Annotated in this window: 96 protein-coding genes and 2 riboswitches; of the genes, 36 read left to right on the top strand and 60 right to left on the bottom strand. The window is 72.7% G+C overall.

The genetic code is table 11. The features are described from left to right. Positions 1-415: helix-turn-helix domain-containing protein (locus tag AB0D45_RS07445; RefSeq protein ID WP_362455817.1), on the top strand; the 415-nt coding region annotated here is incomplete at its 5' end. Between the two features lie 106 nt (positions 416-521). Here the strand turns inward: AB0D45_RS07445 and AB0D45_RS07450 are convergent. Beyond that, positions 522-1,127, bottom strand: a complete 606-nt coding sequence (locus AB0D45_RS07450) for a TetR/AcrR family transcriptional regulator (protein ID WP_362455819.1) — start codon at positions 1,125-1,127, stop codon at positions 522-524. A gap of 103 nt (positions 1,128-1,230) precedes the next feature. Between AB0D45_RS07450 and AB0D45_RS07455 the strand changes: the two genes are divergently transcribed. After that, positions 1,231-2,772, top strand: coding sequence for an MFS transporter (locus tag AB0D45_RS07455; protein ID WP_362455821.1), 1,542 nt, complete (start codon positions 1,231-1,233; stop codon positions 2,770-2,772). Positions 2,773-2,834: 62 nt separating this feature from the next. Here AB0D45_RS07455 and serA read toward each other — a convergent pair whose 3' ends face one another. The 6 genes from serA to AB0D45_RS07485 form a co-directional block, all read right to left on the bottom strand. Then, the gene (gene serA, locus AB0D45_RS07460) at positions 2,835-4,424 is read right to left on the bottom strand and encodes a phosphoglycerate dehydrogenase (RefSeq protein WP_361599010.1); all 1,590 of its coding nucleotides are present in this window, start codon (positions 4,422-4,424) and stop codon (positions 2,835-2,837) included. Between the two features lie 293 nt (positions 4,425-4,717). After that, positions 4,718-5,719: a ketol-acid reductoisomerase gene (gene ilvC / locus AB0D45_RS07465; RefSeq protein WP_361599013.1), complete on the bottom strand. Its 1,002-nt coding sequence runs from the start codon at positions 5,717-5,719 to the stop codon at positions 4,718-4,720. A 123-nt stretch (positions 5,720-5,842) separates the two neighbouring features. Further along, the gene (gene ilvN / locus AB0D45_RS07470) at positions 5,843-6,367 is read right to left on the bottom strand and encodes an acetolactate synthase small subunit (RefSeq protein WP_361599016.1); all 525 of its coding nucleotides are present in this window, start codon (positions 6,365-6,367) and stop codon (positions 5,843-5,845) included. 32 nt (positions 6,368-6,399) lie between these two features. Beyond that, positions 6,400-8,286 carry an acetolactate synthase large subunit gene (locus AB0D45_RS07475; RefSeq protein ID WP_361599019.1) on the bottom strand — a complete coding sequence of 629 codons (1,887 nt, stop codon included), beginning with the start codon at positions 8,284-8,286 and terminating at the stop codon, positions 6,400-6,402. A 227-nt stretch (positions 8,287-8,513) separates the two neighbouring features. Then, positions 8,514-11,420, bottom strand: a complete 2,907-nt coding sequence (locus AB0D45_RS07480) for an EAL domain-containing protein (RefSeq protein ID WP_362455943.1) — start codon at positions 11,418-11,420, stop codon at positions 8,514-8,516. Positions 11,421-11,660: 240 nt separating this feature from the next. Beyond that, entirely contained in the window at positions 11,661-12,608 is a 948-nt protein-coding gene (locus AB0D45_RS07485) for a 2-hydroxyacid dehydrogenase (RefSeq protein WP_362455824.1), read from the bottom strand. An 84-nt stretch (positions 12,609-12,692) separates the two neighbouring features. On the opposite strand from AB0D45_RS07485, the gene AB0D45_RS07490 reads away from it, so the two are divergent. The 4 genes from AB0D45_RS07490 to AB0D45_RS07505 all read left to right on the top strand — a co-directional run bounded on the left by AB0D45_RS07490 (position 12,693) and on the right by AB0D45_RS07505 (position 16,068). Then, positions 12,693-13,700, top strand: a complete 1,008-nt coding sequence (locus AB0D45_RS07490) for an aldo/keto reductase (RefSeq protein WP_362455826.1) — start codon at positions 12,693-12,695, stop codon at positions 13,698-13,700. Between the two features lie 142 nt (positions 13,701-13,842). Continuing rightward, positions 13,843-15,123, top strand: coding sequence for a PQQ-dependent sugar dehydrogenase (locus tag AB0D45_RS07495; RefSeq protein ID WP_362455828.1), 1,281 nt, complete (start codon positions 13,843-13,845; stop codon positions 15,121-15,123). A gap of 40 nt (positions 15,124-15,163) precedes the next feature. Continuing rightward, positions 15,164-15,331, top strand: a complete 168-nt coding sequence (locus AB0D45_RS07500; protein ID WP_361599031.1) for a DUF6191 domain-containing protein — start codon at positions 15,164-15,166, stop codon at positions 15,329-15,331. 101 nt (positions 15,332-15,432) lie between these two features. After that, positions 15,433-16,068, top strand: coding sequence for a VOC family protein (locus tag AB0D45_RS07505; protein WP_362455830.1), 636 nt, complete (start codon positions 15,433-15,435; stop codon positions 16,066-16,068). 46 nt (positions 16,069-16,114) lie between these two features. On the opposite strand, the gene AB0D45_RS07510 is transcribed toward AB0D45_RS07505, so the two are convergent. The 6 genes from AB0D45_RS07510 to AB0D45_RS07535 form a co-directional block, all read right to left on the bottom strand. Continuing rightward, complete coding sequence (locus AB0D45_RS07510) at positions 16,115-19,189, bottom strand: AAA family ATPase (RefSeq protein WP_362455945.1); 3,075 nt, start codon at positions 19,187-19,189, stop codon at positions 16,115-16,117. An 80-nt stretch (positions 19,190-19,269) separates the two neighbouring features. Next, positions 19,270-19,437: a hypothetical protein gene (locus AB0D45_RS07515; protein WP_362455832.1), complete on the bottom strand. Its 168-nt coding sequence runs from the start codon at positions 19,435-19,437 to the stop codon at positions 19,270-19,272. 189 nt (positions 19,438-19,626) lie between these two features. Next, positions 19,627-20,226 carry a hypothetical protein gene (locus tag AB0D45_RS07520; protein ID WP_362455834.1) on the bottom strand — a complete coding sequence of 200 codons (600 nt, stop codon included), beginning with the start codon at positions 20,224-20,226 and terminating at the stop codon, positions 19,627-19,629. Between the two features lie 103 nt (positions 20,227-20,329). Then, the gene (locus AB0D45_RS07525; RefSeq protein ID WP_362455836.1) at positions 20,330-20,884 is read right to left on the bottom strand and encodes a GNAT family protein; all 555 of its coding nucleotides are present in this window, start codon (positions 20,882-20,884) and stop codon (positions 20,330-20,332) included. A gap of 27 nt (positions 20,885-20,911) precedes the next feature. After that, positions 20,912-23,146, bottom strand: a complete 2,235-nt coding sequence (locus AB0D45_RS07530) for an MMPL family transporter (RefSeq protein ID WP_362455838.1) — start codon at positions 23,144-23,146, stop codon at positions 20,912-20,914. A gap of 205 nt (positions 23,147-23,351) precedes the next feature. Continuing rightward, positions 23,352-23,744, bottom strand: a complete 393-nt coding sequence (locus tag AB0D45_RS07535; protein ID WP_361599049.1) for a signal peptidase I — start codon at positions 23,742-23,744, stop codon at positions 23,352-23,354. Positions 23,745-23,798: 54 nt separating this feature from the next. Between AB0D45_RS07535 and AB0D45_RS07540 the strand changes: the two genes are divergently transcribed. The 4 genes from AB0D45_RS07540 (at position 23,799) to AB0D45_RS07555 (ending at position 27,982) form a co-directional block, all read left to right on the top strand. Continuing rightward, positions 23,799-24,620 carry a GNAT family N-acetyltransferase gene (locus AB0D45_RS07540; protein ID WP_362455840.1) on the top strand — a complete coding sequence of 274 codons (822 nt, stop codon included), beginning with the start codon at positions 23,799-23,801 and terminating at the stop codon, positions 24,618-24,620. Between the two features lie 67 nt (positions 24,621-24,687). Beyond that, positions 24,688-25,197, top strand: a complete 510-nt coding sequence (locus AB0D45_RS07545) for a DinB family protein (RefSeq protein WP_362455842.1) — start codon at positions 24,688-24,690, stop codon at positions 25,195-25,197. Between the two features lie 80 nt (positions 25,198-25,277). Next, positions 25,278-27,368 carry a penicillin acylase family protein gene (locus AB0D45_RS07550; protein WP_362455844.1) on the top strand — a complete coding sequence of 697 codons (2,091 nt, stop codon included), beginning with the start codon at positions 25,278-25,280 and terminating at the stop codon, positions 27,366-27,368. Continuing rightward, positions 27,365-27,982, top strand: coding sequence for a GNAT family N-acetyltransferase (locus tag AB0D45_RS07555; RefSeq protein WP_362455846.1), 618 nt, complete (start codon positions 27,365-27,367; stop codon positions 27,980-27,982). The genes AB0D45_RS07550 and AB0D45_RS07555 overlap by 4 nt, the downstream gene beginning before the upstream one ends. Positions 27,983-27,997: 15 nt before the next feature. On the opposite strand, the gene AB0D45_RS07560 is transcribed toward AB0D45_RS07555, so the two are convergent. The 12 genes from AB0D45_RS07560 to AB0D45_RS07615 form a co-directional block, all read right to left on the bottom strand. After that, a complete protein-coding gene (locus AB0D45_RS07560) occupies positions 27,998-28,618 on the bottom strand; it encodes an isochorismatase family protein (protein ID WP_362455848.1) in 621 nt (206 codons plus the stop codon). Positions 28,619-28,708: 90 nt separating this feature from the next. Next, positions 28,709-29,701: a DJ-1/PfpI family protein gene (locus tag AB0D45_RS07565; RefSeq protein WP_361599067.1), complete on the bottom strand. Its 993-nt coding sequence runs from the start codon at positions 29,699-29,701 to the stop codon at positions 28,709-28,711. Positions 29,702-29,855: 154 nt separating this feature from the next. Further along, on the bottom strand, positions 29,856-31,367 hold the full coding sequence (gene gatB, locus AB0D45_RS07570; RefSeq protein ID WP_361599070.1) for an Asp-tRNA(Asn)/Glu-tRNA(Gln) amidotransferase subunit GatB: 1,512 nt from the start codon (positions 31,365-31,367) through the stop codon (positions 29,856-29,858). Between the two features lie 15 nt (positions 31,368-31,382). After that, positions 31,383-31,628, bottom strand: a complete 246-nt coding sequence (locus tag AB0D45_RS07575; RefSeq protein ID WP_030295076.1) for a hypothetical protein — start codon at positions 31,626-31,628, stop codon at positions 31,383-31,385. Next, the gene (gatA, locus tag AB0D45_RS07580; RefSeq protein ID WP_362455947.1) at positions 31,625-33,130 is read right to left on the bottom strand and encodes an Asp-tRNA(Asn)/Glu-tRNA(Gln) amidotransferase subunit GatA; all 1,506 of its coding nucleotides are present in this window, start codon (positions 33,128-33,130) and stop codon (positions 31,625-31,627) included. Before gatA ends, AB0D45_RS07575 begins: the two co-directional genes overlap by 4 nt. After that, positions 33,130-33,426 carry an Asp-tRNA(Asn)/Glu-tRNA(Gln) amidotransferase subunit GatC gene (gatC, locus tag AB0D45_RS07585; RefSeq protein WP_007266718.1) on the bottom strand — a complete coding sequence of 99 codons (297 nt, stop codon included), beginning with the start codon at positions 33,424-33,426 and terminating at the stop codon, positions 33,130-33,132. The genes gatA and gatC overlap by 1 nt, the downstream gene beginning before the upstream one ends. 149 nt (positions 33,427-33,575) lie before the next feature. Next, positions 33,576-35,792 (bottom strand): bifunctional diguanylate cyclase/phosphodiesterase, encoded by a 2,217-nt coding sequence (locus AB0D45_RS07590; RefSeq protein WP_361599078.1) that lies wholly within the window; start codon positions 35,790-35,792, stop codon positions 33,576-33,578. 389 nt (positions 35,793-36,181) lie between these two features. Next, positions 36,182-38,386 carry an NAD-dependent DNA ligase LigA gene (ligA, locus tag AB0D45_RS07595; RefSeq protein ID WP_362455851.1) on the bottom strand — a complete coding sequence of 735 codons (2,205 nt, stop codon included), beginning with the start codon at positions 38,384-38,386 and terminating at the stop codon, positions 36,182-36,184. Positions 38,387-38,417: 31 nt separating this feature from the next. Then, positions 38,418-39,401 (bottom strand): methionine synthase, encoded by a 984-nt coding sequence (locus AB0D45_RS07600; RefSeq protein ID WP_362455853.1) that lies wholly within the window; start codon positions 39,399-39,401, stop codon positions 38,418-38,420. Further along, entirely contained in the window at positions 39,398-40,087 is a 690-nt protein-coding gene (locus tag AB0D45_RS07605) for an SDR family oxidoreductase (RefSeq protein WP_361599087.1), read from the bottom strand. Before AB0D45_RS07605 ends, AB0D45_RS07600 begins: the two co-directional genes overlap by 4 nt. 65 nt (positions 40,088-40,152) lie before the next feature. Continuing rightward, a complete protein-coding gene (locus AB0D45_RS07610; RefSeq protein ID WP_361599090.1) occupies positions 40,153-40,497 on the bottom strand; it encodes a DUF1330 domain-containing protein in 345 nt (114 codons plus the stop codon). 52 nt (positions 40,498-40,549) lie between these two features. After that, on the bottom strand, positions 40,550-41,596 hold the full coding sequence (locus tag AB0D45_RS07615; protein ID WP_362455856.1) for a helix-turn-helix domain-containing protein: 1,047 nt from the start codon (positions 41,594-41,596) through the stop codon (positions 40,550-40,552). Positions 41,597-41,722: 126 nt separating this feature from the next. Between AB0D45_RS07615 and AB0D45_RS07620 the strand changes: the two genes are divergently transcribed. Further along, the gene (locus AB0D45_RS07620; RefSeq protein WP_362455858.1) at positions 41,723-42,646 is read left to right on the top strand and encodes an NADP-dependent oxidoreductase; all 924 of its coding nucleotides are present in this window, start codon (positions 41,723-41,725) and stop codon (positions 42,644-42,646) included. On the opposite strand, the gene mnmA is transcribed toward AB0D45_RS07620, so the two are convergent. Beyond that, positions 42,643-43,782 (bottom strand): tRNA 2-thiouridine(34) synthase MnmA, encoded by a 1,140-nt coding sequence (gene mnmA, locus AB0D45_RS07625; protein WP_361599099.1) that lies wholly within the window; start codon positions 43,780-43,782, stop codon positions 42,643-42,645. The genes AB0D45_RS07620 and mnmA overlap by 4 nt on opposite strands. A 68-nt stretch (positions 43,783-43,850) precedes the next feature. Between mnmA and AB0D45_RS07630 the strand changes: the two genes are divergently transcribed. The 4 genes from AB0D45_RS07630 to AB0D45_RS07645 all read left to right on the top strand — a co-directional run bounded on the left by AB0D45_RS07630 (position 43,851) and on the right by AB0D45_RS07645 (position 46,503). Beyond that, a complete protein-coding gene (locus tag AB0D45_RS07630) occupies positions 43,851-44,501 on the top strand; it encodes an N-acetylmuramoyl-L-alanine amidase (RefSeq protein WP_362455860.1) in 651 nt (216 codons plus the stop codon). Continuing rightward, positions 44,498-44,980, top strand: coding sequence for a hypothetical protein (locus AB0D45_RS07635; protein ID WP_362455862.1), 483 nt, complete (start codon positions 44,498-44,500; stop codon positions 44,978-44,980). Before AB0D45_RS07630 ends, AB0D45_RS07635 begins: the two co-directional genes overlap by 4 nt. A 280-nt stretch (positions 44,981-45,260) precedes the next feature. Continuing rightward, positions 45,261-45,899, top strand: a complete 639-nt coding sequence (locus AB0D45_RS07640) for an ATP-dependent Clp protease proteolytic subunit (RefSeq protein ID WP_361599110.1) — start codon at positions 45,261-45,263, stop codon at positions 45,897-45,899. Position 45,900: 1 nt separating this feature from the next. Next, positions 45,901-46,503 carry an ATP-dependent Clp protease proteolytic subunit gene (locus tag AB0D45_RS07645; RefSeq protein ID WP_361599113.1) on the top strand — a complete coding sequence of 201 codons (603 nt, stop codon included), beginning with the start codon at positions 45,901-45,903 and terminating at the stop codon, positions 46,501-46,503. Between the two features lie 86 nt (positions 46,504-46,589). Here the strand turns inward: AB0D45_RS07645 and AB0D45_RS07650 are convergent, their stop codons facing one another. From AB0D45_RS07650 to AB0D45_RS07705, 12 genes are all read right to left on the bottom strand, one after another. Beyond that, entirely contained in the window at positions 46,590-47,033 is a 444-nt protein-coding gene (locus AB0D45_RS07650; protein WP_362455865.1) for a helix-turn-helix transcriptional regulator, read from the bottom strand. Positions 47,034-47,112: 79 nt separating this feature from the next. After that, on the bottom strand, positions 47,113-48,276 hold the full coding sequence (locus tag AB0D45_RS07655) for a cysteine desulfurase family protein (protein WP_361599119.1): 1,164 nt from the start codon (positions 48,274-48,276) through the stop codon (positions 47,113-47,115). A gap of 283 nt (positions 48,277-48,559) precedes the next feature. Continuing rightward, positions 48,560-49,411: a thioesterase family protein gene (locus AB0D45_RS07660; protein ID WP_361611618.1), complete on the bottom strand. Its 852-nt coding sequence runs from the start codon at positions 49,409-49,411 to the stop codon at positions 48,560-48,562. 57 nt (positions 49,412-49,468) lie between these two features. Continuing rightward, the gene (locus AB0D45_RS07665; RefSeq protein ID WP_361611616.1) at positions 49,469-50,125 is read right to left on the bottom strand and encodes a trimeric intracellular cation channel family protein; all 657 of its coding nucleotides are present in this window, start codon (positions 50,123-50,125) and stop codon (positions 49,469-49,471) included. 898 nt (positions 50,126-51,023) lie between these two features. After that, a complete protein-coding gene (locus AB0D45_RS07670) occupies positions 51,024-52,064 on the bottom strand; it encodes a dipeptide ABC transporter ATP-binding protein (RefSeq protein WP_362455949.1) in 1,041 nt (346 codons plus the stop codon). 5 nt (positions 52,065-52,069) lie between these two features. Continuing rightward, on the bottom strand, positions 52,070-53,131 hold the full coding sequence (locus AB0D45_RS07675; RefSeq protein ID WP_361605561.1) for an ABC transporter ATP-binding protein: 1,062 nt from the start codon (positions 53,129-53,131) through the stop codon (positions 52,070-52,072). A gap of 29 nt (positions 53,132-53,160) precedes the next feature. Beyond that, positions 53,161-54,162 (bottom strand): ABC transporter permease, encoded by a 1,002-nt coding sequence (locus AB0D45_RS07680; protein ID WP_361605508.1) that lies wholly within the window; start codon positions 54,160-54,162, stop codon positions 53,161-53,163. A 192-nt stretch (positions 54,163-54,354) separates the two neighbouring features. Further along, positions 54,355-56,064: an ABC transporter substrate-binding protein gene (locus tag AB0D45_RS07685; protein WP_361605564.1), complete on the bottom strand. Its 1,710-nt coding sequence runs from the start codon at positions 56,062-56,064 to the stop codon at positions 54,355-54,357. Positions 56,065-56,158: 94 nt separating this feature from the next. Continuing rightward, positions 56,159-57,151 (bottom strand): ABC transporter permease, encoded by a 993-nt coding sequence (locus tag AB0D45_RS07690; RefSeq protein ID WP_362455868.1) that lies wholly within the window; start codon positions 57,149-57,151, stop codon positions 56,159-56,161. Positions 57,152-57,784: 633 nt separating this feature from the next. Continuing rightward, a complete protein-coding gene (locus AB0D45_RS07695; protein ID WP_361605514.1) occupies positions 57,785-58,525 on the bottom strand; it encodes an enhanced serine sensitivity protein SseB C-terminal domain-containing protein in 741 nt (246 codons plus the stop codon). A gap of 62 nt (positions 58,526-58,587) precedes the next feature. After that, complete coding sequence (locus AB0D45_RS07700; protein WP_361605517.1) at positions 58,588-59,322, bottom strand: enhanced serine sensitivity protein SseB; 735 nt, start codon at positions 59,320-59,322, stop codon at positions 58,588-58,590. A gap of 158 nt (positions 59,323-59,480) precedes the next feature. Continuing rightward, the gene (locus AB0D45_RS07705; protein WP_362455871.1) at positions 59,481-60,116 is read right to left on the bottom strand and encodes an AAA family ATPase; all 636 of its coding nucleotides are present in this window, start codon (positions 60,114-60,116) and stop codon (positions 59,481-59,483) included. A gap of 239 nt (positions 60,117-60,355) precedes the next feature. Beyond that, positions 60,356-60,459: riboswitch (glycine riboswitch) on the top strand. A gap of 176 nt (positions 60,460-60,635) precedes the next feature. Between AB0D45_RS07705 and gcvT the strand changes: the two genes are divergently transcribed. The 5 genes from gcvT (at position 60,636) to AB0D45_RS07730 (ending at position 65,798) form a co-directional block, all read left to right on the top strand. Beyond that, the gene (gene gcvT, locus AB0D45_RS07710) at positions 60,636-61,751 is read left to right on the top strand and encodes a glycine cleavage system aminomethyltransferase GcvT (RefSeq protein WP_362455873.1); all 1,116 of its coding nucleotides are present in this window, start codon (positions 60,636-60,638) and stop codon (positions 61,749-61,751) included. A gap of 89 nt (positions 61,752-61,840) precedes the next feature. Continuing rightward, complete coding sequence (gene gcvH / locus AB0D45_RS07715; protein ID WP_362455875.1) at positions 61,841-62,221, top strand: glycine cleavage system protein GcvH; 381 nt, start codon at positions 61,841-61,843, stop codon at positions 62,219-62,221. Between the two features lie 15 nt (positions 62,222-62,236). After that, positions 62,237-63,493, top strand: a complete 1,257-nt coding sequence (gene glyA, locus AB0D45_RS07720) for a serine hydroxymethyltransferase (RefSeq protein ID WP_362455877.1) — start codon at positions 62,237-62,239, stop codon at positions 63,491-63,493. Between the two features lie 233 nt (positions 63,494-63,726). Beyond that, on the top strand, positions 63,727-65,109 hold the full coding sequence (locus tag AB0D45_RS07725; RefSeq protein ID WP_361605531.1) for an L-serine ammonia-lyase: 1,383 nt from the start codon (positions 63,727-63,729) through the stop codon (positions 65,107-65,109). Between the two features lie 176 nt (positions 65,110-65,285). Further along, entirely contained in the window at positions 65,286-65,798 is a 513-nt protein-coding gene (locus tag AB0D45_RS07730) for a hypothetical protein (protein ID WP_362455879.1), read from the top strand. A gap of 66 nt (positions 65,799-65,864) precedes the next feature. Here the strand turns inward: AB0D45_RS07730 and AB0D45_RS07735 are convergent, their stop codons facing one another. Further along, on the bottom strand, positions 65,865-66,584 hold the full coding sequence (locus AB0D45_RS07735) for a flavodoxin family protein (RefSeq protein WP_362455881.1): 720 nt from the start codon (positions 66,582-66,584) through the stop codon (positions 65,865-65,867). A gap of 100 nt (positions 66,585-66,684) precedes the next feature. Continuing rightward, a riboswitch (cobalamin riboswitch) is annotated at positions 66,685-66,889 on the top strand. Between the two features lie 28 nt (positions 66,890-66,917). On the opposite strand from AB0D45_RS07735, the gene AB0D45_RS07740 reads away from it, so the two are divergent. From AB0D45_RS07740 to AB0D45_RS07760, 5 genes are read left to right on the top strand one after another with little or no spacing between them, the layout of a single operon-like run. Next, positions 66,918-67,616, top strand: coding sequence for an energy-coupling factor ABC transporter permease (locus AB0D45_RS07740; RefSeq protein ID WP_362455883.1), 699 nt, complete (start codon positions 66,918-66,920; stop codon positions 67,614-67,616). Then, positions 67,616-67,960 (top strand): energy-coupling factor ABC transporter substrate-binding protein, encoded by a 345-nt coding sequence (locus AB0D45_RS07745; protein WP_362455885.1) that lies wholly within the window; start codon positions 67,616-67,618, stop codon positions 67,958-67,960. The genes AB0D45_RS07740 and AB0D45_RS07745 overlap by 1 nt, the downstream gene beginning before the upstream one ends. A gap of 3 nt (positions 67,961-67,963) precedes the next feature. Further along, the gene (cbiQ, locus tag AB0D45_RS07750) at positions 67,964-68,713 is read left to right on the top strand and encodes a cobalt ECF transporter T component CbiQ (protein WP_361605546.1); all 750 of its coding nucleotides are present in this window, start codon (positions 67,964-67,966) and stop codon (positions 68,711-68,713) included. Next, a complete protein-coding gene (locus AB0D45_RS07755; RefSeq protein ID WP_361605549.1) occupies positions 68,704-69,561 on the top strand; it encodes an ATP-binding cassette domain-containing protein in 858 nt (285 codons plus the stop codon). Before cbiQ ends, AB0D45_RS07755 begins: the two co-directional genes overlap by 10 nt. 9 nt (positions 69,562-69,570) lie before the next feature. Then, positions 69,571-70,149 carry a PadR family transcriptional regulator gene (locus tag AB0D45_RS07760; RefSeq protein WP_362455887.1) on the top strand — a complete coding sequence of 193 codons (579 nt, stop codon included), beginning with the start codon at positions 69,571-69,573 and terminating at the stop codon, positions 70,147-70,149. Between the two features lie 45 nt (positions 70,150-70,194). On the opposite strand, the gene AB0D45_RS07765 is transcribed toward AB0D45_RS07760, so the two are convergent. The 8 genes from AB0D45_RS07765 to AB0D45_RS07800 all read right to left on the bottom strand — a co-directional run bounded on the left by AB0D45_RS07765 (position 70,195) and on the right by AB0D45_RS07800 (position 80,292). Then, positions 70,195-70,407 carry an EF-hand domain-containing protein gene (locus AB0D45_RS07765; RefSeq protein ID WP_361605555.1) on the bottom strand — a complete coding sequence of 71 codons (213 nt, stop codon included), beginning with the start codon at positions 70,405-70,407 and terminating at the stop codon, positions 70,195-70,197. 798 nt (positions 70,408-71,205) lie between these two features. Then, a complete protein-coding gene (locus tag AB0D45_RS07770) occupies positions 71,206-72,393 on the bottom strand; it encodes a YncE family protein (RefSeq protein ID WP_362455889.1) in 1,188 nt (395 codons plus the stop codon). Further along, complete coding sequence (locus AB0D45_RS07775) at positions 72,390-73,181, bottom strand: polysaccharide deacetylase family protein (protein WP_362455891.1); 792 nt, start codon at positions 73,179-73,181, stop codon at positions 72,390-72,392. The genes AB0D45_RS07770 and AB0D45_RS07775 overlap by 4 nt, the downstream gene beginning before the upstream one ends. A 380-nt stretch (positions 73,182-73,561) precedes the next feature. After that, positions 73,562-74,170, bottom strand: coding sequence for an ATP-binding protein (locus AB0D45_RS07780; RefSeq protein WP_362455893.1), 609 nt, complete (start codon positions 74,168-74,170; stop codon positions 73,562-73,564). A 174-nt stretch (positions 74,171-74,344) separates the two neighbouring features. After that, positions 74,345-75,112 carry an enoyl-CoA hydratase-related protein gene (locus tag AB0D45_RS07785; RefSeq protein ID WP_361602725.1) on the bottom strand — a complete coding sequence of 256 codons (768 nt, stop codon included), beginning with the start codon at positions 75,110-75,112 and terminating at the stop codon, positions 74,345-74,347. An 86-nt stretch (positions 75,113-75,198) separates the two neighbouring features. After that, positions 75,199-76,422, bottom strand: coding sequence for an Ig-like domain-containing protein (locus tag AB0D45_RS07790; protein ID WP_361602740.1), 1,224 nt, complete (start codon positions 76,420-76,422; stop codon positions 75,199-75,201). Between the two features lie 96 nt (positions 76,423-76,518). Continuing rightward, positions 76,519-78,888, bottom strand: coding sequence for a choice-of-anchor A family protein (locus tag AB0D45_RS07795; protein ID WP_362455895.1), 2,370 nt, complete (start codon positions 78,886-78,888; stop codon positions 76,519-76,521). A 192-nt stretch (positions 78,889-79,080) separates the two neighbouring features. Next, complete coding sequence (locus AB0D45_RS07800; RefSeq protein WP_362455897.1) at positions 79,081-80,292, bottom strand: Ig-like domain-containing protein; 1,212 nt, start codon at positions 80,290-80,292, stop codon at positions 79,081-79,083. A gap of 200 nt (positions 80,293-80,492) precedes the next feature. Between AB0D45_RS07800 and glgX the strand changes: the two genes are divergently transcribed. Together glgX and AB0D45_RS07810 are read left to right on the top strand one after the other, a co-directional pair. Next, positions 80,493-82,766, top strand: coding sequence for a glycogen debranching protein GlgX (gene glgX / locus AB0D45_RS07805; RefSeq protein WP_362455899.1), 2,274 nt, complete (start codon positions 80,493-80,495; stop codon positions 82,764-82,766). A gap of 104 nt (positions 82,767-82,870) precedes the next feature. Further along, positions 82,871-83,593 (top strand): CDP-alcohol phosphatidyltransferase family protein, encoded by a 723-nt coding sequence (locus AB0D45_RS07810; RefSeq protein WP_362455901.1) that lies wholly within the window; start codon positions 82,871-82,873, stop codon positions 83,591-83,593. Here AB0D45_RS07810 and AB0D45_RS07815 read toward each other — a convergent pair. Then, positions 83,574-84,083: an adenylyltransferase/cytidyltransferase family protein gene (locus tag AB0D45_RS07815; RefSeq protein ID WP_362455903.1), complete on the bottom strand. Its 510-nt coding sequence runs from the start codon at positions 84,081-84,083 to the stop codon at positions 83,574-83,576. The genes AB0D45_RS07810 and AB0D45_RS07815 overlap by 20 nt on opposite strands. A gap of 157 nt (positions 84,084-84,240) precedes the next feature. Here AB0D45_RS07815 and AB0D45_RS07820 point away from each other — a divergent pair, with 157 nt between their 5' ends. From AB0D45_RS07820 to AB0D45_RS07830, 3 genes are read left to right on the top strand one after another with little or no spacing between them, the layout of a single operon-like run. Beyond that, positions 84,241-85,446 (top strand): glycosyltransferase family 4 protein, encoded by a 1,206-nt coding sequence (locus tag AB0D45_RS07820; protein WP_362455951.1) that lies wholly within the window; start codon positions 84,241-84,243, stop codon positions 85,444-85,446. Then, positions 85,443-87,158 (top strand): lipopolysaccharide biosynthesis protein, encoded by a 1,716-nt coding sequence (locus AB0D45_RS07825; protein ID WP_361602707.1) that lies wholly within the window; start codon positions 85,443-85,445, stop codon positions 87,156-87,158. The genes AB0D45_RS07820 and AB0D45_RS07825 overlap by 4 nt, the downstream gene beginning before the upstream one ends. After that, positions 87,155-88,366 (top strand): hypothetical protein, encoded by a 1,212-nt coding sequence (locus AB0D45_RS07830; protein WP_362455905.1) that lies wholly within the window; start codon positions 87,155-87,157, stop codon positions 88,364-88,366. The genes AB0D45_RS07825 and AB0D45_RS07830 overlap by 4 nt, the downstream gene beginning before the upstream one ends. Positions 88,367-88,421: 55 nt before the next feature. On the opposite strand, the gene AB0D45_RS07835 is transcribed toward AB0D45_RS07830, so the two are convergent. The 4 genes from AB0D45_RS07835 to AB0D45_RS07850 form a co-directional block, all read right to left on the bottom strand. Continuing rightward, a complete protein-coding gene (locus tag AB0D45_RS07835; protein WP_362455906.1) occupies positions 88,422-89,888 on the bottom strand; it encodes a CHAP domain-containing protein in 1,467 nt (488 codons plus the stop codon). Between the two features lie 62 nt (positions 89,889-89,950). Beyond that, on the bottom strand, positions 89,951-91,399 hold the full coding sequence (locus AB0D45_RS07840; RefSeq protein ID WP_362455907.1) for a M23 family metallopeptidase: 1,449 nt from the start codon (positions 91,397-91,399) through the stop codon (positions 89,951-89,953). 38 nt (positions 91,400-91,437) lie between these two features. After that, on the bottom strand, positions 91,438-92,733 hold the full coding sequence (locus tag AB0D45_RS07845; protein ID WP_362455908.1) for a transglycosylase family protein: 1,296 nt from the start codon (positions 92,731-92,733) through the stop codon (positions 91,438-91,440). 217 nt (positions 92,734-92,950) lie between these two features. Next, entirely contained in the window at positions 92,951-94,450 is a 1,500-nt protein-coding gene (locus AB0D45_RS07850; RefSeq protein ID WP_362455909.1) for a hypothetical protein, read from the bottom strand. 107 nt (positions 94,451-94,557) lie between these two features. On the opposite strand from AB0D45_RS07850, the gene AB0D45_RS07855 reads away from it, so the two are divergent. Both AB0D45_RS07855 and AB0D45_RS07860 read left to right on the top strand, forming a co-directional pair. After that, on the top strand, positions 94,558-95,097 hold the full coding sequence (locus AB0D45_RS07855) for a WcaF family extracellular polysaccharide biosynthesis acetyltransferase (protein ID WP_361602689.1): 540 nt from the start codon (positions 94,558-94,560) through the stop codon (positions 95,095-95,097). Then, complete coding sequence (locus AB0D45_RS07860) at positions 95,094-96,209, top strand: glycosyltransferase (protein WP_362455910.1); 1,116 nt, start codon at positions 95,094-95,096, stop codon at positions 96,207-96,209. Before AB0D45_RS07855 ends, AB0D45_RS07860 begins: the two co-directional genes overlap by 4 nt. A gap of 14 nt (positions 96,210-96,223) precedes the next feature. Here AB0D45_RS07860 and AB0D45_RS07865 read toward each other — a convergent pair whose 3' ends face one another. The 4 genes from AB0D45_RS07865 to gmd form a co-directional block, all read right to left on the bottom strand. Further along, positions 96,224-96,448, bottom strand: coding sequence for a DUF6458 family protein (locus tag AB0D45_RS07865; protein WP_361602683.1), 225 nt, complete (start codon positions 96,446-96,448; stop codon positions 96,224-96,226). A gap of 78 nt (positions 96,449-96,526) precedes the next feature. Beyond that, positions 96,527-97,210: a hypothetical protein gene (locus tag AB0D45_RS07870; protein ID WP_362455911.1), complete on the bottom strand. Its 684-nt coding sequence runs from the start codon at positions 97,208-97,210 to the stop codon at positions 96,527-96,529. A gap of 83 nt (positions 97,211-97,293) precedes the next feature. After that, entirely contained in the window at positions 97,294-100,068 is a 2,775-nt protein-coding gene (locus AB0D45_RS07875; protein WP_362455913.1) for a LamG-like jellyroll fold domain-containing protein, read from the bottom strand. A 262-nt stretch (positions 100,069-100,330) separates the two neighbouring features. After that, positions 100,331-101,344 carry a GDP-mannose 4,6-dehydratase gene (gmd, locus tag AB0D45_RS07880; protein ID WP_362455915.1) on the bottom strand — a complete coding sequence of 338 codons (1,014 nt, stop codon included), beginning with the start codon at positions 101,342-101,344 and terminating at the stop codon, positions 100,331-100,333. 530 nt (positions 101,345-101,874) lie between these two features. Here gmd and AB0D45_RS07885 point away from each other — a divergent pair. After that, positions 101,875-102,819 carry a GDP-L-fucose synthase gene (locus AB0D45_RS07885; RefSeq protein WP_362455917.1) on the top strand — a complete coding sequence of 315 codons (945 nt, stop codon included), beginning with the start codon at positions 101,875-101,877 and terminating at the stop codon, positions 102,817-102,819. Positions 102,820-102,836: 17 nt separating this feature from the next. On the opposite strand, the gene AB0D45_RS07890 is transcribed toward AB0D45_RS07885, so the two are convergent. Then, complete coding sequence (locus tag AB0D45_RS07890) at positions 102,837-104,324, bottom strand: sugar transferase (RefSeq protein ID WP_362455919.1); 1,488 nt, start codon at positions 104,322-104,324, stop codon at positions 102,837-102,839. Between the two features lie 383 nt (positions 104,325-104,707). On the opposite strand from AB0D45_RS07890, the gene AB0D45_RS07895 reads away from it, so the two are divergent. Next, a complete protein-coding gene (locus AB0D45_RS07895; protein ID WP_362455921.1) occupies positions 104,708-106,975 on the top strand; it encodes a M4 family metallopeptidase in 2,268 nt (755 codons plus the stop codon). A 145-nt stretch (positions 106,976-107,120) separates the two neighbouring features. On the opposite strand, the gene AB0D45_RS07900 is transcribed toward AB0D45_RS07895, so the two are convergent. From AB0D45_RS07900 to AB0D45_RS07910, 3 genes are all read right to left on the bottom strand, one after another. After that, a complete protein-coding gene (locus tag AB0D45_RS07900) occupies positions 107,121-107,627 on the bottom strand; it encodes a hypothetical protein (RefSeq protein WP_362455923.1) in 507 nt (168 codons plus the stop codon). Between the two features lie 191 nt (positions 107,628-107,818). Further along, positions 107,819-110,455: an alpha-glucan family phosphorylase gene (gene glgP, locus AB0D45_RS07905; protein WP_362455953.1), complete on the bottom strand. Its 2,637-nt coding sequence runs from the start codon at positions 110,453-110,455 to the stop codon at positions 107,819-107,821. Positions 110,456-110,595: 140 nt separating this feature from the next. After that, on the bottom strand, positions 110,596-111,195 hold the full coding sequence (locus AB0D45_RS07910; RefSeq protein ID WP_362455925.1) for a GNAT family N-acetyltransferase: 600 nt from the start codon (positions 111,193-111,195) through the stop codon (positions 110,596-110,598). 331 nt (positions 111,196-111,526) lie between these two features. Here AB0D45_RS07910 and AB0D45_RS07915 point away from each other — a divergent pair, with 331 nt between their 5' ends. Then, entirely contained in the window at positions 111,527-113,521 is a 1,995-nt protein-coding gene (locus AB0D45_RS07915; RefSeq protein ID WP_362455927.1) for an alpha-1,4-glucan--maltose-1-phosphate maltosyltransferase, read from the top strand. Beyond that, the gene (gene treS / locus AB0D45_RS07920) at positions 113,518-115,224 is read left to right on the top strand and encodes a maltose alpha-D-glucosyltransferase (RefSeq protein WP_362455928.1); all 1,707 of its coding nucleotides are present in this window, start codon (positions 113,518-113,520) and stop codon (positions 115,222-115,224) included. The genes AB0D45_RS07915 and treS overlap by 4 nt, the downstream gene beginning before the upstream one ends. The last annotated feature ends 119 nt before the right edge of the window (positions 115,225-115,343 follow it).

Genomic DNA, 115,343 nt, shown 5'->3' on the forward strand with positions numbered 1-115,343 from the left:
CGTCACCGCCGAGCTCTCCGACCCCGTCCGGGCGCTCGCGGAGCTGCCCGCCGCCTGGGCGCAGGCCACCGCCGCCGCCCGGGCGGCGGCCGCGCAGCCGCAGCTCGGGCCGGTGGCCCAGTGGGCCGGGATCGGCCCGTACCGGATGCTGGCCGCGCTGGCCGCCGGCCCGGCGGACGACCCGGCGACCCGGGCGCTGCTGAGCCCGGCCCACCGAGAACTGGCCCGTACCGCCGAGGTGTTCCTCGACTGCGCCGGGCAGGCCGGCCGCGCGGCCGCGCAGCTGGGCATCCACCGCCAGACCTTGTACTACCGGCTGGGCAGGGTGGAGCAGCTGACGGGGCTCGACCTGGACGCGGGCGAGGACCGGCTGCTGCTCCACATGGCGCTCAAGGCCGCCCGCCTGCGGGCCTGAACGCCCGCCGCGGCGGCGGCCGAGCAGCGGCGAACCACCGCCCGACGCCCCGGCGAACAGGCGCCAACCGGCTCGGGCCCACCCCGGCGGACGGGCGTCCGGGCGGTTACGCGCCCGCCTCGGCGACGGACCCGCCCCGGCCGGCCGCCGTCAGCCCCTCGGCGATCCGGCGCAGCCCCTCCGTGAACTCCTCCGCCGAGGCCGCGCTGCCGGGGTCGAGCAGCCACTGGATCATCAGGCCGTTGAGCAGCGCCTGGCAGACGGCGCCGAGGGTGCGCTCGTCGCGTTCGGTGAGCTCCTCCTCCGGCGTGCCGGTCAGGAGCGAGATCAGGCCGCGGCGCCCCTCCGCCTGGGAGGCCGCGAGCATCCCCCGCAGCTGCGGCAGCCGCTCCCCGCTGAGCGCGACCTCCATGCTGGCCGCCCACACGGGCGCCGACGCCTCGCGCTTCGCGAGGACGCCCTCCCACAGCGCGCGGAAGCGTTCCAGGGAGCCCCCTTCCCCGGCCAGGCCGCCCTCGAAGGACTCGCCCCACTCCTGCATCAGGGCGATGAAGGCCTGCGTGAGCAGCGCGTCCTTGGAGCCGTAGTGGTAGCCGATGGAGGCCAGGTTGGTACCGGAGGCGCCGACGATGTCGCGCGCGGTGGTGCGTACGAACCCGTTCTCGACCAGGCACTTCTTGGCGCCTTCGAGGAGGTCTTCTTTGTGTCCCATGGGCGCCACCGTAGCAAGACGGCCGTCCTAGACAAAGGTTCCACACACTCATCTCATACAGACGTCATAGACAGTCGTTTATGACATGTGTACATTGCTGCTCATGACGAACCCCGCCGCCACGGCGCCCCTCGCCGGCCGCCGCGAATGGACCGCCTTCACCGTCCTGCTGCTGCCCCTGCTCCTGGTCTCCATGGACGTGTCCGTCCTGTACTTCGCCATCCCGGCCATCACCCGCGAGCTCGACCCGAGCGCCACCCAGCAGCTGTGGATCTTCGACAGCTACGCCTTCGCACTCTCCGGGCTGCTGATCACGATGGGGTCGCTCGGCGACCGGATCGGCCGCCGCAAGCTGCTGCTGGCGGGCGCCGCCGCCTTCGGCCTGGCCTCCGTCGGCGCCGCCTGCGCCACCAGCGCCGAGATGCTCATCGCCGCCCGCGTCCTGCTCGGCATCGGCGGCGCCACCCTGATGCCGTCCACGCTGGCCCTCATCCGCAACCTCTTCCAGGACGCCGCGCAGCGCGGCAAGGCCATCGCCCTCTGGTCCGGCGCCATGACCGGCGGGATCGCCCTCGGATCGGTGCTGAGCGGGGTGCTGCTGAACCACTTCCACTGGGGCTCGGTCTTCCTGATCAACGTTCCCGCGATGCTGCTCCTGCTGGTCCTGGTCCCGGTGCTGGTCCCCGAGTTCAAGGATCCGGCGCCCGGCCGCTTCGACCTGCTGGGCGTCCCGCTGTCCATGGCCGCCGTGCTGCCGGTGGTCTACGGGCTGAAGGAGACCGCCGCCGAGGGCTTCGAACCCCTCCCCGCCGCCTGCGTCCTGGCCGGCCTCGCCTTCGGGTACGTCTTCGTCCGCCGCCAGCGCACCCGGGAGGACGCCATGGTCAGCCGGGCGCTGTTCCGGGACCGCCGCTTCGGGGCGGGCGTCGGCCTCAACACGGTCGCCGCCTTCGCCATGATGGGCTCGGCCTACTTCACCACCCAGTACCTGCAGTCCGTGCTCGGCATGGGCACCCTCGAGGCCGCGCTGTGGAGCCTGGCGCCCTCGCTCCTCATCGGAGCCGCAGCGCCCGTTTCCGCCGCCCTGGCCCGCACGACGGACCGCTCCCGCGTCATCGCCGGCGGGTTCGCCGTCGCCGCCGCCGGGTTCGCCCTCATCGCCCTGGTGGGCACCGACTCCCTGTGGCTGCTGCTGGCCGGCGCCGGGGTGCTGGCCTCGGGCATCGTCAGCGTGATGTCCCTGGTCTCCGACATGGCCCTCTCCTCGGCCCCCGCCGAGAAGGCCGGCTCGGCCGCCTCCCTGCTGGAGACGGGCCAGGAGTTCGGCGGGGCGCTCGGGATGGCCCTGCTGGGCAGCCTCGGCACCGCCGTCTACCGGGCCGACCTGGCCGGCGAGCCGCCCGCCGTACGGGAGACCCTGGGCGGCGCGGTGGCCGCGGCGCAGCACACCGGGGGCGAGGCCGGCGGGCAGCTGCTGGCCCTGGCCCGGGAGGCCTTCGTGCACGGCATGCAGTACGCGGCCTGGGGCGGTGCGGCGCTGCTCCTCGCGGCGGCGGGGCTCGCCGTGGCCCTGACGCGGGGCGCGCCGAGCCCGGCCCCCGCCGGGGCGGAGCCGGCCCGCGCGGAGGCGGCACCGGCGCGCTGAACCTCGTAAAAAAGGAAAAGGCCCGGGGTTCACCCCCGGGCCCTTCCGGCTGTGCGCGACGGTCAGCCGAGGTTGACCGAACGGGCCGAAGCGGCGCCGATCTCCGCCGAGATGGCGGCGAGGACGTCCACCGGGACCTCCGCGTCGACGGTGAGGACGACGAGCGCCTCCCCGCCCTCCTCGGCGCGGGCGACCTGCATGCCCGCGATGTTCAGACCGGCCTCGCCGAGCAGCTGGCCGACCTTGCCGACGACGCCCGGGCGGTCGGTGTAGCGCAGCACGATCATGTAGTCGGCCAGGGCCAGGTCCACGTCGTACTCGCCCACGCCCACGATCTTCTGCAGGTGCTTCGGGCCGGCCAGGGTGCCGGACACCGACACCTCCTGACCGTCCGACAGGGTGCCGCGGACGGTCACCACGTTGCGGTGGTCCGGGGACTCCGAGCTGGTGGTCAGGCGGACCTCGACACCGCGCTCCTGCGCGAACAGCGGGGCGTTGACGTAGGAGACCGTCTCGTCGACGACGTCCTCGAAGACGCCCTTGAGGGCGGAGAGTTCCAGCACCTTGACGTCGTGCTGGGTGATCTCGCCGCAGACCTCCACGTCGAGGCGGACCGCGACCTCGCCCGCGAGGGCGGTGAAGATGCGGCCGAGCTTCTCGGCGAGCGGCAGGCCCGGACGGACGTCCTCGGCGATGACACCGCCCTGGACGTTGACCGCGTCCGGCACGAGCTCGCCGGCGAGCGCGAGGCGCACCGACTTGGCGACCGCGATGCCGGCCTTCTCCTGGGCCTCGTCCGTGGACGCGCCGAGGTGCGGGGTGCAGACGACCTGGTCGAGCTCGAAGAGCGGGGAGTCCGTGCAGGGCTCCTTCGCGTACACGTCGAGGCCGGCGCCGGCGACGCGGCCCTCCTTGATGGCCGAGTACAGCGCGGCCTCGTCCACGATCCCGCCGCGCGCGGCGTTGACGATGCGGACGGACGGCTTCACCTTGTGCAGCGCCTCGTCCCCGATGAGACCGAGGGTCTCGGGGGTCTTGGGCAGGTGCACGGTGATGAAGTCGGCGACCTCCAGCAGCTCGTCCAGCGTCAGCATCTTGACGCCCATCTGGGCGGCGCGCGCGGGCTGTACGTAGGGGTCGTACGCGACGACCTTCATGCCGAAGGCCGACATGCGCTGGGCGACCAGGACGCCGATGCGGCCGAGGCCGACGACGCCGAGGGTCTTCTCGCTGAGCTCGACGCCCGTGTACTTGTTCCGCTTCCACTCGCCGTTCTTCAGGGCGGTGTTGGCCTGCGGGATGTTGCGGGCGGTGGCCACGAGCAGGCCGCAGGCGAGCTCGGCGGCGGTGACGATGTTGGAGGTCGGGGCGTTCACGACCATCACGCCGGCCTTCGTGGCGGCGGCGACGTCGACGTTGTCGAGGCCGACACCGGCGCGGGCGACGACCTTCAGCTTCCTGGCCGCGGCGATGGCCTCGGCGTCCACCTTGGTGGCGGAGCGGACGAGGATCGCGTCGACGTCCGCGATCGCGGGGAGCAGCTCGGCGCGGTCGGCGCCGTTGACGTGCCGGATCTCGAAGTCCGGACCGAGCGCGTCCACCGTTGCGGGCGACAGCTCTTCGGCGATGAGTACGACAGGTTTCGAGCTCACGTGGGTCCTCACAAGTCCAGTGCGGACGGCCGTCCCGACGGCCGCAGGCGGTGGAGGGGGTAGCCGCGTGGAAGACGCACGACACTGTGGGCCTGACGCGTTGTGTTCAGCAGTGTAGTAGCGGTTCGGGCGCGGAATTCCTCCTGTACGGAAGGATCACCCGTCCGAGATTGGCCGGGGTGGACAATCCGCGCTATCCGAGGGCTACATTCCGGTGATCTTCGACCGACCCCGGAGGCGGCGGGTGCGCGGCGGGGCCGGGACGCACCGTCCCGGCCCCGCCGTTCACGAGATCAGCTCTCGTCGCTGTCGACCCAGCTCATCAGCTTGCGCAGCTTCTTGCCGGTGGTCTCGAGCAGGTGCTCGGAGTCGGCCTTCTTGTACTCGTTGTACTTCGGCAGACCGGCCTTGTACTCGGCCATCCACTCCTCGGCGAACTTGCCGCTCTGGATCTCTTCCAGGACCTTCTTCATCTCGGCCTTGGTGGCGTCGGTGATGACGCGCGGGCCGGTGATGTAGTCGCCCCACTCGGCGGTCTCGGAGACCGACCAGCGCATCTTCTCCAGGCCGCCCTCGTACATGAGGTCGACGATGAGCTTCAGCTCGTGCAGGCACTCGAAGTAGGCGATCTCCGGCTGGTAGCCGGCCTCGGTCAGGGTCTCGAAACCGGCCTTGACCAGGGCGGAGGCGCCACCGCAGAGGACGGCCTGCTCACCGAACAGGTCGGTCTCGGTCTCCTCGGTGAAGGTGGTCTTGATGACGCCGGCGCGGGTGCCGCCGATGCCGGCCGCGTACGACAGGGCCAGGGCGAAGGCGTTGCCCGAGAAGTCCTGCTCGACGGCGGCGATGCACGGGACGCCGCGGCCCTCCTCGTACTGACGGCGGACCAGGTGGCCCGGGCCCTTCGGCGCGACCAGGGCGACGTCCACGTTGGCCGGGGGCTTGATGAAGCCGTAGCGGACGTTGAAGCCGTGGCCGAAGAAGAGCGCGTCGCCCTCCTGGAGGTGGTCCTTGACGGACTCCTCGTAGATCTCGGCCTGGAGCGGGTCCGGGGTCAGGATCATGATGACGTTGGCCCACTCGGCGGCCTCCGCCACGGAGACGACCTTCAGGCCCTGCTCCTCGGCCTTGGCCTTGGACTTCGAGCCCTCCTTGAGGCCGACGACGACGTCGACGCCGGAGTCACGGAGCGACAGCGCGTGGGCGTGGCCCTGGCTGCCGTAACCGATGACCGCGACCTTGCGGCCCTGGATGATGGACAGGTCGGCGTCGTTCTCGTAGAACAGCTCGGCCACTGGGATATCTCCTTGGTGCGCTGATGTTGCTCCCACCGTACGGCGGGGAACGGAATAAGAGTTTGTGGGTCTCGCTATGCGGGCCGGCGTGTCAGCCGCCGTGTCCCGCTCGGGCGCCGCGGCTCAGGCGGTGCGGTCGAGCGAGCGCAGGCTGCGGTCCGTGATGGACCGTCCGCCGCGCCCTATGGCGATGGTGCCGGACTGCACGAGCTCCTTGATGCCGAAGGGCTCCAGCATCTTGAGCATGGCGCCGAGCTTGTCGCTGCCGCCGGTGGCCTCGATGGTGACGGCGTCCGGGGAGACGTCGACGGTCTTGGCGCGGAAGAGCTGGACGATCTCGACGATCTGCGAGCGGGTCTCGTTGTCGGCGCGGACCTTCACCAGGACGAGTTCGCGCTCGATGGCGTTGTGCGGCTCCAGCTCGACGATCTTGAGCACGTTGACCAGCTTGTTCAGCTGCTTGGTCACCTGCTCCAGCGGGAGGTCCTCGACGTTCACCACGATGGTGATGCGGGAGATGTCGGGGTGCTCGGTGACGCCGACCGCGAGGGAGTCGATGTTGAACCCGCGGCGGGAGAACAGCGCGGCGATCCGGGCGAGGATGCCGGGCGTGTTCTCGACCAGGACGGAGAGCGTGTGCTTGGACATGTGAGTCGTTCTCTCTCTCAGGCTCTCTCGGCTCAGTCGTCTTCGTTGTCGCCGAAGTCGGGGCGGACGCCCCGGGCTGCCATGACCTCGTCGTTGGAGGTGCCGGCGGCGACCATCGGCCACACCATGGCGTCCTCGTGGACGATGAAGTCGATCACGACGGTGCGGTCGTTGATCGCGTTGGCCTCGGCGATGACCTTGTCCAGGTCCGCCGGGTCCTCGCAGCGCAGCGCGACGCAGCCCATGGCCTCGGACAGCTTGACGAAGTCCGGGACGCGGGTGCCCTTGCGGGGCGCGATGGACTCGCCGAGCTGGGAGCCCACCGTGTCGTGGCCGGTCTCGTCCGCGTGCAGCACGGTGTTGGAGTACCGCTGGTTGTAGAACAGGGTCTGCCACTGGCGGACCATGCCCAGCGCACCGTTGTTGATGATCGCGACCTTGATCGGGATGTTGTTCAGCGCACAGGTGACCAGTTCCTGATTGGTCATCTGGAAGCAGCCGTCGCCGTCGATCGCCCAGACGGTGCGCTCCGGCATGCCGACCTTGGCGCCCATCGCGGCGGGGACCGCGTAGCCCATGGTTCCGGCGCCGCCGGAGTTCAGCCAGGTGCGCGGCTCCTCGTACTTGACGAAGTGCGAGGCCCACATCTGGTGCTGGCCGACGCCCGCCGCGAAGATCGTGCTCTTCGGCGCGAGCGCGCCGATCCGCTCGATGACCTGCTGCGGGGAGAGCATGCCGTCCTCGGGCAGGTCGTAGCCCAGCGGGTACGTCTCGCGCCAGCGGTTGAGGTCCTTCCACCAGGCGGTGTAGTCGCCCGCGTTGCCCTCGGTGTGCTCGGCCTGGACCGCCTGGATCAGGTCGGCGATGACCTCGCGGGCGTCGCCCACGATCGGGACGTCGACCTCGCGGTTCTTGCCGATCTCGGCCGGGTCGATGTCGGCGTGGATGACCTTGGCGAAGGGGGCGAAGCTGTCCAGCTTGCCGGTGACGCGGTCGTCGAAGCGGGTGCCGAGCGCGATCAGCAGGTCCGACTTCTGCAGCGCGGTGACGCCGGTGACGGAGCCGTGCATACCGGGCATGCCGACGTGCAGCGGGTGGCTGTCGGGGAAGGAGCCGAGGGCCATCAGGGTGGTGCAGACCGGGACGCCGGTGAGCTCGGCGAGGACCTTCAGCTCGGCCGTCGCGCCGGACTTCATGACGCCGCCGCCGACGTACAGCACCGGGCGCTTGGCCTGGCAGATGAGCTTGGCGGCCTCGCGGATCTGCTTGGCGTGCGGCTTGGTGACCGGCCGGTAGCCCGGCAGGTCCATGGCGGGCGGCCAGGAGAAGGTGGTCCGCGCCTGGAGGGCGTCCTTGGCGATGTCGACCAGGACCGGGCCCGGGCGGCCGGTGGACGCGATGTGGAAGGCCTCGGCGATCGTCTTCGGGATGTCCTCGGCCCTGGTGACCAGGAAGTTGTGCTTGGTGATCGGCATCGTGATGCCGACGATGTCCGCCTCCTGGAAGGCGTCGGTGCCGATCGCCTTGGAGGAGACCTGGCCGGTGATCGCGACGAGCGGGACGGAGTCCATGTGGGCGTCGGCGATCGGGGTGACGAGGTTGGTGGCGCCCGGGCCGGAGGTGGCCATGCAGACGCCGACCTTGCCGGTGGCCTGCGCGTAGCCGGTGGCGGCGTGTCCGGCCCCCTGCTCGTGGCGGACCAGGATGTGACGGACCTTCTTGCTGTCCATCATCGGGTCGTAGGCCGGGAGGATGGCGCCGCCCGGGATACCGAAGACGGTGTCGCACCCCACCTCTTCGAGAGAGCGGATGAGGGACTGCGCACCCGTGACGTGCTCAACTGCGGCGGACTGCTGTCCGCCCGTACGGGGCCGCGGCTGCGGATGGTGGGCCCCGGAGGCCTGCTCGGTCATCGGCATTCTCTTCTCGAAGCTGAGGGTTTTACGAGGAGCGGGGGTGCTCCGGATCTGGTCCGGAGGCGTGTGCCAGTGCAACAAAAAACCCCTCGTGCCGGGTGGCAAGCGAGGGGAGCGCGTCGGTGGTGTCGAGCGGGGACATGCTGGCCCCAGCTTCAGCCGACGCGCTTTCCAAGTACGAGAATTCGGGTGCGCATGGCACTGACCCTCCCTCCGGCGGGAGGGGGATGTCAAGCGGGTGGGACGGGCGTCTCATTATGTGAGCCTCTACGGATGACCATCGGGCCACCGGACGAGCCGCCGGCCAAGGCGGGCTGGGCCGTACCGCCCGGTACTGGGAACGTACCCCTCACGAGCGCGCGCCGCAGCCTGTATTCGTCGAGTGGTCCGGAGAAGGCCGCTCCCTGGCCGTGGGTGCACCCCATCGCGCGCAGCGCCAGCACCTGCTCGGGGAGGTCGACCCCGTCGGCCAGGGACTGCATGCCCAGGTCGTTTGCGATCCGCAAGAGACCGGCCGTGATCTTGTGCAGTCTGGCTGATTCGACCACCCCCTCGACGAGCCCGCGGTCCAGCTTGAGCAGGTCGACGGGCAGGCGGCGCAGGGCGCTGATGGCCGCGTACCCGCTGCCGAAGCCGTCCAGGGCGATCCGTACGCCGAGCCGGTGCAGGGCCGTCAGGCGCCGCTCCAGCTCGTCGAAGGCCACTCTGGGGTCGGAGGCGGCCAGCTCGAGCACGAGGGCGCCGGAGGGCAGCCCGTGGCGGTTCAGCAGGGCCTCCACTCCGCCCCGGGGCAGGGAGCGGTCCAGCAGCCGCTGGGCGGTCATCCGGATGGCCACTGGTACGTCGTGCCCGGCCCGGTGGCGCTCGGCGGCCCGCTCGACCGCTTCTTCGAAGAGCCATCGGCCCAGTTGGGCCGTCCGGGAGCCGTCAAGCCCGGCCGCCGGGCCGTCGCTGTGCTCGGCCACCCGGGAGAACTCGGCCGGAGTGAAGAGGATGCCCTGGGCGGAGCGCCAGCGGGCCTGGGCGGCGACGGCCGCCACCTCGCCGGTGGCCAGGCAGACCACGGGCTGGTGCAGCAGGGCGAACTCCCCCTCGTGGAGCGCGGTGCGCAGCCGCCCGGCGATTTCCGCCTTGCGCGCGATCTCGGCCTGCATCTGCGGCGCGTACAGCTCGACGCGGTCCTTGCCCGCCGCCTTGGCCCGGTACATCGCGAGATCCGCGTTGCGCATCAGGTCCGAAGGGGTGATGCCGGGGTCGGCGAAGGCGACGCCGATACTGGCGGCCACCCTGACCTCGCTCCCGGCGATGCGGTAGGGCTGGGAGAGGGTGGCGCGCAGCCGGTCGGCGATCTCGCGGACCTGGTACTCGCGGGCGCCGCGGTCGCGGCTGCCGTCGCCGATGATCAGCGCGGCGAACTCGTCGCCGCCGAGCCGGGCGGCGGTGTCCCCGGCCCGGACGGCGTCCTGGAGGCGGTGGGCGGCCTCGACGAGCAGTTCGTCGCCGGCCTGGTGGCCGATGGTGTCGTTGACGGCCTTGAAGCCGTCGAGGTCGATGAAGAGCACGGCGGTGCTGTGGTCCCCGGCCCGTCGGCCGGTCAGCGCCTGGCGGACCCGGCGGGTGAACAGGGCCCGGTTGGGCAGGTCGGTCAGCGGGTCGTGCTCGGCGCTGTGCTGGAGCTGGGCCTGGAGGCGGACGCGCTCGGTGACGTCGCGGCTGTTGAGGATGAGGCCGCCCTGGTGGCGGTTGACGGTGGACTCCACGTTGAGCCACTCGCCGCCGCCCGACTTGAACCGGCACTCGATGCGGGTGGTGGGCTCCTCGGCGGGCGGGGCGGCCAGGAAGCGGCGTACCTCGTGGACCACCCGGCCGAGGTCGTCGGGGTGGATCAGGGAGGCGAGCTCCGTCCCCACCAGTTCCTCCGCCTCGCGGCCGTAGACCCCGGCGGCGGCGGGGCTGACGTAGCGCAGGGTCCCGGTGGGGGCGGCGATCATGATGACGTCGCTGGAGCCCTGGACCAGGGAGCGGAAGTGGTTCTCCTTCTGGGCCAGTTCCTGGGTCAGCGCGATGTTGTCGAGGAGCATGATGCCCTGCCGGATGACGAGGGCGAGCACGACGGTGCAGCCGGTGAAGACCACCATCCGGTCCACCTTCCGGCCGTCCACGACGTTGTACAGGATGCCCAGGGTGCAGACGGCGGCCGCGAGGTACGGGGTGAGGGCGGGCAGCGAGCCGGTGATGGGGCGGCTGTGCGGGCGGTCGGGGCGCGGGGGCCCGGGCCTCAGGGCGGGTTCGGTCCGGCGGGCCCCCCAGGGGGCGTAGGCGAGCAGGAGCGAGCCCGCGAACCAGCCGGCGTCGAGGATCTCCCCCGACTTGTAGGTGGTGTTCAGCAGCGGCGAGGTGAACAGGGCGTCGCTCACGACGGTCAGGGCGAGGGCCGCGATCGCGGTGTTGACCGCCGACCGGTTGTTCGCCGAGCGCCTGAAGTGCAGCACCAGGACCATCGAGACCAGCGCGATGTCGAGGAGCGGGTACGCGAGCGAGAGGGCGGCGCGCGGAACGCTGCCGGGGGCGCCCGACTGGGCGGTGCGCGCGGCGTTGGCCAGGGCGAGGCTCCAGGACAGGGTCAGCAGCGAGCCGCCGATGAGCCAGGAGTCGAGTCCGAGGCAGACCCACCCGGCCCGGGTGACCGGGCGTTTGGCGAGGACGAGCAGGCCCACGATGGCGGGCGGTGCGAAGCACAGGAAGGCGAAGTCGGCGAGCGAGGGCTCGGGGACCTTCTCGTCGAGGACGACCTCGTACCAGCCCCAGATGCCGTTCCCCAGGGCCCCCATGAGCGAGGAGAACGCGAACATCAGCCAGGCGGGGCGTTCACGCCTGCCGATCACGTGCGCGTAGTGGTAGCAGGACACCGCGGCCAGTAACGCGGCGGCACTGAGACCGAAGTCGCCCATGACCTTGGCGAGCCGGTCCGACCCCCAGCCGAGGGCGGCTCCGACGGCGTAGCCGCCGCTGACCAGGGCGAGGAGCAGTTGCGCCGCGAGGCCCCGGCCGCCGCCCGCCACCGGCGAGCGGGTCAGGAGCGCCGCCCCCGGGGCGCTCACCGGTGCTCCTCGCCGGCCGGTTCGGGCGCACCCCATCGTCGCCTCCGGCGGCCCTGCCGCGTCGGATCCTTCGTCCATTGGCCGTGCATCGCCCGTCGCCCCCCAAAGTGTCCGATCACTCCCCAGCGCCAGACGTACGTGGCGCAGCCCCTGGTTCCGGACGATACACCACTTTCGTCACTCAGCGACATAGCATCTCTACGCTCCGTCACCAAGCGAGGTGCCCTGGCCACTGTTCGTGTCCGCATGGTTGCCGAGTGTGCGCGGCGGTGGCGCTCAGTCCTTGATCAGCACGGTGTTGCGGACCTCCTCGCCGGCGGCGAACCGGGTGAGCTGCCGGGCCACGAGCCGCTTCGCCCTCGGTTCGAACGCCGAGCTGCTGCCGCCCACATGAGGGGTGATCAGGACGTTCGGGGCGTGCCAGAGGGGGTGGCCGGCGGGCAGCGGTTCGGGGTCGGTGACGTCGAGGGCGGCGCGCAGCCGGCCGGACTCCAGCTCGGCCAGCAGGGCGCCGGTGTGGACCACGGGCCCGCGCGAGACGTTCACGAGCAGGGCGCCGTCCTTCATCCGCCGCAGGAAGGCCGCGTCCGCGAGGTGCCGGGTGTCCTCGGTCAGCGGGGTGGTCAGGACCACCACGTCCGCGTCCGGGAGGAGGCCGGGGAGGGCGGCGAGGGCGTGGACCGGTCCGTGCGGGGCGGTGCGGGCCGAGCGGGCGACGCGGGTGATCCGCGCGCACTCGAAGGGCAGGAGGCGGTCCTCGACGGCCGCGCCGATCGCCCCGTACCCGACGATCAGGACGGACTTGTCGGCGAGGGCGTCGTAGAAGCCGCCGCGCCATTCCTCGCGGTCCTGGCCGCGCACCATGCCGGGGATGCCGCGCAGGGAGGCGAGCACCAGGGTGAGGGCGAGTTCGGCGGTGCTGGCCTCGTGGACGCCGCGGGCGTTGCACAGGCGTACGCCGGGGCGGAGGTCCGCGAGGCCGGGCAGGACGTGGTCGATGCCGGCGGTGAGGGTCTGCACCACCCGCAGGGCGGGCATCGCCGCGAGCGGGCGCAGGGTCACCTCCTGGGACTTCATGTACGGGGTGACGTAGAAGACGCAGGCGGCCGGGTCGGCCGGAAAGGTGTCCTCCCCGTCCCACTGGCGGTAGCGGAAGGAGTCGGGGAGGCCGTCGATCTCCGCGGGCGGGAAGGGGAGCCAGACGTCCCCGGTCGGTGCAGTCATGATCACGAGGCTATGCGAAGGGATCTGGATCAAGCCGTTAGTTTGAAGGCCGGACCGGGACCGGGCCGGGAGGGGGACGCAGGCGTGGAGCGCAGGTCGATCGGGTCGGGACCGCTGACGGTGGGGGCCATAGGGCTCGGCTGCATGCCGATGAGCTGGGCCTACGCCCCTTCGCGCCGCCGGGGCGAGGATGCGCTGCGCACCGTGCACACGGCGCTGGACCTGGGGGCGAACCTGCTGGACACGGCCGACCTGTACGGGCCGTTCACCAACGAGCTGGTGCTGGGGAGGGTGCTGCGGGAGCGGCGGGCCGAGGCCTTCGTGTCCGCCAAGGTGGGGCTGCGGGCGGGCGAGGGGCACGTGGTGGCCGACGGGCGGCCGGGGTACGTGCGGCGGGCCTGCGACGCCTCGCTGCGGCGGCTGCGGACCGACGTCATAGACCTGTACCAGCTGCACCGGGTGGACCCGGAGGTGCCGGTGGAGGAGACCTGGGGGGCCATGGCGGAGCTGGTGGGCGCGGGGAAGGTACGGGCGCTGGGGTTCTGCGCGCTGGGCGCGGGGGCGGGGCCGGGTGCGGGGCGGCGCGGGGACCTGGGGTACCGCTCGACGCTGCGGCAGCTGGACCGGGTCCAGCAGGTGTTCCCCGTGACGGCGGTGCAGGCGGAGCTGTCGGTGTGGTCGCCGGAGGCGGCGTGGCAGCTGCTGCCGTGGTGTGCGGCGCGGGGGGTGGGGATGCTGGCGGCGATGCCGCTGGGCAGCGGGTTCCTGACCGGGACGCTGACGCCGGGGCAGGGCTTCGAGGAGGCGGACGTGCGGGCGCGGCACCCCCGGTTCACGGCGCACGCGATGGCCTCCAACCAGGTGCTGGTGGCGGAGCTGCGGCGGGTGGCCCGGCGGCACGGGCCCGAGGTGACGGCGGCGCAGGTGGCGCTGGCCTGGGTGCTGGCGCAGGGGCCGCACGTGGTGCCGGTTCCGGGGGCGGAGCGGGCCCGGTGGGCGGCGGAGAACGCCCGGGCGGCGGAGGTGCGGCTCACGGCCGCGGAGCTGGCCGAGATCGCGGCGCTGCCGGCGGCGGTGGGAGCCTGGGACTGAGGTGCTGCCCCTACCTTCGCGACATCCACTCGATCGGGTGTACGAGGGGTGGAACTTCGGGACCGGTCGGGTCTGTTGAGTCATGTGAAGGGCAGGACTGGAGGGCACGGCGGAGGACGAACGGCCGGAGGGGAGCGGGACGATGCGGTACGGGCAGTTCCACAGGAGCGGGGCGGAGCGGGCCGCTGCGGCGGACGGCTGCGGGGCGGAGCGCCGCGAGGCGCCGGAGCGGTACGGGGGCGGCGGCGCGCGGCGGCCCGGCGTGCTGGCGGCGCTCGCGCTGGCGGGGTGCGGCGCGCTGCTGGCGGCGGGGTGTTCCCCGTCGGCCGGCGAGCGGGCCGGCCCGGGCGGCTCCCCACCGGGCTCACCGCCGGCGGGAGCGGCGTCCCCGGGGGCCTCGGGCCCGCCGGAGGCGTCCGGGCCGCCCGCCAGGGGATCGGTGACCGTCTCGGGCGAGGTGGCCAAGGGCCTGGAGTCCCCCTGGGGAGTGGCCCCGCTGCCCGGCGGTGACCTGCTGGTCGCCTCCCGCGACAAGGGCACCGTCAGCCGGGTGCGGACGGACACGGGCGCCGTGACCCCGATCGGCGAGGTCCCCGGGGTGGACCCGGGCGGCGAGGGCGGCCTGCTGGGTCTCGCGGTGTCGCCTTCCTTCGCCTCGGACCGGATGGTCTACGCGTACTTCACGACCGCTTCCGACAACCGCATCGCCCGGATGCGGTACGACGAGCACAGACCGGCCGGGCAGCAGCTGGGCGCGCCCGACACGGTGCTGCGGGGCATCCCCAAGGGGCTCATCCACAACGGCGGCCGGATCGCCTTCGGCCCGGACCGGATGCTCTACGCCGGCACCGGCGAGACCGGTGACACGGCCCTGGCGCAGGACAAGAAGTCGCTGGGCGGGAAGATCCTGCGGATGACCCCGGACGGGCAGCCGGTCCACGGCAATCCCGACGCCGGCTCCGTCGTCTACTCCTACGGCCACCGCAATGTGCAGGGCCTCGCCTGGGACAAGGACAAGCGGCTCTGGGCGGCCGAGTTCGGCCAGCACACCTGGGACGAGCTGAACCTGATCGAGCCGGGAGGCAATTACGGCTGGCCCGAGGCGGAGGGGAAGGCGGGCAGACCCGGATCGCGCGATCCGGTGGCCGTCTGGAAGCCGGCGGAAGCCTCGCCGAGCGGGATCGCCTGGGCCGAGGGCTCCCTGTGGATGGCCGGGCTGAAGGGCGAGCGGCTGTGGCGGATCCCGCTGAAGGGGAGCACCGTGGCGGCGGAGCAGGAGGCCTTCCTCCAGGGGAAGTACGGGCGGCTGCGTACGGTGGTGGCCCTGGGCGGTGACCGGTTGCTGCTGGTGACGAGCGAGACGGACGGGCGCGGCTCGCCGGAGGCGGGCGACGACAGGATCCTGACCCTGACGGTGAAGTGACCTGAGTGGCCCCCACGGGGGCGGAAGGCACGGTGGCACGGTGTTCAACATGATCGAGGAGCTGTTCAGCCCCGGACGCAAGCACACGGACGAGGAGAGCAAGCGGCTGGAGCTGTCCCGCACCGACGTGGGTGACGGCGATCCGGGGCGGGGCCCGATAGACCTCGACTCCGGCACCGTGCTCATACGCCCGGCCCCGCCGGAATGACGGTGGCCGATACACTCCACGGCTGAATCCGCGGCGGACGCGGCCCGGGGCGGTGGGCGTGGCGTCGGGATGTCTGCGGGTCGTCGGGTGATGATGGCGCCGTGCGCCTTGATCACGTGTCCTACGCGGTGGCCCGCGACAGCTTCGTCTCGACCGTCCAGTGGATCGGATCGGCCCTCGGCGCCGGGTTCGTCGACGGGGGCGTCCACCCGCGATTCGGCACCCGCAACTTCATCCTCCCGCTGAGCGGCGGCACCTACGTCGAGGTCGTCACCACACTCGACCACCCCGCCGCCGACCGCGCGCCCTTCGGCCAGGCCGTCGCGCGGCGCGCCGCCGAGGGCGGCGGCTGGCTCGGCTGGGTGGTCTCCGTCGACGACATCGCCCCGGTCGAGGCCCGCCTCGGCCGCACCTCGGCCGAGGGCCACCGTGTCCGCCCCGACGGATTCGACCTGAGGTGGAAGCAGATCGGCCTGCTGGAGCTGCTGGAGGACCCGCAACTGCCGTACTTCCTCCAGTGGTTGGTCCCCGACGAAGAGCGCCCGAGCGCCGGCCCGCGCACCTCCACCACCATCCACGGGCTCTCCATCGCCGGCGACGCCGCCTCCATCGCCGAGTTCCTCGGCGAACCAGCCGACCACCCCCTCGACCAGATCGACCTCACCTGGGTCGAGGATGAGGAACCGGGCCTCGTCTCGGTCGAGTTCGCCACCGCCCACGGGCCGGTCACGATCTGACGAGGTCCCACTGCTCCGCGGGAGCGGCCGGCTGGGGGTCTCCCCTTCAGGAGCGCCCCGCCGGAGCGGTGGGGGCCGCCGGTGACCCCGGGCCGAGGGGGGTGGCGAAGAGGCGCAGCCGGTGGGCGAGCGCCGCGGCCTCTCCCCGGCTCGCGACGGCGAGCTTGGCCAGGATGTTCGAGACGTGCACGCTGGCCGTCTTCGGGGAGATGAAGAGTTCCTCCGCGATCTGGCGGTTGGTGCTGCCGGTCGCGACGAGGCGCAGGACGTCCCGTTCGCGGCTGGTGAGGCCCAGGGCCTCGATGGGGTCGGTGTCGGGGGCCGGTGTGGCCGCGTGGGTCTCCTCTGCGGTCAGCGGGAGCCGGGCGCGCTGCGCGAGCAGGGCCAGGTCCTCGCCCAGCCGCCGGGAGCCGAGCCGGTCGGCGGCCGCGTGGGCGTCGCGGAGCAGGTCGGCGGCCCTCTCGCGGTCCCCGCCCGAGACCAGCAGTGCCTCGGCGAGCCGGTGGCGGGCCCGGGCCAGCAGGTACGGGCGCTGGAGGGGGCGTACGGCGGCCTCGACGGCGGTCCAGTCGGCGACGGTGTCGCGGCCTTCGGCGCGCAGCAGCTCGGCCCGCAGGTACTCGGCGTGCGCGGCCCAGACGGGGGCCGGGGTGGCGAGGGAGCGGGCGGCGGTGCGCAGCACCTCCAGGGCGGCGGCGCGGCCTGCGTCGGCGGCCGGCAGGCCGCGGGCGTCGGCTTCGGCGGAGGCGGAGGCCAGCAGCAGGGGCCAGGCGTAGCGGTGGTGGCCGAGCGGGAACCCGTGGGCGACGGCGTCGGCGGTCTCGGTGCGGACGTCGGCGATGCGGCCCTCGCCGTCGGCCAGGCCGATGGCCAGCCGGTAGAGCGGGAGCCGGTGCTGGGGCTGGCTGTCGTGGGTGCCGAAGTGGGTGTGGGCGGCGGCGAGCTGCTGGGCGGCCTCGGTGAGTTCGCCGCGGGCCAGGGCCAGGTAGGCCAGGCGTGCGGAGGCGGAGCCGCGCGGGGCGGCGCTCTGGCCGACCTGCAGGGTGCGGCGGGCCGCCTCGGCGGCCTCGTCCCAGCGGCCCAGGCTGTACAGGCTCTCCGCCATGTTCCCGCGGACCCAGGCCTCGGTGTCCAGGAGCCGGGACCTGCTGACGAGCTCGACCCCTTGTTCGGCCAGTTCCACGGCTTCGCGGGACCGGCCCGCGGCTTCGAGTTGAGAGGTGAGGTTGACGTGAGCGCGACCCGCGACCACGGTGAGCCCGAGCTCGGTGGCCCGGTCCTTGACCGCGTGCAGCTCGGCGAGGCCGGTGGCGCCGTCACCGGAGTCGGTGAGCAGGCAGCCGTAGGTGATCCGGGCGTTGAGCTCGGTCTCCTCGGCGCCGATCATCCGGGCGTACTCCACGGCCCGTTCGGCGGCGGCGAGGTTGCCGGGGCCCGGGTTGTGGAGCATGCCCCAGCCCGCGGCCCGGACGAGGACGTCGGCGTGCACCTGGGACGGGGGCAGCCCCTTGACCAGTTCCTGCGCGGTGGCGATCTCCTGCCAGCCGTCGCCCCGGCCGAGGTTGGCGATCAGGCGGGAGCGCTCGGTCCAGAACCAGGCGGCGCGCAGCGGGTCGTCGCCGTCCTCTTCGAGGGTCCGCAGGGCCAGTTTGGTCAGCTTCAGGGCGCGTTCGCGCTCTCCGCCGAACCGGGCGGCGACGGTGGCCTCGGCGAGCAGGTCCAGGCGCTGGAGCGGGGTGGTGGCCGGGTCGCAGCCGCAGGGCGGGTACACCTCGGTGTAGTCGGCGGGGCGCAGGTCCGCGCGTATCTCGTCGGGGACGCTGTCCCACAGGTCCATGGCCCGCTCCAGCAGGCTGAGCTGCTCGGAGTAGGCGTGCCGGCGGCGGGCCGTGACGGAGGCGGCGAGGACGGCGGGCAGCGCCTTGGCCGGTTCGTTGGCGGCGTACCAGTAGTTGGCCAGCCGGATGACCCGCTCCTCGGCGCGGACGAGCGATTCGTCGGCTTCCATGGCTTCGGCGTAGCGGCGGTTGACGCGGGCGCGTTCGCCGGGCAGCAGGTCGTCGCTGACGGCCTCGCGGACCAGCGAGTGGCGGAAGCGGTAGCCGTCGCCGTCGGTGGTGGCCAGCAGGATGTTGGCGCCGACGGCGGCGCGCAGGGCCTCGATGAGTTCGTCCTCGCCCAGCCGGGCCACGGCGCGCAGCAGGGCGTACTCGACGGTGGAGCCGCCCTCGGCGACGATGCGCACCACGCGCTGGGCGGCGTCGGGCAGTACCTCGACGCGCACGAGCAGGAGGTCGCGCAGGGATTCGGTGAGCCCGGTGCGGCAGCCGCTCTCCCGGGAGGCGACGAGTTCCTCGACGAAGAAGGCGTTGCCGTCGGAGCGTTCGAAGACGGAGTCGACGAAGCTCTCGTCGGGCCGTGAGGCGAGGATGCCGGCGAGCTGACGGCGCACCTCGGCCCGGTTGAAGCGCGGCAGTTCGATGCGGTGGACGGTGCGGAGGCGGTCGAGTTCGGCGAGCAGCGGGCGCAGCGGATGGCGCCGGTGGACGTCGTCGGCCCGGTAGGTGGCGACGACCACGAGCCGGCCGCGGCCGAGGGTGCGGAAGAGGTACGCGAGCAGGTGCCGGGTGGAGGTGTCGGCCCAGTGCAGGTCCTCCAGGACGAGCACGACGGTGCGGTCGGCGGCGAGCCGTTCCAGCATCCGGGCGGTCAGCTCGAAGAGCCGGGCGGTGCTCTCCTCGTCGTGCGGGCCCCGGGGGGTCTCGCCGAGTTCGGGGAGGATGCGGGCGAGTTCGTCCTCCTGGCCCGCGGCGGCTTCCGCCAGCTCGTCGGGGAGCAGGCGCAGCAGGGTGCGCAGGGCGGTCGAGAAGGGGGCGAAGGGAAGTCCCTCCGCCCCTATCTCCACGCAGCCCCCGACGGCCACCACGGCTCCGCGGCGGGCGGCCTCCGCGAGGAACTCCTCGGTCAGGCGGGTCTTGCCGACTCCGGCCTCGCCGCCGATGAGCAGGGCCTGCGGCTCCTGGCCGGCGGCGCGCCCCAGGGCGTCCACGAGTGCGGCCAGTTCGTCGGCTCGGCCGACGAACACCGGGCTGACAGATCTGGTCTCCACGCCGCCGAGCATCGCACAGAGGTGCGGGTCGGTGGCACTCGTTATCGGTGCGCTCCTCATCACGCGTCAGTTCACGCGGTCCGCGGCGCGGTTCACGCGACGCGGGTGAAGAGGCCGCGGTGTCCCCTCACCGACCTCTCGGCTTCGTTGTTCCCGGAGGAGGCGCGGGAGGCCTTCTTGGCCTCCTGGGCGATCCGGTACCGGTCGGCCTCGCGGATGAGGTCGGCGCGGCGGGCGGTGGCGATCTCGTACTCGAACATCTCGTTCTCCCTGGTTGCTCTTCTCGGGCACCTCGTTCGGTGTGATCCGAGATTCGCGTCCCAGAGGGGTGCGGCACATGGGGCTCATGCCGCATCTGTGGGGTGCCGGGGTCCTTAGGGCCGGGCCATCGGGGCCTGAGGCGTCCTGGTGTGCCCTAAGACCGGGCGGCGGATCCCGTAAGGCGGTGCCTACTCGGCGGCGGTGGGGAGGGGGAAGAGGAGGTCGAAGTACATGAGGCCGAAGAGCAGCACTCCGAGGAGGCCGAGGGCGACGGCGGCCCAGGAGACGGAGCGGACCCAGGCGGGGTGGAAGCGGCCGGGGGCGCCGAAGGCGGGGCGGGCGAGGACGAAGACGGCGAGGAGGAGGGCGAGGGTGGACAGGACGCCGTTGACGAGGGCGGTCATGTGCCAGGCGTCGCCGTACAGGGCGGCGATCTTCTCCTTGGCCGTGGTGGCGTCGACCGACCCGATCTGGCCGATGAGCGTCTGGCGTTCGGCGGCCACGCGGGAGACCCAGCTGCCGCTGAGGGCGACGAGGCCCAGACCCGCGGCGACGACGGCGCAGGCGGCGGCCCCCACGCCGGTGCTCTGCCCGGGGGCGTCCGCGGCCGCGTCGTCCAGGGCCCCCGCGTCCTCGGCCGCCGCGTCGTCCTCCGCCGCGGCGGGCGCCCCGCCGTCGGGGTCGGCGGCGGCCGGCGCGGGGGTGGTGGCCCCGTGCGGGGCGGCCGCCTCGTCCTCGGCGGTGTCCGCGTCGGGGCCGGTGGGGGCGGGGGTCTTGATGGTGTCCATGCCGGGCACCGTAGGCGGCGTTTCTGAGAGGTTCCTGAGAGGGCCGGGGAACTCCTGCCGGCGGTGGGCCGCCGGGCTGTGGCGTCGCCTGCGGCGGCGGGGGTCAGGCCGGGCGGGCCGCGGCCCATTCGGGGGCGAGGACGGCCCAGATCTCGGTGTCCTGGCGGACGCCGCGGTGGAGGTGGTTCTGCCGCATGACGCCCTCACGGGTCAGGCCGAGGCGTTCGGCGACGGCGATGCTGCTCTTGTTGCCGGAGGCCGCGTGCCACTCCACGCGGTGCATGCCGCGCTGCTGGAAGGCCCAGTCGATCAGGACCCGGCAGGCCTTGGTGACCAGCCCGCGGCCGGCCGCGGCGGGTTCCAGCCAGCAGCCGACCTCGCAGTTGCCGGCGGCGGCGTCGAAGGTCCGGAAGAGGACCCCGCCGACGAGCGTGCCGCCGACGCGGATGCCGTACAGCCGGGCACCGTCCCTGGCGGCCTCCTCCGCCTTGGAGCCGAGCAGGTGCCGCGCCGATTCGAGGTCGGTGGCACGGTCCGGGAGGCCGATGAACCGTCCGATGAACTCCCGGCCCCGGTCCATGTGGGCCAGGAACTCCTCGGCGTGCCACACCTCCAGCGGGAACAGCTGGGCGCCCTCGGCCAGTTCTCTTGCGAACATGCGTGCTTCCTTACGGCTCGTGACCGGTCAGCGGGACAGGTGGGCCGGCTCGGGGTGGTCGGTGTCCGGCCGCTGCGACGGAAGTGTCGCACGGGGAATACCGCGCTCCGGCGGCTCGATGCTGATCCGGGGCAGCCGGCGGTCGAGCCAGGCGGGGATCCACCAGTTCGCGCCGCCGAGCAGGTGCATGAGCGCCGGCACGAGCAGGGTGCGCAGGACGAAGGCGTCGAGCGCGACGGCGGCGGCGAGCGCGATGCCGAACATCGCGATGAGCCGGTCGCCGCTGAGCACGAAGGCCAGGAAGACGGAGATCATGATGACGGCCGCAGAGTTGATCACCCGGCTGGTTTCGGCGAGGCCCACGCGGACGGCCCGCCTGTTGTCACCGGTCTCCAGCCACTCCTCGTACATCCGGCTGACCAGGAAGACCTGGTAGTCCATGGACAGTCCGAAGAGCACGGACACCATGATCACCGGCAGGAAGGGCTCGATCGGCCCGGCGCTGCCCAGGCCCAGCGGTTCGCTCCCCCATCCCCACTGGAACACCGCGACGACGACGCCGAAGGAGGAGGCGACGGCCGCGACGTTCATGGCGGCGGCCTTGAGGGGGATGCCGATGGACCGGAAGGCCAGCAGCAGCAGGACGCAGCCGAGGGCGATGACCACCCCGACGAAGAGCGGCAGCTTGCCGACGATCACCTCGGCGAAGTCGTCGTAGCCGGCCGTCACCCCGCCGACGTGGGCGTCCATCGAGCTGCCGTGCCGGGCGCGCGGGATGACGTCCCGGCGCAGGGTCTCGACCAGCTCGCTCGTGGCCCGTGCCTGGGGGGCGGACTCCGGTACGACCGTCAGGACGGCGGTGTCCCCGCTGCGGTTGAAGACGGCCGGTCCGGCCGAGGCGACGCCCTCGGTGGTGCGCAGGGCCTCCGTCAGCCGGCCGACGGCGACGCGGTCGCCGGCTCCGTCGAGGCGGGCCACCACGGTGAGCGGGCCGTTCGTGCCGGGCCCGAAGCCGTCGGCCAGCAGGTCGTAGGCCTTGCGGGTGGTGGAGGCGGCCGGGTCGTTGCCCTGGTCGGAGGTGCCGAGGTGGAGCGAGAGGGCCGGCAGCGCCAGCCCCGCCATCAGCAGGACGGCGAGCAGTCCGAGCGGTTTGGGGTGCCGCTCCACGAAGGCCGACCAGCGGGCGGCGAATCCGGCCGGCGGCTGGGTCCGGGGGCCGTCGGCGGCGAGCCTGCGCCGTTCGCGGCGCGAGAGGGCCCGCATGCCGAGGTACGACAGGAGGGCGGGCAGCAGGGTGACGGAGGCGGCCACGGTCAGGATCACCGTCAGGGAGGCGGCCAGCGCGACCCCGTCGAGGAAGTCCAGCCGCAGCACCAGCATGCCGAGCAGGGCGATGCAGACGGTGGCCCCGGCGAAGACGACGGCCCGGCCGGTGGTGGCGACGGCGCTCTCGGCGGCCTCCTCGACGGTGAGGCCGCGCGCCAGGCCCTTGCGGTGCCGGGTCACGATGAACAGGGCGTAGTCGATGCCGACCCCGAGCCCGACGAGGGTGCCCAGCATCGGGGCGAAGTCGGCGACGGGCATGGCGTGCCCGAGGAGGGTGATCCCGAAATAGGCGCTGCCGACGCTGACGAGGGCGGTGGCGATGGGCAGCAGGCTCGCGGCGAGGGAGCCGAAGGCGAGGAAGAGGACCACGGCGGCGATGGCGACGCCGATGACCTCGGCCAGGTGCCCGCTCGGCGTGCCGGTCAGGCCGACGGCGCGGCCGCCGAGCTCGACCTGGAGGCCCCCGGCCTCGGTGGTGGGGTTCTTCGCGGTGTCCACGACGGCCTTGGCCTGGGCCTTGGGTACCGAGTCGGCCTGCCGGTCGAAGGTCACCACCGCGTACGCGGTGCGTCCGTCGCGGCTGATCTGGGCCGTGCCCGCGGGGCCCGGTGCGTAGGGGCTCGCGACCGACGCCACCCCGGGCAGGGCCGCGACGGCGTCCAGGGCCCGGGTCATGCGCTGCTCGATGTCCGGGGTCCGTGCCGTGCGGTGGTCCGGGGCCCGCCACACGATGGTGTCGGTGTCGCCGCCCTGCCCGTGGAAGCCCTCGCGCAGGAGGGCGTGGGCCTTGGCGGATTCCGTGCCGGGGACCTCGTAGTCGTTGGAGAACGCGGTCCCGGCGGCTCCGGCCGCCGCGGCGGTCCCGCCGAGGGCGAGCAGCCAGATCAGGACGGTGACCAGTCGGTGCCGCAGGCACCACCGTGCGATTGCTGCCAACGGACGTGCTCCCTGGTGGTTCGGATCTTCAGCGGGAGGTAGCCCGGCGCAAAGAACTCATGAACGCGTGAACGTGTGCGGGCCGGCCGCGAGGTCCGCCGCGGCCAGGGGTCCACACCTCGATCGACACGATTCCAGCCATGTGTGATCGTTGGTTCGGTTCGTGTGCATCGTCACAGATCTGTCGCGGAATGCGGGACCTTCGTCACTGGTGTCCGGTGGCGGACGGCTCGTCGGCCCGGTAGCCGGGGACCGAGGGCCAGCGGACGGTGAGGACCACCGTGTCCTCCTCCGCGTACCAGGAGTGGTCGACTCCGCGTCCCCAGACCACGTAGTCCCCCTGCTCGGCGAGGACCACGGTCCGGCCGGGGAACTCCAGCCGGAACCGGCCGCTGATCAGCACCTGGAGCGCGGTGCGCCGCTCCCCGGTCACCCACTTCCCGCGTTCCTCCCCCTTGGGGTGGACGCCCCACTTGATTTCGACGTCCTCGCTGTGGCGGGGATCGCCGGGGCTCTTGAAGTGCCCGAGGAGCCAGCCCCGGTCGGCTGCGGCGTCCGGGGTGGCCTTGCCGGTGTAGATCGCGAGGTCGTCGTTCACGGGGTGAGGCTAATGCAGTTGTGGGACCGGCCGGGCTCCTGGTCAGCTGACCGCATGACGACGACTGATCACGATGAACTGCTGAAGGTGCGCGACCGGTACGACGCGCAGATGCGGCGCGACGCGCAGCCCGACACCCCGCACGCGCGGGTCGAGCGGGTGGGCGGGGTGGTACGCCGGACGGAGCGCGGGCTCGGCTGGAACGGCGTGCTCTGGTCGGACCTGGACGAGGACACGGCGGACGCGGAGATCGCGGCGCAGGTGGCGTACTTCGGCGCGCGCGGACAGGAGGAGGGCGGGCCGGAGTTCGAGTGGAAGCTGTACGCACACGACCGCCCGGCCGACCTCGGGGACCGGCTGCTCGCGGCGGGCTTCGTACCGGAGGCTCCGGAGACGCTGCTGGTCGCACGGACGGAGGACCTCGCCTCGCTGCCGGTGGAGCCGCCGGAGGGGGTCACCCTGCGGGTGGTGACGGACGAGGCCGGGGTGGACCTGATGATGGAGGTCCACCGCCGGGCCTTCGGCACCGAGCGGCCGCGCATCCGGCAGCAGCTGCTCAGCCTGCTGCGGGAGGAGCCGGACACGATCGAGGCCGTCGTGGCGATGGCCGGGGACGCCCCGGTGAGCGCGGCCCGGATGGAGATGCGCCCGGGCAGCGCCTTCGCGGGCCTGTGGGGCGGCGGCACCGACCCGCAGTGGCGCGGCCGGGGCCTCTACCGCCTGCTGGTGGCCCACCGCGCCCGCGTGGCGGCGGCCCGCGGCATCCCCTACCTCCAGGTCGACGCCTCGGACGACAGCCGGCCCATCCTGGAGCGGCTGGGCTTCGCCGTGCTGGGCGTCACGACGCCGTACCTGTGGACGGGCGGCGGCGCCTGATCCGGCGGGCCGCGGCGCACCCGCAGGGGCCTTCCGCGGGGGCGGGCGGCGGGGGAGGATCTTGGTCATGGAGAACACGGAACGCATCGGGCCGCCCCTGACCGGCGGGGAACGCGAAACCCTCCGGGCCTACCTCGACTACCACCGGGCGACGCTCGCCTGGAAGTGCGAGGGGCTCGGTGACGAGGAGCTGCGCCGGCGGGCCTCGCCGCCCTCCACTCTGTCGCTGCTGGGGCTGGTCCGGCACATGGCCGAGGTGGAGCGCCACTGGTTCCGCCGCACGATGGGCGGGCAGGACGTACCGCACCTGTGGTCCGACGACCACGATTTCCAGGCCGCGTACGACGCCTCCGGCGCCACCCGGGCCGAGGCGTTCGCCGCGTGGGAGGCGGAGGTGGAGCACGCCCGCGCCGTCGAGGCGGCCGCCGGCTCCCTGGAGGTGACGGCGTACGTCTTGAAGTGGGAGCAGGAGGCCTCGCTGCGGCTGGTGATGCTGCACATGATCCACGAGTACGCCCGGCACAACGGCCACGCCGACTTCCTCCGCGAGGCCGTCGACGGCACGGTCGGCGCCTAGGCCGGGCGCCCACCCCCTTCCCCCACCCCCTATAGTTAGGGCAGCCTTACCTAAGAAGCCCGGGGAAGAGTGTGAGCAGTGTGAGTACAGAGGCCTACGAGGTCTACCGCGACGACTGGGGCATTCCGCACCTGCGCGCCGACGACCCCCTGCGCCTCTCCTACGCCCAGGGCCGCGTCACCGCCCTCGACCGGGCCTGGCAGCTGGAGGTCGAGCGGCACCGCGCCCAGGGCTCCAGCGCCTCGTTCCTCGGCGCCGACTGCATCACCTGGGACCGCTTCGCCCGCCAGGCCCGCCTCGACGACACCGCCCGGCGCTGCCACGAGGCCCTCGACCCCGAGACCGCCGCCTGGCTGCGCGCCTACGTCGACGGGGTCAACTCCGGGCTCGCCGAGGGCGCCGCCCGGGACGAGCGCTTCGCGCGCACCGGTCACACCCCCGTCCCCTGGGAGCCCTGGGTCCCGCTGTCCGTCTGGACCGCCACGCACGTCCTCTTCGCGGGGTTCGCCACCAAGCTCTGGCGCCAGCGCGTCGCCCGCGTCCTCGGCGACGACGCCGCCACCCTCTTCGCGACCGACGGACCCGGAACCGCCGGCAGCAACGGCTGGCTGGTCCCGGGCGACCGGACCGCCACCGGCGCGGCGATCATCGCGGGCGACCCGCACCGGTTCATCGAGGACCCGGGCGTCTACCAGCAGATCCGCCTCTCCTGCCCCGAGTACGACGTCCTCGGCCTGGCCGTCCCCGGCGTACCCGGGCTCGCCCACTTCGGGCACACCGGCAGCGCCGCCTGGGCCATCACCAACGCCATGGCCGACTACCAGGACCTCTACGCCGAGCGGCTGCGCCCCACCGCCGACGGCCTGGAGGCGCTGGGACCCGACGGCGCCTGGGAGCCGGTCGCCCGCCACACCGAGACCCTCTCCGTGGCCGGGGCCGCCGACGTCGAGGTGGAGGTGCTGGAGACCCGGCGCGGCCCGGTCGTCATCCGCACGGGCAGCGACGGCACCCGCCCCGACGACGGCCTCGTCCCCGACGGCGCCGACGCGCTCTCCCTGCGCTACCCCCCGCGCGTCCGCCGCGACCTCGGCTTCGCCGCGCTGCCCGCCCTGCTCCGCGCCCGCACGGTCGCCGACGTCGACCGCGCCCTCGACGGCTGGGCCGAGCCCGTCAACGTCGTCCACGCAGCCGACTCCGAAGGCGGCCTCCTGCACCGGGTCGCGGGGGCCGTGCCGCTGCGCGACGCCGCCAACCGGCTCCGGCCGGTGCCCGCCTGGGACGCCCGCCACGCCTGGCAGGGCTGGGCGGCGACCCCCGCCGAGCCGGTGCAGGGCTTCGCCGTCATGGCGAACGCGCGGGGGATCGCGTCCCCGCTCGGCGTGGAGTTCGCACCCCCGCACCGGGCCGACCGGATCCGCGAGCTGCTCAGCGGCTCGGCGGACTGGACCCCGCAGGCGATGGCCGGCGTACACGGCGACACGTACCTCGGCTCCGCCGGACCGCTGCTCGCACTGCTGCCCGCCCTCCGGGACCTCTCCCCCGCCGCCGGCCGGCTCCGCGAGCGGCTCCTCGCCTGGGACCGGCGCATGGACGCCGACAGCACCGACGCCGCCGTCTTCGCGTCCTTCCGGAGCGCGACCGTACGCCGCCTCGCCGGCGACCGCGTCTTCGCGGACCTCGCTCCGGCCCCCGGCGGCCCGGAGGTCTTCCACCCCTGGCTGTACCTCCTGCCGCGGGTGGGCTACGCCCTCGAAGGCCTGCTGACCACCAGCCTCCTCCCCGGCCTCGACCGCGCCGCGCACGTCCGCGCCGCCCTGGAGGAGACGGCCGCGGCCGACGCCCCCGAGACCGCCTGGTCGCAGCTCCACGTCCTCACCCCCTGGTCGGCGCTGCCGGACCCGGAGGCCGGGTGGCCGGGCCTGGGCGGCGACCACGACTGCGTCAACGCCACCTCCTCCGTCCCCGGCGTCACCGACCGCGCCGCCCGCGCCTCCGCCGCCCGCTACGTGTGGGACCTGGGGCGCCGCGAGGACAGCCTCTGGGCGGTCCCGCTGGGTGCGGACGGCGTCGCCGGCTCCCCGCACCACCGCGACCAGCTCCCCCTGTGGGCGCGCTGCGAACTCGTACCCGTCGTCACCGACTGGGCCCGCCTCACCAAGGACCGCACATGATCCCCGCCCCCGGCTCCGCCCCCGCCCCCGCCCGCACGCCCGTCCACACCCGGCACGTCGAGGGCTTCGGCACCGTCACCATCACCCCCGTCGACCCCGCCGCCGACTCCGCGCTGATCCACAGCTGGGTCACCGAGGAGCGGGCCCGCTTCTGGGGCATGGGCGGCGCCGACCGCGCACTGGTCCAGGAGGTCTACGAGGACGTCGACCGCCGTACCACCCACCACGCGTTCATGGTCGCCCGCGACGGCGAGCGGGTCGCGCTGTTCCAGACGTACGACTGCGCCGAGGACCGGATCGGCGCGTGCTACGAGGTCCAGCCCGGGGACGTCGGCGTGCACCTGCTGATCGGTCCGAGCCGCGGCAGGGTCCGGCACGGCTTCACCGGTGCCCTGATGACGGTCTTCATCGGCTTCCTGTTCTCCGACCCGGCAGCCCGCCGCGTCGTCGCCGAGCCGGACGCCCGCAACGCCAAGGCCATCGGCCTGCTGGAGCGCACCGGCTTCGTGCTCGGCCCGGAGGTCGAACTGCCGGAGATCGACCTGCCGGAGGTACAGCTCCCCGCGAAGCGGGCCCGCCTGGCCTTCCTCAGCGCGCCGGCGGCGGCCCGCTGACGGACGCGGTGATCGCTACCGGAGGGCGTCCACGCCGGGCACGACGAGCCCGAACAGGTCGGTGACCGTGGTCAGCGCGGCGGCCTGGAGGGCCGCCGCGGGCACCACGGCGCCGTCCGGCGCGGCCAGGGCGCGGGTCGCGGTGGCCTCGGCCACCACGGTGGGGCGGTAGCCGAGGGTGAAGGCCCCCTCGGCGGTGGAGGCGACGCACATGTGCGTCATGAACCCGGCCAGCACCAGGGCCCCGCCGCTGCCGGCCCCGAAGCCCAGCCCGGTCAGCGTCTTCTCCAGCTCGGTGGCGTGGAAGGCGTTCGGGAACCGCTTGACCACCACCGGCTCGCCCTCGGCCGGGGCGACCTCGTCGCTGATGGCGCCGATGCGGGCACGGATGTCGTACGGGGTGCCCTCGCCGCCGTCGTTGACGATGTGGACGACCGGGGCGCCGGCGGCGCGGGCGCGCTCCAGCAGCCCGGCACCGGCCGCGAGGGCCTCCTCGGCGCCGTCCAGGGCCATCACGCCGGTGCGGTAGGTGTTCTGGAAGTCGATCATGATCAGGACGGAGTCGCCCAGCCGGGGCGGCCGGCTGTCCAGTCCGCTCAGGTCGCGCAGGGTCGTGGACGCGGTGTGCGTGCTCATGGAGGGGCCTTTCGTACGAGGAACAAACAGGGACGAAGCGGGCGGCGGGAGGCGCGGCGAAGCCGGCTCCCCCGCCAGGAGGAGTGCGGGTCAGCCGGTCTGCGTACGGAAACGGCGGCGGTAGGCCGCCGGAGTCGTGGCGAGCTGCCGGCGGAAGGCCCGGTGCAGGGTCTCCGCCGAGCCCAGCCCGGCGGCGGCCGCGACCTGCCCGAGCGGGCTGTCCGTGGTCTCCAGTACGCGCCGGGCCGCCTCGATGCGGGCCGCCTCGACGTAGGCGGCGGGACTGGTACCGGTCTCCTGGGTGAAGACGCGGGCGAAGTGCCGCTCGCTCAGGCACATCCGGGCCGCGAGGGCGGGTGCGGACAGGTCCGCGTCGAGGTGGTCGGCGATCCACAGCCGCAGGTCGTCGATGTCCCGCCGACCCGCCGCGGGCCGGCTCAGCGGCACCGAGAACTGGCTCTGGCCGCCCTGCCGCTTGAGGTACATCACCAGCTGCCGGGCCACCGCCAGCGCGGTCGGCTCGCCCAGGTCCTCCGCGACGAGGGCCAGCGCCAGGTCCAGGCAGGCGCTGATGCCGGCCCCGGTCCACAGCCGGCCGCGGTCGGTGCGCACGAAGATCGGATCGGGGTCGACCGTGACCTCCGGGTGGTCGGCCGCCAGCTGGCCGGCGGTCGACCAGTGGGTGGTCGCCGTCCGCCCGTCCAGCAGCCCGGCGGCCGCCAGCACGTGCGCCCCCACGCACACCGACGCCACCCGCCGGGCGTGCGGGGCGGTTTCGCGCACCCACGCCACGACCGTGTCGTCGATCCGGGCGACGGGGCCGGCGTCGGTCATGTCGACCGCGCCGGGCACCAGCAGGGTGTCCACCCGCTCGCGGACCTCGTCGAAGGCGACGTCCGCGAGCAGCCGCACTCCGGCCGACGTCCGCACCGGACCGGCGACGGGCCCCGCGAGGAGGACCTCGTAACCGGCCCGCCCGCCGGTCTCCCGGTTGGCCAGGGCGAAGACCTCGGCCGGACCGGTGACGTCGAGGAGGTCGACATCGGGGAAGACCGCGATGACGACCCGGTGCGAAGTGGGCATGACCCCATCCTCACGTGGCGCCGCCGTGGCCACCATGACGATTCCCCGTCACATCCGGACACGCCGCACCATCCGCGCCCCACGGCCCCACGGGACACGGCGAAGGCCCCGCACCGGGAGACGGTGCGGGGCCTTCGTCAGGAGCGGGGAGGGATCAGCCCTCGACGCCCAGGCGTTCCAGGATGAGCTCCTTGACGCGGGCCGCGTCGGCCTGGCCGCGGGTGGTCTTCATGACCGCGCCGACCAGGGCGCCGACGGCGGCGATCTTGCCGCCGCGGATCTTGTCGGCGATGGCCGCGTTGCCCGCGATGGCCTCGTCCACGGCCGCGCCGAGCGCGCCCTCGTCCGAGACGACCTTCAGGCCGCGCTTGTCGACGACCTCGTCCGGGGTGCCCTCGCCGGCGAGGACGCCCTCGATGACCTGGCGGGCCAGCTTGTCGTTGAGCGAGCCCTCCGCGACGAGCGCCGCGACCCGTGCCACCTGGGCCGGGGTGATCGGCAGCTCGTCGACCGAGACGCCCTTCTCGTTGGCGTTGCGGGCCAGCTCGCCCATCCACCACTTGCGGGCGGCGGCCGAGTCGGCGCCCTCCTCGATGGTGGCGACGATGGAGTCCACGGCGCCGGCGTTGAGGATCGACTGCATGTCGTGCTCGGTGACGCCCCACTCCTCGCGGAGGCGGTTGCGGCGCACGCGCGGCATCTCGGGCAGACCGGCGCGCAGCTCCTCGACCCAGGCGCGGGCCGGGGCCACGGGCACCAGGTCCGGCTCCGGGAAGTAGCGGTAGTCCTCGGCGTTGTCCTTGATGCGGCCGGCCGTGGTGGAGCCGTCCTCCTCGTGGAAGTGCCGGGTCTCCTGCACGATCGAGCCGCCGGACGAGAGCACCGCCGCGTGGCGCTGGATCTCGAAGCGGGCCGCGCGCTCGACGGAGCGCAGCGAGTTGACGTTCTTCGTCTCGCTGCGGGTGCCGTACGGCGCCTCGGGCGAGGGGCGCAGCGACAGGTTGACGTCGCAGCGCATCTGGCCCTTGTCCATGCGGGCCTCGGAGACGCCGAGCGCCTTGATGACCTCGCGCAGCTCGGCGACGTACGCCTTGGCGACCTCGGGGGCCCGCTCGCCCGCGCCCTCGATGGGCTTGGTCACGATCTCGATGAGCGGGATGCCGGCGCGGTTGTAGTCCAGCAGGGAGTGGGACGCGCCGTGGATGCGGCCGGTGGCACCGCCGACGTGCAGCGACTTGCCGGTGTCCTCCTCCATGTGGGCGCGCTCGATCTCCACGCGGAAGACCTCGCCGTCCTCCAGCTGGACGTCCAGGTAGCCGTTGAAGGCGATGGGCTCGTCGTACTGGGAGGTCTGGAAGTTCTTCGGCATGTCCGGATAGAAGTAGTTCTTCCGGGCGAAGCGGCACCACTCGGCGATCTCGCAGTTGAGGGCGAGGCCGATCTTGACGGCGGACTCCACGCCGATCGCGTTGACGACCGGGAGGGAGCCGGGCAGACCGAGGCAGGTCGGGCAGGTCTGCGAGTTGGGCTCGGCGCCCAGCTCGGTGGAACAGCCGCAGAACATCTTGGTCTTGGTGCCGAGCTCGACATGGACCTCGAGGCCCATGACGGGGTCGTACGACGCGAGGGCGTCCTCGTACGACAGCAGTTCGGTGAAGGTGGTCACGGTGAAACTTCCCTCTCAGCCCAGCAGGACGTCGTCGTCGCCGAGGCGCTTCAGCTCGCGGTACAGGATCGCGAGGCCGGTGACGATGGCGGCGGCGGACACAACGGCGTCGACCAGCTTCAGCGTGTCGTTCTCGGTGCGGGCCTTCCTGGCCTGCTTGATCACGCTGATGGCACCGAACGCGGTGGTGCCGATCGACAGGTACGTGCCGGACTTGGACTTCTTGAAGCCCTTGGCCTTGGACAGTGCACTGGAACTCACAGCGACGGAGCCTCCTCGAGCAGCGGGTGACCCCAGCGCGCGGTGAAGGCGGCCTCGACGGCGGCACCGACCTTGTACAGGCGGTCGTCCTTCATCGCCGGGGCGATGATCTGCAGTCCGACCGGCAGGCCGTCCTCCGGTGCCAGGCCGCACGGCAGCGACATGGCGGAGTTGCCGGCCAGGTTGGTCGGGATGGTGCACAGGTCCGCGAGGTACATCGCCAGCGGGTCGTCGGTGCGCTCACCGATCGCGAAGGCGGTGGTCGGGGTGGTCGGGGAGACGATCACGTCGACCTGCTCGAAGGACTTCTCGAAGTCCTTCGTGATGAGCGTGCGGACCTTCTGGGCGGAGCCGTAGTACGCGTCGTAGTAGCCGGAGCTGAGCGCGTACGTGCCGAGGATGATGCGGCGCTTGACCTCGTCGCCGAAGCCCGCCTCGCGGGTCAGGGCGGTGACGTCCTCGGCGGACTTCGTGCCGTCGTCGCCGACGCGCAGGCCGTAGCGCATGGCGTCGAAGCGGGCCAGGTTCGAGGAGGCCTCGGACGGCGCGATCAGGTAGTAGGCGGCCATGGCGAGGTCGAAGGACGGGCAGTCCAGCTCGACGATCTCGGCGCCGAGCTCCTTGAGCAGCTCCACCGACTCGTTGAAGCGCTGGATGACGCCGGCCTGGTAGCCCTCGCCGGCGAACTGCTTGACCACACCGACGCGCATGCCGGCCACGGAGCCGTTGCGGGCGGCCTCGACGACCGGCGGGACCGGGGCGTCGATGGAGGTGGAGTCGAGCGGGTCGTGGCCGGCGATGACCTCGTGCAGGAGGGCCGCGTCCAGGACCGTACGGGCGCACGGGCCGCCCTGGTCCAGGGAGGAGGAGAAGGCCACCATGCCGTAGCGGGAGACACCGCCGTACGTGGGCTTCACGCCGACGGTGCCGGTGACGGCGGCGGGCTGGCGGATGGAGCCGCCGGTGTCCGTGCCGATGGCGAGCGGGGCCTGGAAGGCGGCCAGCGCGGCCGCGGAACCGCCGCCGGAGCCGCCGGGGATCCGGGTGAGGTCCCAGGGGTTGCCGGTGGGGCCGAAGGCGCTGTTCTCGGTGGAGGACCCCATGGCGAACTCGTCCATGTTGGTCTTGCCGAGGATGACGACGCCGGCTTCCTTGAGCTTGCGCGTCACGGTGGCGTCGTAGGGCGGGATCCAGCCCTCGAGGATCTTCGAACCGACGGTGGTCGGGACCCCGGTGGTGGTGAAGATGTCCTTGAGGGCGAGCGGGACGCCGGCCAGCGGGCCGAGCTCCTCGCCGCGCTCGCGCTTGGCGTCCACGGCGCGGGCCTGCTCGAGTGCGCCCTCGCGGTCGACGTGCAGGAAGGCGTTGACCTTCTCGTCCGTCGCCTCGATGCGCGCGAGGTGGGCCTCGGTGACCTCGACGGCCGTGAGCTCGCCGGAGGCGATCTTCTCGGCGGTCTCGGCGGCCGTGAGCTTGATGATGTGGGTGTCGGCCATGGTGATTAGTCCTCCCCCAGGATCTGCGGCACCTTGAAACGCTGCTGCTCCTGGGCGGGAGCACCGGAAAGCGCCTGCTCGGGGGTGAGCGAGGGACGGACCTCGTCCGCGCGCATGACGTTCGTCAGCGGCAGCGGGTGGGAGGTCGGCGGGACGTCTTGGTCGGCGACCTCGGAAACGCGGGCGACCGCGCCGATGATGTCGTCGAGCTGTCCTGCGAAGTGGTCGAGCTCTTCGCTCTTCAGCTCCAGACGTGCCAGCCGAGCGAGGTGGGCGACCTCCTCGCGCGTGATGCCAGGCATGCAGCGATCCTCTGGGGGTGGTGAGTGTGTAGGTTTCGGCCCCAATCCTATGGGGCCGGGCCCCCGACCCGTTAAACGGTTTGCCGCCGCCCCCTTCCGTGGCCGGGCCGCACCACCGCGCGCCGGCCGCTTCCCGCCGCCCCGTCCGCCTACGGGGCCGGGGTGTCGGAGGTGGCGGCGGCGGTGGAGGAGGCCGCGGCGGCGAGTTCCGCCGTGATGTCGGCCGGTCGGCGCCAGCCGCGCTCGCCGCGGGCCAGGAGCCAGGCGGTGGCCTCCTGCGGGGGCATGGCGGCGGCGACCAGCCAGCCCTGTACGGCGTCGCAGCCGAGGTCGCGCAGGCGCTCCCAGGTCTCGTCGTCCTCGACGCCCTCGGCGACGACCAGCAGGCCCAGGGAGTGGGCGAGGTCGACCGTGCAGCGGACGATCTCCGCGTCCTGGGCGTCGACGGCCAGCCGCGCCACGAAGGAGCGGTCGATCTTCAGCTCGCTCACCGGGAGCCGCCGCAGGTGCACCAGGGAGGAGTAGCCGGTGCCGAAGTCGTCCAGGGACATCTTGACTCCGTGGCCGGTCAGCCCGGCCATGGTGTCGGCCGCCCGCTGCGGGTCCTCCAGCAGGACGTGTTCCGTTATCTCCAGCTGGAGGCCGCTCGCCGGGACGCCGTGCCGGGCGAGCCGCGCCGCGACGGCTCCGGCGAAGCCCGGGGTGTGGACGTCGCGCGGCGAGACGTTGACGGCGACGGGGACCTTCAGGCCCTGCGCCCGCCACCGGGCGACCTGGGCGAGGGCGGTCTCCAGGACGTACTCCGTCAGGTGCGGCATCAGCCCGGAGGTCTCGGCGATCGCGATGAACTCGTCCGGGGAGACCCGGCCCCGCTCGGGGTGCACCCAGCGGACCAGCGCCTCCAGGCCCGCGACCTGCCCGTCGAAGCGGACCTTGGGCTGGTAGTGGAGTTCCACTTCGCCGGCGTCCAGGGCCCGGCGCAGGTCGCCGAGGAGGCCGAGCCGGTCGGGGGTGTTGCTGTCGCGCTTGGACTCGTAGACCTCCACGCCCGTCCGGTCGCGCTTGGCCTGGTACATGGCCACGTCGGCCCGGCGCAGCAGCCCTTCGGCGTCCAGCGCGTGGTCGGGGAAGACGGCGAGCCCGGCGCTGGCCTCCAGGACCAGGGTGAGGCCGTCGAGGTCCAGCGGGGAGCTGAGCTCGGCGACCAGGTTGCGGGCCACCCGCTGGGCGCTGGTGGTGGAGTCGGTGGTGGGCAGCAGTACGGCGAACTCGTCGCCGCCGAGCCGGGCCGCCTCCGCCTCGGCCGGGAGCGCCTGGCGCAGCCGCTCGGCGATCTGGAGCAGCAGCCGGTCCCCGGCGAGGTGGCCCAGCGTGTCGTTGACGGCGCGGAAGCGGTCCAGGTCGATGAGCACGAGGGCCGACCGGGTGCCCAGGCGTTCGGCCTCGTCCAGCGCGGACCAGGCCCGCTCCAGCAGCCACTGCCGGTTCGGCAGCCCGGTCAGCGGGTCGCGCAGCTGCTCCTCGGCGCGGGCGCGGGCGATCCACAGGGTCGAGTCGAGGGCGATGAGCGGTACGGCGAACAGCGGCAGCAGCACCGGCTGGGTGCTGGCCACCACGCAGATGAGCGGGGCGATGCCGAGCAGGGCCCCGGCGACCAGGGCCTGGCGCAGCAGGGCCGTACGGGCGACGGTGGGCAGCCCGCCGCCGCGCGGGGCGAGGGCGAACCACAGCAGGATCCGGGTGACCAGCAGGTAGGAGAGGGCGACCAGGACCACCTCGGGGGCCGCCGCGAGGTCCCAGTCCATCGGCAGCCACGGCCTCTCGACGCTCGGCGCGTCACCGAAGGCGGCCAGGACGAGGGCCCCCGCGCCGATGCCGAGGATGTCGACGGAGCCGTGCAGCAGGCCTTGCCGCCAGCGCTGCCGGCGCGCGGCCCCGACGAGGGACACCACGGCCAGGGAGACGAGTCCGGCGGGGATCCATCCGTAGAGGATGAGCACCCCGAGGGTGAGCGCGGCACCGGATCCGGTGCCGCCCCACCAGCGGTCGCGGCCCAGGGCGACGAGGTGGCCGACGATGATGCCGGTGAGCAGGGCGAGCGCCCATCCCACCGGGCCGCCGGGGAACAGCGCCTGACGGTCGGTCAGCGCCGAGGCGATGCCGGCGGCGAGCACCACGGCGGAGAGGCACACGAGCGCGAGGGGCAGCACGGTGCGCCGTCCCTGCCGGCCCGGTCCGCCCGCCCCCTGCTCCAGGGCGCGGGTCTCCGGTGTCCTGGCACCCAGGACACCCAGCCGGCCCGCCCGTACGGGCGGGATCTCCCCGCCGAATTCAGGTGACGGGTCGGCGCTTTCGGTGGGTTTCATGCCCGTCCCTCTCACAGCCGGCGATGCCGATGTCGCGCGATGGCCCCGGTGTCATGCCATCACGGCTGAAAGCGCATCAGGCAGCCGCGCACGACAGGGGCACCCCACAACAGTAGGACGCGAGTGGCTCCCAGGGGCAGCGGTCGGCGGTGGTTGCCCGAATGCGGACCAGCCATCCTCATCAGTACGGTATCCGCCGAACGGGTGAGTTTGGACCAGGACCCCTCCGTCACCCGTCCGATGATCCGACAGCTCACCGCCCCTCGACCAGCCTTGTACCAGCCGTTCACCACCGGACACCGCGCCCGGCGTGCGCCCGCCCGCACGGCCGCAGGCCACGCATCCGTTCCCCCGCAGAGCCGTACCCGGGGAGTTCCGGTCCGGGTCCGCTACTGCTCCTGCGCGGGGCCGCCCTCCAGCGGCAGCGCCGCCTCGCGCGCCGCGTCGGGCCCCTGCTCGAGCAGCACCGCGAAGCCGGCGTCGTCGAGGATCGACAGCTTCAGCTGGACGGCCTTGTCGTACTTGGAGCCGGGGTTGTCGCCGACGACGACGAAGGAGGTCTTCTTCGACACCGAGCCGGTGACCTTGGCCCCGCGGCTCTGCAGGGCCTCCTTGGCCCCGTCCCGGGTGTGGTTCTGCAGGGTGCCGGTGACGACCACGGTCAGCCCTTCCAGCGGGCGCGGCCCCTCCTCTTCGGCGGAACCTTCCTCCTCCATCCGGACACCGGCCGCCCGCCACTTGCGCAGGATCTCCTGGTGCCAGTCGACGGCGAACCACTCCTTGAGGGAGGCGGCGATGATCGCGCCGACGCCCTCGGTGGCCGTCAGCTCCTCAAGGGTGGCCTGCTCGATGCGCTCGATCGAGCGGAACTCGCGGGCGAGCGCCTCCGCGGCGACCGGGCCGACGTGCCGGATCGACAGGCCGTTGATGATGCGGGCGAGCGGGCGGCTCTTGGCGGCCGCGATGTTCTCCAGCATGGCCAGGGCGTTCTTCTTCGGCTCGCCCTTCTGGTTGGCGAAGACCCTGACGATCTTCTCCTCGCCGGTCTTCGGGTCCCGCTTGGGCAGGCCGCTGTCCGCGTCCAGGACGTACGCCTTGATGGGCAGCAGCTGCTCGATGGTGAGGTCGAAGAGGTCGCCCTCGTCCAGCAGCGGCGGCTCGGCGGGCTCCAGCGGGCCGGTCAGCGCCGCCGCGGCCACGATGCCGAAGTTCTCGATGTCCAGGCTCTGGCGGCCGGCCAGGTAGTAGAGCCGCTCGCGCAGCTGGGCGGGACAGGTCTGCCCGTTGGGGCACCGGACGTCGATGTCCCCCTCCTTCATCGGGCGCAGCTCCGTCCCGCAGACGGGGCACTGGGCCGGCATGACGAACTCGCGCTCGGTGCCGTCCCGCAGGTCCACCACCGGGCCGAGGATCTCGGGGATGACGTCGCCCGCCTTGCGCAGGACGACGGTGTCCCCGATGAGCACGCCCTTGGCCTTGACGACCTCCTGGTTGTGCAGGGTCGCGAACTCGACCTCGGAGCCGGCCACCGTCACCGGCTCCACCTGGGCGTACGGGGTCACGCGCCCGGTGCGCCCGACGCCGACCTTGATGTCGATCAGCTTGGTGTTGACCTCTTCGGGTGCGTACTTCCAGGCGATGGCCCAGCGTGGGGCGCGGGCCGTGGAGCCCAGGCGGCCCTGGAGGGCGATCTCGTCCAGCTTGACGACGACGCCGTCGATCTCGTGCTCCACCGAGTGGCGGTTCTCGCCGAAGTGGGCGATGAACTCGCGCACCTCGGCCAGCGAGGAGACGACCCTGTTGTGCCGGGCGGTGGGCAGGCCCCACTCGCGCAGCAGCTCGTACGCCTGCGACTGGCGCTCGATCTCGAGGCCCTGGCGGGCCCCGATGCCGTGCACCACCATGTGCAGCGGGCGGGTCGCCGTGACCTTCGGGTCCTTCTGGCGCAGCGAACCGGCCGCGGCGTTGCGCGGGTTGGCGAAGGGCTTGCCCTGGGCCTCCACGAGCCGGGCGTTGAGCTCCTCGAACTTCTCCATCGGGAAGTACACCTCGCCGCGGATCTCGACCAGGGCCGGGACCCGGTCGCCGCGCAGGCGGTCCGGGATCTCGGCGATGGTGCGGACGTTGGGCGTGATGTCCTCGCCGGTGCGGCCGTCGCCGCGGGTGGCGGCGCGGGTGAGGCGGCCGTTCTCGTAGGTGAGGTTGACGGCGAGGCCGTCCACCTTGAGCTCGCACAGGTAGTGGTAGTCCGGGGTGTTCACGTCCCGGGCCACCCGGTCGGCCCAGGCGGACAGCTCATCGTCGTCGAAGGCGTTGTCGAGGGAGAGCATCCGCTCGCGGTGCTGGACGGAGGCGAAGTCGGTCTCGTACGCCCCGGCCACCTTCTGGGTGGGCGAATCGGGCGTGCGCAGCTCCGGGTACTGCTCCTCCAGGGCCTCCAGCGAGCGCAGCAGCTGGTCGAACTCGGCGTCGCTGACGACCGGCGCGTCGTTCACGTAGTACCGGAAGCGGTGCTCCTCGACCTGCTCGGCGAGCAGCTGGTGCTGCTCGCGCGCCGCCGTCGGTACTGCCGTGTCCTGCTGTTCGGCTGCCATGCCGTGTCCTCCCGTGGCCCGTCCTCGACCGTCACTCAGGGTTGTCGGCGAGCGACCTCGCCGCCCTGACGCAATGGGCCTGCACCGCGCGGGCGTACGCGGGCGAGGCGCCCGCCAGACCGCACGAGGGGGTGACCACGACGGACTCGGCGAGAGTCCCCGGAGCCAGCCCCAGCCTGCGCCAAAGCTTCCTGACACCCATGACGCTACCGCCCGGGTCCGACAACGGGACGTCGGTGCCCGGCACCACTCCGGCGAAGAGTTTCAGGCCGTCTTCGACGGCTTCGCCGATGGTGTCGTCCTCGCGCTCGGTGAGCAGGGAGAAATCGAACGAGACGCCCGTGGCGCCGGCCCGGCGCAGCAGCGCGAAGGGCACCTCGGGCGCGCAGGAGTGCACGACGACCTCCCCCTGGTGCACGGCGAACAGGTCGCGCAGGGTGCTCTCGACGACCTGCCGGTCGACGGCCCGGTAGGTGCGGTAGCCGCTGGCCGAGCGGACCCGGCCGAGCAGGACGGCGGTGAGCGAGGGCTCGTCGTACTGGAGGACGATCTCGGCGCCGGGTACGCGCTTGCGTACGTCGGCCAGGTGCTCGCGCAGGCCCTCCGCGAGGGATCCGGCCAGGTCGCGGCAGGCTCCGGGGTCCTGGAGCACGGCCTCGCCGCCGTGCAGTTCGAGCGCGGTGGCCAGCGTCCACGGGCCGACGGCCTGGACCTTCAGCTTGCCCGTGTAGCCCTGGGTGAACTCCTCCAGGGCGTCGAGGTCCTCCCCCAGCCAGGACCGGGCGCGCCGGGTGTCCCGGCCGGGCCGGTCGCTGATCCGCCAGCCGCTGGGCTCGACGTGGGCGTACAGGTCGACGAGCAGCCCCAGGGAGCGGCCGATCATGTCCGCGCCCGGCCCGCGGGCGGGCAGCTCGGGCAGGTACGGGAACTCCTCGAAGGAGCCGGTGACGGTCTTGGCGGCCTCGCGGGCGTCGCCGCCCGGCAGGGAGCCGACCCCGGTGGCGCCCGCGGTCATCGGCCGGGCCTGACGGACAGGTCGTTGACCTCGGCGTCGCGCGGCAGGTCGACGGCCATGACGATGGTCGTCGCCACGGACTCGGGGTCGATCCAGGCGGCGGGGTCGTACTCCTTGCCCTCCTGGGAGTGCACCTTGGCCTGCATGGGGCTGGCGGTGCGGCCCGGGTAGACGGAGGTCACGCGTACGCCGTTGCCCTTCTCCTCCTCGCGCAGCGAGTCGGCGAGGGCCTTGAGGCCGTGCTTGGAGGCGGCGTAGGCGCTCCACTCGGCGTGGGCGTGGAGCCCGGCGCCGGAGTTCACGAAGACGACGGTGGCCTTGGAGGCCCGCAGGGTGGGCAGCAGCAGCCGGGTGACCTCGGCGGGGGCGATGAGGTTGACGTTGAGCTGCTGGTGCCAGGTCTTGGGGCGGAGGTCGCCGACGGGTCCGAGGTCGACGATCCCGGCGATGTGCAGCAGGGAGTCGATCCGTTCGGGCACCGGCTGCTTGGAGAACGCCCACGACAACCGGTCGGGGTCCGCGAGGTCGCCCACGAGGGTCCGCGCGCCCGGGTAGCGCTCCACGAGCTGCCGGGCGCGGGCGGCGTCGCGGGCGAGGAGGACGAGGTCGTCGCCGCGGGCGTGCAGGCGGGCGGCGACGGCGGCGCCGATGCCGGAGCCGGCGCCGGTGATCAGGTGAGTAGCCATACGGCCCATGCTCGCATCCGCCCCGGCCCCGCGGCCGCCACGGTCCGCGGCTCCCGGCGGGCGGTTCAGGCTCCGGCGGCCCCGCGCAGGGATCCGGCGGTCCCCCGGGCGTCGTAGTCGGCGGGGACGCCCTCGACCAGGAGGGTCTCGCCCGGGATGTGACGGGTGCGCAGCGGGAGGATGGCCTGGTAGGCGGGCGAGGCGTACCAGGCGCGGGCGCGCTCCATGTCGGGGAAGCCGATGACGACGACCGTGCCGGGGAAGGGGCCTTCGAGGACCTCGACCTCCTTGCCGTGGACGAGGAAGCGGCCGCCGAAGGGGTCCATGGTGGCCTGGATCTCCTCGATGTAGCGGAGGACGTCCTCGTTGATCGTGGGCCGGCGCAGGTGGGCGATGGCGTACGCGGTCATGGTGGTCTCCCTGGTCGCGGGCCGGGTGGTTCCGGCTCCTGCACCCAGGCTGTCAGCGGGCGTCGGCGGTGGCGATTACCTCCGGGGTCATGGTGTGCGGGCCGAAGGTGCGGCGGTAGGCGATCGGGGAGACGCCGAAGGCGGTCCGCATGTGCTGGCGCAGGGAGTTGGCGGAGCCGAAGCCGGCGCGGTGCGCGACGAGGTCGACGGGCAGGTCGCTGGACTCCAGCAGCTGGCGGGCTACCTCCAGGCGCTGCCCGGTGAGCCACTGCACGGGGGTCATGCCGACCTCGTCGCGGAAGCGCCGGGTGAAGGTGCGCTGGCTCATCCGGGCGTGCGCGGCGAGCTCGCCCAGGGTGATCGGCTCGGCGAGGCGTTCCAGGGCCCAGGCGCGGGTGGCGGTGGTGGTGGCGACGGTGGGGGCGGGGACGGGGCGGTCGATGTACTGGGCCTGCCCGCCGTCGCGCCAGGGCGGTACGACGCACATGCGGGCGGCCCGGTTGGCGACGGCCGTCCCGTGGTCGCGGCGGATCAGGTGCAGGCACAGGTCGACCCCGGCGGCGACGCCGGCGGAGGTCAGGACGTCGCCGTCGTCGACGAAGAGGACCTCCTCGTCGACCTGGACGCGGGGGTAGGCCCGGCGGAACTCGGGGGCCAGGTTCCAGTGGGTGGTGGCGGGGCGGCCGTCGAGGAGTCCGGCGGCGGCGAGCACGTAGGAGCCGGTGCAGATGGAGACGAGGCGGGTGCCGGGGCGGATTCCGGCGATGGCCGCGGTGACCTCGGGGGGCAGGGGCCCGCCGCGGGCCAGCTCGGGCATGGCGTGGGTGGGCGGGAGGATGACGGTGTCGGCGGCGGCCAGGGCCTCCGGCCCGGCGGCGGGCTGGACGGTGAAGCCGGCGTCGCTGAGGACGGGGCGGCCGTCGGCGGTGCAGACGGTGACCTCGTACAGGGGCTGCCCGGCCCCGTCCACGGCGCTGCCGAAGACGCGGGAGGGAATGCCCAGCTCGAAGGGGGGAACACCGGGCAGCGCCAGCACCGCGACCCGGTGGGTCCGCCGGCCGGCCCCGGCCTCCGCCGTCGAATTCCGTGCACTGCCCATGGCCAGATCCTGTCACACCCTGGCCATCCGGCCAATACCACGGCGTCCTGCGATGCCCGAGTGTGGGACGTGTCGCCGGGGAGGACCCGGTATCGGACGGAAATCCATGGAATGAGGAAGACAGACATGCGTGCGATCGTCGTGAACGGATGGGGCGGCCCCGAGACCCTGGTCGAGCGGGAGATCGAGCGGCCGGAGCCGGGCCTCAACGAGATCCTGGTACGCGTCCACGCGGCCGGCGTGAACCCCGTCGACTGGAAGACCCGGGCCAGCGGCGCCCTGATCGCCTGGGGCGAGACCCCGATCGTGGGCTGGGACGTCTCCGGCACCGTCGAGGCGGTCGGCCCGGGCGTGACCCTCTACGCCCCCGGCGACGAGGTGTACGGAATGCCGGGCTTCCCGCGGCAGGCGGGCGGCTACGCGGAGTACGTGGTGGGCGCGGCCCGGCACTTCGCCCGCAAGCCCGCCTCCCTCGACCACGTGCAGGCGGCCGCACTGCCGCTGGCGGCGCTGACCGCCTGGCAGGCGCTGGTGGACACGGCCGGTGTCACGCCCGGGCAGCGGGTGCTGATCCACGCGGCGGCGGGCGGCGTCGGCCACCTCGCGGTGCAGATCGCCAAGGCGCGCGGGGCGTACGTGATCGGCACGGCGAGCGCGGCCAAGCACGAGCTGCTGCGCGAACTGGGGGCGGACGAGCTGATCGACTACCGGTCGGCCGACTTCACCGAGGCGGTCTCGGACGTCGACGTGGTGATCGACTCCCTCGGCGGGGACAACGGGCAGCACTCGCTGAAGGTGCTCAAGCCCGGCGGCCACCTGGTGACGCTGCCCTCCCCGGACGACGTGCCGGCGGACGCGGAGGGCGTCCACACCGGCTGGACGCTGGTCGAGCCCGACTTCCGGGGTCTGGCGGAGATCGCGGCCCTGGTGGAGGAGGGCAGGCTGCGGCCCGTCATCGACACGGTCCTGCCGCTGGCGCAGGCCGCGCAGGCCCACGAGATCGGCGAGCGGGGCCGCACCACCGGCAAGATCGTCCTGACGGTCCGCTAGGCGGTGGCGGGGGCCGCCGCCCGGGTGGTGGTGGCGATGGTGGCGGAGCCGACCACGCGGGTGTCGTCGTAGAGGACGATCGCCTGGCCGGGGGCCACGCCGCGGACCGGCTCGGTGAAGGTGACGCGCAGCTCGCCGTCCACGACCTCGGCGAAGACCTCGGTCTCGCCGCCGTGGGCGCGCAGCTGCGCGGTGTAGGTGCCGGGGGCGGCGGGCGTGGAGCCGCACCAGCGGGGGCGGATCGCGGTGAGCGCGGTGACGTCGAGGGCCTCGACGGGGCCGACGGTGACGGTGTTGTCCACCGGGGAGATGTCGAGGACGTAGCGGGGCTTGCCGTCGGGGGCCGGGTGGCCGATGCGCAGGCCCTTGCGCTGGCCGATGGTGAAGCCGTAGGCGCCCTCGTGGGTGCCGACCTTCTCACCGGTGGCCGCGTCGACGATGTCGCCCTCGGCCTTGCCGAGGCGCCGGGCGAGGAAGCCCTGGGTGTCGCCGTCGGCGATGAAGCAGATGTCGTGGCTGTCGGGCTTCTTCGCGACGGCCAGGCCCCGCCGCTCGGCCTCGGCGCGGATCTCGTCCTTGGTGGTGATCGTGTCGCCGAGCGGGAAGAGGGCGTGCGCGAGCTGCTTCTCGTCGAGGACGCCGAGGACGTAGGACTGGTCCTTGGCCATGTCGGAGGCGCGGTGGAGCTCGCGGGAGCCGTCGGCGTTCTCGACGATGGTGGCGTAGTGGCCGGTGCAGACGGCGTCGAAGCCGAGGGCGAGGGCCTTGTCGAGCAGCGCCGCGAACTTGATCTTCTCGTTGCAGCGCAGGCAGGGGTTCGGGGTGCGCCCGGCCTCGTACTCGGCGACGAAGTCCTCGACGACGTCCTCGCGGAAGCGGTCGGCGAGGTCCCAGCAGTAGAAGGGGATGCCGATGACGTCGGCCGCGCGGCGGGCGTCGCGGGAGTCCTCGATGGTGCAGCAGCCGCGGGCGCCGGTCCGGAAGGACTGGGGGTTCGCGGAGAGCGCCAGATGGACCCCGGTGACGTCGTGCCCGGCTTCGACCGCGCGGGCGGCGGCGACGGCGGAGTCCACACCGCCCGACATGGCGGCCAGGACGCGGAGGGGGCGGGCGGTGCGCGGCAGGTTCTCAGTCATAGCACCCTCCAGGGTACGGGGAACCGGGCGGGGTCACGGCGCGTTGTCGGCTGTGGGGGGTGGATCACATGGCGGAGCAGGTGGAGAAGGGGCGGCGCCTGACCCGGCGGGCGGTGCTGCTGGGCGGGCTGGGGCTCCTGGCGGCGGCGGGGGTCACGGCCCGGGAGGAGATCGGGCGGGCCTGGTGGCTGCTGCCCGGGGTGTCCAAGCCGCGCAAGGAGGGGGAGATCGACTACGCGGGCGCGGGCTGGACAGCGGCCTCGCCGGCGAACTGGCGGCTCGCGGACCGGCCCGACGACTACCGGGTGGACCGGATCGTGGTCCATGTCACGCAGGGCGGCTTCGCGTCCTCGGTGGACGCGTTCAAGAACCCGTGGCACAAGGCGTCGGCGCACTACATCGTGCGCCAGGACGGCCATGTGGAGCAGATGGTGCGCGAGCTGGACGTGGCCTTCCACGCGGCGAGCCGCTCGATGAACGAGCGCAGCGTCGGGATAGAGCACGAGGGCTTCGTCGACCGGCCCCGGGACTTCACGGACGCCATGTACGCGGCCTCGGCCCGGCTGGCCGCCGACGTCTGCCGGAGGTACGGCATACCGGTGGACCGCAAGCACATCCTCGGCCACGACGAGGTCCCGGGCGCCGACCACACGGACCCGGGCCCCCACTGGGACTGGGACCGCTACATCGCCCTGGTGCGGGCGCAGCTCCCGGGGTGAGGGGCTCCGGCGAGGCGGCACCGGCGTTCGTGCTGCCGCGGGGGGCGACGGGCTTCTTCCGGCCGGAGCACGGCCCGCTGCCCGAGACGGGCCTGCCTGCCTTCCGCGCCGCCCTGTACGCCGCAGCCCGGGCCGCCGGAGGCACGGTGGGCGGCGTGGAGGCGCGGGCGTACCCCCGGAGCTTTCACAGCGCGTCCGTGACGGGCGGGGCGGGGCCGAGCGTCGTCCTGTGCCACGCGCACCATCCCTGGATCGCCTTCGCGGCTCAGCTCCGGGACTGGTACCGGGACGAGTTCCTCACACCGCCGCCCTGGTCCCAGGCCTTCGTGCACGCGGGGTTCGCGGTCCTGGCCGCCGAGACGCTGACCGCGCCCCTGTCCGAGGTGGACACCTCGGTGCTCTCGCCGTCCGAGTGGCGCCAGGTCCGCGCCTACGGCATCGACACCCTGGGCGGTCTGCTGTTCAACTCCTGGGACTGAAGGGCGGCCTGCGGATCCCGTCAGGGGGACACCGCGGCCCGCCACGTCCAGGAGGTGCGGCGCGGCCGGCCGGCCAGCGGCCCCGCCGTGGCCAGTGCGCTGCTGAGCAGGCCGCCTCCGGCCGTGACCACCCGTGGTCCGTGCGGCGCATCCCGAGAGGGTACTGCCGGGACGTCGTGTCCGCCCGTGGCGGATCTGCCGGGGGCAGAGGAACGGCGTCCGGGGGGCTCCGGGAGTCAAGAGTGGAGTCGACGGCATCCCGCCCCGACAAGGAGAAGAGATGACTCCCCTCACCATGCTCGCGCCCCGCGCGGAGGAGGGCGGCACACCGCCCGGCCGCTTCGACGACCATCTCGCGGCACGGCTGCTCGACCAGCGGATCGTCGTCCTCGGCACCCAGGTCGACGAGGTGTCCGCCAACCGCGTGTGCGCGCAGCTGCTGCTGTTGTCGGCGGAGGACCCGCGCTCCGACATCGCCCTGTACGTCAACAGCCCCGGCGGATCGGTCACCGCGGGCCTCGCCATCTACGACACGATGCGGCTCATCCCCAACGACGTCTCGACGCTGGCGATGGGGTTCGCCGCCAGCATGGGCCAGTTCCTGCTCACCGTCGGGACGCCCGGCAAGCGGTACGCCCTGCCGAACGCGCGGATCATGATGCACCAGCCGTCGGCGGGCATCGGCGGCACCGCCGCGGACGTCGAGATCCAGGCGGAGAACCTGCGGTTCATCAAGAGGGCCGTCGAGCGGATCATCGCCGAGCACACCGGGCAGAGCGAGGAGACGATCGCGCGGGACGGTGACCGGGACCGCTGGTTCACGGCCGAACAGGCCAGGGAGTACGGGATGGTGGACCGGGTGGTGGAGTCGCTCGCCGACATCCGCCCGGCCACGCCGCGCCGACGGACGGGGCTGTGACATGGGGTCGTACACGGTTCCCTACGTGACCGAGCGCACCGCGCAGGGCGAGCGGTCCTACGATGTCTTCAGCCGGCTGCTGAACGAGCGGGTCATCTTCCTCGGCACCGAGATCGACGACGGGGTCGCCAACGTGGTCATCGCGCAGCTCCTGCACCTGGAGTCGGCGAACCCGGAGCAGGAGATCGCCATCTATCTCAACTCGCCCGGCGGATCGTTCACTTCGCTGATGGCGATCTACGACACGATGACCTTCATCCAGGCGCCCGTCTCCACCTTCTGCGTGGGTCAGGCGGCGTCGACGGCGGCGGTGCTGCTGGCCGGCGGGGATCCCGGGCGACGGTTCGTGCTCCGGCACGCGCGGGTGCTGCTCGGCCAGCCGGCCAGCGGCGGCCGGCAGGGGACGGTCTCCGACCTCAGCCTCGCGGCCGAGGAGATGGTCCGCATCCGCTCACAGGTGGAGGAGGTCCTGTCCCGGCACACGCACCACGACGTGGCGACCCTGCGCGCGGACATGGACCGGGAGAAGGTGTTCACCGCCGAGGAGGCCGTTGCCTACGGGCTCGCCGACGAGGTGCTGAGCCGGCGGTTCGGGTTCGCCTGACCCCGCCCTGCCGTGGCCGGGGGCCGGCCGGTACGGCGGGGGCGCGCCCCGTCGTACCGGCCGTCGGCCCGGTCCGGTCCGTCCGGTCAGGCGGCGAGGCAGAGCCCGTCGTACCGGGCCGCCGTGGGCGACGCGGGCGAGGTGCGGCCCCGGGCCATCCGGCTCCGGGCGTGCCGGGCCAGCTCGTCCCCGGCGAGCAGGAGCAGGTCGCCGAGGCCGAGCCCGAGGGCCCCTGCGGCGGCGGCGAGCACCTCGGAGGAGGCCTCCTTGCGTCCGCGCTCCACCTCCGACAGGTACGGCATCGAGATCCGGGCCGCCTCCGCGACGTCCTTCAGCGTGCGCTCCTGGGCGAGCCGCTCGCGCCGCAGCACGTCGCCGACGAGGTCGCGCCACAGGGGCTCCTTCGGCGCGGGTGGCCGCGGCGCTCCCTCCGGTCGCCGCGGGGCGACGGCCGCCCCGCCGGAACCGGGCGGCGGGGTCTGCGGGCGCAGGCGGATGACGCGGGGCTCGTTCGGCGTATGAGTGTTCACCCCTTCACCCTAGGGATCCGGGGTGCGGGGGGAAGGGAGCGGCGTTCTGCCCTGGGTGAAGCCGTCCGGGCCGGCCTCCCTAGGTGAGGCCGGCGGTGCGGGCGCGTTCGACGGCGGGGCCGATGGCGGCGGCGACCGCGGCGACGTCCTCCTTCGTGGAGGTGTGCCCCAGGGAGAACCGCAGGGTGCCGCGGGCCAGCTGCGGGTCGGTGCCCGCCGCCAGCAGGACGTGGCTCGGCTGGGCCACGCCGGCGGTGCAGGCGGAGCCGGTGGAGCATTCGATGCCCTGCGCGTCCAGCAGCAGGAGGAGGGAGTCCCCCTCGCACCCGGGGAAGCTGAAGTGGGCGTTGGCCGGGAGCCGGTCGACGGGGTCACCGCCGAGGACGGCGTCGGGGACGGCGGCCAGCACGGCCCCGATCAGCTCGTCGCGCAGGGCGCCGACCTCGGCGGCGAACCGCTCGCGCCGCTCGGCGGCGAGTACGGCCGCGACCGCGAAGGCGGCGACGGCCGGGACGTCGAGGGTGCCGGAGCGGACGTGCCGCTCCTGGCCGCCGCCGTGCAGGACGGGTACCGGGCTCTGGTCCCGCCCGAGGAGCAGGGCGCCGATCCCGTAGGGGCCGCCGATCTTGTGGCCGCTGACGGTCATGGCGGCGAGGCCGCTGTCCCCGAAGCGGACGTCGAGCTGCCCGACGGCCTGGACGGCGTCGGAGTGCAGGGGTACGGCGAACTCCCGCGCGATGGAGGCCAGTTCGCGGACCGGCATGACGGTGCCGATCTCGTTGTTGGCCCACATCACCGTGGCCAGGGCGATGTCGTCGGGGTTCCGCTCGATCGCGGCCCGGAAGGCCTCGGGGTGCACGCGGCCGTGACGGTCGACGGGGAGGTACTCGACCTCGGCCCCTTCGTGCTCGGCGAGCCAGTGCACGGCGTCGAGGACGGCGTGGTGCTCGACGGGGCTGGCGAGGACGCGGGTGCGGGCGGGGTCGGCGTCCCGGCGCGCCCAGAAGAGGCCCTTGACGGCGAGGTTGTCGGCCTCGGTGCCGCCGGCGGTGAAGACCACCTCGCTCGGTCGCGCGCCGAGGGCTTCGGCGAGGGACTCCCGGGCCTCCTCGACGGTACGGCGGGCCCGGCGGCCGGCGGCGTGCAGGGAGGACGCGTTGCCGGTGGCGGCGAACTGCGCGGTCATCGCCGCAGCGGCTTCCGGGAGCATCGGCGTGGTCGCGGCGTGGTCGAGGTAGGCCATGATTTTGTGATTCTACGAGCCGATCGCCCTCCCGGACCCCTCCCGGGGGTCCCCACCGCGACCCCGGCACCCCGCGGCCCCGGCGCAGCGGCGCGCGAGGCCGGTGGCCTAGGGGGTGTCCGCACAGTAGCGCCGGCCGCCCGCAGGGCGGGCCCTGCGGCGTCTGGTGCCGTGCATCGCAAGGCGGAGGGCCGCCCGCGTACTGGACGTACTCGGGCAGGCCCGACAACGCGGCGAGGTGCGGTGCCAGGCGTCGCAGGGCAGGCGGGACTTCGCGGACCCCCTAGCGGGGGGCGCGGGCCAGTTGGCGGGACTGGGCCACCAGGCGGTTCGCCGAGTCCCAGACCTCGGCGTCCTCCTCCAGGAAGCCCCCGGCGAGGTTGCGGGTGACGATGCCGACGCGGAGGGGGCCCGGGGCCGGGCGGTGGCGGATGTGGGTGGTGAGTTCGACGGTCGGGGCCCAGCCGAGAAGGCCGAGGTCGAAGGCGGTCGGCGGCAGCGCGTCCACCGCGAGCAGCAGCGACAGCGGGTCGGCGTCGCGGCCGTCGGCCAGCTCGAACCAGGCGCGCATCTCGCCCTTCCCCGACGGCGCCCCGACCGCCCAGCCCGCCGTCGCCGGGTCCAGGCGCAGCCGGAGCCGGTCCACGATGGCGTTGCTCCCCGGGATGGGGGCCGGGCCGGCCTCGGGGCCGAGGCAGTCCTCGTACGCGGGCATGACCGGCGGCTGCGCCACCGTGTGGACGGTGTCGGGGAGCGCGGCGAGGTCCCCGTACGAGGCGAGGACCCGGATGCGCTCGATCTCGGCGCCGCTCTCGTCGTACTGGAAGAGGGAGGCCTGGCCAGTGGAGAGGGTGCGGCCGACGCGGACCACCTCGGTGCGGATCACGGCGGGGCCGGGCACGGACGAGGTGAGGTAGTGGGCGGAGACGGTGAAGGGGTCCGGGTGCGGCAGGGCCGCCGCGAGGGCCCGGCCGACCAGGGCCAGCAGATAGCCGCCGTTGACGGCGGTGATGATCGTCCAGCCGGCCGACAGCTCCGCGTCGTACACCCCGGGTTCGCCCGCGCGGGCGGTGATGGTGGTGTCGCGGTCGAATTCGCTGTCGCCGATGGAGGCCTGGGCCGCTGCGTAAGACATGGCGATGACGGTACACCGCGAAGCTACTAAGCGGTAGCTTTTGTCGGCGGGTGGGACCTACACCTCTTCGGCCACCGAGGAACGGCGGTTCCAGGCCAGCGGGGCACGCCAGTGGTAGCGCATCGCGAGCAGGCGCAGCACGAAGGTGGTGACGGTCGCCAGGGCGGTCGTGAAGGGGTTCAGCATCTCGAAGCTGATGAAGAGGGCCACCATGGCGGCGCCCACGACGGCGGGCACGGCGTACATCTCGCGGTCGCGCAGCAGCGAGGGCACCTCGTTGACCAGGACGTCGCGCAGCACGCCGCCGCCGACGGCGGTGGCCACGCCCAGGGCGGCGGAGGAGGTCAGGCCGAGGCCGTACTCGTAGGCCTTGGTCGTGCCCGACACGCAGAACAGGCCGAGGCCGGCGGCGTCGAAGACGTTGATGGCGCGGTTGATGCGCTGCACCTCGGGATGGAGGAAGAAGACGATCGCGGCCGCGATGAGGGGGGTCACGAAGAAGCTGAGCTCGCTGAACGCGGCGGGCGGGACGGCGCCGATGCAGAGGTCGCGCAGCAGGCCGCCGCCGAGGGCGGTGACGAGGGCGAGGACGGCGATGCCGAAGACGTCGAAGTTCTTGCGGACCGCGAGGAGGGCGCCGGCGGTGGCGAAGACGAAGATGCCCGCGAGGTCCAGGGCGTGCTGGATGCCGGGCGGGAAGAGATCGTGGAACACCCCGCCATTGTCGCCTGGCGGCGGGCCGGCGGTGTCCGCTGCGCGGGGCTGCTCCCCGCCCCACCCTTCGCCCGTTCCCCGGGGCTCCGCCCCGGCCCCCACCTCGGCGGCTCCGCCCCCAGCCCCCGCGCCTCAACCGCCGGCGAGGCTGAACCACCCAACGGAAAGCCCGCGAACCGAAACCCCGAGGGGTTCGGCCCAACCGGCACCCCGGCCCAGCCCGGGGTGCCGGGCACAACCCGGGTTACCGGGCACAGCCCGGGTTGCCGGGCACAGCCCGGGTTGCCGGGCACAGCCCGGGTTGCCCGGCACAGCCCGGGATGCCCGGTACAGCCCGGGATGCCCGGTACAGCCCGGGATGCCCGGTACAGCCCAGGGGTCCCGGGCACAACCCGGGTGCCGGGCACAGCCCGGGTCGCCCGACCCAGCCCGGGGGCCGGGCACAGCCCGGGTTACCCGGTACAGCTCGGGGTGCCCGGTACAGCCCGAGTACCGGGCACAGCCCGCGCGCCGGGCACAACCCGGGTGCCCGACCCAGCCCGGGTGCCGGGCACAGCACGGGTTTCCGGGCACAGCCCGGGTTTCCGGGCAATGCCCGGGGTGCCCGGTACAGCCCGGGTGTCGGGCACAGCCCGCGCGCCGGGCACAGCCCGGGTTGCCGGGGCCGGGGCGGAGCCCCGGGGAACGGTGGAAGGGCGGGTCGGGGGCCGCTCCGCGCAGCGGCCCTAGACCCGCAGGCGACGGCCGGCCCCCGCGTGGGCCCACGACCCCGCCCGACGTCCGCCGGACGGAGTCCGGCGCAGCGGCGCGAAGCCGGGAAGGCGCCCCAGCGCCGAGCCGTGCGAGCGGCGCGTCGAAAAGCCGGGGCGCCCCGGCGCCGAGCCGGGCTAGCCGCGCGTCAGGCCGTCGGGGTCGGCTGGGTGTTCTCCGGGTGGTGGCAGGCCACCTCGTGGCCCGGCTTGAGGGCGACCAGCGGGGGGTCCTGCTTGCCGCACACCTCCGTCGCCTTCCAGCACCGCGTGTGGAAGCGGCAGCCCGCCGGCGGGGAGATCGGCGACGGGACGTCGCCCTTGAGCAGGATGCGGCCGCTCTTCGCCCCGCGCCGGCGCGGGTCCGGGACCGGGACGGCGGAGAGCAGGGCGTTGGTGTACGGGTGCATGGGCGACTCGTACAGCGACTTGCGGTCCGCGAGTTCCACGATCTTGCCGAGGTACATCACCGCGATGCGGTCCGAGACGTGCCGGATGACCGACAGGTCGTGCGCGATGATCACGTACGTCAGGCCGAGCTCCTCCTGGAGGTCGTCCAGCAGGTTGACCACCTGGGCCTGGATGGAGACGTCCAGCGCGGACACCGGCTCGTCCGCCACCACCAGCTTCGGCTTGAGCGCGAGCGCCCGGGCGATGCCGATGCGCTGGCGCTGGCCGCCCGAGAACTCGTGCGGGTAGCGGTTGTAGTGCTCCGGGTTCAGGCCGACCAGGGCCAGCAGCCGCTGCACCTCCGCCTTGATCCCGCCCTCCGGGGTGACTCCCTGGAGCTTGAAGGGGGCCGAGACGATCGCACCGACCGTGTGGCGGGGGTTCAGCGAGCCGTACGGGTCCTGGAAGATCATCTGGACGTCCCGGCGCAGCGGCCGCATGCCCGCCACGCCGAGGTGGGTAATGTCCTGGCCCTCGAACTCGATGCGCCCGCCGGTCGGTTCGAGCAGGCGCGTGATCAGCCGGCCCATGGTCGACTTGCCGCAGCCGGACTCGCCGACGATGCCGAGGGTCTCACCGCGCCGGACCTCGAAGTCGATCCCGTCGACGGCCTTGACGGCCCCGGCCTGGCGCCGCAGCATCCCCTTGCTGATGGGGAAGTGCTTGACCAGTCCGGTCACCTTCAGCAGCGGCTCCGCCCCGGTGTCCTGCACGGCGGTCTCCGCCGCGTCCTTCTTCATGTCCGTCACAGCTTCGGCGCAATCTCTTCGGTCCAGATCCGGGTCCGCTCCTCCTGCGACATGTGGCAGGCGGACCAGTGCCGGCTGTCGTCCTCGGTCAGCTCGGGGCGCTGGGTGCGGGTGATGCCCCCCTTGGGCACGTCGGCGTAGGGGCACCGGGGGTTGAAGGCGCAGCCGCTCGGGATGTTGATGAGGCTGGGCGGCGAGCCCTTGACCGGGATCAGGCGCTCGGTCTGGTCGCGGTCGATGCGCGGCATGGAGCCGAGCAGTCCCCAGGTGTACGGGTGGCGGGGGCCGTAGAAGACCTTCTCGGCGGTGCCGCGCTCGACGCAGCGGCCGCCGTACATCACGAGGATGTCGTCGGCCATCTCGGCGACCACGCCGAGGTCGTGCGTGATCATGATGACCGCGGAGCCGAACTCCTTCTGCAGGTCGCGGATCAGGTCGAGGATCTGCGCCTGGACGGTGACGTCCAGGGCCGTGGTCGGCTCGTCCGCGATGAGCAGCTCGGGGTTGTTGACCAGCGCCATCGCGATCATCGCGCGCTGGCGCATGCCGCCGGAGAACTCGTGGGGGTACGCGTCCACGCGCCGGTGGGGCTCCGGGATGCCGACGCGGTCGAGCATCTCGACGGCGCGGGTGCGGGCCTTCTTCTTGTCGACGTCGTGGTGGGTGCGGTACGCCTCGATGATCTGCTTGCCGACCGAGTAGTACGGGTGCATCGCGGACAGCGGGTCCTGGAAGACCATCGCCATCTTGCGGCCGCGCAGGCGCCGTACGCGGTCCGCGTCGGCCTGGACCAGGTCCTCGCCGTCGAGGAGCACCTCGCCCGAGATGGCGGGGCGGCTGCGCGCGTTGCCGGTGCGGTGCAGGCCCATGATGGCCAGCGAGGTCACCGACTTGCCGGAGCCGGACTCGCCGACGATGCCGAGGGTCTTGCCGCGCTCGAGGTCGAAGGAGAGCCCGTCGACGGACTTCACGAGGCCGTCGTCGGTCGGGAAGTGGACCTTGAGGTCGCGCACGGAGAGGAAGGGGGCCGCGTCGGGCGCGCCGCCCTGCTCGGGCACGAAGGCCGGCTGGTCGGGGTCGTTCTTGGTCACGTCAGCCTCACGCGCGGGTCGATGACGGCGTACAGCAGGTCCACGATCAGGTTGGCCATCACCACGAACAGTGCGGCGAGCAGGGTGACGCCCATGATCACGGGCAGGTCGCCCTGGCCGATGGCGGCGACGGCCGCCGTACCCAGGCCCTGGAAGTTGAAGGTCGTCTCGGTGAGCACCGCGCCGCCGAGGAGGCCGCCGAGGTCGAGGCCGAACATGGTGACGATCGGGGTGAGCGTGGAGCGCAGGGCGTGCTTGCGGATGACCACGCCCTCCTTGAGGCCCTTGGCCCGGGCGGTGCGGATGTAGTCCTCGCCGAGGACCTCCAGCATGGTCGCCCGGGTGATGCGGGCGTAGGTGGCGGCGAAGAGGAAGGCGAGGGTGATCCAGGGCAGGATGAGGCTGTTGAGCCAGGCCACCGGATCCTCGGTCAGGGGTTTGTAGTTGGAGACGTCGAGCCAGCCGAGGCTGTAGACGAAGATCGCGGGGGCCACCATGCCGGTGAAGAAGATCGGCAGGGAGACGCCGGCGAGGGCGCCGACCATGACCGTGCGGTCGATGGCGGTGCGGCGCTTGAGGGCGGAGACCACCCCCGTGGCCACACCGGCGATCACCCAGATCACGGCCGCCCCGAGGGCGAGCGAGAGGGTGACCGGGATGCGGTCCATCATGGTCTCCCAGACGGGCGCCTCGGTCTTGAAGGAGTAGCCGAAGCAGGGAGCCGCACAGTGGGTGATCTCGGTGCCGCCGTCGTAGTCGCGGCCGGCGAAGACGCCCTTGACGAAGAGCAGGTACTGCTCGGATATGGGCTTGTCGAAGCCCATCTTCACGCGGATGCCCGCCAGGGCGGTCTCGTTGGTCTCCCGGCCGGCGTACATGAGCGCGGGATCGCTGCCGGTCAGCTTCGGGACCGCGAAGAAGATGCCGAAGGTGACCACGGAGACCACCAGCAGCGTGGCGGCGACGTTGAACAGCCGCCGTATGAGGTAGACGAGCACTGCAGTCGGCCGCCCGGGGTTGGCGGCCGCCGCCCCTCGTGGGGGCGGCGGCCACCGCCTGCGGCCTTCACCTGCCCTTCGGACTAGCGCATGTGCGGTGAAGGCACTTACTTACGTGCTGAGTTGCGGATGCCCGCCCGGCGGTCGGCCGGGCCGGCGGGCTGCACGGCGCTTGCCGTGCAGCCCGGACTGCTACTTCTGCGCGATGCCCACGGTGGCGAGGTCGATCTTGCCGAAGGACTCGTTGAAGAAGACGTTCGTCAGGCGCGGGTTGTGGTAGACGAGCGCCTTGTCGAAGTTGATCGGCAGGTAGAGCGCCTTGTCCATGACCTTCTTGTTGATCTCCGTGTAGAACGGAGCGGCGGCCTCCGGGGTGGCGGCGGCAGCGGCCTTGTCGAACAGCCCGTTGATCTCGCTGTCGTTGACCTCGGTGTAGTTGTTGTTGCCGTTCGGCAGGATGAACGATCCGTCGACCAGCGGCTGGAGGAAGCCCGCGCCGGAGTTGTAGTCGGCGCCCCAGCCCATGACGATGATGCCGTAGCCCTTCTTCTTCACGTTCTCGGGCGAACCGATCGTGGAGGAGGAGAGCTTGCCGTCGAACTGGTCGATCGTCGCCTTGATGCCGACCTTGGCGAGCGAGGCCTGGAGGGACTCGGCGGTCTTGACCTCGGGGGCGCGGTTGTTGCGCACCGCGATGGTGGTCTCGAAGCCGTCGGGCTTGCCACAGGCCTTCAGCGCGGCCTTGGCCTTGGCCTCCTGCGGCTTGCCCTTCGTCAGGCTGAAGGGGTCGTAGGCCTTGTCCGAACCGGGGACGCCGGCCGGGAGCATGTTCGCGCCCAGGTCACCGCTGGTCGGGCCGCCGCGGGCGGTCTGGAGGGACTTCGGGTCGGCCGCGTAGATGACGGCCTTGCGGCACTCGATGTTGTCGAACGGGGCGACCGTCTGCGGGAAGGCGAAGTAGCGGATGTAGCCGGTGAAGGGGTTGTCCGCGTTCTTCTTGAGGTTCGCGTCCTTGAGGATCTTGTTCTTCGCGGCCTGCTGGACACCGGTGCCGTCGACGGCCATGTCGATGTCGCCGGAGAGCAGGCGCTGGTCCATGTCGTCCGGGTTGGTGGTGACCGTGAAGGAGACCTTGTCCGGCAGACCCTTGCGGATCGGGTCCGTGTTCGGGTCCCAGTTCTCGTTGCGGACGAAGGTCGCGCCCTTGCCGGCGGTGAAGCTCTCCACCTTGTAGGGGCCGGTGGAGATCGGCTTGTTCGTGTACGTGGCGCCCGTGTCCTTCGCCGCCGGGACCGGCGAGGAGGACGGCATGGCCAGCAGGTAGCTGAAGTCCGAGTTCGCGCTCGCCAGGTTGAAGACGATGGTCTTGTCGTCCGGCGTCTCGACGGTCTTCAGACCCATCTTGTTCGGGTCGGTGTCCTTGTACGGGCCGGGGTACTTCTGGCCCTGGTCGAGGAGGTCGATCAGGTAGGTCGGGCCGCCGGAGAGGACGTCCTGCGCGAAGACGCGCTCGACGCCGTACTTGATGTCCTTCGAGGTGATCGGCGTACCGTCCTCGAACTTCACCCCGTCCTTGAGCTTCAGGGTGTACGTCTTGCCGTCGTTGCTGATGACCGGCAGGGCCTCGGCGAGGTCCGGGACCACCTTGGTGCCGTCCTTGCCGGGCTTGGCGTCGTAGGCGAGCAGGCTGCGCACGTAGAGCCGCTGCATGTTCCACACGAAGCCGTAGTAGGCGCGCGCCGGGTCGAGGTAGTCCACGTCCTGCGGGGACCAGAGCTTGAGCTCGCCGCCCTTGGCGTCGGAGGGGTTGATGACGGCGGTGGCGGCGCCGCTGTAGCCCTTGCCGCTGTCGCCGTCCGCCTTGTCGTCCTTCTTGGCCCCGTTGCCGCACGCGGCGGTCATCGAGAGGGCGGCGATCACGGCGGTGATCGCGAGAGCCTGGTTTCTGCGGATCACGGTTGTCCAACCTCCATAGGTGGTGAAGCGAAGAAGCGGTTCAGCTGCCCTTGGGGTCGAGTGCGTCACGCAGCCCGTCCCCGAAGAGGTTGAACGCCAGGACGGTGATGAAGATCGTCATGCCGGGGACCACCATGTACATGGGGTCGTCCTGGTAGATGGGGACGGCGTCGGAGAGCATCTTTCCCCAGGAAGCGGTGGGCGGTTTGACGCCGGCGCCCAGGAAGCTGAGGGCCGCTTCGGTCAGGATGTTGGTCGGGATGATCAGCGTGGCGTAGACGAGGATCGGCGCGACCAGGTTCGGCAGCAGCTCCTTGACCAGGATGTAGCCGCGGCCGGCACCGACGCTGCGCGCGGCCTCGACGTACTCGCGTTCGCGCAGGGAGATCGTCTGGCCCCGGACGATGCGGCCGATGTACGGCCAGCCGAAGAAGCCGATGACGAGGATGAGCACGCCCATCCGTACGCCGGAACCCTCGAACCCCCACACGGAGTTGGGGACCACGGAGACCAGGGCGATGGTGAACAGCAGCTGCGGGAAGGCCAGCAGCAGGTCCATCAGGCGGCTGATGATCCCGTCCACCCAGCCGCCGAGGAAACCGGCGAGGGCGCCCAGGAGGCTGCCGAGGACGACCGAGACGAAGGCCGCCAGGAAGGCGACGACCAGGGAGATGCGGGCGCCGTAGACGATCCGGCTGAACACGTCGCGCCCGTTGGTCGGTTCGACGCCCAGCAGGAAGTCGGAGCTGATGCCGCCCAGGGAGCCGAGCGGCGTGCCCAGGTCCGGGTCGATCATGTCCTCGTGGAACTCGTTGGGGTCGTGGCCCAGCAGGTTCACGATCAGCGGCGCGAAGACCGCCACCAGGATCAGGAGGATCACGATCACGCCGCCGGTCAGCGCGACCTTGTCGCGCTTGAGCCGCATCCAGGCGATGCGGCCGGGCGAGCGGCCTTCGATGGCCTTGGCAGGGACGTCGGCTACGGACACGGGTGCGGGTGTTTCCGCGCTCGTGTCGTGCAGTGGTGCCGTCATCGTGGTGGGGACCCCTCTCGGCCGACGGGTGGGTCGGCCCATGCCCGCCGCTGTGGCGGCGTTGGTGCGGAGTGGCGCTCGAGTGCTCGGGGCACGTGAACGCGTACGAGGTGCGAGGTGCTGGCAGTGCTGGCAGTGCGGCCGTGCTGTGGGTGGAGCAGGGTGCGGTGCGTGCGGTGCGGTGCAGCTGAGGTGCGGGAAGTGCGGACGCGCCGGGTGGGACGAGCGGCGAAGTCCACGTGCAGAACCGCGTCTGGGAGGACTGACCGGCTCTTGGGTGGGGAGTCTTCATCGGGCGCTCGACCAGCCGCCAGACCCGCAGATGAATGGATGCGCAACCGTGATCTGAGCCTGTGGTTCCCGTTATCCGGACTCCGTTGACGGCTCAGCGGAGCAACACCGTCCGTTCGGTACGCAAACGGACATCGCGGCCAACCCTGCGGAGGAGCACGCCAATTGGACGCCCAACAGCGGCGATATCCGGACAAGACGAAGGCCGCCGGGAACCGTGGTTCCCGGCGGCCCGTTGTCCGTCGGAGGGGTCCGTCTCAGGGGGCGGGCGCACGCCCGGAATCCCTGTAGGGGGCTCGGGGAACCGGCTCCGCCAACCGGTTCCGGCAGCCCCCGGCCTGCTCAGTAGGCGGCCGCCTGCCCCTCGCGGTCGTAGAAGGGACGGGTCTGCGCGCGCAGCCACATCGCCACCGGATCGTGCTCGTCCGCCAGCGCGACCGTGCACACCGGGACGCCCTCGGGCACGGCGCCGACGGACTGGCGCATCATCTCCCGTACGGATTCCAGCGCGGGCGCCGAGGCGTCGTAGAGGTCGAGCCCCACCGCGAGGTACGCCGAACCGAGCGAGGGCTGCACCCAGGCGCGGCGCAGCGACCTGACGGCCGGCGTGCGGTGCGCGTGCTGCGTCAGCAGCCCGTAGAACTGCGGCAGCTCCAGGGCCGGCTCGGACAGCCGCAGCGGCCCCGCCGGCATCCGGTCCAGGCCGGTGGCGACCCGGCGCAGGTCGGCCCACGGCACGCCGAGGCCGCCGCCCTGGGCGTGCGGGTTGACCCACAGCCCCCACCGGTCCGGGTAGAGGGCGCGGGCGATGTCCCGGCCGGTGACCACCTCGTAGCCGCGGTTCCAGCCGCTGGCGGCCAGTTCCTGCGGGGAGGTCACGCAGGGGGCGTAGCCGAGCCCCTCCACCTCCATGCCGCCGTACTGGGCGTCCGGTGAGCCCGGCTGCCCCTGCCACAGCAGCATCCACAGCCTGCCCTCGGCGAGGGCGTGCAGGAATGACTCGTAGCCCTCATAGCGCCCGGGAGTCACCTGGCGCAGCATGTGCTCGACCTGCCCGGCCGCGGCCGTGCCTGACGCACTCACCCGGTACCCCTCTTCGTCTTCGTCCGCCCGTCGTCCACACGTATGAACCAGCTTAAGCGGCGCTACGGCAGGTAGAAGGGGCGTACGCGCTCACGAATCCAGTCCGTGACCGGGTCCTCGGCGGCGTCCAGCAGGATCAACTGCACCGGCCAGGGCGCCGGTACGCGGGCCAGGGCGCGGCCGAGTGCCTCCAGCGGGGCGTTTCGCGACTCGGGCTCCCATCCCACCAGCCGGACACCGATGTAGAGCTGGGGCTCGCCGCCCTCGACGCTGGCCAGGCACCGGTGGGCGGCGGCGACCGCCCCGGTGGCCCGGAACTCCTCTGCGGCGGCGGCGAGGAAGTCCACCGGGTCGTCCTGCCAGTCGGGCTCGAAGAGCCGGACGCGGCCGCCGGTGGCGGGGCCGTCGAGCGGGGTGCGGCCGGCCCGGCACAGCTCGGCGACGGCGGCCGGGGGCAGCGGCACCCCGACGGCGCCCTCGGGGTTCACGGCGATGCCGAGCTGCGGGGGCAGGCCCCGGGCGAACTCGGCGGCGGGGGCGACGGCGAAGTCCATGGCGGGCCCGGCGGCGAAGCGGAACTGGGCCTCCGAACTGTAGACGGGGACGTACGCCTCGCCGCCGATCAGCATCGTGGGGAGGTCGAGGGCGGCGCTGTCGGGCCCGCCGCCCTGGGGCAGCGGCACCCAGACCTGGCTGCGGCCGAGCACCTCGAGGATCCGCGGGCCGGCGTCCGCCTGTCCGAGCGCCGCCCCGAGCACCTGCTCCAACTCGTTGGCCGGCCAGCCGTTGCCCTGCATGTGCGCCTGCTCTCCCTGTGTCCGCGCCGGTGTCGCCCCGAGGCTATCGCGGCACCCGCCGCCACCCCGGCCCGGGCCGCCCGGCTCCGCGCGGCGGGACGGCTCGGTGGGGCGTCGTCGGGCTTCGGGCGCCGGGCTTCGGGATCAGGTGGGCGGCTTCAGGCGTCGAAGGTGATGTGGGTCAGGGATGCGGCCGCGGGGCGGTCCAGGAGGGTGGTCGTGGTGCAGCCGCGCGGGGGGCGGCCCGATTCGGCCGCGGCGAGGAGGCGGGCCACGGCACTCCGGTGGCGGGCGAAGGCGTACGACGACACCCGCCGGCCCCGGGCCGCCTGCCCGGACAGGGCCTCCTCGGCGGTGGTGTCGAGCAGCAGCAGGTGCAGCGCCCGGCCGCGCCGCCGGGCGACGGCCGCGAGGACGCCCCGCACCCAGGACTGGGTGCCGCAGTCGTGGACCACCACAGAGGCGCCGGAGCGCAGCTCGCGCCACAGCCCCCGGTAGTGGGCGGCGCGCACCAGCGGCCGGTACACCGCGTAGGGCAGTGCGGCCGGCATGCGGCGCTCCCAGCGCTCACGGGTGTCCTGGGAGTCGATGCCGGCTTCGGCGGCCCGCTTGATCAGGGTGCTCTTGCCGCCGCCGGGCAGGCCGGACACCACCACGATGTCCCCGGCCGCGAAGCCGAGCCGGTGCGGCCGCGCGGCCTGTCCGCGCAGGTCGCGCACCGCGCCGCCGACGGCCCGGGGGCGGGCGGCGCTCCGCTGGGCCGGCACCGCCCCGACCGTGCCCGTACTGGTCACCACTCCGAATCTCCGCACAGTGATCGTCTCCCCCCGAATCGGGCCGCGAGGGCCCCGTGCCCACTGAATGTAAAGAGACGGTAATCCGGCAGTCGCGGTTCCGGTCGGGCGTTCCACTGCGCGGACGGCTCGTCCACGGATCACGCGGACCGCACGTTCTTCCGGGCCCCACTGCCCTCTCCCGCGCGTCCCGTGCAATGATGTGCGCCATCTGGACACCTAACTGCATACCGGCCGCTTGAATCCGCGCGGGAGAGTCCCGGCAGGCCGCGAGGCCGTGCCCGGGCGCCGAAGGAGCAAGAACCTCCCTTGAATCTCTCAGGCCCCGTACCGCGTGGATGAGGCAGATCTGAAAAGCGAGCCCGACCGCGGCCGTCCCCGACGGCCCGGTGCGTGCTCCACCCAAGGTGCAAGTCGGCGTTCCCCCGTGGGAACTCTCGGCGAACCTCTCAGGTTCCGATGACAGATGGGGAGGAACCTCCTCGTCATGTCATGCCCTGGGACCCGGGAGCCACACCCATGAGCACTGCCCCCCGCCTGACCGCGCTCGACGCGCTGCACCGCTCGCTCGGTGCGACCATGACCGACTTCGCGGGCTGGGACATGCCGCTGCGCTACGCCAGCGAGCGCGACGAGCACAACGCCGTGCGCACCAAGGCCGGCCTGTTCGACCTGTCCCACATGGGCGAGATCACCCTGACCGGCCCGGAGGCCGTGAAGGCCCTGGACTACGCGCTCGTCGGGAACATCTCCACCGTCGGCGTCGGCCGCGCCCGCTACACGCACATCTGCCAGGAGGACGGCGGGATCCTGGACGACCTGATCGTCTACCGCCTGGGCGAGACCGAGTACATGGTCGTCGCCAACGCCTCCAACGCCCAGGTCGTGCTGGACGCGCTCACCGAGCGCGCCGCCGGCTTCGACACCGAGGTCCGCGACGACCGCGACACGTACGCGCTGATCGCCGTCCAGGGCCCGGAGTCCCCCGGCATCCTGAAGTCGCTCACGGACGCCGACCTGGACGGCCTGAAGTACTACGCCGGCCTGCCGGGCACCGTCGCGGGCGTGCCCGCGCTGATCGCCCGTACCGGCTACACGGGCGAGGACGGCTTCGAGCTGTTCGTCTCCCCCGGGCACGCCGTGGAGCTGTGGCAGGCGCTGACCGAGGCCGGCAAGGACGCCGGCCTGGTGCCGGCCGGCCTGTCCTGCCGCGACACGCTGCGCCTGGAGGCGGGCATGCCGCTGTACGGGCACGAGCTGACCACGGACCTCACCCCCTTCGACGCCGGGCTGGGCCGGGTCGTGAAGTTCGAGAAGGAGGGCGACTTCGTCGGCCGCGCCGCCCTGGAGGCCGCCGCCGAGGTCGCCGCCACCAAGCCGCCGCGCAAGCTGGTCGGCCTCGTCGCCGAGGGCCGCCGCGTCCCGCGCGCCGGCTTCCCCGTCGTCGCGGGCGGCGAGGTCATCGGCGAGGTGACCTCCGGCGCCCCCTCCCCGACGCTGGGCAAGCCGATCGCCATGGCGTACGTCGACGCGGAGCACGCCGCGCCCGGCACCTCCGGCGTCGGCGTGGACATTCGCGGTACGCATGAGCCGTACGAGGTCGTGGCCCTGCCCTTCTACAAGCGGCAGAAGTAACCCTCGGACCGGTTCCCACCGTCCGCTCCCGTCTCAGCACGCAAGACCACCGTTCGTATCCACCTCCCCGCATCCAGGAGAATCAGGTCATGAGCAACCCCCAGCAGCTGCGTTACACCAAGGAGCACGAGTGGCTGTCGGACGCCGAGGGCGGCGTCGCGACGGTCGGCATCACGGAGTTCGCCGCCACCGCGCTCGGTGACGTCGTCTACGCCCAGCTCCCCGCGGTCGGCGACACCGTCACCGAGGGCGAGACCTGTGGCGAGCTGGAGTCGACCAAGTCGGTCAGCGACCTCTACTCCCCCGTCTCCGGTGAGATCGTCGAGTTCAACCAGGACGTCGTGGACGACCCGTCGCTGGTGAACTCCGCCCCGTTCGAGGGTGGCTGGCTGTTCAAGGTGCGCCTCTCGGAGGAGCCGAAGGACGCGCTCTCCTTCGAGGAGTACACCGCTCTCACCGCCGGCAACTGACCCCAGGGGATCCTGATGTCTGTTCTGAACACCCCCCTCCACGAGCTCGACCCGGACGTCGCCGCCGCCGTCGACGCCGAGCTCGCGCGCCAGCAGTCGACCCTGGAAATGATCGCGTCGGAGAACTTCGCTCCGGTCGCCGTCATGGAGGCCCAGGGCTCGGTCCTGACCAACAAGTACGCCGAGGGCTACCCGGGCCGCCGCTACTACGGCGGCTGCGAGCACGTCGACGTGGTCGAGCAGATCGCGATCGACCGCATCAAGGCGCTGTTCGGCGCCGAGGCCGCGAACGTCCAGCCGCACTCGGGTGCGCAGGCCAACGCCGCCGCGATGTTCGCGCTGCTGAAGCCGGGCGACACGATCATGGGCCTGAACCTGGCCCACGGCGGTCACCTGACCCACGGCATGAAGATCAACTTCTCCGGCAAGCTCTACAACGTGGTCCCGTACCACGTCGACGAGACCGGCCAGGTGGACATGGCCGAGGTCGAGCGCCTCGCCAAGGAGTCCAAGCCGCAGCTGATCGTCGCCGGCTGGTCCGCCTACCCGCGCCAGCTCGACTTCGCCGCGTTCCGCCGGATCGCGGACGAGGTCGGCGCGTACCTGATGGTCGACATGGCCCACTTCGCGGGCCTGGTCGCCGCGGGCCTGCACCCGAACCCGGTGCCCCACGCCCACGTCGTCACCACCACCACGCACAAGACCCTCGGCGGTCCGCGCGGCGGTGTCATCCTGTCGACGCAGGAGCTGGCCAAGAAGATCAACTCCGCGGTCTTCCCGGGCCAGCAGGGCGGCCCGCTGGAGCACGTGATCGCGGCCAAGGCCGTCTCCTTCAAGGTCGCGGCCTCGCCCGAGTTCAAGGAGCGCCAGGAGCGCACCCTGGAAGGCGCGAAGATCCTCGCCGAGCGCCTGGTGCAGGACGACGTGAAGGCCGTGGGCGTGGACGTCCTCACCGGCGGCACCGACGTGCACCTGGTCCTGGTCGACCTGCGCACCTCCGAGCTGGACGGCCAGCAGGCCGAGGACCGCCTCCACGAGGTCGGCATCACGGTCAACCGCAACGCCATCCCGAACGACCCGCGGCCCCCGATGGTCACCTCGGGCCTGCGGATCGGTACGCCGGCCCTGGCGACGCGCGGCTTCGACACGGAGGCCTTCACCGAGGTCGCCGAGATCATCGCGCAGGCGCTGAAGCCGGCCTACGACGCCGCGGCCCTCAAGGCGCGCGTCTCGGCGCTCGCCGCGAAGTTCCCGCTGTACCCGTCGCTCTAACGACGGCCCGGGGGGCCCGGCCTCGTCTCGTACGGGGCCGGGCCCTTCCCATGCCCGGGCGCACCTTGATCCAGTACACGCGCCCGCAGCCCTCCCGATCCGTCCGGCGGCCAAGCCGTTCATTTCGCCGCGTTAAGCTCGTCTGTCGGACAAAATCCGCACAATGCCCCCACCCGGCACGATCCGCCTCTCCTGCCCCCTCCCACCCCACGAGCAGACAAGGGAGTCCGCCAGTGGCCATCTCCGTCTTCGACCTCTTCTCCATCGGCATCGGCCCGTCCTCCTCCCACACGGTCGGCCCGATGCGCGCGGCGCGCATGTTCGTCACGCGGCTGAAGAAGGACGGTGTCCTCGCCCAGACCGCGTCCGTCCGCGCGGAGCTGTTCGGCTCCCTCGGCGCGACCGGCCACGGGCACGGCACCCCCAAGGCGGTCCTGCTCGGCCTGGAGGGCCACTCCCCGCGCACGGTGGACGTCGAGGGCGCCGACGACGAGGTCGAGCGCATCCGCCGGAGCGGGAAGCTGCGGCTGCTGGGCGCGGAGATAGGCGGCGCCCACGAGATCGACTTCGACGAGCCGACCCAGCTGATCCTGCACCGCCGCCGCTCGCTGCCCTACCACGCGAACGGCATGACGCTCTTCGCCTACGACGCTTCCGGCGCCCCGCTGCTGGAGAAGACGTACTACTCGGTCGGCGGCGGCTTCGTCGTGGACGAGGACGCGGTCGGCGAGGACCGGATCAAGCTCGACGACACCGTGCTGAAGTACCCCTTCCGCTCGGGTGACGAGATGCTGCGCCTGGCGAACGAGACCGGCCTGTCGATCTCCTCCCTGATGCTGGAGAACGAGAAGGCCTGGCGCACGGAGGAGGAGATCCGCGAGGGCCTCCTGGAGATCTGGCGGGTCATGCAGTCCTGCGTGTCGCGCGGCATGTCCCGCGAGGGCATCCTCCCGGGCGGGCTGCGCGTCAAGCGCCGGGCCGCCGCCACGGCGCGCCAGCTGCGCACCGAGGGCGACCCGATGATGCACCGCAGCGAGTGGACGACGATCTACGCGATGGCCGTCAACGAGGAGAACGCGGCGGGCGGGCGCGTGGTGACCGCCCCGACGAACGGCGCGGCGGGCGTGCTGCCGGCGGTCCTGCACTACTACGTGAACTTCGTGCCCGGCGCGGACGAGGACGGCGTGGTCCGCTTCCTCCTCGCCGCGGGCGCCATCGGCATGCTCTTCAAGGAGAACGCCTCGATCTCCGGCGCCGAGGTCGGCTGCCAGGGCGAGGTCGGCTCCGCCTGCTCCATGGCGGCGGGCGCGCTCGCCGAGGTCCTGGGCGGCACCCCCGAGCAGGTCGAGAACGCCGCCGAGATCGGCATGGAGCACAACCTCGGCCTGACCTGCGACCCGGTCGGCGGCCTGGTCCAGATCCCCTGCATCGAGCGCAACGGCATGGCCGCCGTCAAGGCCGTCACCGCCGCGAAGATGGCGATGCGCGGGGACGGCAGCCACAAGGTCTCCCTCGACAAGGTCATCAAGACCATGAAGGAGACCGGCGCCGACATGAAGGTCAAGTACAAGGAGACGGCGCGCGGCGGCCTCGCGGTCAACGTCATCGAGTGCTGAGCACCGGCGCCTGACACCGGCCCGCGGACCCGTGCCGCGTAGGGCCCGCCCTCCCCGAGGGCGGGCCCTACGCGGCGCTCGCGTACCGGGGGCACGGGGCGTGCAACCGTCCGCGGCCCCCGTGTGTCTTATGAGATGACAGCCCGTCCCCGTCTCACGGACACCGGGGAGACCTCATGCGTCACCTGCACCGCCGCCGGATCGTGGCCCTGGCCACGGGCGCCCTGCTCACCGCGGGGCTCGCGCTCTCCGCGCCGGCCTCAGCCGCCACCACCTCCACCACCACCACCCAGACCCCGCTCGTGGTCAATGCCCGCTGGGGCGGGCACTGCACGTACGACCGGATCGTGATCGACCTCCAAGGCTACGTGCCCCCGGTCACCGTCACTCCCGTCTCCCAGCTCGTCTACGACGGGTCCGGCAAGCCCGTCCCGCTGGCCGGGAAGTACTTCCTGGAGATCCGCCTGCACCCGGCCGCCGCGCACAACGACGCCGGACAGAACGTCTACCAGGGCCCGAAGCTCCAGCAGATCTACCTCAGCAAGCTCAAGGGCCTCGCCATGACCGGCGACTTCGAGGGGTACGTGACCTTCGGCGCCGCCTTCGACACGGCCCCGTCCTACACCACCTCCGTCCTGCACTCGCCCGAGCGGTTCGTGCTGGACGTCGCACACCCGAACACCTGCTGATCCCGCGGTACGGACGGCGGGCCCGGGACGTGGGACGTCCCGGGCCCGCCGCCGTCCGGGCGGCCGCTACCGGTGTTCGGGGTTGGGGAAGTCGAAGCGGCAGCCCGCGTCCCACAGGGAGCGCTGGTTGCCGTGGGCCGGGACGCCCCCGGCGCGCTTGAGGAGCGCGGCCAGGTGCATCAGGTTCCAGGACATGAAGGTGGTGTTGCGGTTGGTGAAGTCGTTCTCGGGGCCGCCGGAGCCGGGGTCCAGGTACGAGGGACCGGGTCCGGCCTCGCCGATCCAGCCGGCGTCGGCCTGCGGCGGGATGGCGTAGCCGAGGTGCTGGAGGCTGTAGAGGACGTTCATGGCGCAGTGTTTGACGCCGTCCTCGTTGCCGGTGATCAGCGCTCCGCCGACGCGCCCGTAGTACGCGTACTGGCCCCGGTCGTTCAGCAGGGAGGAGCAGGCGTAGAGCCGCTCGATGACCTGCTTCATGACGGAGCTGTTGTCGCCGAGCCAGATCGGGCCGCACAGCACGAGGATGTCGGCGTCCATGATCTGGCTGTAGAGGACCGGCCACTGGTCGCTGTCCCAGCCGTGCTCGGTCATGTCCGGCCAGACGCCGGTGGCGATGTCGTGGTCGACGGCGCGGATCAGCGAGGTCCGGGCGCCCGCGGACTCCATGACGGCGCGGCTCCTCGCGATCAGCCCCTCGGTGTTGCTGGTCTCGGGAGAGCGCTTGAGGGTGCAGTTGACGTAGACGGCGGAGAGGTCCTCGTACCGTGGGCTCTGGTCGTCGGCCATGCCCCCACCGTGCCCGCGGGAGCGCGGGGCGGCCAGCGGGCGTGACCCGTCCGGGGGCGGGTGACCGGGTGGCCGGATCGGTCCGGGTTGTGACGGTCCGTGCGGGCGACTAGGGTCGGGTGGCCTTGGTGTTCGGGAAACCGGTGGAAAACCGGTGCGGCCCTCGCCACTGTGATCGGGAAGTCCGGCTCCAATCCTGCGGGAAGCCACTGGGCCCGCGCGGGAGACCGCATGGGCCCGGGAAGGCGGAGCCAGGGCATCAGTACCCGTGAGCCAGGAGACCGGCCGGGGCGCGTCGTCCATCCACGAGGTGCTGGAGAGGTCTCCCCACACATGCATATAGCCGAGGGCTTCCTGCCCCCCTTGCACGCGGCCGCCTGGGGCGCCGCGTCCGCCCCGTTCGTCGTCCACGGGGTCCGCGCCCTGACCCGCGAGGTGAAGTCGAACCCGGAGAGCACGCTGCTGCTCGGGGCGTCCGGAGCGTTCACCTTCGTCCTGTCCGCCCTGAAGATCCCGTCGGTGACGGGAAGTTGTTCGCACCCGACGGGGACGGGGCTCGGGGCCATCCTCTTCCGGCCGCCGATCATGGCGGTGCTCGGCACGATCACCCTGCTGTTCCAGGCACTGCTGCTGGCCCACGGCGGGCTCACCACCCTCGGCGCCAACGTGTTCTCGATGGCCATCGCCGGTCCCTGGGCGGGCTACGGGGCCTACCGGCTGCTGCGCGCATCCAACGTGCCGCTGATGGCGGCCGTGTTCTGCGGCGCGTTCTTCGCCGACCTGGTCACCTACTGCGTGACCTCCGTCCAGCTGGCGCTGGCCTTCCCCGACCCGGCGAGCGGCTTCCTGGGCTCGCTGGAGAAGTTCGCGGGCATCTTCGCGGTCACCCAGATCCCGCTCGCGGTGAGCGAGGGGCTGCTGACCGTCCTCGTGATGCGGCTGCTCATGCAGTCCAGCAAGACGGACCTGGTCCGGCTCGGCGTCGCAAAGCTGACCGGCGGCGAGCGGACGAAGACGGAGGCGGCGCTCTGATGTCCAGGAACGCGAAGATCAACGGCCTGCTGCTGCTCCTGGTGGCGGCGCTCGCCGTGCTCCCGCTCGCGCTGGGGCTCGGCGACGGCAAGGAGGAGCCGTTCACCGGCGCCGACGCGCAGGCCGAGAGCGCCATCACCGAGCTGAAGCCCGACTACGAGCCCTGGTTCTCCCCGCTGTACGAGCCGCCTTCCGCGGAGATCGAGTCCGCGCTGTTCGCCCTCCAGGCGGCGCTCGGAGCCGGCGTGCTCGCCTACTACTTCGGCGTCCGCAAGGGCCGCCGCCAGGGCGCGGCGCAGGCCCTGGCGCAGGCCGAGGCCGCCCACTCCGCCCCGGAGTCGTAGGAGGTGCTGCCGATCGACGTCGCGGCCCACTCCAGCCGCTGGCGGGGCCGCCATCCGCTGGAGAAGGCCCTGCTGGGGTTCGGGCTCACCCTCACCGCCGTGAGCCTGCCGCCGTGGCCGGGCGGGCCGCTGGTCGCGGCGGCGACCCTGGCGGTGCTGCTGGGGCCCGCCGGGGTGGCCGGGCGGCAGCTGTGGCGGGCCTTCCGGGTGCCGCTCGGGTTCTGCGTGACCGGGGCGCTGCCGCTGCTGGTGTCGGTGGGCGGCCCGGACGGCTTCCTCGCCCTGGCCCCGGACGGGCCCCGGCACGCGGCGGAGCTGCTGCTGCGCACCTCGGCGGCCTCCCTCGGGGTGCTGCTGTTCGCCTTCACGACGCCGGTCTCGGACGTGCTGCCGCGGCTGGTGCGGGCTGGGGTGCCTGCGCCGGTGGTGGACGTGGCCCTGGTCATGTACCGGATCGGCTTCCTGCTGCTGGACTCGATGGCGCAGGTCCGCCGCGCCCAGGCGGCCCGGCTCGGGCAGACCAGCCGGGCGGCGGTGTGGCGTTCGCTGGCCGGGCTCGCGGCGACCTCGTTCGTCCGGGCCTTCGACCGCGCCGCCCGGCTCCAGGAGGGGCTGGCGGGGCGCGGTTACGACGGCGCGCTGCGGGTGCTCGTGCCCGGGGCGACGCTGTCCTGGCGGTTCCTGACGGGGTCCGCCGCCCTGCTGGCCGCACTGGCCGCGGGGACCCTCGTACTGAAGGAGCTGTGGCTGTGACCGCGTTGGTGGAGCTGGTCGGCGCGGGATACGCCTACGAGGACGGCCCGGCCGTACTGTCGGGGGTGGACTTCGCCATCGCCGAGGGCCGCGCGCTGGTGCTGCTGGGCCGCAACGGCAGCGGCAAGACCACGCTGATGCGGCTGCTGAGCGGGGGTCTGCGGCCGGGGCCGGGGTCGCTGCGCCTGGACGGCGCGGAGGTGGCGTACGACCGCAAGGGCCTGACCCGGCTGCGGACCTCGGTGCAGCTGGTGGTGCAGGACCCCGACGACCAGCTCTTCGCGGCCTCCGTCGAGCAGGACGTGTCCTTCGGCCCGATGAACCTGGGGCTGCCCGCCGGGGAGGTCCGCGAGCGGGTGGAGGCCGCCCTGGCCGCCCTGGACATCACCGCGCTGCGGGACCGCCCGACGCACCTGCTGTCGTACGGGCAGCGCAAGCGCGCGGCGATCGCCGGCGCGGTGGCGATGGCCCCGCGGGTGCTGATCCTGGACGAACCGACGGCCGGGCTCGACCCGGACGGCCAGGAACGCCTGCTGGACGCCCTCGCGGGCCTGCGCGCCGGCGGCACCACGGTCGTGATGGCCACCCACGACGTGGACCTCGCGGTCCGCTGGGCGGACGACGCGGCGGTGCTGACCCCGGCCGGCATCCGCACCGGCCCCGCCGGTGAGCTGCTCTCGGACCCGGAGCTGCTGGCCTCGGCGGGCCTTCGCCAGGCCTGGGCCCCGGCGGTGACGGCCTTCCTGCGCGCCCACGGCCTGCTCGCCGCGCACCTGCCGGGGCCGCGGGTCCCGCAGGCGCTGGCCGAGTGGCGGCCGGCGGCCTCGCCGGCCGGCCCGCAAACCTAGGATGGCGGCATGTCACTGCCGCACGCCATCCTCACCGCCCTGCTCGAGAAGCCCTCGTCGGGGCTGGAGCTGACCCGGCGGTTCGACAAGTCCATCGGCTACTTCTGGTCCTCGACGCACCAGCAGATCTACCGGGAGCTGGGCCGGCTGGAGGAGTCCGGGCTGATCCGGGAGCTGCCGAGCGAGGTGCCCGTGCGCGGGCAGAAGAAGGAGTACGAGGTACTGCCCGACGGGCGCGCGGAGCTGGCGCGGTGGGTGGACGAGAGCCAGGACCCCAAGCCGGTGCGGGACGCGCTGCTGCTGCGGCTCCGCGCGGCGGCGGTGGTCGGGCCGCAGGGGCTCGGGGCGGAGCTGCGGCGCCATCTCGACCTGCACCGGGCGCAGTTGGCCACGTACGAGGGCATCGAGGCGAAGGACTTCCCGCCGGGGCGGGACACCGCCCCGGACCGGTTGCGCCGGCTCGTGCTGCACGGCGGCATCGCCCTGGAGGGGTTCTGGCTGAGCTGGCTGGAGGAGGCCCTCTCGGAGGTGGAGGAGCTGTCCTCGGCGCAGGACGCGGCGCCGCCGCGGGGCGGGACTCCGGCCTGACGCGCCCCCGCCCCTGCGGGCGGGGCGGAGGCGGGCGCGGCGCGCCTACTTGTTCAGGGAGGCCCAGAACTCGTCGAAGCTGAGCAGCTTGTCGCCGTCGGCGTCCTTGGCGGCGATCACGGAGTCCGCGATCGAGGCGGTGACGTAGTGGTCACCCATCTCCTTCATGGCCGCGCTGTACTCGTCGGCCGTGACGAAGCCGTCACCGTTCACGTCGAACTTGTCGAACGTCGCGCGTGCGCTCTCGATGTCAGCCACTGGGTCCACCCCTTCTCGGTGCTTGTTGACCGGCTCAGGGTAGCGGCAGCGGGCCCGCGGCCCCGCCGCGGGTCCCGGTCGGCCGGCAGATATGTATTTCCTCCACCCCGCACAAGCCCGTGGAACAGCCGGTGGAACGGCCCGGAAAACGCGCGGAGGCGATAATTCCGGCCAAGAAATCCGATTGCCCCTTGTCACGCTCCGGGATCACGGCATAACGTAACGGCATTGCCGCCACACCAGGAGCACGGGGCTCCCAGGGACATGCGGCACCAAGGGTTGCCGCCGGTGACGATCGCAGCTGACGCAGCATGAGAGCTCCGCCCCTCCCCCGTGCGTGCCGCCACTTCGCCGCAGGTCTCACGTCCGGCGCGCGCGGCTGTCCCGGCCCGCCGGGACGGGGGTGGGAGCGCTTTCGGAATTCCGGATGAATTCCGCCTGCCGGCCACCGAACGGGACGGAGCGCATTTCCCGGAGGCCGACGGCGCATTCCGCAGGGACGCGGGCGAAAGGGTCCCGTATTCCGCCGGGCGGAATACGCCCGGAGGTGAATGCAGCCGCGTACCGGCTGAGAGCGAGAGCCGGTACGCGGGGCGGGGCGGGCACGGTCGGCGCACGCGGCCGAGGAGCGTACGGGGCTCCTCGGCCCGGCCGCCGGCCGCGGCGGGCGTACGGCTTCACCGGGAGGCCGCCCGGGCGACGTCGGTCGCCCCGGAGCCGCCTGGTGGATGTCGGTGTCCCGGGAGCTGTGCGAGCTCCCGGGGCACCGTCGCAACAGGGGGGCCGGCGGCGGCGGGGCTACCGGAAGATGCCGGTGTGGCCGAGGGAGTAGCGGCCCGGCTGCGGGTAGACGGCGAGGCCGTGCGGGCCGCCGCCGACGGGGATGCGCGCCAGCTGCTTCCCGCTGGTGGTGTCGATCGCGTAGACCTCCCCGTTGTAGCGGCCCGACAGCCACAGCACCTTGCCGTCGGCGGAGACCCCGCCCATGTCGGGGCTGCCGCCGTCCGGCAGCTGCCACTTCTTGGTGAGCCGGTTCTCCTTGAAGTCGAAGACCGAGATGCTGCCCTCGCCGCGGTTGGAGACGTACATCTGCCGGGAGTCGCGGCTGACGTACAGGCCGTGGCAGCCCTTGCCCGTGGGCAGCAGCTTGGGGACGTCGAACTTGTCGCCGCTGAGCACCCACATGCCGTGCGCCATCATGTCGGCGACGTAGAAGGTCTTCCCGTCGGGGGAGATCTTCACGTCCTGCGGCATCGCGCCCTCGAAGGGCAGCTTCTGCTGGCCGATCACCTCCATCTTCTCGGTGTCGACCTTGAGCAGTTCGCCGGAGAACTCGCAGCTGACGATGAAGTACCGGCCGTCCGCCGAGAAGTCGGCGTGGTTGACGCCGAAGCAGGTCACGGGGACGGTCTTGACGCGGTCCATGGTGTGCGGGTCGCGGAAGACCAGCTCGCGGTCCATGGAGGCCATCACGACCGCGTACTTCCCGTTGGGGGTGAAGTACAGGTTGTACGGGTCGTGCACCTCGACGGCCTTGCCGGCCTCACCGGTGGCGGGGTTGATCGGGGTGAGGGTGTGGCCGCGGTTGTTGTTGACCCACAGGGTCTTCATGTCCCAGGAGGGCACCACGTGCTGCGGCTGGACGCCGACCGGGATGGTGTCGATGACCTTGTACGTGGCCGGGTCGATGACGGACACCGTGTTGGAGTTGGTGTTGGGGACGTAGACGCGGGACGGGAAGTTCTTGACCACCGGCGAGAGCCGGTTCGGCCGGTCGGCGGCGTACACGTCGTGCGGGTCGAGCAGCGGCGGCATCCCGGCCAGTCCCGGCGGCACGGCCGGGACGGCTTTGGCGGGCTTGGCCGGGCCCTTGGAGCCGAGCGCCCCGGCGGGGGCCTTGTCGGCCGATCCGCAGCCGGCCAGGGCGGCGAGGACCAGACCGGCCAGCAGCACGGTGGCCTTCCGGGGAAGGCGGGTGGTCTTCATGAGGTCAGCAGCTCCGTGGTGGTCACCGCGCGCAGTCGGCGGCGCGCGAGTTCTTCGAGGAGGGGCGGCATCGCGTCGACCGTGTCCGCGTAGCCGAAGTGCAGGCTCACCACCGATCCGCGCTGGATCGTCCCGGTGACGGTGCGGATGACGGCCGCGGCGCCGGGCGAGGTGAAGTCGAGGGAGTCCACGTCGTACGAGAGGACGTGGGGGTAGCCCGCCCGCTGGGCGAGCCTGCGGACGAGCGGGCGGGCGTGCTGGGTCTGCGAGGGGCGGAACCAGGTGCCGATCGAGCCGGTGAGGCGCTTGAGGCGCTGGGCGCAGCCGGTGATCTCGGCTTGGGCCTCCGCCTCGGACATGTCGTTGATCGCGAGGTGGCGCTGGGTGTGGTTGCCCAGTTCGTGGCCGCCGTCGAGGATCCGCCGGGCCATCTCGGGGTGGGCGTCGAGCCAGCTGCCGATGGCCAGTACGGTGACCCGCGCGCCGCCCTTCTCGGCCGCGGCCAGTACGGCACGGGCGAGGGCGGGGTCCCCGTTGCCGTGGAAGGTGAGCGCGACCTGGGGGCGGTCGCGGGGGCCGTGCGCGATCTCGACGGGCTGTCCGGGGAAGCGGCGGGGGGCCGGGGCCGCGGGGGCGGGCCCGGCGGGCCGGTCGGGTCGGGCGGGGGCGGGCCGGACGGGGCCCGGCGCCGCCGGACCGCCGCCCGTGCCGCAACCGGCGGTGAGGGCGCCTGCGGCGGCCGCCGCGGTGGCGCGCAGGGCCGTACGGCGGTCTGGGTAACAGAGCACCCGCCCATTTAAGTGCCGCTTGACCCCGTAGGTAATGATTGACCCAATTTGGGACTTTCGCTGAACGAGTCCGCAGGGTCGACTGTCCGCTATGTGATCAAGGATTTACGCAGAGCGGTCGATATTTATTCGTCGATTGCGAGGTGGGTGGCCCATCTCACCTAGGATTTAGGTGCGAACTCATGAGATATGCACACTTATGTCCGACTCGGGACTTTTGGCGTTCGGGCCCATGTCTGCCATAGTCGGAACCACGGCTTCCCTTTGACCCGAGCGAAGTCTCCCGCCGAGGATCACACACCCCACCGATCCTCGGCGCACCCATGGAACCCCCGCAGCGCCCCACCTCGGCGACAGGGGGTTTCTGGCGTTCCGGGCCCTCAGCGGTCGGCGACCCGCATCTCGAACCAGGTGATCTTGCCGCGCGGCAGCAGGTCGGCGCCCCAGCGGTCGGACAGCTTGTCGACGAGGTAGAGCCCCCGGCCGGTGGTGTCCAGTTCGTGGACCGGCATCAGGCAGGGCAGCCCGCGGGAGGGATCGCGCACCTCCACCCGGATCCAGCCGCGCCGGCGCAGCATCCGCAAGCCGAAGGAACGGGCCCCGGTGTGGCGCACGGCGTTGCCGACGAGTTCGGAGACCAGCAGGACGGCGTGCTCGGAGATCTGCGGCGACAGCCCCCAGAAGCGGATCACCACGCTCTGGGTCAGCCGGCGGGCCCTGCTCGCGGACTCCGGCATGGACGGCAGCGTCACCTCCGCCTCGGCCGGGTTGCCGTACAACTCCAGCGCCCGCAGGCCCTCTTCGTCCTCGGCCGCCGCCGTGAGCCGTACGGCAGAAGCGCTGCTGCGCTGCCGCGGCTGTTCCACACCCTCCAGGCCCGCCATGCACCCATCATGGACGGCCCGCGCGCCCGTCCGGGCCGTTCCGTGGGAATACACCCCCCGGAATGATCGATTCCGAGGGGGTGCTCCGGCATATGCGACGGGCAACGGAAGGCCGCATGGGCCACCCTGACCTGGGGTGACGTTCCGCTGATCGGCGATCACGGTCAGTGGATCACGGTTTCCCCTTAAGGCTGCCTTAAGGCCTGGCTAATCCACTCCCACGGGTTTCGTGCAGCCGCGCTCATGCGCCCTTCGAGGGACGAGCCCGTAGAGCTGCGCTCAGACGAACTTGGCCTTGCCCGGACCCTCTTCCACGAAGCTGCGCATGCCGCGCTCGCGGTCCTCGGTGGCGAACAGGCCGGCGAACCAGTTGCGTTCGATGGTCAGCCCGGTGTCGATGTCCGCCTCCAGCCCGGCGTCCACGCACTCCTTGGCGGCGCGCAGCGCGATCGCCGGCCCCTGCGCGAGCTTCGCGGCCCACGCGTGCGCCTGCCCGTACACCTCGGCGGCGGGCACGATCCGGTCCACCAGGCCGAGCGCCAGGGCCTCTTCGGCCTTGACCATGCGGCCGGTGAAGATGAGGTCCTTCGCCTTGGAGGGGCCGATCAGCCGCGAGAGCCGCTGGGTGCCGCCCGCGCCCGGGATCAGGCCGAGCAGGATCTCGGGCTGGCCGAGCTTCGCGTTGTCGGCGGCGATCCGGTAGTCGGCGCACAGGGCGAGCTCGCAGCCGCCCCCGAGGGCGTAGCCGGTGATCGCGGCGACGACGGGCTTGGGGATCCGGGCCACGGCGGTGAAGGCGTCCTGGAGCGCACGGGACCGGGCGACCATGGCCGCGTGGTCCATGTTCTGCATCTCCTTGATGTCCGCGCCGGCCGCGAACACCTTCTCCCCGCCGTAGAGCACGACCGCCCGCACGTCGGCGCGGTCGGTGGCCTCCGCCGCGAGCTCGCGCAGCCGGTCCTGGGTGGCGATGTCCAGGGCGTTCATGGGCGGGCGGTCCAGCAGGATGGTGCCGACGCCTTCGGAGACTTCGAGAGAGATGGTCATACGGGGAAGGTTAGCGCCGGTTAACCCGAGGTGGCCCGGTGCTGTGGGTCACAGCACCGGGCCACCGGACTACGGACGCGGGGGTGTTACTTGATCCACTCCGCCCAGTCCATGTTCCAGCCGTTGAGGCCGTTGTCCGGGGCGATCTGCTTGTCCTTGGAGTTCTTCACGATCACCACGTCGCCGATCAGCGACTCGTTGTAGAACCACGCCGCCGGGGTGTTGGGGTCGCCGGCGCCGCGCTCGTCCTCCAGGCCGACGCAGCCGTGGCTGACGTTCTCCGAGCCGAACGTGCTGGAGGAGGCCCAGTAGTTGCCGTGGACGAAGGTGCCGGAGGTCGACAGGCGCATCGCGTGCGGGACGTCGGAGATGTCGTACTCGCCGCCGAAGCCGACGGTGGCGCCGTTCATCCGGGTCACCTTGTACTTCTCGCTGATGACCATCTGCCCGTTGTAGGTGGTCGTCGCCGGGGCGCCCGCGGTGATCGGGATGGTCTTGAGGACCTGGCCGTCGCGGACGACCTCCATCTTCTTGGAGGTCGCGTCGACGGTGGTGACCTGGGAGCGGCCGACGGTGAAGGTGACCGTACGGGTCTGCTTGCCGTAGACGCCGGGACGGCCCTCGACGCCGTCGAGCGCGAGCTTGACCGTGACCTTGGTGCCCGCGGCCCAGTACTTCTCGGGGCGGAAGTCGAGGCGGTCGTTGCCGAACCAGTGGCCCTCGACCGGCACGGACGGCTCGGCCGTGACCGTGATGGCCTTCTCGACGGCCTCGGTGTTGGTGATGCCGCGGGTGAAGTTGATGGACACCGGCATGCCGACGCCGACGGTCGAGCCGTCCTCCGGCGTGTAGTGGCCCACGAAGGTGTTCTGCGGGGTCAGGGTGGTGAAGGTGGTGTCCTTGGCGGACTCCCGGCCCGCCTCGTCCTTGGCGACCGCGTGCACCTTGTACTCGGTGGCGGCGGCCAGGTTGCGGGCGGGCTCCCAGGTGGCGCCGTCGGCGGCCACCTTGCCCTCCACCGCGTTGCCCTTGGTGTCGGCGACCGTCACCGTGGTCAGCTTCCCCCCGGAGCTGGTGATCTTCAGGACGCCGCTGGTGGCGACCTCCTTGGACCCGTCGTCCGGCTTGACGTTGACCACGGCCTTGGACGCCTCGGTGCCGGTCTTCGCCCCGCCACCACCGGCCTTGCCGTTGTCCCCGCCGCTCCCGCCGCTGGTGCCGCCGCCGCTGCACGCGGTGGTCAGCAGCAGGGCCGCCCCCAGCAGGAGGGCCGGCAGGCCGGTGCGGACGCGGCCGCGTATCGGCTGCAGGTTCACTCGTGTTCTCCCCATGTCCCCCGCGCGCGGACAGTCGCGCGCTTGTCGACAGGAAATCACATGGGGAGACTACGAATAGGCACAGTCATGTCACCGTTCCGTCCCAAGTGCCGGGGCGAACGGGCCGTCAGCCCAGGGGCCGCCCGGCGGGAGCCAGAAGAGCGGGTTCGCCCCGGGGCCTTCGGGCCGGCCGGGGCCGGGGCGGTCGTGGTCGGGGCGGTCGTGGTCGTGGTCGGGCCGCGCGTGCTCGGGGCGGGCGTGCCCCGGACCGTCGTGGTCCGGCCGTCCGTGGTCGGGGCCTTCGTGGTCGGGCCGGCCGTGGCCCGGCTTGCCGTGGCCGTCCTCCTTGCAGTGGCAGCCGTCCTGGCCGTCGTGGGCGCGCCGGTTGAGGAGCGTGACGGCGATCCGGTGGCCCGGGGTCCGCCCGTTCAGCGTCAGCGGGCCGGTCACCGGGTCGCGCGGCAGGACGTAGCCGTCGGGGACGTCCGTCTCAACCACGTAGTACGCGCCGTCCGCGAGCCCCTCGAACGCGCAGACCCCGTCCCCGCCGGTGGTGCACTCGGCTCCGGCCCGCTCGTCGGCGTTGATGCCGCGCCGCTGGAGGCCCGCCGTGTGGTTGGTCTCCTTCCAGAGCTCGAACTCCGCGCCGCGCAGCGGACGCCTGGTCCCGGCGTCCTTCTTCAGGACCTCGATGGTGCCGGTCGCCTCCTGGCCCTCCTTCCGGTTCGGGACGGTGAGGACGACGACCTCCTCGGCGTCGTCCCGGGCCAGTTCGAAGGAGGTGACCGGGTCGCCGGGCCGCTCGTAGCCCGGCGGGAGACCGGTCTCCCGCCAGTAGTAGCGCTCCCCGACCGGCAGCTCGACCGTGCAGGTGCCCCGCTCGTCGGTGACGCAGGCGCCGTCGAGCCGGGTGTCGGGGTCCTCCCGGGTCTGCAGGCCGGCGACGCCGTTGCTCTCGCGCCACAGTTCGAAGCGGGCGCCGGAGAGCGGTTCTCCGTTCTCCTCGTCGACCTTGCGCAGCACGACCCCCGCGCTGCCGTCCGGGTCCGGGGACCTCCGGTTGACGGCCACCCACCGCACCCCGGCCGGGAGGTTCTCGGGCGTCAGGACCAGCTCGCGCACGGGGTCGGAGGGCAGGTCGTACCCGGGGGGTGCGGCCGTCTCGCGCCAGTAGAAGGTGCCGGGCTCCTCGGTACGGGTACAGGTGCCGTCCGCCCCGGTGGTGCAGTCGCCGGCCCGGGTGTCGGCGTCCGGGCCCTCGGGCTGGAGCCCGTCGCGGCCGTTGGTCTCGCGCCACAGCTCGAACCTGGCCCCGGCCAGCGGGCGGCCGTTCTCGTCGTGCTTGACGACGGTCACCGCGCCCCGGTCCGGCGGGGCGGGCGCGCAGTCGGGCAGGTCGCCGTCAAAGGGGTAGGAGTGGAACTCCGCGCCCAGGCCCGTGGTCTCCGACGGGCTGGTGTGGGTGACGCTGCCGGCGGTGAAGAAGCGGCCGTTCACGCCGATCACGGAGACGGTGGCGACCGAGGCCTGCGGGCCGATCAGGACGCTGCCGCCGAGCTGCGCCGAGCCGGCGACGGTGACCGCCCGGGCGTCGGGGAAGTTCCACAGCAGCCGCTCGCGCAGCCCGGCCGGCAGGAGGACGTTGTTGACGCGCAGGGCCGGGGATCCCCCGGTGACGTTCACCAGGACCGTGGCGCCGGCCGGGATCCCGGTGAAGCGCACCGTCTGCTGCGCGGTGCCGGGGCCGGAGAGGTCGAAGTCGACGTTGAAGACCTGGAGCGGGGAGCTGCCGTCGCCGGTGAAGACGGTCTCCTGGGCGCTCCACACGGCCCGGCCGGTCGGCGTGCGGGGGACCCCGCCGGGTAGGGCGTAGCAGGTGCTCGCCTTGGAGAGCCGGTCCCGCAGCGGGGCGTAGGGGCGGGCCGCGTCCTCGTCGTGGACGCGGGTGCCCGTCACGTTGCCGGTGAGGGTGCCGCCGTGGCGGACGACGCCGCCGTCCGCGAGGAGGGTCTGGCGCGGGGCGACGGTGACGTCCCCGCCGGTGGTCAGGAAGTCGGAGCCGTTCGGCGGGGGGACCCGGGAGCCGACGCCGGCGATGCCGACGTTGTAGACGGTGCCGCCGGCGGACTTGTTCATGTCGAAGCCGCCGAGGACGACGACGCGGCCCTCGGCCTCGGCGGCGCCCCGGCGGACGAGCATGTCCCCGCCGACGAAGACGTTGATGTTCGTGTCGCGTCCGGTGAAGGGGAGGTTGTTGGGTTCCGGCCACACGGACGGGCAGGCCTCGCCGGGGCCGGTCCCGGGGATGCAGGGGCCGAGTCCGCCGGGCAGCGGGGCCCGCAGGGCGCGTGCCGCCGCCGGCGGTTCGGCGCCGCCGGGGCCCGAGGCGAGGGCCGCGGGGGCCCCGGCGGCGAGTACGACGCCCACGGCCAACCCGAGGGTCCAGTTCCTTGCTGACATGGCTCTCCGTCCGCTGTATCGGCCACCTGCCCGCGCCGGTGGCCCTGACAGGCTGCGGGCGGGCTGTGGCGCGGCGGACGGAAGACACTCTGCGGGTACGGCATTCCGGTATGACGATCACTCGATTGCACCGCTTGCCCCGGGTGCGGGGCGGTCCGCGGCGTGTCAGGGGGCGGCCGGTGGCGGGAGGGGTCAGCCGACGGCCGAGCCCGCCACCCAGTCGGCCCAGGACATGTTCCAGCCGCCCAGCCCGTTGTTGGGGGCGACGGTCTTGTCCTGCGAGTTCACGACCTCCACCACGTCCCCGACCAGGGTCCGGTCGAAGAACCAGCCCGCGGGGGTGTCCGAGCCGCCGCCCTTGTCGTCGCGCAGGCCCACGCAGCCGTGGCTGGTGTTGGTCGAGCCGAAGGTGTCGGGGCTGGCCCAGTAGTTGCCGTGCAGGAAGGTGCCGGAGGCGGTGAGGCGCATGGCGTGCGGGACGTCGGGGATGTCGTACTCGCCCTTGCCGTCCTCGCCGGTGAAGCCGACGGTGGCGCCGTTCATCCGGGTGACGTCGAACATCTCCATCACCACCATCTTGCCGTTGTAGGTGGTGTTCTTGGGTGCTCCGGCGGTCACGGGGATGGTGGACAGCAGCTCCCCGTCCCGCCGGACCTCCATGGTGTGCGCCGCCGCGTCGACGGTGGAGACCTGGGAGCGGCCGACGGTGAAGCGGATGGTCTTGTCCTGGATGCCGTACGAGCCGGGCGCGCCCTCGACGTCCCGCAGCGCCATCTTCACGGTGACCTCGGTGCCGGCCTTCCAGTACTGCTTGGGCCGGAAGTCGAGGCGCTCGTTGCCGAACCAGTGGCCCACGACCTCCACGGGGGGCGTGGAGGTGACGGTGATGGCCCGCTCCACCTCGGCGCGCTGCCTGACGGGCCGGCTGAAGCTGAAGGAGACGATCATGCCGGTGCCGACGGTGGAGCGGTTCTCGGGCTTGAAGTAGCCGATGAACCGTTCCTCGGGGACGTAGGTGGTGAAGGTGGTGTGCCGGGCCTGGCGGCGGTTGTGCCCGTCGAGGGCGACCGCGTCGACGGTGTACTTGGCGGCGAGCGAGAGCCGTCCGGCGTCGGCGTCGGGGCTCCAGCTGAGCCCGTCGGCGGCGATCTCGCCGGGGACCTCTTCCTCCTGGGCGTCCTCGACCTTGGTGACCTTCACCCGTTCGAGGCGGCCCTCGGGGACGTGCACCCGCAGCGGGCCCTCGGCCGGGACGTCCTTGGCGTTGTCGTCGGGGGTGATCCGGATGGCCTCGTCCGGGGAGCGTGGTTTGCCGGGCAGCTGGATCTCGACGGGGGACCCGCCGTCTTCGGTGCAGCCGGCCAGCCCGCCCAGCAGGGCCGCCCACGCCGCCACGGCGGCCAAGCCCGCCCCTGCCCGCCTCGTCAGAAGAGTCACGCCCCGTCCAACGACGGGGGACCTCCGGGGGAAACGTGAGGGCCGGGCACGTTCCGGGCAGAACAGTCCGGGCAGAACAGTGTGAAGGACCAGACGGGGGCGGGCCCTGGCCGGGACGCCGCGGCCGCACTCCCCCTGCCGGTACCCAGGAGCCGTGGAGGCGGGCAGTGTCGAGCGCAGCCGAGCAAGAGGCGGTGGAAGCCGCCGCCAGTGGCGCCAGCAGGGGCGTCGCGGGCAGGGACGCCGTACGGGCGCGGATCCAGGCGAAGGTGTCACGGGCGGCCGCCCACCCGTCGCCACCGGTGTGGCCGGGTTCCTCGCACCCCCTGGGCGCCCGCTACCACGCGGGGCCGGGCGGGGTGGAGGGCACCAACTTCGCGCTCTGGGCGCAGGGCGCGGAGTCGGTGGAGCTGTGCCTGTTCGACGCGCTGGGGGCGGAGACCCGGTGCACCCTGGCCGAGCTCACGCACGAGATCTGGCACGGCTTCGTACCGGGCGTGCGGCCCGGGCAGCGGTACGGCTTCCGGGTGCACGGGCGCTGGGACCCGTGGACGGGTGCCCGGTACAACCCGGCGAAGCTGCTGCTGGACCCGTACGCCCGGGCCGTCGACGGGGACTTCTCGCTGCCGCCGGAGGTGTACGGGCACGTGCGGGACTGGCCGCAGCAGTACATCGCGGACACGGTGCGCGACGACCGCGACTCGGCCCCGTTCGTCCCGAAGGGGGTGGTCGTCCACGATGACGACGACTGGGCGGACGACGTCCGGCCGAAGACCCCCTGGGCCGATTCGGTGATCTACGAGCTGCACGTGCGCGGCTTCACGATGCGCCATCCGGGGGTTCCCGAGGAGCTGCGCGGCACGTACGCGGGGCTCGCGCACCCGGCGGCGTTGGAGCACCTGACGGCGCTGGGCGTGACGGCGGTGGAGCTGCTGCCGGTGCACCAGTTCGCGCACGAGGACCACCTGCTGCGCCGGGGACTGCGCAACTACTGGGGCTACAACTCGGTGGGCTACTTCGCCCCGCACGCCGGGTACTCGGCGAGCGGGACGGCCGGGCAGCAGGTCGGCGAGTTCAAGCGGATGGTGCGGGCCCTGCACGCGGCGGGGATCGAGGTCATCCTCGACGTGGTCTACAACCACACGGCGGAGGCCGGGGAGCTGGGCCCGACGCTGTCACTGCGCGGGATCGACAACCGGGGCTACTACCGGCTCCAGTCCGACCAGCGCCGCTACGCCGACTACACGGGCTGCGGGAACACCCTGCACGCCGGGCGTCCGCACGTGCTGCGCCTGATCACCGACTCCCTGCGCTACTGGGTCACGGAGATGGGGGTGGACGGCTTCCGCTTCGACCTGGCGGCGGCGCTGGCCCGCTCGATGCACGACGTGGACATGCTGTCGCCGTTCCTCGCGGTGATCGCCCAGGACCCGGTGCTGCGGCGGGTGAAGCTGATCGCGGAGCCGTGGGACGTGGGCTCGGGCGGCTACCAGGTGGGCGCGTTCCCGCCGCTGTGGACGGAGTGGAACGACCGCTACCGGGACGCCGTACGGGATTTCTGGCGCGGTGCGCTGCCCGACGTGCGGGACCTCGGGTACCGGCTGTCGGGGTCGAGCGACCTGTACGCGTGGGGCGGGCGGCGGCCGTACGCCTCGGTGAACTTCGTGACGGCGCACGACGGTTTCACCCTGCGGGACCTGGTCAGTTACGAGCGCAAGCACAACGAGGGCAACGGGGAGGCGAACCGGGACGGCACCAACGACAACCGGTCGTGGAACTGCGGCGCCGAGGGCGAGAGCGACGACCCGCGGATCGGGGCGCTGCGGCGGCGGCAGCTGCGCAACCTGCTGACGACGCTGCTGCTGTCGACGGGCGTGCCGATGCTGGTCGCGGGTGACGAGTTCGGGCGCACGCAGGGCGGCAACAACAACGCGTACTGCCAGGACAACGAGACGGGGTGGGTGGACTGGTCGCTGCTGTCGGACCCGGCGTGGAGCGAGCTGTTCGCGCTGACCCGGCGGCTGATCGCGCTGCGCCAGGCGCATCCCGTGCTGCGCCGGCGGGCGTTCTTCTCCGGGCGGGCGCAGGGCGCGGACGGGCTGCGGGACCTGGCCTGGTTCACCCCGGCGGGGGCGGAGATGACGGAGCGGGACTGGTACGCGCCGGCCGCGGCGGTGGGCCTCTACCTGTCGGGCCGCGACATCCCGGGCCGTGACGAGCGGGGCCGCCAGGTGACGGACGACAGCTTCCTGGCCCTGCTGCACGCCGGGGACCGGCCGGTGGAGTGGGTCCTGCCGGGGGCGCCGTGGGGGGCGGCGTACGAGCTGGTGCTGGACACGTCGCGGGAGTCCCAGGCGGACGCGCCGGGGACGCGTCACGGGGGCGGGGAGCCGCTGACGGTGCCGGCCCGGTCGGTGCAGCTGCTGCGGGTGGTGAGCTGACCTGCTGCCCTGAGTTGGCCGATCCGGAGCGGAAGCTTTCGTTCCCCCTGCGATGATGTGCCCTTCCTGCGAACGAACACATGACCAGACGAACAGGGGTACGCATGGGGAGGGCCGGGACCGCGCTGCGGGAACTGCGGGGGGCACAGAAGTCGGCCAAGGGGGTGTCGCTGTACTCGCGGTTCGTGAACCGGCCCGCCGGCCGCTACCTGGCCGCCGGCTCGTACGCGCTGGGTCTGACCCCCAACCAGGTGACGCTGGTCAGCGCGGCCTTCAGCTTCGCGGCCGTGGCGGCGGTCGCGCTCGCCGCGCCGACGTGGGGGCTGGGCATCGCCGTCTGGGCCGCGCTCGCCGTCGGCTTCGCCTTCGACTCGGCCGACGGGCAGCTGGCCCGGCTGCGCGGCGGCGGGAGCGCGGCGGGCGAGTGGCTCGACCACGTCGTGGACGCCGCCAAGCTGACCGCGCTGCACTCCTGCGTGCTGATCGCCTTCCACCGCTTCCCCGAGGCGTACGGGACCGGCTCGGACGGCTGGCTCCTGGTGCCGCTGGGCTTCCAGTTCGCCGCGGTCGTCACCTTCTTCGGGGGGCTGCTGACCGAGAAGCTCAAGCCCCGGCCGGCCCCGGGCAGCCCGGCCGCGGAGCCGTCGGTCCTGCGCGCGGTGGCGCTGCTGCCGGTGGACTACGGGGTGTTCTGCCTGGTGTTCCTGCTGCTGGGCGGCGGGGCGCTGTTCCGCTGGGCGTATGCGGGCCTGGGGGCGGTGGCCGCCCTGTTCCTGGTGGCGTTCCTGGTGAAGTGGTTCCGGGAGCTCAGCGCCGTTCGGCGGTGAGCTGCTCCGGCAGCGGTGCGCCCGCCGGCTGGGCGAGGGCGTCCAGGGCGCGGCGCAGCTGGGTGCTGGAGGTGTGCACGGTGTAGGGGAAGTAGACGACGTCGACCCCGTGGGCGGCGAAGTCGCGTTCCAGCTTGGCGCCCTTGGGCGTGCCCCGCCAGTCGTCGCCCTTGAAGATGACGTCGAAGCGGACCTGCTTCCAGGTCTCGACCTTGTCCGGGACGGTCTCCACGAAGGCGGCGTCGACGTACTTGACGCTGCGGACGATCTCCAGCCGCTCCACGAGCGGGATCATCGGGCGGCGGCCCTTGGCCAGTTCGGCCATCTCGTCCGAGACCACCCCGGCCACCAGGTAGTCGCAGCGGCTGCGGGCGTGCCGGAGGATGTTGAGGTGTCCTATGTGGAACAGGTCGTAGGCGCCGGGCGCGTAGCCGACCCGGTAGGGCCGGCGCACCGACGGCGCGGCCTCGGACATGTGACGTTCCGTCATGGATTCCCCCCAGGCGGCCGCACCCCCCGGTGCGGCGGATGAGCAGACAATAGCGTGCACGTTCCCCACCCTGCCGGTGAACGAATAGGGTGACGTGCGCACCATTCAGGGGAGAAGGGGACGGTCAGTGTCCACATCCGGTCACCGGCGCCTGCTGCTGGTTTCCACCAACTACGCCCCCGAGCATGCGGGCATAGGCCCCTACGCCACGCAGATCGCGGAGCACTGGGCGGGTCTCGGCCATGACACGCACGTGCTGGCGGGCATGCCCCACTACCCGGCCTGGTCGCTCGAGCCGGAGTACAAGGGGGCGCTGCGGCGCACGGAACGGCGCGCGGGAGTCACCGTGCACCGGCGCGCGCACACCGTGCCGCCGCGTCAGACCGCCGTCCGGCGGGCGCTGTTCGAAGGATCGATTCTGCTGCACGGGGCCGTGGCCCCGCCGCGGATGCCGCGGCCGGACGCGGTCATGGCGCAGATGCCGAGCCTGGCGGGCGGGGTGACGGCCGCCCGGCTCGCGGCGCGGTGGAAGGTGCCGTTCGTCCCCGTCGTCCAGGACCTGATGGGCGCCGCCGCGGCGCAGAGCGGCATCAGCGGCGGGGACAGGGCGGCCGCGCTCGCCGGGCGCGCGGAGGCGTACGCACTCAGGCGGGCCGCCCTCGTCGGCGTCATCCACGAGACGTTCGTGGACCGGGTCGTGGGAATGGGCGTGGACCCCGGGAAGATACGCCTGGTCCCCAACTGGTCCCACGTGCCCAAGCCCACCAAGCCGCGCGGGGAGACCCGCCGCCACCTCGGCTGGGCACCCGGCCAGACCGTCGTCCTGCACTCCGGGAACATGGGCCTCAAGCAGGGACTGGAGGTCCTCGTCGGTGCCGCCCGGCTGGATCCGGACGTCCGCTTCGTCCTGATGGGCGACGGCAGCCAGCGGGCCGCGCTGGCCGGCCTCGCCGCCGACGTGCCGAACCTGGACATCATCCCGCCCGCCCCCGACGGCGAGTTCCCGGACGTCCTCGCCGCCGCGGACGTCCTCGCGGTCACCCAGCACGCGGCCGTGCTGGACATGAGCGTGCCGTCCAAGCTCACCTCCTACTTCCAGGCCGGCCGGCCCGTCGTCGCCTCCGTCGCGGCGCGGGGCGGGACCGCCCAGGAGGTGGAGCGTTCGGGCGCCGGGGTGCTCGTACCGCCGGAGGACCCCGCGGCGCTGCTGAAGGCCGTACGGGCCCTGGCCGAGGACCCCGAGGGCGCCGACGCGCTGGGCGCGGCCGGACCCGCCCACGTGGCGGCCCACCTGAGCCGGGAAGCGGGGCTGGCCCGCATCGACGCACTGATCGACGAAGCACTTGGGGGTCCCCAGTCGTGACCGAGACGAACCGCCCGGCAGCGGCCCCGGCCGAGGACGAACCCGATCTGCTGCGGGACCAGTTCAGGCAGCTCCTGCGCTACCGCCGGCTCCTCGGCGCGGGCGTGGCCGTCGGCCTGCTGGGCGGCGTCTACCTCGGCGTCTCCACGGCGGACACCTACGTGTCCGTCGCGGACGTGGTGCTGCGCGCCCCCACCGACGACCCGTTCAACCCGAGCCTGGCGCCCGACAAGGCCATCAACATCGGCTCCGAGCGCCAGGTCGCGCTCTCCAGCTCCACGGCCGAGCAGGCCGCGAAGAAGCTGGGCGTCGCCGGCAAGGACTTCTCCGCCTTCCGCGCCGGCCTCCAGGTGACCAACCCGCCGCAGACGATGGTGCTCCGGTTCACCTACACCGCGGCCTCCCCCCGGGAGGCGGCCCGGCGCGCCAACGGCATGGCCGCCGCCTACCTGCTCAAGCGGCAGGAGGCCCTCGACGTCACCCGCGACACGATGGTCAAGGGGTACGAGGCCCAGCGCGACCCGGTCGCCCGGCAGCTCGACGAGGTGGCCCGGCAGATCAACGCCATGCCGGCCGGCACCGCCCGCGACGCGGCCCTCTCCTCCCGGACCGACCTCCAGAACAAGGTCAACACCCTCAACGGCAACATCGCCAAGCTGGGGGCCCTGGACATGACCCCGGGCCGGGTCACCAGCGCGGCGACCCCGCCCGCCGGGGCCGACGGGCCGGGCCTGCCCATGTCGCTGGCGCTCGGCGGGGCCGTGGGGCTCGCGCTCGGCCTGCTCGCCGCGTGGGTCCGGCTGGTCTTCGACCCGGCGCCGCGCTCCGAGGGCGACGTGGCCCGGGCCCTGCGCGCGCCCGTCCTCGGCTACCTGCCCCGCGACAGGACCGGCGGCGGCCCGCTCCTCGCGGCCGGGGAGGCCGATCCGCGGCTCGCCGAGGAGTACCGCTCGGTGGCCTTCCGGCTGGCCTACGACGCCCGTTTCGCCGACCGGCGCCGGCTGCTGGTGGTCGCCCCGCGCGGCAGCAGCGAGACGGCCGCCGCCGTGGCGGTGAACCTGGCCGCCTCCTTCGCCGAGACCGGCAAGGACGTCCTGCTCATCGAGGCCGACCTGCGCACCCCGGTCCTGGCCAGCCAGCTGCCGACCGACGCGGGCGGGCGGCCGCGCTGGAGCGCCATGCCGGGCGGCTCCGGTACCGGCGACTGCGAATGGCCCGACGGGCGCCGGCTCGTCGTGGACGCCGCGGAGTCCGGCGACTTCGACCTGATCCCCGGCGACCGGGTGCGCAACGTGCCCCGTTCGCTGACCGCCCCCCGCACCACCCGGCTGATCTCCGAGGCCGACTCCCCCAACTCCACCGTCGTGGTGCTCGCGCCGCCCGTGCTCTCGTACGCCGACGCGCTCGCCCTGGTCGACCGCGTCGACGGCGTCCTGGTGGTCTGCGACCCGCGCGCCGTGCACCGCGCCGACCTGGCCCGGATCCGCGAACTGATCAGCGGCGCGGGCGGGACCGTCCTGGGCGCGGTGCTGCACGCCCCGCCGCCCTCCGAGAAGCGCGGCGCCGGACGCGGGAGCGCCCGGGCCGCCGGCGCGCCCGCCCCCGGTGCGGTGGCGCCGCCGGCCGGCGGGGCGGACGGGACCGGCGAACAGGCCCCGGCCGAGGCCCCCGACACGGTGGCGCTGCGCACCGTCCGTACGGGCCGCAGGTGAGCCGGCGGGGTCTCGCCGCGCTCTCCTCGGTCCTGGACCAGGCCGCCTCCAGTGCCACGAACATCCTGGTGCTGGTGCTGGCCGCCCGGCTGTCACCGGCGTCGGGCTTCGCCGACTTCTCGATGGTGTACGTCGCCTTCAGCGTGCTCCTCGGGCTGAACATGGCCTACGTCGGGCAGAGCGTGGTGCTGGAGAAGGGCGAGGGGCTCGGGCGGGTGTGCCGCTCCTCCGTGCTGTTCACGGCCGCCGCCTCCGCGGTGGCCGCGCTGCTGCCCGCGCTGGCGGGCCTGGTGGTGCCCGGGGACGCCGGGCGGGCGTTCCTCGCGCTGGCCCTCGTCCTGCCGCTGGTGCTCGTGCAGGACGGGCTGCGGTACTGCTTCTCCGCCCTGCGGGTGCCCGAGCGGGCGCTGGCCGCGGACGCGCTGCGGCTGGCGTGCGTGGTCGCGGCGCTGGCCGTGCAGCCGTACGGGGCCTCCCCGGGCCGGCTCGTCCTGGTGTGGGGGCTGTCCGCGCTGCCCGCGCTGGGGCTGGGCCTGTGGCTGCTGCGGCCCTACGTGCGCGGGGTGCGGGGGGACCTGCGGCCCTATCTGCGGCGCGGGCACCTCGGCCTGCGGTTCGTCGTCGAGTTCGCCGTGGGCAACGGCTCCAGCCAGCTCGCCGTGCTCGGGCTCGGGGTGTTCGCGACGCCGCTCGCCGTCGGCGCGCTGCGCGGCGCCACCACCCTCTTCGGCCCGCTGAACGTGCTGTTCAACTCGGCGAACGCCTTCGGGCCGCCGGTGGTGGGGCGGGCTTCCGGCAAGCGGGGCGTGGTCCGGCTGACCGTGCTCATGGGGGCGGCGCTCGCGGTGCTGGGCGCGGGCTGGGCGGCGGTGCTGTACGCGCTGCCGGCCGGGCTGGGCCGCAGGCTGCTGGGCGACACCTGGGCGGCGGCCGCCGCGCTGCTGCCGGCCACGGGCGCGCAGTACGCGGTCATGGGCCTGGGCACCTGCGCCCTGCTGACCCTGCGCGTGCTCCGTCCCGAGGCCACCCTCTCGCTCCAGGTGGTGTTCTCGCTGCTGTCGGTGGGGCTGCTGCTGGGCGGGTACGCCGTGTGGGGGGTGGCGGGCGCCGCCTGGGGCCTGGCGCTGGGCTCCGCCGCGAAGGCGGCCGCCGGGTGGCTGCGGGTGGTCCGCCTGAGGGTGCCGGCGGAGGTGGCGGCCGCCGCATGAGGCACGCGGGAGCGGGCCCGGGACGGTGGCGTCCCGGGCCCGCGGTGTGTCCGGATCAGTTGTAGGTGCCGGTGAGGGAGACGCCGGTCCGGGTGCCGACCACGCCGGTCAGGTCGACCGGGGCAGCGGGCGACCAGGTGCCGTTGAAGGCGCGGATCGTGTGCAGGACCCGGCCGTCGGTGGTCACGAACGCCGCCTGGAGTTCGTTGTCGACCGCTGCCGCCGCGACGTCGGTGACCGTGACGCCCGCCGGGACGACCGCCGACAGGTCGTTCAGGACCCACTGGCCGCTCGCGAAACGGGCACCGTGGTAGCGCTTCGCGCCGCCCTCGGTGGTCACCACCAGCTGGAGGTCCCCGCCCGTCCCGGCCACGGCCACGTCGTCGACACCGGACACGCCGGTCTCGGCGGAGGCATCGCCCCAGCTGGTCCACGTCCCGTCGGCGTGCCGCACCGTGTGGAAGAGCGTGCCGTTCGACACCGCCACGATCTGCGTGTCACTGCCCACCTGGGACATGGCCACCTTCGTCACCGGCGCACCGCCCGGGTTGCCGACCGCACCGAACGGCGCCCACGTCCCGTTGGCGCGGCGGACCGTGTGGTAGACCTTCCCGTCCGCCACCACCACGACCTGGAGCTCCGTACCCGACGAAACCGCCGCCACCTGCGTCACGTTCGGCAGCGCACCGGCCTCGCCGTGCACGTCTCCGAAGCCCGCCCACTGGCCGTCCGCGAGCCGGACCGTGTGGTAGAGCCTGCCCTCGTTGTTGACCGCCAGGACGTGCGTGGTGCCGTCGATGCCCGCCTCGGCGGTGGTCCGCACACCGCCCGGGACCTCGCCGGCCACGTTCTGGACGTCGCCGAAGCCGGTCCAGGTGCGGTCCGCGTTGCGGACCGCGTGGTAGATCCCGCCGCCGGACTCCACCGCGACCTGCGCCCGCCACTGGCCCGCCGGCGCCGGCGGGGTGGTGCTCGGGGGCGGGGTGCCCGGCACGCCCACGGGCGAGACGAAGGCGAGGGCCTTGCCCGCGCCCGGGTTGACGTACGTACGCCAGTTGAACCAGCTCTTGGCGGAGACCCGGTGGCTCTCGTTGCCGCCGACGGTCTGGATCTGCGAGCCGTCGGAGGAGACCGCGACCACGAGGCTGACGTGGTTGGCCTCTCCGCTGACCGAGCCGTCGTCGTCCCACAGGACGGCGTCGCCCACCTGGGGCCCGCTGGTGTGCAGCGTGCCGTTCCGCTGGCCGTAGCTGTAGAAGGAGGCGGCCGCCGCGTTGAGGCCCGAGGTGTTGGCGCCGGCCTGCTTCCAGACCCAGCGGGAGAACTCCGCGCACCAGGCGCTCGGGTAGACGCAGCCGTAGTAGGGGGTGCAGTCGTTGCCGACCTGCGACCGGGCTATGTCGGCGACCGTCGGGGCGTGGGCCGCCGCGGGTGCGGCCGAGGCCATCCCCAGCACGGGGGCGAGGACGACGGTGGCGAGGAGGAAGGAACGGGCACGGGCCGACTTCGGGGTCTTGAACATGTCGAGGGTGTCCTTAGGGGAAGGAAGGCCGGAAGAGGAGGGGGCGGGCCGCTGGTGCCGCGTCAGTTGTAGGTGCCGGTGAGGGAGACGCCGGTCCGGGTGCCGGCCACGCCGGTCAGGTCGACCGGAGCGGCGGGCGACCAGGTGCCGTTGAAGGCGCGGATGGTGTGCAGGACCCGGCCGTCGGTCGTGACGAACGCCGCCTGGAGTTCGTTGTCGACCGCTGCCGCCGCGACGTCGGTGACCGTGACGCCCGCCGGGACGACCGCCGACAGGTCGTTCAGGACCCACTGGCCACTCGCGAAACGGGCACCGTGGTAGCGCTTCGCGCCGCCCTCGGCCGTCACCACCAACTGGAGGTCCCCGCCCGTCCCGGCCACGGCCACGTCGTCGACACCCGTCACACCGGTCTCGGCCGAGGCATCGCCCCAGGAGGTCCACGTCCCGTCGGCATGCCGCACCGTGTGGAAGAGCGTGCCGTTCGACACCGCCACGATCTGCGTGTCACTGCCCACCTGGGACATGGCCACCTTCGTCACCGGAGCCGCGCCCGGATTGCCGACCGCACCGAACGGCGCCCACGTCCCGTTCGCACGGCGCACCGTGTGGTAGACCTTCCCGTCCGCCACCACCACGACCTGGACCTCGGTGCCGGACGAGACCGCCGCCACCTGCGTGATGTTCGCCAGCGTTCCGGCCTCGCCTGCCACGTCCCCGAAGCCCGTCCAGGAGCGGTCGGCGAAGCGCAGCGCGTGGTAGAGCTTGCCCTCGTTGCTCACGGCCAGGACGTGCGTGTCGCCGTTGACGCCCGCCTCGGCGGTCGTGCGGACGCCCGTGGGGACCTCGCCCGTCACACCCAGGACGTCGCCGAAGCCGGTCCAGGTGCGGTCCGCGTTGCGGACCGCGTGGTAGATCCCGCCGCCGGACTCCACCGCGACCTGCGCCCGCCACTGGCCCGCCGGCGCCGGCGGGGTGGTCGTGTCGTCGCAGTTCTTGCTGGTCAGCGTCGAACCCATGCTGAAGGGCGTGCCGTTGAAGACGGACTGCTTGACCGCACCGTTGTACTGCTGCTCGTAGTGCAGGTGCGCACCGGTGGAGTTGCCGGTGCTGCCGACGATGCCGATCTTCTGGCCCCGCGCCACGTGTGACCCGACGCTGACGTCGTAGTCGTTGAGGTGCGCGTACAGGGTCTTCCAGCCGCTGCCGTGGTCGACGACCACGTACTTGCCGTACGAGCCGCTCAGGGTCTTGGCGACGCTGACGGTGCCCTCGGCGCTGGCGAGCACGGGCTGGTTGGCGGTGGTGGAACCGTGCGTCCAGTCGATCGCCAGCGTGGACGGGCTGTGCCCGCTGTAGGTGTTGCCCGCCCAGGCCTGACCGCAGCTGAAGGGCATCTGGTACCCGGGCCCCGCGGCGTAGGAGGGGGACGCGGCGAAGGCGACGAGGCCGGAGGCGGCGAGGGCGAGACCGGTGGCGGAGGTCAGCGCACGACGGGTGAAGGTGGTGGACATGGTGGCTCCTCGGATGTGTCGCGGGTGTCGTGCGCTGGTCAGTTGAAGGTGGCGGTGATGGACACGCCGGTGTGGGTGCCGCCGACGCCGGTCAGGTCCATGGGGGCGGCGCCCGTCCAGGTCCCGTCGAAGTGGCGGATGGTGTGCAGGACCCGGCCGTCGGTCGTGACGAACGCCGCCTGGAGTTCGTTGTCCACTGCCGCCGCCGCGACGTCGGTGACCGTGACGCCCGCCGGGACGACCGCCGACAGGTCGTTCAGGACCCACTGGCCGCTCGCGAAACGGGCACCGTGGTAGCGCTTCGCGCCGCCCTCGGCCGTCACCACCAGCTGGAGGTCACCGCCCGTCCCGGCCACGGCCACGTCGTCGACACCCGTCACACCGGTCTCGGCCGAGGCATCGCCCCAGGACGTCCACGTCCCGTCGGCGTGCCGCACCGTGTGGAAGAGCGACCCGTTCGAGACGGCCACCACCTGCGTGTCGCTGCCGACCTGCGAGACCGCCAGCTTCGTCACCGGAGCCGCGCCCGGGTTGCCGACCGCACCGAACGGCGCCCACGTCCCATTGGCGCGGCGGACCGTGTGGAAGACCTTGCCGTCCGCCACCACCACGACCTGGAGCTCCGTACCCGACGAAACCGCCGCCACCTGCGTCACGTTCGGCAGCGCACCGGCGACCGCGTGGACGTCCCCGAAGGTTCCCCAGGTGCGGTCCGCGTTGCGGATGGTGTGGTACAGCTTGCCCTCGTTGCTCACGGCCAGGACGTGCGTGTCGCCGTTGATGCCCGCCTCGGCGGTCGTGCGGACGCCGCCCGGGAGGGCCGCCGCCTCGCTGTCGACGTTGCCGAAGCGCGTCCAGGTGCCGTTGTCGAAGCGGGTGGCATGGTAGATCCCGTTGCCGGAACCGATCAGCACCTGTGCCTTCCACGACTGGGCGGGGGCCGGCGGGGTCGGGGCGTCCGGGTACGGGTCGGCGTGGTCGCTGCCGAGTCCGGCCAGGCGGCCGCAGGAGGGCCAGGCGCCCGGGCCCTGGCCCGCGAGCACCTTCTCGCCTATCAGGATCTGCTGCTTCTTGGTGGCCTGGTGGGCGTAGGCCGCGTAGGCCGTGCCCCCGTAGGCCCGCCAGGTCGACGCCGAGAACTGCAGGCCGCCGTAGTAGCCGTTGCCCGTGTTGATGCTCCAGTTCCCGGAGCTCTCGCACTGGGCGACCTTGTCCCAGGTCGCCACGCTGGCGGCGGAGGCGGGGACCGCGCCGAGGGCCAGGAACGCGGACGAGGCGACGGCCACGGTGGCGGTGAGCGAGGCGAGCGTGGTCAGGCGACGACGAGCAGACATGACAATCCCCCATAATCCGGACATGAATGAGCCACGGGTGCGCAGCGGTACGGACGCGCAGTGGTGCGGATGCGGGCGGGCGCTCAGCCGCGCCGGCCCGTTTCCCCCCGGCCCCTTGCCGCGGCCGTTGAGAGGATCATGTCCGTCGCGCCGGGGTGTGTTCCAGGGGTTCGGGGTGGCCCGAAGGTGCCTGGCCCCATGCGGCCAGGGCGCCGCGTCAGCGCAGGGTGGTGCCCTTGTCCTGGCGGTACGTGGCCACGAGCGCGAGGCACATGGCGGCGATCGCGACCCGGCCGGAGGCCTGGAGCAGCGGACCGCGCAGCAGGATGAAGGAGTACCCGGCGACCAGCGGGACCACCACCGAGATCAGGCTCCCGGGCGCGGAGCGACGCGTGGCCCGCTTGGCGTAGCGGCGGTCCACGCGGGCGGCGGCGTACCCGATGCCCAGCAGCCCGGCGCCCATGCCCACCGGGCCGAAGTCCAGCCACAGTTCGGCCCAGACGGGCGACGAGAGGTTGGTGTTGACCGTCCCCATCCACTGGCCGACCATCACGCCCGTGTCGCGCGGCTTGCCCGGCCACACCGAGCGGGGCACCGCGAAGAAGACGGATCCCGCGAGCTGGCGCCCGTAGAAGTGCCCGGGGCCGGAGCGGGAGAAGGTGATGGTGTTCGCGAACATGCCGATCTGGTCGTAGTCCTTGAGCGCCATCGGCTCCAGGAACGAGGTCGTCTCGACCGGCTTGTAGTTCTTCTCGTCGTAGCGGAAGCGGTCCGCGAACGGGAAGACGAGCAGGGCGACGACCACGGCCATCGACAGCGCCACCCGGTACATGGCGGCGCTCACCGGGAAGACGGTGAACAGCAGCGCGAACAGCACGGTCAGGAACCAGTAGCGCGGGTTCGAGACCGGGTTGTTGACGATCAGGTTCAGCACCGCCAGCGCCGACCAGGTGACGATGACGGACACCTTGCGGCGGGCGTACGTGGAGGTGATCAGCCAGCGCGTGTACAGGAGCAGCGCGAGCAGCGCGGGCACGGTGCCGAAGCCGCGCAGCAGGGCCTGCCCGGCCTGGCCGTCACCGTTGGAGACGCCCGCCTCCTGGATGCCGGCGATGATCTCCTGGCGGCTGGAGAAGAAGACGGCGGGCCCGCCGAGTTTGAGGATGAAGGCCGCACTGCCCAGGAAGGCCAGCACGGTCAGCAGCTGGAGCCGGCGCCGGTGCGCCATGACCGGCCGGGGCTCCTTCGGGGAGCCGCCCGCGCGCCCGGCGGGCCGGTGGCGGGCGAGGAGCACGCCGACGTCGAAGGCCGTGCAGCCGAGCAGCACCAGCGCGATGGCGAGGGTGAGGTCGGAGCGGGGGCCGACGACGGGGGTCGGGACCCGGCCGAGGACGGCCTGGGCGAGCGGGGCCACGCCCATGGCCATGTAGACGAACAGCCAGAAGGAACCCTGGAGCAGCTTGCGCCGGCTGGTCAGCACCATGGCGGACAGCCGCGCGCCCGCGTACGCGGTCAGCAGCAGCTGGAGCCAGAAGGCGGCGTCGCGCTGGCCGTCGCCGGACTGGACGGCGACGAAGAGCGGGAGGAACACGGTGAATCCGAGGGCGAGCGGCACGGAGAGCGCCCGCGAGAGCAGGGTGCGCGGGGTGGTGACCCTGCCCCACCGGGACTCGTCATCGAAGGACGGCGGCACCGGCCCGGCGGCGGGCGTGCGCATGTCCGTGGCCACTGTTGCCCCCACCCCTGTGCGTGATCCGCGCGCAGTCTAGTCTGACGTTCCGCGCCCGGGGAGGCGCGAGCGGGGTGGACGACGAGGGGCGACCGTTGCGGCATCTTCCTGCCTTCACGCTGGCCGGTTACGACAAGGGGCGGGGGCTGCTGACGCAGGCTCTGTGGTTCGCGGTGATGAACACCCTCTTCATGGCCTGGTTCTGTCCCGCGCGGCTGCGCGTGGCCCTGCTGCGGGCCTTCGGGGCGAAGATCGGCGAGGGGGTGCTGATCCGGCACCGGGTGCGCGTGCTGTGGCCGTGGAAGCTGGAGGTCGGCGACCACACCTGGATCGGCGAGGGCGCCTGGCTGCTCAACCTGGAGCCGGTGACCATCGGTTCGCACGTGTGCCTCTCCCAGGAGTCGGTGCTGTGCACCGGCTCGCACGACCACCGCGCCGCCGACTTCCGCTACCGCAACGCCCCCATCACCGTCGAGGACGGCGCGTGGGTGGCCGTACGGGCGACCGTGCTGGCGGGCGTGACGGTCGGCCGGTGCGCGGTGGCGGGCGCGGGCGCGGTGGTCCACAAGGACCTCCCCGCGCTCACCCTGCAGACCCAGGACGGGCGGCGCCGCCCGGTGGAGGAGCCGAAGTGAGAGTCCTGCACGCCGTCACCCTCCACTCCCCCTCGCACGCCTTCGGCGGGCCGGTACGGGTGGCCCTCAACCTGGCCAAGGGCCTGCGGGCCCGGGGCCACGAGGCGCGCCTCCTGGCCCTGGGCGAGGGCTTCGACCCGTGGCCCACCTCGGTGGAGGGGGTTCCGGCGAAGCTGTTCCCGGCCCGGCGCCTGCTGCCGCTCGGCTTCAGCGGGATCACCTCGCCGGCCCTGCTGGCCTCGGCGACCCGGCTGGTGCGGGACGCGGACCTGGTCCACGTCCACCTCGCCCGTGACCTGGTCACCCTGCCCCTGGCCCTGGCGGCCCTGCGCTGCGGCAAGCCGCTCGTCCTGCAGACCCACGGCATGGTGGACCCGAGCGACAGGATCCTGGCCAAGGTCCTCGACGCGGTGGCGGTACGCCGCCTGCTGCGCGGCGCGGACACGGTGCTGTACCTGACCCCGCACGAGCGGGAGGGCCTGGACGCGGTGGCCGGCTCTCCGCTCGCGCGGGCCGTCCGGCTGGTCAACGGCACCCCCGCGCAGGAGGAGCGCCCGCCGCTGGGCGGGCCGCCGCGCATCCTGTACGCGGCCCGCCTCCAGGCCCGCAAGCGGCCGGTGGACTTCGTGGACGCGGCTCCGGCGGTGCTCGCCGTGCACCCGGACGCGGAGTTCGTGGTGGCCGGCCCGGACGAGGGCGAGCTGTCGGCGGTCCGGGCCCGTGTCGCGGCCCTGGGCCTGGGCAACCGGTTCACGGTCCCGGGCGCCCTGTCCGGTGCCGGGGTCCTCGCGGAGCTGCGCCGGGCGCACGTGTACGTACTGCCGTCGGTGGACGAGCCGTTCCCGATGTCGGTGCTCGAGGCCCTCGCCGTCGGCGTCCCGGCGGTGGTCACCCACTCCAACGGCCTCGCCCGCGACATCGCCGCGGCCGACGCCGGCCGGGCGGTCGCCCCGGGGCCGCGGACGGTGGCGGAAGCCGTCCTCGACCTCCTGGACCCCGTCGCGAACACCCGGGCCTCCGCCGCCGCACGCGAGCTGGCCGCCGGCGCCTTCTCGATGGACGCGGTACTCGACACCCTGACGGCCGTCTACGAGGGCGCCGCGCGGCGCTGACGCGGCCGGAGGCCTCAGATCTCGTCGCGGTGGTGGAGGTGTTCCTCCACCACCGGGAAGGCGGCCGTGGCGCGGCGGCGCCGCAGGACGCTCGCGTAGACGGCGAGGCCGACGCAGCCGGCCGCCATCATGATCAGGCCGACGAGGTCGAGGTTGACGCTCTCCAGCTCCCAGTCGCTCGCGAAGGTGAGGATGGCCCCCACCACGATGAGGGCGATGCAACCACCGATGCCCCGCATAGGATTCGCCTCCGCTGTGTCGTGTGACGGCGCGGGTACCCGCAAGGCGGAGGCGAAAACCCGGCCGGGCCGGGCGAGTTACGCGGGGATCCAGGCGTAGCAGCCGGTCGAGGTGAACTGGGCGGCACCGGAGGGGACGGTGGCGGTGATGCGGTCGCCCGGCTTGGGCGGGGCCTCCGGGCCCGAGGCGAGGACGGCGCCGTCCTTGGCCCTGGCCTCCCAGGTGCAGGTGGTGCTCTGGGTCAGGGCCCGGTAGGTGCCGGGGGCGGGGGCGGTGCGGGGGCCGTCGCCGAAGCCCTTCTCGGCTGCCGCCAGGACCGGCTTCTGATCCGGGCACAGGAAGGTGATCGCGTCCTTCGCGCCGGTGACCTCCCCGGAGATGATCGACGCCGCCGCCGCGTCCTTGTCCCGCTTGGCGGTGCGTTCCACCCGCTGGCAGGTCTCCTGGCCGGTCTGGAGGACGGCCGCCGGGTCCGTCTTCTCCGGGACGCGGCCGCTGAGGTACTTCTTCTCGTTCTCCTTGAAGCTGCCCGTCTTCGGCGTGAGCTTCGCGTCCGGCAGGACCGGGCCCGGGGGCTTGGCCTGCGGCGCGGTCGCGGCGTCCGCGGGCACGTCCGCCGGGTCGGGGGCCGAGGACGAGGCCGGCGGCTTGGGCTCGGCGGCCTTGGCGGTGTCTGCCGTGCCGTCGGCCTTCGAACTGCAGCCGGTCAGCGTCAGGGCGGCGGCCAGCAGGACAGCAGCCGCTGCGGAGCGTCGGTACATCGTGGGGCTCCCGTACGTACTGGGTGGAGAGGCGTACGGGGCCCGGCGGTCCGGCCGGCCGGGCCCCGTACGCCGTCAGGCGGTTACTTCTGGCCGAAGGTGAGGACCAGCTGCGGAACGGCGTCCGTGGCGGTCGACTCCGAGGACCAGAGCCAGAGCGGGTCGGTGCCCGTGCTGGTCAGGCCGAGGCTGTAGCTGCTGCCCAGCACCGCGGAGACCGCGGCGGTGTCCAGTTCGACGTTCTGCACGGCCGAGCCGTCCGGCACGCCCGCGATGCTGCCGAGCGGGGTGGTGCCGAGGGTGGGCTTGGTGTTGTACGTCGTCCCGCCCCCGCTCCAGGTGCCGGTGACCGGAACCACGGAGACGGTGTCGGCGGTGCCCGCACCGCTCTGCGTGGAGGTCTTGAACTGGAGGGAGGCGGCCTTCAGGACCTGTCCGGCCGGGGCGGCCGGGAGGGTGAAGCGCAGGTACGTCTCGTACGCGGAGGTGCCGCGGACCGCGAGCGAGGCCGAGGTGCCGTAGGCCGTGCCCGGCGCACCCTGGTTGATGTAGGTGTCCTCGGTCGCGGCGGCCTTGGCGACCGTGTCGACCGGCGCCTTGGCCAGGTCGTAGTGGGACTTGACCTGGGCCTGGCTGAGCGCCGTCGGGTAGACGGCGGTCTCGTCGATCTGGCCGGCGAAGAAGTTGCTCGTCGGGCGGTTCGGCCAGCTGCTGAGGTTGTCGCCGCCGACGTGCCAGTAGCCGGCGTACGGGGTGGAGGTCGTGGCGCTGTTCGTGCCCTTGTTCTGGCCGTCCACGTAGAGGGTCATGCCGCCGGGGCCCTGCGTGCCGACGACGTGGTGCCACTTGTTGTCGTTGTACGTCTCGAACAGGCCGGTGCTGATGGTGCGGGCCGAGCCGTTGTAGACGCCGAAGACCAGGCGGCCGGTGTTGGTCATGTACAGCTGCTTGTCGTACGAGCCGCTGCTGTTGACCGTGTTGTTGCCGAAGCCGATGAGCTTGCCGCCGCGGGTGGTGTTCGTCCTGAACCACGTCTCGACCGTGAAGGAGCTGCCGACGGTCTGGCGGTGGTCGCTGTACACCTGCTGGCTGGTGCCGTTGAAGCCCATCGCCGTGCTGGTGCCGGTGACCGCGCCCGGGCTCTGGCGCAGCGCCGGGGCGCTGACCTGGATGCCGCTGGTGTTGCCGCCGTCGGAGGAGTCCGCGACGTACGGGCTGACCGTGTCGTCGTAGCGCCAGTACAGCTGGGCGCCGTCCGCGCGGACCTTCTCCGGGTACGCCGCGGCGGTCGTCGGGACGGTCACGGAGACGTTCGCCGACAGGGCGCTGGTGTTGCCGGCGGCGTCGGTGGCGGTCACCCGGTAGGTGTAGGACTGGCCGGCCTTCACGGTGGTGTCGTTCCAGGAGGCCTGCGGCCGCTCGAACTCCAGGGAGTCGGCGGTCATGGTGTGGATCGGGGTGGCCGAGCCATTGCGGTAGATCCGGTAGGTCAGCTTGCTGTCGTCCTGGTCGTAGCTGGTGCGCCAGCGGACCTGGACCTCACCGGGCCTGACGCTCGCGGCGGAGGCGGACGGGGTGGTGGGCGCGCCGGTGTCGCCGGTGTTCGCGAAGCGGGTCAGACCTTGCTGCGGCTGGCCGTTGATGAGGGTGAACTCGCCGCCCGCCCACAGGTACTTGACGCCGTCCTTCTCGGCCACGGACATGACGCGCGGGCCGATGCCCTCGCCGATGCCGTCGTTGGCGGTGGGGTGCCAGCCGAGCTTGCGCGGACCGCGGACGAAGCCGTCCACGGGCGCGGGGGCGGCTCCGGTGTGGTCGGTGGGCTGGGCCAGGAAGAAGTTGCGCTTGCCGTCGGGGAACTCCAGCTCGGTGGAGCAGTCGTGCGCGTGGGAGGAGCTGTAGAGCACTCCGTCGTACGGCAGCACGTACTGGGTCGCGCCGAGGCAGCGGTCGCGCCACTTCTCGTTGAAGTCGGGGTTCAGGCCGAGGCGGCCGTCGAAGACGCCGCCGCCGGAGCCCTCGTTGGCGGCGTAGTAGCCCGTCGCGTCGGCCGAGATGTGCTTGACGACCGAGTTGGAGGGGATGGTGGAGTAGGTCTTGGCGACCGCGCCCGTGGTGGCGTCGACGACGGCCAGCGCGTGGGAGTTGGCGCCGTTGACCGTGAAGAAGTCGCCGCCGAGCAGGACCTTCTTGCCGTCGTTGCTGACCTTGACCGCCCGGGCGGGCTCGTCCGCGTTGGCGGTGAAGGGCCTCAGGGCACCGGAGGCGGCGTCGACCGCGGCGAACCGCTCGCGGATCTGGCCCTCGACGGTGGTGAAGTCGCCGGCCACGTACAGGGTGTCGTCGGTGACGTCGAGCGCGCGCACGGTGGCGGGTACGCCCGGGTGGAAGGAGGCCCTGGGGGTGCAGGTCTCGATGTCGATCGCCGCGAGGCTGGAGACGGGGGTGCCGTTGACGGCGCCGAAGTAGCCGCCCGCGTACAGGGTCTTCTTGTCCTTGGAGACGGCCAACGCCCGGACGGTCGCGCTGCCGTCGCCGACGGTGAAGGCCAGCTTGCAGGAGGTGGGGGCGCCCGTCGCGGCGTCGAGCGCGACGAAGTTCACGGCCTCCTGCTCGGTGCCGCCGACGGCGTCCGGCGGGCGGACCGCCGAGAAGGTGCCGCCGGCGAAGACGGTGCCGTTCGCCTGGTCCATCGCGAAGACGACGCCGTTCGGCTGCCAGGTGGGCAGCTCGTCGGCGGTGAACGCCACCGGCGGGGTGATGGCGGACGCCTGCGGCATCAGCACCAGGCCGAGACCGGTGCCGGCGCCGGCGAGTGACAGGGCGAGGGCAGCAGTCAGCCCTCTGGATCTACGCATGAGCCCCCCAGGGCTAGTGCCCGGTTTGATGGCTGGAACTATCCGAACAGCCATATGTACTGGCGCAGACTAGGGCTCACGCGAGAGCCCGGTCACCTCACTTGACCCGTTGCATACCAACTTGGAATCAACGGAGTTCAGCGTGGCAGGCGCACGAGGGACACATATGGCGGGTGTGGTCCCGTCCACACCCCGCACGAAGCCCTGGCCGGGCGTGCGGAGGTGGCCGGAACGCGTCAAATCCTAGGTCAGGACGAGGGGTTCAGCGGTCGATGCGCACCGTCGCGCCCGCCAGCTGGTCCTCGACCTGCCGGACGTCGGCATCGACCATGATCCGGGCGAGTTCGGGCACCAGGACCGACGGCTTCCAGCCGAGGATCTCCCGCGCCTTGGAGGCGTCCCCGATGAGGGCGTCGACCTCGCTGGGACGCTCGTACTTGGCGTCGTACCGCACGTGCTCGGTCCAGTCGAGGCCCGCGTGGGCGAAGGAGGACTCGACGAACTCCCTCACGGTGGCGGCGACTCCGGTGGCGACCACGTAGTCGGTCGGCTCGTCCTGCTGGAGCATCCGCCACATCGCGTCCACGTACTCGGGGGCGTAGCCCCAGTCGCGGACGGCGTCGAGGTTGCCGAGGTACAGGTGCTCCTGGAGCCCGGCCTTGATGCGGGCCACGGCGCGGGTGATCTTGCGGGTCACGAAGGTCTCGCCGCGGCGGGGGGACTCGTGGTTGAAGAGGATCCCGTTGACGGCGAACATGTCGTACGCCTCGCGGTAGTTGACCGTGGTCCAGTACCCGAAGACCTTGGCCGCCCCGTACGGGCTGCGCGGGTGGAAGGGGGTGTCCTCGTTCTGCGGGGGCGGGGTGGCGCCGTACATCTCGGACGACGAGGCCTGGTAGATCCGGGTGTCCACGCCGCTGGCCCGGATGGCCTCCAGCAGGCGCAGCGCGCCGAGGCCGGTCACGTCGCCCGTGTAGAGGGGGGCGTCGAAGGAGACGCGGACGTGCGACTGGGCGCCCAGGTTGTAGACCTCGTCGGGGCGTATGTCGCGCAGCAGGTTCACCAGTGCGACGCCGTCGGAGAGGTCGGCGTGGTGCAGGAAGAAGGACCGGTCCGCGGTGTGGGGGTCCTGGTAGACGTGGTCGATCCGCTCCGTGTTGAAGCTGGAGGACCGCCGCACGAGCCCGTGCACCGTGTAGCCCTTGGAGAGCAGGAGCTCGGCGAGGTACGAGCCGTCCTGCCCGGTGACGCCGGTGATCAGTGCGATCTTGCCCATGTGGTATCCCCCTGGAAGTGGTTGCTGTTCCGATGCGGTCCGGATGGTCCGTCCGGGGTGCCGGCGCTCCTGGTCGAGCCCGGCCGTGGCCGGTGGTCGCCGGCCGGTTGACGGTCGCCGCCCCTGGCCGGGCGGCCGCCCGTCGGGCGTCGGGGCGCAGGGCCCCCGACGGCCCCTGCGGCACGGCCCTCGGCCGGCGGCGGGCCGGGCGGCCCGCCCCTGGTCCGCGGCTGGATGCGTACCGTACACGCCCGGCCCCGCGCGCCTCGGCGCGGGATGGTGCCGCACGCCCCGGCCCCGTCGATCTGTGGGCGGCAACCGCCGTTCGGGCACAGGCACTTGTGGCCCGGCCGCTCGGCGGGCAGCGCCTCGGACGCCGACGGGGCCCGGCGCTCCGGAGCATGCCCCGGCAACGGCGGCGCGCCCGTGCGAGGCGCCCCGGGCGGACGGCCCGGTGCACCCGGGGACGGCGCGCACGGGCCCCGGCCTCCCCGGGGAGCCCGCGGCAGCGGACTGGCATCATCGGCGGTATGACAAGTTCGCAGCCCCTGCTGCCCCCGCACGCCCGCGTCTTCGTCGCCGGACACCGCGGCCTCGTGGGGTCCGCCGTCGCCCGCCGCCTGACCGCCGACGGCCACGAGGTGCTCACCCGCGGCCGCGCCGACCTCGACCTGCGCGACGCCGCCGCGACCGGTGCGTACCTGCGGGACGTCCGCCCGGACGCGGTCGTCCTGGCCGCTGCCAAGGTCGGCGGGATCATGGCCAACAGCACGTACCCGGTGCAGTTCCTGGAGGACAACCTCCGCATCCAGCTGAGCGTCGTCTCCGGGTCGTACGCCGCCGGCGTGGGCCGGCTGCTGTTCCTCGGCTCCTCCTGCATCTACCCGAAGCTGGCCCCGCAGCCCATCAGCGAGGACGCCCTGCTGACCGGCCCGCTGGAGCCCACCAACGAGGCGTACGCCCTCGCGAAGATCGCCGGCATCGTGCAGGTCCAGTCGTACCGCAGGCAGTACGGGGCCTCCTACATCTCGGCCATGCCCACGAACCTCTACGGCCCGGGCGACAACTTCGACCTGGAGTCCTCGCACGTGCTGCCGGCCCTCATCCGCCGCTTCCACGAGGCCGCCGCCGAAGGCCGCGAGGAGGTCACCCTCTGGGGATCGGGCACGCCCCGGCGGGAGTTCCTCCACGTGGGCGACCTCGCGGCCGCCTGCGCGGTACTGCTGGAGCGCTACGACGGGGACGAGCCCGTCAACATCGGCTGCGGCGAGGACCTGACCATCAAGGCGCTGGCCGAGACCGTCGCCGAGGTGACCGGCTTCGAGGGCCGGCTGGCCTGGGACACCACGAAGCCGGACGGGACGCCCCGCAAGCTGCTCGACGTCTCCCGCCTGACCTCGCTGGGCTGGAAGCCGGGCATCGCGCTGCGCGACGGCATCGACGCCACCTACCGCTGGTGGCTCGACCAGGGCTGATCTCACGCGCCGGCCCCTCAGTACGCTCCGCGGCCGTCGACGACGGCGCGGAGGGTACGGCCCATGACGTCGACGTCACTGGTGAAGGACCAGTTGTCGACGTACTGGAGATCAAGCTGAATCGTTTCGTCCCAGGACAGGTCCGACCGTCCGCTGATCTGCCACAGCCCCGTCATCCCGGGCCGTACGCTGAGCCGGCGCAGCTCGACCTCGTCGTACTCCGCCACCTCCTCCGGCAGCGGCGGGCGCGGCCCGACCAGCGACATGCTGCCCGTCAGTACGTTGACCAGCTGGGGCAGTTCGTCCAGGGAGGTCCGGCGCAGCAGCCGGCCCACCCGGGTGACCCGGGGATCGCGGCGCATCTTGAACATCGGGCCGTCGTTCTCGTTGGCCACCGCCAGGTCGGCCTTGCGCCGGTCGGCGTCCACCACCATCGTGCGGAACTTCCACATGACGAAGGGGACCCCGTCACGCCCGATCCTCCGCTGGCTGTAGAAGGCCGGGCCGGGCGAGCCGAGCCGGACGGCCAGCACCAGCCCGAGGAACAGCGGCGCCAGCACGAGCAGTCCGACGGCGGCCCCCGTCCGGTCGAGCACCGACTTGAGCAGGGGCTGCACCCCCCGCCGCACGGGCGGCGCGACCCGCAGGACGGCGAGCCCGCCGGCCGACAGGGTCTCCAGCCGCTTGACGGAGACCTCCACCAGCCCGGGGAAGACGGCCAGGTCGAGGCCTTCGTCGTGCAGGGCCCAGGCCACCCGGCGCAGCCGCTCCCCCGCGATCCGCGCCCCGGGCGCGACCAGCACCAGGTCGGCGTGGTGGCTGCGGACGGCGGCCAGCACGGCGGCGGAGTCCCCGTTCGGCGCCCCGGGCATCGAGGCGTCCAGCCGGGCCGCGACGGGCATCCCGCCCACCAGGGGTCCCTCGCCGACCGGGACCACGCCGACGACGACGTACGGGTGGTCGGTGCGCGCGGCCAGGTGCGCGATGACGTGCTCGGCCGCGGCGGGCTCCCCCACCACCAGCACCCGGCTGACGGCCTGCGCCTCGCGCCGGGCCGCTGACAGGTGGTGGTACGTCAGTTTGTGGCAGGCGACGGTGACGAGCAGCGCGGGCAGCAGTGCCCCCAGGGCCGCGAGCCGGGGGGTCTCCTCCCCCGTCACCACGCGGACGACGGCCAGGACACCGATCAGAATGAGCCAGTCGTGCACGACGGGCAGCACCCCGCGGGATTCGCCGAGCGCGCGGGCCGCGTAGCGTCGGCGCAGGGCCTGTACGCCGGTCCAGGCGAGGGCCGCGCCGAGGGCGCAGTACTCCGGCCTGGCCTGCTGGGCGGCCCCGAAGACCAGGCCGACGGGCACGGCGGCGCCGGCGAGGTCGGCGGTCACGGCCGCGGGCAGGTACCACCGCGCCTTGTCGCACAGCCGCCGGACCGGGGCCGCCGCGGGCCCCTCGGACCCGGCGGCCTCCGGGGCCACCCTTTGCGCAGGAAAACGGACATGCCTCATGGGCCCCCCTGGCACGTGGTCTATGTCGGTGGCGCCTGCCTGCCGCTTCCCCTGGCGGCGGGCGTCTGTCGCACCGGCAAACAGTACGACAAACACCCGTACGGTAGGTGCCGTTCGGGTGAACGAGACCTCTCGTTGCCCAGGCGTTGACACCCGGCGGCAGCCGCACCGGCCGCCACCGGCTCCCTTCCCCCACGAAGGTGAATGGTCCGGATACCGGATACGTCTCTTCGGACAACGGACTGTTTCCAGCCAACCTTTTGATGTGGCCCTGACATCACAGCCCGCAGCTGGCACTCTTCGATCCGTTCATCGCACCAGCCCTGATCTGCCCGGAGGCCCACCCAGCCATCCGGAACCCCCCCTTGCAGAAGGAGTCTGCGTTGAGTCCCACCCCCCAGAGGCGTGCCACCGCGGCCGGCGCGCTCGTAGCCGCGGCGGCCCTGCTCGCCGTAGGCATACAGTCCGGCACCGCCACCGCCGACGCCACCGCGTCGCAGGCCCGCACGGCGGCCCAGCCCAACCCGGGCGCGGCCAACCTCGTACTCAGCGCTTCGGAGCGTGCGACGCTCCTCGCCGAGGCCAACTCCACCTCCGCCCAGGCCGCCAAGGCGCTCGGTCTCGGCGGCGGCGAGAAGCTGATCGTCCGCGATGTGGTCAAGGACGCGGACGGCACCACCCACACGACGTACGAGCGGACCTACGACGGTCTGCCCGTGCTCGGCGGTGACCTCACCGTCCACGCCAAGAGCGGCGTCACCAAGAGCGTCACCAAGGCGACCCAGCACGAGATCAAGGTCTCGGACACCGACGCCACGGTCACCCCGTCCGCCGCGGAGGGCCAGGCCGTCGCCGCCGCGAACGCCGAGGGCTCCAAGGAGTCCAAGGCCGACAAGGGCGCCCGCAAGGTCGTCTGGGCCGCGGACGGCGTTCCGGTCCTGGCCTACGAGACCATCGTCGGCGGCCTCCAGGACGACGGCACCCCGAGCCGGCTGCACGTGATCACCAACGCCAAGACCGGCGCGAAGATCACCCAGTGGCAGGCCATCGAGACCGGCACCGGCAACACCCAGTACAGCGGCCAGGTCACCCTCGGCACCTCGCAGTCGGGCAGCAGCTACACGCTGACCGACGCCGGCCGCGGCAGCCACAAGACCTACAACCTGAACCGGGGCACCTCCGGCACCGGCACGCTGTTCTCCGGCCCGGACGACATCTGGGGCAACGGCGCCGCCTCCAACGCGGAGACCGCCGGCGCGGACGCCCACTACGGCGCCCAGGTCACGTGGGACTACTACAAGAACGTCCACGGCCGCAACGGCCTGCGCAACGACGGCGTCGCCCCGTACAGCCGGGTCCACTACGGCAACGCGTACGTGAACGCCTTCTGGGACGACAGCTGCTTCTGCATGACCTACGGCGACGGCGACGGCAACACCAAGCCGCTCACCTCGATCGACGTGGCCGCGCACGAGATGACCCACGGTCTGACCTCGGTCACCGGCAACATGACCTACAGCGGTGAGCCCGGCGGTCTGAACGAGGCCACCTCCGACATCATGGCGGCGGCGGTCGAGTTCAACGCCAACAACCCGCAGGACGTCGGCGACTACCTGGTCGGCGAGAAGATCGACATCCGGGGCAACGGCACCCCGCTGCGCTACATGGACAAGCCGAGCAAGGACGGCTCCTCCAAGGACGCCTGGTACTCGGGCATCGGCGGCGTCGACGTCCACTACTCCTCGGGCCCGGCCAACCACTGGTTCTACCTGGCCTCCGAGGGCTCCGGCGCCAAGGTCATCAACGGCGTGAGCTACGACTCGCCGACCTCCGACGGCCTCCCGGTCACCGCGATCGGCCGCGAGGCCGCCGCGAAGATCTGGTTCCGCGCGCTGACGGTGGGCTACTTCAAGTCGACCACCAACTACGCCGACGCCCGCGTCCAGACGCTGAAGGCCGCCGCCGACCTGTACGGCCAGGGCTCGGCCACGTACAACAACGTCGCCAACGCCTGGGCCGCCATCAACGTCGGCCCGCGCGTCACGAGCGGTGTGACGGTCAGCCCGATCGCCAACCAGACCACCCAGGTCAACACCGCCGTGAGCCTCCAGGTCCAGGCGAGCAGCACCAACCCGGGTGCGCTGAGCTACGCGGCGACCGGCCTGCCGGCCGGCCTGTCGATCAACTCCTCGACCGGTCTGATCTCGGGTACGGCCACCACCGCGGGCACGTCCAACGTGACCGTCACGGTGACCGACTCCGCGGCCAAGACGGGTACGGCGTCCTTCACCTGGACCGTCGGCACCTCCCAGCAGAACGTGTTCGAGAACACCGCCGACTACGCGATCGCCGACAACGCGACCGTCGAGTCCCCGATCACGGTGACCCGTACCGGCAACGCCCCGAGCACGCTCAAGGTGGACGTCAACATCGTCCACACCTACATCGGTGACCTGAAGGTCGACCTGGTCGCGCCCGACGGCAGCGTCTACAACCTGCACAACCGCTCCGGCGGCAGTGCGGACAACATCGTCAAGAGCTACACGGTGGACGCCTCCACCGAGGTCGCCCAGGGCGTGTGGAAGCTCCGGGTCAACGACAACGCGAGCCTGGACACCGGCAAGATCGACAGCTGGAAGCTCACCTTCTGACCCCGCCGGGGCCGGATGTGAACCACCGCTGAACCGCCAGACCACGGGGCCGCCCGGGAGAAGACCTCCCCGGGCGGCCCTGTTCCACGAGGAGGGCCCGCCACCCCGCACGGGGTGGCGGGCCCTTCCGTTCGCCCCGCGCCGCTCAGCCCACGCGGCGCAGGACGTTCCGGACGTAGTCGCCCCCGACGGGGCCGCGGCCCTGCCCGGGGCGGGCGATGCCGCGGTCCTCGTCGTCCGACCAGTCGTCCGACCAGTCGTCACGGCCGTCGTGGTTGCCGTGGTGGTGCCCGCTCGGCTTGAAGAGCACCGACCGCACCGACAGGTCGCGCGCCCGCTCCCCGGGTTCGAGGACCTCCTGGGCCTCACCGCCGCAGGTGCTGTCCCGGAAGAGGACGGCGATGGACTCCGTGTCGTTCTCCACCCAGAAGGCGGACCGGTTCGACGAGGTGTGCGTCAGCCGGTAGCAGGTGTCGTTGTCGGCGGGCTCGATCGACGCGCGGCGCACGTCGCCGTTGCCGTCCGTGAACCGGTAGCGCAGCTCGCCGAGGGTGTCGCGGTCGTGGTCGTTGGCGAGGGACTGGCCGGCGGCGGGCAGGACGAGCGCGAGGGAGGCGAGGAGGGCGGCCGCGGCGGTGGAGCGAAGACGCATGTGAAGGTCCGTTTCTCGGGTGCGGGGAGACCTGTTCCGGTGGACGTCCCGGGGCAGCCTAGGAGCGGACCGGCCGGCCGCGGCGGCCGCCATGCACAGCGCGTTCGAAGGTTCACCCTCCCGGCGCGCGGCCGCCCCGGTGCCCGTACGGACGTACGGGCACCGGGGCGGCGGACGCCGGCCGGGCGCCCTCAGCGCAGCAGGACCCCGCCGCGCTCCCCGGTGTCCACCGGGGCGGCGACCAGGCCCAGCTCGGCCGGGGTCGCCAGCAGCGGGTGCGCCGGCAGGACCCGCACGGTGTACCCGAAGGGCCCGGTGCGGTCGAGGGCGAGCGGGCCCTCGTACACCCAGCGGCCGTCCAGGTCGGGCCCGGCGGCGGGCTTGAGCGGGAAGACCCGCCCGTCCCGGATCACGTCCTGGGCGTCGACCCGGCCCGCGACGGCCTGCACCTCCACGTCCTCCGCCGCGAGCGTGTCCAGCGCCACCCGCACCCGCAGGGTGAGGGTGGCCCCCAGTTCGGCCGTGCCGCCCACGGGCGTGGCGGCGACGGCCTCCACGTGCTCGACGGCGACCTGCGGCCAGGACGCCCGGACGCGCCCCTTCCACCAGGCGAGGTCCCGGGCGGCGGGCGGGGTCAGGGCCCGGTGGGAGAGCGCGGCGGGGGTGTAGAGCCGCTCCACGTACTCCCGCACCATCCGCCCCGCGAGCACCTTCGGGCCCAGGGAGACCAGGGTGCGCCGGACCATCTCGATCCACCGCACGGGCAGGCCGGCCCGTCCGTCCCGGTCGTAGAAGCGGGGCGCGACCCGCTCCTCGATCAGCTCGTAGAGGGCGGCCGCCTCCAGGTCGTCGCGGCGGTCCTCGTCCGTCCCGAGCCCGTCGGCGGTGGGGATGGCCCAGCCGAAGTCGGGCTCGAACCACTCGTCCCACCAGCCGTCCAGGACCGACAGGTTCAGGCAGCCGTTCAGGGCGGCCTTCATCCCACTGGTGCCGCAGGCCTCCAGGGGCCGCAGCGGGTTGTTCAGCCAGACGTCGCAGCCCGGGTAGAGCTTCTGCGCCATGGCCATGCCGTAGTCCGGCAGGAAGACGATCCGGTGGCGCACGCGCGGGTCGTCGGAGAAGCGCACCAGCTCCTGCACGAGCCGCTTGCCGCCGTCGTCGGCCGGGTGCGCCTTGCCCGCGACGACGATCTGCACCGGGCGGTCCGGGTCCAGCAGCAGCCGGCGCAGCCGCTCCGGGTCGCGCAGCATCAGCGTCAGCCGCTTGTACGAGGGCACGCGCCGGGCGAAGCCGATGGTGAGCACGTCCGGGTCGAGGACGGAGTCCACCCAGCCCAGTTCGGTGTCGGCGGCCCCGCGCTGCTTCCACGAGGCGCGCAGCCGGTCGCGCACCTCCTGGACCAGCTGCTCGCGCAGGGCCCGGCGTACGTCCCACACGTCCTGGTCGGCGATCTGCGCGACGGCGTCCCAGCGGGCGGAGGCGCCCACCGCGAGGGCGTCCTCGGTCCGCCCGGCCCCGATCTGCCGGGCGCCGAGCCGCATGACCTCGGGGGCGACCCAGGTCGGGGCGTGCACCCCGTTGGTCACGGAGGCGATGGGCACGTCGGCGGCGTCGAAGCCCGGCCAGAGCCCGGCGAACATGCCCCGGCTGACCGCGCCGTGCAGGGTGGAGACCCCGTTGGCGCGCTGGGCGAGGCGCAGGCCCATGACGGCCATGTTGAACACGCCGGGGTCGCCGCCTGGGTACGACTCGGCGCCCAGCTCCAGGATCCGCTCGACCGGCACGCCGGGGAGCTCGCCGCCCTCGCCGAAGTGCCGGGCGACGAGCGAGCGCTCGAAGCGGTCGATGCCGGCGGGGACGGGGGTGTGCGTGGTGAACACGGTTCCGGCGCGGACGGCTTCGAGCGCGGCGTCGAAGCCGAGGTCGTGCTCGCCCTCCAGTTCCCTCATGCGTTCCAGGCCGAGGAAGCCGGCGTGTCCCTCGTTGGTGTGAAATACCTCGGGGTCGGCGTGGCCGGTGATCCGGCAGTACGTCCGCACGGCCCGGACCCCGCCGATGCCCAGCAGCATCTCCTGGAGCAGCCGGTGGTCGCTGCCGCCGCCGTAGAGGCGGTCGGTCACGTCGCGGGCGGCGGGGTCGTTGTCCTCGACGTCGGAGTCGAGCAGGAGCAGCGGTACGCGTCCCACCCGGGCCTGCCAGATGTGCGCGTGCAACGACCGCCCGCCGGGCAGGGTCAGCGACACCCGGGCGGGGGCGCCGTCCTCCTGCCGCAGCAGGGACAGGGGCAGCTCGTGGGGGTCCAGCACCGGGTAGTGCTCCTGCTGCCAGCCGTCGCGGGAGAGCGACTGGCGGAAGTAGCCGTGCCGGTAGAGCAGGCCGACGCCGATGACCGGGACACCGAGGTCGCTGGCGGCCTTGAGGTGGTCCCCGGCGAGGATCCCCAGACCGCCGGAGTACTGGGGCAGGGCGGCGGTGATGCCGAACTCGGGGGAGAAGTAGGCGATGGCGGCGGGGAGCTCGGCGTGGTTCTCGGCGGTCTGGTACCACCTCCCGCCGTGGAGGTAGTCCTCGAGGTCGGCGGCGGCGACGGCGAGCCGCCGCAGGAACCGCCGGTCGCCGGCGAGTTCCTCGAGCCGGGAGGCGGGCACGGCGCCGAGCAGCCGGACGGGGTCGCCGCCGGCGGCCTGCCAGCCTTCGGGGTCGACGGAATGGAAGAGTTCACGGGTTTCCGTATGCCAAGACCAGCGCAGGTTGCGCGCGAGGTCGGAGAGCGGCATCAGGGGGTCGGGGAGGACGGGGCGCACGGTGAATCGACGGATGGCCTTCACACGCTCCACCTTGGCAGGGGATGACGGATCGGAGCGACCGCACCACGCTGTGTGCCCGCGCGTCGCCCCCCGGAAGGTTAGGCCGTCTCCCGCTCCCCGGCCATCCCGCCTCCTGCCGGCCAGGCGTCGCGGACGGGTCGTCAGGCGTCGGTCGCCAGGCGGGCGTGCAGGTGCTCGTCGTGCCAGCCGTCGGCGTGTCGCAGGGCGCCGCGCATCGTGCCCTCCAGGGGGAAGCCGGCCTTCAGGGCGACGGCGCAGGAGGCCGGGTTGGCCACCGAATGGCAGATCCGCAGGCGGTGCAGGCCGGCCGTGCGGAAGGCCCACTCGGACACCGCGGCCACCGCCTGCGGCATGACGCCGCGGCCGCGTCCGGCCGGCAGCAGCCAGTACACGAATTCCGCGCTGCCGCCCGCCGCGTCGACGTCGGCGAGGCCGGTCAGGCCCACGGCCGGGGCGCCGGGTGACGCGGCCACCGCCCAGACGGCCGCCCGCTGCTCGGTCCACCGCCGGTTCCAGCGGGCGATCCGGGCGGCCGCCGAGGCCGGGGTCTCGGGCTCCGGCCGGTTCCAGTGCCGAATGTCGGGGTCCTCGTACGCGGCGGCCGGCACGGGGGCGTCCGCCTCCCGCCAGGGCCTCAGCACCATCCCGCAGGGCAGCGCGAACACCGGCTGGGCGGCCGTGCCCCAGGGGGCGGAAGCGGTCGGAGGGACTCGGGGGGCGGGTGGTGTTCCGGTGTCCACCGGTACATTCTCCCCGACTTGACGGAGCCTCGGCGCACGCCGAGCCGCTCGCCGAAGGGTCGCTTCCGGCTACGTACGAGTAGTTGGCCGAGAGCTCGGATTGGGCGGGTCGTGAATGGGAAGGGCTGAGCGGGTACACGCGATACACGCACGGCGCACCCGCCCACAACCTTTCCCCGCCACCCGAGTGAACGCGGACAGGAGCGGCCATGCCCGCAGCCCAGCCGTCTTCCGAGCGGCTAGAAACAGAGCGAACAGAGCGTGCACTACCAGCCGCGATTCCGGCTGGCCCGTCACCGAGCCCTGCGAACTGCCCCCAGGTGATCCCATCATGATCGGTCGCATTCCCGTGCTGGACGTCCGCCCCGCCGTCGACTGCGGCGCCAGACCCGCCAAGGCGGTCGTCGACGAGGTCTTCGAGATCTCCGCCACCGTGTTCCGCGAGGGCCACGACGCCGTCTCCGCCCATGTCGTCCTGCGGGACCCGACCGGGCGGCTGCGCCCACCGGTCCCGATGCGCGAACTCGCCCCCGGCACCGACCGGTGGGGGGCGCGGGTGTCCGCCGAGGTCGAGGGGAGGTGGACGTACACCGTCGAGGCGTGGAGCGATCCGGTCGCCACCTGGCGGGCCCATGCCGCGGTGAAGATCCCGGCGGACCTCGACACCGGGCTGACCCTCCTGGAGGGCGCGGAGCTCTACGAGCGCGCGGCCGCCAGGATTCCCAAGCGGGACGGCCGCGAAGCCGTGCTGGCCGCCGCCGACGCGATGCGCGACGAGGACCGCCCGGCCGCGCAGCGGTACGCGGCCGCGCTCGCACCCGCGGTGGACGCGGCGCTCGCCCGGCGCCCGTACCGGGAGCTGGTCACGGCCGCCAAGCCGCTGGCCCTGATGGTCGAACGCAAGCGGGCCCTCTTCGGTTCCTGGTACGAGATGTTCCCCCGCTCCGAGGGAGCGGTGCTGGAGCCCGGCAAGCCCCCGGTCAGCGGGACCTTCCGCACCGCCGCCGAGCGGCTGCCGGCCATCGCCGCCATGGGTTTCGACGTGGTCTACCTGCCGCCGATCCACCCGATCGGGTCGACGTTCCGCAAGGGCCCCAACAACACCCTCTCCGCGGGGAGTTGGGATCCGGGCGTGCCCTGGGCGATCGGGTCGACGGAGGGCGGCCACGACGCCGTCCACCCCGACCTCGGCACCCTGGAGGACTTCGACGCCTTCGTCGCGCGCGCCCGTGACCTGCGCATGGAGATCGCCCTCGACTTCGCCCTCCAGTGCTCCCCCGACCACCCGTGGGTGGAGAAGCACCCGGAGTGGTTCCGCCACCGGGCCGACGGGACCATCGCGTACGCGGAGAACCCGCCGAAGAAGTACCAGGACATCTTCCCGATCCACTTCGACGCGGACATGGCCGGCATCGTCCAGGAGACGGTCCGGATCCTGCGCCACTGGATGGACCACGGCGTGCGGATCTTCCGCGTCGACAATCCGCACACCAAGCCGGTCGTGTTCTGGCAGAAGGTGATCGCGGAGATCAACAAGTCCGACCCCGACGTGATCTTCCTGGCGGAAGCCTTCACCCGGCCCGCCATGATGCGCGCGCTCGCCTCGGTCGGCTTCCAGCAGTCGTACACCTATTTCACCTGGCGCAACACCAAGGCCGAGCTGACCGAATACCTGACCGAGCTGTCGGGCACCCACTCGGCCTCCGTGATGCGGCCGAACTTCTTCGTCAACACGCCCGACATCCTCCACGAGTACCTCCAGAAGGGCGGCCGGGCCGCCTTCGAGGTCCGGGCGGTCCTCGCCGCCACCCTCTCCCCCACCTGGGGCGTCTACGCGGGCTATGAGCTCTGCGAGAACGAGCCGGTCCGGGAGGGCAGCGAGGAGTACCTGGACTCCGAGAAGTACGAGCTGCGGCCGCGCGACTGGGCCGCCGCCGACCGCGAGGGCCGCTCCATCGCCCCGCTGATCACCACCCTCAACCGGGTGCGCCGGCGCAATCCGGCCCTCCAGCAGCTGCGCGACATCCACTTCCACCCGACCGACAACGAACAGGTGATCGCCTATTCGAAGCACTCCGCAGGCAATTCCGTACTGGTGGTCGTCAACCTCGATCCGCACCACACCCAGGAGGCGACCGTCTCGTTGGACATGCCGGTACTCGGCCTCGACTGGCACGGGTCCCTCGCGGTGCGCGACGAGCTCACCGGCGACACCTACCACTGGGGCAGGGCGAACTACGTGCGCCTGGAACCGGGCCGCAGCCCCGCGCACGTCCTGGCCGCCCTGCGACCGTCCCCGCCCACCGGAGGGTCACCCACCACATGATCATCAACGATCCCGTCCACGACACCTTCGAGGACACCCCCGCCAAGGACCGCGATCCCGACTGGTTCAAGCGGGCGGTCTTCTACGAGGTCCTCGTCCGCTCCTTCCACGACAGCAACGGCGACGGCGTCGGGGACCTCCAGGGGCTCACCGCGAAGCTGGACTACCTCCAGTGGCTCGGCGTCGACTGCCTGTGGCTGCCGCCGTTCTTCGCCTCACCGCTGCGAGACGGCGGCTACGACGTCTCCGACTACACCTCCGTGCTCCCCGAGTTCGGCGACCTCGCCGACTTCGTGGAGTTCGTGGACGCCGCGCACACCCGCGGCATGCGCGTGATCATCGACTTCGTCATGAACCACACCAGCGACCAGCACGAGTGGTTCCAGCAGTCGCGCAAGGACCCGGACGGACCGTACGGGGACTACTACATGTGGGCCGACAACGACAAGCAGTACCAGGACGCCCGCATCATCTTCATCGACACCGAGACCTCGAACTGGACGTACGACCCCCTGCGCAAGCAGTACTACTGGCACCGCTTCTTCTCGCACCAGCCGGACCTCAACTTCGAGAACCCGGCCGTCCAGGAGGAGATCATCTCGGCGCTGCGCTTCTGGCTGGACCTCGGCATCGACGGCTTCCGCCTCGACGCCGTGCCCTACCTCTACGCCGAGGAGGGCACCAACTGCGAGAACCTGCCCCGCACCCACGCGCTGCTCAAGCGCGTCCGGGCGGAGATCGACGCGCACTACCCCGACACCGTGCTGCTCGCCGAGGCGAACCAGTGGCCCGAGGACGTCGTCGACTACTTCGGCGACTTCGCGAAGGGCGGGGACGAGTGCCACATGGCCTTCCACTTCCCGGTCATGCCGCGCATCTTCATGGCCGTACGAAGAGAGTCGCGCTACCCCGTCTCCGAGATCCTGGCCAAGACCCCGGCGATCCCGGACCGCTGCCAGTGGGGCATCTTCCTGCGCAACCACGACGAACTCACCCTCGAGATGGTCACGGACGAAGAGCGCGACTACATGTACGCCGAGTACGCCAAGGACCCGCGGATGCGGGCGAACATCGGCATCCGGCGCCGGCTCGCCCCGCTCCTGGACAACGACCGCAACCAGATGGAGCTGTTCACCGCCCTGCTGCTGTCGCTGCCCGGCTCGCCGGTGCTCTACTACGGCGACGAGATCGGCATGGGCGACAACATCTGGCTCGGCGACCGCGACGGCGTGCGCACGCCCATGCAGTGGACTCCCGACCGCAACGCCGGTTTCTCCTCCTGCGATCCGGGCAGGCTGAACCTGCCGGTCATCATGGACCCGGTCTACGGGTACCAGGTCACCAATGTCGAGGCGGCCATGGCATCGCCCTCGTCACTGCTGCACTGGACCCGCAGGCTGATCGAGATCCGCAAGGCGAACCCCGCCTTCGGGCTCGGTTCGTACACCGAACTGCCCTCGACCAACCCGGCGGTGCTCGCGTTCCTGCGCGAATTCGGGGACGACCTGGTGCTGTGCGTGCACAACTTCTCGCGCTTCGCGCAGCCCACCGAGCTGGACCTGCGGTCGTTCAACGGGCGGGTTCCGGTGGAGCTCACGGGTGACGTGCGCTTCCCGCCGATCGGCGAGTGGCCGTACCTGCTGACCCTGGCGGGCCACGGCTTCTACTGGTTCCGGCTCCGCAGCGACCAGCGCGCCGACTGAGGGACCGGGTACGGGGCGGGCACTCCTTTGGGTCAACGGCCCGCCCCCTGTACGGATCATCCTGACCCGACACTCGCACATACCGGAGTAGCAACTGCCGCACATCCGGGACACTCTGC

Source organism: Streptomyces sp. NPDC048352 (genome assembly GCF_040651895.1).
Lineage (GTDB): Bacteria > Actinomycetota > Actinomycetes > Streptomycetales > Streptomycetaceae > Streptomyces.

Coding starts and splice junctions, on each gene's coding strand:
- gcvH (WP_362455875.1), top strand. CDS start 61,841: ATGAGCAACCCCCAGCAGCTGCGTTACACCAAGGAGCACGAGTGGCTG.
- AB0D45_RS07645 (WP_361599113.1), top strand. CDS start 45,901: ATGGGGTCGTACACGGTTCCCTACGTGACCGAGCGCACCGCGCAGGGC.
- AB0D45_RS07915 (WP_362455927.1), top strand. CDS start 111,527: ATGATCGGTCGCATTCCCGTGCTGGACGTCCGCCCCGCCGTCGACTGC.
- AB0D45_RS07685 (WP_361605564.1), bottom strand. CDS start 56,064: ATGACCGCCGCGTGCGGCAACGGGGCCAAGAAGGACGACAAGGCGGAC.
- AB0D45_RS07610 (WP_361599090.1), bottom strand. CDS start 40,497: ATGACCGCGTACGCCATCGCCCACCTGCGCCGGCCCACGATCAACGAG.
- AB0D45_RS07740 (WP_362455883.1), top strand. CDS start 66,918: ATGCATATAGCCGAGGGCTTCCTGCCCCCCTTGCACGCGGCCGCCTGG.
- AB0D45_RS07520 (WP_362455834.1), bottom strand. CDS start 20,226: ATGGACACCATCAAGACCCCCGCCCCCACCGGCCCCGACGCGGACACC.
- AB0D45_RS07510 (WP_362455945.1), bottom strand. CDS start 19,189: ATGCTCGGCGGCGTGGAGACCAGATCTGTCAGCCCGGTGTTCGTCGGC.
- AB0D45_RS07870 (WP_362455911.1), bottom strand. CDS start 97,210: ATGTACCGACGCTCCGCAGCGGCTGCTGTCCTGCTGGCCGCCGCCCTG.
- AB0D45_RS07700 (WP_361605517.1), bottom strand. CDS start 59,322: ATGCAGGGCAACGGCTGGCCGGCCAACGAGTTGGAGCAGGTGCTCGGG.
- AB0D45_RS07555 (WP_362455846.1), top strand. CDS start 27,365: ATGATCCCCGCCCCCGGCTCCGCCCCCGCCCCCGCCCGCACGCCCGTC.
- AB0D45_RS07845 (WP_362455908.1), bottom strand. CDS start 92,733: ATGTCTGCTCGTCGTCGCCTGACCACGCTCGCCTCGCTCACCGCCACC.
- AB0D45_RS07495 (WP_362455828.1), top strand. CDS start 13,843: ATGCGGTACGGGCAGTTCCACAGGAGCGGGGCGGAGCGGGCCGCTGCG.
- AB0D45_RS07810 (WP_362455901.1), top strand. CDS start 82,871: ATGGGGAGGGCCGGGACCGCGCTGCGGGAACTGCGGGGGGCACAGAAG.
- AB0D45_RS07690 (WP_362455868.1), bottom strand. CDS start 57,151: ATGACGGCACCACTGCACGACACGAGCGCGGAAACACCCGCACCCGTG.
- AB0D45_RS07455 (WP_362455821.1), top strand. CDS start 1,231: ATGACGAACCCCGCCGCCACGGCGCCCCTCGCCGGCCGCCGCGAATGG.
- AB0D45_RS07540 (WP_362455840.1), top strand. CDS start 23,799: ATGACGACGACTGATCACGATGAACTGCTGAAGGTGCGCGACCGGTAC.
- AB0D45_RS07730 (WP_362455879.1), top strand. CDS start 65,286: ATGCGTCACCTGCACCGCCGCCGGATCGTGGCCCTGGCCACGGGCGCC.
- AB0D45_RS07615 (WP_362455856.1), bottom strand. CDS start 41,596: ATGGGCAGTGCACGGAATTCGACGGCGGAGGCCGGGGCCGGCCGGCGG.
- AB0D45_RS07840 (WP_362455907.1), bottom strand. CDS start 91,399: ATGTCCACCACCTTCACCCGTCGTGCGCTGACCTCCGCCACCGGTCTC.
- AB0D45_RS07795 (WP_362455895.1), bottom strand. CDS start 78,888: ATGTCAGCAAGGAACTGGACCCTCGGGTTGGCCGTGGGCGTCGTACTC.
- gcvT (WP_362455873.1), top strand. CDS start 60,636: ATGAGCACTGCCCCCCGCCTGACCGCGCTCGACGCGCTGCACCGCTCG.
- AB0D45_RS07670 (WP_362455949.1), bottom strand. CDS start 52,064: ATGAAGAAGGACGCGGCGGAGACCGCCGTGCAGGACACCGGGGCGGAG.
- AB0D45_RS07865 (WP_361602683.1), bottom strand. CDS start 96,448: ATGCGGGGCATCGGTGGTTGCATCGCCCTCATCGTGGTGGGGGCCATC.
- AB0D45_RS07885 (WP_362455917.1), top strand. CDS start 101,875: ATGACAAGTTCGCAGCCCCTGCTGCCCCCGCACGCCCGCGTCTTCGTC.
- AB0D45_RS07760 (WP_362455887.1), top strand. CDS start 69,571: ATGTCACTGCCGCACGCCATCCTCACCGCCCTGCTCGAGAAGCCCTCG.
- AB0D45_RS07875 (WP_362455913.1), bottom strand. CDS start 100,068: ATGCGTAGATCCAGAGGGCTGACTGCTGCCCTCGCCCTGTCACTCGCC.
- AB0D45_RS07850 (WP_362455909.1), bottom strand. CDS start 94,450: ATGCGCACGCCCGCCGCCGGGCCGGTGCCGCCGTCCTTCGATGACGAG.
- AB0D45_RS07565 (WP_361599067.1), bottom strand. CDS start 29,701: ATGCCCACTTCGCACCGGGTCGTCATCGCGGTCTTCCCCGATGTCGAC.
- AB0D45_RS07660 (WP_361611618.1), bottom strand. CDS start 49,411: ATGTCTTACGCAGCGGCCCAGGCCTCCATCGGCGACAGCGAATTCGAC.
- treS (WP_362455928.1), top strand. CDS start 113,518: ATGATCATCAACGATCCCGTCCACGACACCTTCGAGGACACCCCCGCC.
- AB0D45_RS07745 (WP_362455885.1), top strand. CDS start 67,616: ATGTCCAGGAACGCGAAGATCAACGGCCTGCTGCTGCTCCTGGTGGCG.
- AB0D45_RS07605 (WP_361599087.1), bottom strand. CDS start 40,087: ATGGCTACTCACCTGATCACCGGCGCCGGCTCCGGCATCGGCGCCGCC.
- AB0D45_RS07655 (WP_361599119.1), bottom strand. CDS start 48,276: ATGGCCTACCTCGACCACGCCGCGACCACGCCGATGCTCCCGGAAGCC.
- ilvN (WP_361599016.1), bottom strand. CDS start 6,367: ATGTCCAAGCACACGCTCTCCGTCCTGGTCGAGAACACGCCCGGCATC.
- AB0D45_RS07525 (WP_362455836.1), bottom strand. CDS start 20,884: ATGTTCGCAAGAGAACTGGCCGAGGGCGCCCAGCTGTTCCCGCTGGAG.
- AB0D45_RS07640 (WP_361599110.1), top strand. CDS start 45,261: ATGACTCCCCTCACCATGCTCGCGCCCCGCGCGGAGGAGGGCGGCACA.
- AB0D45_RS07545 (WP_362455842.1), top strand. CDS start 24,688: ATGGAGAACACGGAACGCATCGGGCCGCCCCTGACCGGCGGGGAACGC.
- glyA (WP_362455877.1), top strand. CDS start 62,237: ATGTCTGTTCTGAACACCCCCCTCCACGAGCTCGACCCGGACGTCGCC.
- mnmA (WP_361599099.1), bottom strand. CDS start 43,782: ATGACTGAGAACCTGCCGCGCACCGCCCGCCCCCTCCGCGTCCTGGCC.
- ligA (WP_362455851.1), bottom strand. CDS start 38,386: ATGGCAGCCGAACAGCAGGACACGGCAGTACCGACGGCGGCGCGCGAG.
- AB0D45_RS07560 (WP_362455848.1), bottom strand. CDS start 28,618: ATGAGCACGCACACCGCGTCCACGACCCTGCGCGACCTGAGCGGACTG.
- AB0D45_RS07450 (WP_362455819.1), bottom strand. CDS start 1,127: ATGGGACACAAAGAAGACCTCCTCGAAGGCGCCAAGAAGTGCCTGGTC.
- gmd (WP_362455915.1), bottom strand. CDS start 101,344: ATGGGCAAGATCGCACTGATCACCGGCGTCACCGGGCAGGACGGCTCG.
- AB0D45_RS07735 (WP_362455881.1), bottom strand. CDS start 66,584: ATGGCCGACGACCAGAGCCCACGGTACGAGGACCTCTCCGCCGTCTAC.
- AB0D45_RS07515 (WP_362455832.1), bottom strand. CDS start 19,437: ATGTTCGAGTACGAGATCGCCACCGCCCGCCGCGCCGACCTCATCCGC.
- AB0D45_RS07485 (WP_362455824.1), bottom strand. CDS start 12,608: ATGACTGCACCGACCGGGGACGTCTGGCTCCCCTTCCCGCCCGCGGAG.
- AB0D45_RS07815 (WP_362455903.1), bottom strand. CDS start 84,083: ATGACGGAACGTCACATGTCCGAGGCCGCGCCGTCGGTGCGCCGGCCC.
- AB0D45_RS07770 (WP_362455889.1), bottom strand. CDS start 72,393: ATGAAGACCACCCGCCTTCCCCGGAAGGCCACCGTGCTGCTGGCCGGT.
- AB0D45_RS07475 (WP_361599019.1), bottom strand. CDS start 8,286: ATGCCGATGACCGAGCAGGCCTCCGGGGCCCACCATCCGCAGCCGCGG.
- AB0D45_RS07600 (WP_362455853.1), bottom strand. CDS start 39,401: ATGACCGCGGGCGCCACCGGGGTCGGCTCCCTGCCGGGCGGCGACGCC.
- AB0D45_RS07620 (WP_362455858.1), top strand. CDS start 41,723: ATGCGTGCGATCGTCGTGAACGGATGGGGCGGCCCCGAGACCCTGGTC.
- AB0D45_RS07890 (WP_362455919.1), bottom strand. CDS start 104,324: ATGAGGCATGTCCGTTTTCCTGCGCAAAGGGTGGCCCCGGAGGCCGCC.
- AB0D45_RS07590 (WP_361599078.1), bottom strand. CDS start 35,792: ATGAAACCCACCGAAAGCGCCGACCCGTCACCTGAATTCGGCGGGGAG.
- AB0D45_RS07630 (WP_362455860.1), top strand. CDS start 43,851: ATGGCGGAGCAGGTGGAGAAGGGGCGGCGCCTGACCCGGCGGGCGGTG.
- AB0D45_RS07480 (WP_362455943.1), bottom strand. CDS start 11,420: ATGGGGTGCGCCCGAACCGGCCGGCGAGGAGCACCGGTGAGCGCCCCG.
- gatC (WP_007266718.1), bottom strand. CDS start 33,426: ATGCCTGGCATCACGCGCGAGGAGGTCGCCCACCTCGCTCGGCTGGCA.
- AB0D45_RS07900 (WP_362455923.1), bottom strand. CDS start 107,627: ATGCGTCTTCGCTCCACCGCCGCGGCCGCCCTCCTCGCCTCCCTCGCG.
- AB0D45_RS07835 (WP_362455906.1), bottom strand. CDS start 89,888: ATGTTCAAGACCCCGAAGTCGGCCCGTGCCCGTTCCTTCCTCCTCGCC.
- AB0D45_RS07785 (WP_361602725.1), bottom strand. CDS start 75,112: ATGACCATCTCTCTCGAAGTCTCCGAAGGCGTCGGCACCATCCTGCTG.